General features: G+C 45.7%; 110 protein-coding genes (2 of these 110 running past the window's edge). 65 read left to right on the top strand and 45 right to left on the bottom strand.

Annotated features, from left to right (window positions below):
• The 3 genes from ABXT60_RS01655 to ABXT60_RS01645 form a co-directional block, all read left to right on the top strand.
• A protein-coding gene (locus ABXT60_RS01655) for a chloride channel protein (protein ID WP_443631052.1) crosses the window boundary here: on the top strand, positions 1–1303 show its 3' portion. Its footprint begins 452 nt before the window's first position; only the last 1303 of its 1755 coding nucleotides appear in the window; its start codon lies beyond the left edge, outside the window; it ends in the stop codon at positions 1301–1303.
• Between the two features lie 66 nt (positions 1304–1369).
• Entirely contained in the window at positions 1370–2665 is a 1296-nt protein-coding gene (gene hemL / locus ABXT60_RS01650) for a glutamate-1-semialdehyde 2,1-aminomutase (protein ID WP_443631051.1), read from the top strand.
• A 60-nt stretch (positions 2666–2725) separates the two neighbouring features.
• A complete protein-coding gene (locus ABXT60_RS01645) occupies positions 2726–3244 on the top strand; it encodes a hypothetical protein (RefSeq protein ID WP_443631050.1) in 519 nt (172 codons plus the stop codon).
• Here the strand turns inward: ABXT60_RS01645 and ABXT60_RS01640 are convergent.
• Both ABXT60_RS01640 and mrcB read right to left on the bottom strand, forming a co-directional pair.
• Complete coding sequence (locus ABXT60_RS01640; protein WP_443631049.1) at positions 3223–3912, bottom strand: hypothetical protein; 690 nt, start codon at positions 3910–3912, stop codon at positions 3223–3225. The genes ABXT60_RS01645 and ABXT60_RS01640 overlap by 22 nt on opposite strands.
• 6 nt (positions 3913–3918) lie before the next feature.
• Positions 3919–6111 carry a penicillin-binding protein 1B gene (mrcB, locus tag ABXT60_RS01635; RefSeq protein ID WP_443631048.1) on the bottom strand — a complete coding sequence of 731 codons (2193 nt, stop codon included), beginning with the start codon at positions 6109–6111 and terminating at the stop codon, positions 3919–3921.
• On the opposite strand from mrcB, the gene ABXT60_RS01630 reads away from it, so the two are divergent.
• Positions 6104–6583 (top strand): Rieske (2Fe-2S) protein, encoded by a 480-nt coding sequence (locus ABXT60_RS01630; RefSeq protein WP_443631047.1) that lies wholly within the window; start codon positions 6104–6106, stop codon positions 6581–6583. The two genes, mrcB and ABXT60_RS01630, sit on opposite strands and share 8 nt — an antisense overlap.
• Here the strand turns inward: ABXT60_RS01630 and sfsA are convergent.
• Complete coding sequence (gene sfsA, locus ABXT60_RS01625) at positions 6580–7302, bottom strand: DNA/RNA nuclease SfsA (RefSeq protein ID WP_443631046.1); 723 nt, start codon at positions 7300–7302, stop codon at positions 6580–6582. The two genes, ABXT60_RS01630 and sfsA, sit on opposite strands and share 4 nt — an antisense overlap.
• Before the next feature lie 293 nt (positions 7303–7595).
• Here sfsA and dksA point away from each other — a divergent pair, with 293 nt between their 5' ends.
• The 6 genes from dksA (at position 7596) to panC (ending at position 12515) form a co-directional block, all read left to right on the top strand.
• Complete coding sequence (gene dksA / locus ABXT60_RS01620) at positions 7596–8027, top strand: RNA polymerase-binding protein DksA (RefSeq protein WP_443631045.1); 432 nt, start codon at positions 7596–7598, stop codon at positions 8025–8027.
• Between the two features lie 7 nt (positions 8028–8034).
• A complete protein-coding gene (gene gluQRS / locus ABXT60_RS01615) occupies positions 8035–8907 on the top strand; it encodes a tRNA glutamyl-Q(34) synthetase GluQRS (RefSeq protein ID WP_443631044.1) in 873 nt (290 codons plus the stop codon).
• Positions 8908–8979: 72 nt separating this feature from the next.
• Positions 8980–10335 carry a polynucleotide adenylyltransferase PcnB gene (gene pcnB / locus ABXT60_RS01610; RefSeq protein ID WP_443631043.1) on the top strand — a complete coding sequence of 452 codons (1356 nt, stop codon included), beginning with the start codon at positions 8980–8982 and terminating at the stop codon, positions 10333–10335.
• Positions 10328–10810, top strand: coding sequence for a 2-amino-4-hydroxy-6-hydroxymethyldihydropteridine diphosphokinase (folK, locus tag ABXT60_RS01605; RefSeq protein WP_443631042.1), 483 nt, complete (start codon positions 10328–10330; stop codon positions 10808–10810). Before pcnB ends, folK begins: the two co-directional genes overlap by 8 nt.
• Positions 10811–10847: 37 nt before the next feature.
• Entirely contained in the window at positions 10848–11642 is a 795-nt protein-coding gene (gene panB, locus ABXT60_RS01600; RefSeq protein WP_443631041.1) for a 3-methyl-2-oxobutanoate hydroxymethyltransferase, read from the top strand.
• Between the two features lie 18 nt (positions 11643–11660).
• The gene (gene panC / locus ABXT60_RS01595; RefSeq protein ID WP_443631040.1) at positions 11661–12515 is read left to right on the top strand and encodes a pantoate--beta-alanine ligase; all 855 of its coding nucleotides are present in this window, start codon (positions 11661–11663) and stop codon (positions 12513–12515) included.
• 24 nt (positions 12516–12539) lie between these two features.
• Here the strand turns inward: panC and fba are convergent, their stop codons facing one another.
• The 9 genes from fba to ABXT60_RS01550 all read right to left on the bottom strand — a co-directional run bounded on the left by fba (position 12540) and on the right by ABXT60_RS01550 (position 23270).
• Complete coding sequence (gene fba, locus ABXT60_RS01590) at positions 12540–13580, bottom strand: class II fructose-bisphosphate aldolase (RefSeq protein ID WP_443631039.1); 1041 nt, start codon at positions 13578–13580, stop codon at positions 12540–12542.
• Positions 13581–13624: 44 nt separating this feature from the next.
• Complete coding sequence (locus tag ABXT60_RS01585; protein ID WP_443631038.1) at positions 13625–14785, bottom strand: phosphoglycerate kinase; 1161 nt, start codon at positions 14783–14785, stop codon at positions 13625–13627.
• Positions 14782–15840 (bottom strand): type I glyceraldehyde-3-phosphate dehydrogenase, encoded by a 1059-nt coding sequence (gene gap, locus ABXT60_RS01580; protein ID WP_443631037.1) that lies wholly within the window; start codon positions 15838–15840, stop codon positions 14782–14784. The genes ABXT60_RS01585 and gap overlap by 4 nt, the downstream gene beginning before the upstream one ends.
• Positions 15841–15853: 13 nt before the next feature.
• On the bottom strand, positions 15854–17848 hold the full coding sequence (gene tkt, locus ABXT60_RS01575; RefSeq protein WP_443631036.1) for a transketolase: 1995 nt from the start codon (positions 17846–17848) through the stop codon (positions 15854–15856).
• Positions 17849–18257: 409 nt separating this feature from the next.
• Entirely contained in the window at positions 18258–18851 is a 594-nt protein-coding gene (locus ABXT60_RS01570; protein WP_443631035.1) for a class I SAM-dependent DNA methyltransferase, read from the bottom strand.
• A 267-nt stretch (positions 18852–19118) separates the two neighbouring features.
• Positions 19119–20534 (bottom strand): MATE family efflux transporter, encoded by a 1416-nt coding sequence (locus tag ABXT60_RS01565; RefSeq protein ID WP_443631034.1) that lies wholly within the window; start codon positions 20532–20534, stop codon positions 19119–19121.
• A complete protein-coding gene (locus ABXT60_RS01560) occupies positions 20531–22402 on the bottom strand; it encodes a cation:proton antiporter domain-containing protein (protein ID WP_443631033.1) in 1872 nt (623 codons plus the stop codon). The genes ABXT60_RS01565 and ABXT60_RS01560 overlap by 4 nt, the downstream gene beginning before the upstream one ends.
• 259 nt (positions 22403–22661) lie before the next feature.
• Positions 22662–22961 carry a Dabb family protein gene (locus ABXT60_RS01555; protein WP_443631032.1) on the bottom strand — a complete coding sequence of 100 codons (300 nt, stop codon included), beginning with the start codon at positions 22959–22961 and terminating at the stop codon, positions 22662–22664.
• Positions 22962–22994: 33 nt separating this feature from the next.
• Entirely contained in the window at positions 22995–23270 is a 276-nt protein-coding gene (locus ABXT60_RS01550) for a hypothetical protein (protein ID WP_443631031.1), read from the bottom strand.
• A gap of 470 nt (positions 23271–23740) precedes the next feature.
• On the opposite strand from ABXT60_RS01550, the gene metK reads away from it, so the two are divergent.
• From metK to ABXT60_RS01495, 11 genes are all read left to right on the top strand, one after another.
• Positions 23741–24910: a methionine adenosyltransferase gene (gene metK / locus ABXT60_RS01545; RefSeq protein WP_443631030.1), complete on the top strand. Its 1170-nt coding sequence runs from the start codon at positions 23741–23743 to the stop codon at positions 24908–24910.
• Between the two features lie 3 nt (positions 24911–24913).
• Positions 24914–25639: a 16S rRNA (uracil(1498)-N(3))-methyltransferase gene (locus tag ABXT60_RS01540; RefSeq protein ID WP_443631029.1), complete on the top strand. Its 726-nt coding sequence runs from the start codon at positions 24914–24916 to the stop codon at positions 25637–25639.
• Between the two features lie 26 nt (positions 25640–25665).
• A complete protein-coding gene (gshB, locus tag ABXT60_RS01535; protein ID WP_443631028.1) occupies positions 25666–26625 on the top strand; it encodes a glutathione synthase in 960 nt (319 codons plus the stop codon).
• The gene (locus tag ABXT60_RS01530; RefSeq protein WP_443631027.1) at positions 26625–27203 is read left to right on the top strand and encodes a YqgE/AlgH family protein; all 579 of its coding nucleotides are present in this window, start codon (positions 26625–26627) and stop codon (positions 27201–27203) included. The genes gshB and ABXT60_RS01530 overlap by 1 nt, the downstream gene beginning before the upstream one ends.
• Positions 27196–27648 (top strand): Holliday junction resolvase RuvX, encoded by a 453-nt coding sequence (gene ruvX / locus ABXT60_RS01525; protein ID WP_443631026.1) that lies wholly within the window; start codon positions 27196–27198, stop codon positions 27646–27648. Before ABXT60_RS01530 ends, ruvX begins: the two co-directional genes overlap by 8 nt.
• Before the next feature lie 53 nt (positions 27649–27701).
• Positions 27702–28235 (top strand): bifunctional pyr operon transcriptional regulator/uracil phosphoribosyltransferase PyrR, encoded by a 534-nt coding sequence (pyrR, locus tag ABXT60_RS01520; RefSeq protein WP_443631024.1) that lies wholly within the window; start codon positions 27702–27704, stop codon positions 28233–28235.
• Positions 28219–29247: an aspartate carbamoyltransferase catalytic subunit gene (locus tag ABXT60_RS01515; protein WP_443631023.1), complete on the top strand. Its 1029-nt coding sequence runs from the start codon at positions 28219–28221 to the stop codon at positions 29245–29247. The genes pyrR and ABXT60_RS01515 overlap by 17 nt, the downstream gene beginning before the upstream one ends.
• Positions 29244–30512, top strand: a complete 1269-nt coding sequence (locus ABXT60_RS01510; RefSeq protein WP_443631022.1) for a dihydroorotase — start codon at positions 29244–29246, stop codon at positions 30510–30512. The genes ABXT60_RS01515 and ABXT60_RS01510 overlap by 4 nt, the downstream gene beginning before the upstream one ends.
• 101 nt (positions 30513–30613) lie before the next feature.
• Positions 30614–31207 carry a response regulator gene (locus ABXT60_RS01505; RefSeq protein WP_443631021.1) on the top strand — a complete coding sequence of 198 codons (594 nt, stop codon included), beginning with the start codon at positions 30614–30616 and terminating at the stop codon, positions 31205–31207.
• A gap of 26 nt (positions 31208–31233) precedes the next feature.
• Positions 31234–32322, top strand: coding sequence for a sensor histidine kinase (locus tag ABXT60_RS01500; protein WP_443631020.1), 1089 nt, complete (start codon positions 31234–31236; stop codon positions 32320–32322).
• Positions 32319–33215, top strand: coding sequence for an HD-GYP domain-containing protein (locus ABXT60_RS01495; RefSeq protein WP_443631019.1), 897 nt, complete (start codon positions 32319–32321; stop codon positions 33213–33215). The genes ABXT60_RS01500 and ABXT60_RS01495 overlap by 4 nt, the downstream gene beginning before the upstream one ends.
• On the opposite strand, the gene ABXT60_RS01490 is transcribed toward ABXT60_RS01495, so the two are convergent.
• The 7 genes from ABXT60_RS01490 to ABXT60_RS01460 all read right to left on the bottom strand — a co-directional run bounded on the left by ABXT60_RS01490 (position 33188) and on the right by ABXT60_RS01460 (position 38994).
• Complete coding sequence (locus ABXT60_RS01490) at positions 33188–34573, bottom strand: FAD/NAD(P)-dependent oxidoreductase (protein WP_443631018.1); 1386 nt, start codon at positions 34571–34573, stop codon at positions 33188–33190. The genes ABXT60_RS01495 and ABXT60_RS01490 overlap by 28 nt on opposite strands.
• The gene (locus ABXT60_RS01485) at positions 34570–34869 is read right to left on the bottom strand and encodes a (2Fe-2S)-binding protein (protein ID WP_443631017.1); all 300 of its coding nucleotides are present in this window, start codon (positions 34867–34869) and stop codon (positions 34570–34572) included. Before ABXT60_RS01485 ends, ABXT60_RS01490 begins: the two co-directional genes overlap by 4 nt.
• Positions 34850–35977: an NAD(P)/FAD-dependent oxidoreductase gene (locus ABXT60_RS01480; RefSeq protein ID WP_443631016.1), complete on the bottom strand. Its 1128-nt coding sequence runs from the start codon at positions 35975–35977 to the stop codon at positions 34850–34852. Before ABXT60_RS01480 ends, ABXT60_RS01485 begins: the two co-directional genes overlap by 20 nt.
• Entirely contained in the window at positions 35964–36671 is a 708-nt protein-coding gene (locus ABXT60_RS01475) for an ABC transporter permease (RefSeq protein WP_443631015.1), read from the bottom strand. The genes ABXT60_RS01480 and ABXT60_RS01475 overlap by 14 nt, the downstream gene beginning before the upstream one ends.
• Entirely contained in the window at positions 36671–37357 is a 687-nt protein-coding gene (locus ABXT60_RS01470) for an ABC transporter permease (RefSeq protein ID WP_443631014.1), read from the bottom strand. The genes ABXT60_RS01475 and ABXT60_RS01470 overlap by 1 nt, the downstream gene beginning before the upstream one ends.
• Before the next feature lie 63 nt (positions 37358–37420).
• Complete coding sequence (locus tag ABXT60_RS01465; protein WP_443631013.1) at positions 37421–38176, bottom strand: transporter substrate-binding domain-containing protein; 756 nt, start codon at positions 38174–38176, stop codon at positions 37421–37423.
• Between the two features lie 53 nt (positions 38177–38229).
• The gene (locus ABXT60_RS01460; RefSeq protein ID WP_443631012.1) at positions 38230–38994 is read right to left on the bottom strand and encodes an ABC transporter ATP-binding protein; all 765 of its coding nucleotides are present in this window, start codon (positions 38992–38994) and stop codon (positions 38230–38232) included.
• 230 nt (positions 38995–39224) lie between these two features.
• Here ABXT60_RS01460 and ABXT60_RS01455 point away from each other — a divergent pair, with 230 nt between their 5' ends.
• Positions 39225–39923, top strand: a complete 699-nt coding sequence (locus tag ABXT60_RS01455) for a YggS family pyridoxal phosphate-dependent enzyme (protein WP_443631011.1) — start codon at positions 39225–39227, stop codon at positions 39921–39923.
• Positions 39924–39990: 67 nt separating this feature from the next.
• Positions 39991–40818 (top strand): pyrroline-5-carboxylate reductase, encoded by an 828-nt coding sequence (proC, locus tag ABXT60_RS01450; protein ID WP_443631010.1) that lies wholly within the window; start codon positions 39991–39993, stop codon positions 40816–40818.
• Between the two features lie 108 nt (positions 40819–40926).
• Here proC and ettA read toward each other — a convergent pair whose 3' ends face one another.
• The gene (gene ettA, locus ABXT60_RS01445; protein WP_443631009.1) at positions 40927–42585 is read right to left on the bottom strand and encodes an energy-dependent translational throttle protein EttA; all 1659 of its coding nucleotides are present in this window, start codon (positions 42583–42585) and stop codon (positions 40927–40929) included.
• 172 nt (positions 42586–42757) lie between these two features.
• On the opposite strand from ettA, the gene ribA reads away from it, so the two are divergent.
• Positions 42758–43348 carry a GTP cyclohydrolase II gene (ribA, locus tag ABXT60_RS01440; RefSeq protein WP_443631008.1) on the top strand — a complete coding sequence of 197 codons (591 nt, stop codon included), beginning with the start codon at positions 42758–42760 and terminating at the stop codon, positions 43346–43348.
• Here ribA and ABXT60_RS01435 read toward each other — a convergent pair.
• From ABXT60_RS01435 to ABXT60_RS01420, 4 genes are read right to left on the bottom strand one after another with little or no spacing between them, the layout of a single operon-like run.
• The gene (locus tag ABXT60_RS01435) at positions 43334–45118 is read right to left on the bottom strand and encodes a 1-deoxy-D-xylulose-5-phosphate synthase (protein WP_443631007.1); all 1785 of its coding nucleotides are present in this window, start codon (positions 45116–45118) and stop codon (positions 43334–43336) included. The genes ribA and ABXT60_RS01435 overlap by 15 nt on opposite strands.
• 4 nt (positions 45119–45122) lie before the next feature.
• On the bottom strand, positions 45123–46022 hold the full coding sequence (locus ABXT60_RS01430; protein WP_443631006.1) for a farnesyl diphosphate synthase: 900 nt from the start codon (positions 46020–46022) through the stop codon (positions 45123–45125).
• Positions 46023–46024: 2 nt separating this feature from the next.
• A complete protein-coding gene (locus ABXT60_RS01425) occupies positions 46025–46270 on the bottom strand; it encodes an exodeoxyribonuclease VII small subunit (protein WP_443631005.1) in 246 nt (81 codons plus the stop codon).
• Positions 46271–46272: 2 nt separating this feature from the next.
• Positions 46273–46854: a YggT family protein gene (locus ABXT60_RS01420; RefSeq protein ID WP_443631004.1), complete on the bottom strand. Its 582-nt coding sequence runs from the start codon at positions 46852–46854 to the stop codon at positions 46273–46275.
• Between the two features lie 390 nt (positions 46855–47244).
• On the opposite strand from ABXT60_RS01420, the gene ABXT60_RS01415 reads away from it, so the two are divergent.
• Positions 47245–47700, top strand: coding sequence for a DUF4426 domain-containing protein (locus ABXT60_RS01415; RefSeq protein ID WP_443631003.1), 456 nt, complete (start codon positions 47245–47247; stop codon positions 47698–47700).
• 16 nt (positions 47701–47716) lie between these two features.
• On the opposite strand, the gene hemW is transcribed toward ABXT60_RS01415, so the two are convergent.
• The 8 genes from hemW to ABXT60_RS01375 form a co-directional block, all read right to left on the bottom strand.
• A complete protein-coding gene (gene hemW / locus ABXT60_RS01410) occupies positions 47717–48877 on the bottom strand; it encodes a radical SAM family heme chaperone HemW (RefSeq protein WP_443631002.1) in 1161 nt (386 codons plus the stop codon).
• Positions 48877–49482 (bottom strand): RdgB/HAM1 family non-canonical purine NTP pyrophosphatase, encoded by a 606-nt coding sequence (gene rdgB, locus ABXT60_RS01405; protein WP_443631001.1) that lies wholly within the window; start codon positions 49480–49482, stop codon positions 48877–48879. Before rdgB ends, hemW begins: the two co-directional genes overlap by 1 nt.
• 30 nt (positions 49483–49512) lie before the next feature.
• Positions 49513–50127 carry a helix-turn-helix domain-containing protein gene (locus ABXT60_RS01400; protein ID WP_443631000.1) on the bottom strand — a complete coding sequence of 205 codons (615 nt, stop codon included), beginning with the start codon at positions 50125–50127 and terminating at the stop codon, positions 49513–49515.
• Between the two features lie 17 nt (positions 50128–50144).
• Positions 50145–51533 (bottom strand): L-serine ammonia-lyase, encoded by a 1389-nt coding sequence (locus ABXT60_RS01395; RefSeq protein ID WP_443630999.1) that lies wholly within the window; start codon positions 51531–51533, stop codon positions 50145–50147.
• 206 nt (positions 51534–51739) lie between these two features.
• The gene (locus ABXT60_RS01390) at positions 51740–52756 is read right to left on the bottom strand and encodes an ester cyclase (protein WP_443630998.1); all 1017 of its coding nucleotides are present in this window, start codon (positions 52754–52756) and stop codon (positions 51740–51742) included.
• A gap of 11 nt (positions 52757–52767) precedes the next feature.
• Positions 52768–53649: a carbohydrate ABC transporter permease gene (locus ABXT60_RS01385; RefSeq protein WP_443630997.1), complete on the bottom strand. Its 882-nt coding sequence runs from the start codon at positions 53647–53649 to the stop codon at positions 52768–52770.
• A gap of 21 nt (positions 53650–53670) precedes the next feature.
• Complete coding sequence (locus ABXT60_RS01380; RefSeq protein ID WP_443630996.1) at positions 53671–54699, bottom strand: carbohydrate ABC transporter permease; 1029 nt, start codon at positions 54697–54699, stop codon at positions 53671–53673.
• A gap of 107 nt (positions 54700–54806) precedes the next feature.
• Complete coding sequence (locus tag ABXT60_RS01375) at positions 54807–56054, bottom strand: ABC transporter substrate-binding protein (protein WP_443630995.1); 1248 nt, start codon at positions 56052–56054, stop codon at positions 54807–54809.
• A gap of 392 nt (positions 56055–56446) precedes the next feature.
• Between ABXT60_RS01375 and ABXT60_RS01370 the strand changes: the two genes are divergently transcribed.
• The 10 genes from ABXT60_RS01370 (at position 56447) to ABXT60_RS01325 (ending at position 65600) form a co-directional block, all read left to right on the top strand.
• Positions 56447–57493: an ABC transporter ATP-binding protein gene (locus tag ABXT60_RS01370; protein WP_443630994.1), complete on the top strand. Its 1047-nt coding sequence runs from the start codon at positions 56447–56449 to the stop codon at positions 57491–57493.
• 12 nt (positions 57494–57505) lie between these two features.
• Positions 57506–58045: an ester cyclase gene (locus ABXT60_RS01365; protein ID WP_443630993.1), complete on the top strand. Its 540-nt coding sequence runs from the start codon at positions 57506–57508 to the stop codon at positions 58043–58045.
• A 1-nt stretch (position 58046) separates the two neighbouring features.
• The gene (gene hisD, locus ABXT60_RS01360; protein ID WP_443630992.1) at positions 58047–59357 is read left to right on the top strand and encodes a histidinol dehydrogenase; all 1311 of its coding nucleotides are present in this window, start codon (positions 58047–58049) and stop codon (positions 59355–59357) included.
• Complete coding sequence (locus ABXT60_RS01355; RefSeq protein ID WP_443630991.1) at positions 59357–60406, top strand: ester cyclase; 1050 nt, start codon at positions 59357–59359, stop codon at positions 60404–60406. Before hisD ends, ABXT60_RS01355 begins: the two co-directional genes overlap by 1 nt.
• A 1-nt stretch (position 60407) precedes the next feature.
• Positions 60408–61172 carry an SDR family NAD(P)-dependent oxidoreductase gene (locus ABXT60_RS01350; protein WP_443630990.1) on the top strand — a complete coding sequence of 255 codons (765 nt, stop codon included), beginning with the start codon at positions 60408–60410 and terminating at the stop codon, positions 61170–61172.
• Entirely contained in the window at positions 61172–62188 is a 1017-nt protein-coding gene (locus ABXT60_RS01345) for a LacI family DNA-binding transcriptional regulator (RefSeq protein ID WP_443630989.1), read from the top strand. The genes ABXT60_RS01350 and ABXT60_RS01345 overlap by 1 nt, the downstream gene beginning before the upstream one ends.
• Positions 62185–63156 carry an ester cyclase gene (locus ABXT60_RS01340; protein WP_443630988.1) on the top strand — a complete coding sequence of 324 codons (972 nt, stop codon included), beginning with the start codon at positions 62185–62187 and terminating at the stop codon, positions 63154–63156. Before ABXT60_RS01345 ends, ABXT60_RS01340 begins: the two co-directional genes overlap by 4 nt.
• Positions 63157–63234: 78 nt before the next feature.
• On the top strand, positions 63235–64191 hold the full coding sequence (locus tag ABXT60_RS01335; protein WP_443630987.1) for a cupin domain-containing protein: 957 nt from the start codon (positions 63235–63237) through the stop codon (positions 64189–64191).
• A 6-nt stretch (positions 64192–64197) separates the two neighbouring features.
• A complete protein-coding gene (locus tag ABXT60_RS01330) occupies positions 64198–64890 on the top strand; it encodes an alpha/beta fold hydrolase (RefSeq protein WP_443630986.1) in 693 nt (230 codons plus the stop codon).
• Complete coding sequence (locus ABXT60_RS01325; protein WP_443630985.1) at positions 64890–65600, top strand: RraA family protein; 711 nt, start codon at positions 64890–64892, stop codon at positions 65598–65600. Before ABXT60_RS01330 ends, ABXT60_RS01325 begins: the two co-directional genes overlap by 1 nt.
• 21 nt (positions 65601–65621) lie before the next feature.
• On the opposite strand, the gene ABXT60_RS01320 is transcribed toward ABXT60_RS01325, so the two are convergent.
• Together ABXT60_RS01320 and ABXT60_RS01315 are read right to left on the bottom strand one after the other, a co-directional pair.
• On the bottom strand, positions 65622–66212 hold the full coding sequence (locus ABXT60_RS01320; RefSeq protein WP_443630984.1) for a MarC family protein: 591 nt from the start codon (positions 66210–66212) through the stop codon (positions 65622–65624).
• 26 nt (positions 66213–66238) lie between these two features.
• Positions 66239–67234 (bottom strand): GlxA family transcriptional regulator, encoded by a 996-nt coding sequence (locus tag ABXT60_RS01315; RefSeq protein ID WP_443630983.1) that lies wholly within the window; start codon positions 67232–67234, stop codon positions 66239–66241.
• Between the two features lie 249 nt (positions 67235–67483).
• Here ABXT60_RS01315 and ABXT60_RS01310 point away from each other — a divergent pair, with 249 nt between their 5' ends.
• From ABXT60_RS01310 to ABXT60_RS01275, 8 genes are all read left to right on the top strand, one after another.
• The gene (locus tag ABXT60_RS01310; RefSeq protein WP_443630982.1) at positions 67484–72295 is read left to right on the top strand and encodes an NAD-glutamate dehydrogenase; all 4812 of its coding nucleotides are present in this window, start codon (positions 67484–67486) and stop codon (positions 72293–72295) included.
• A 52-nt stretch (positions 72296–72347) separates the two neighbouring features.
• Positions 72348–73562: an aspartate aminotransferase family protein gene (locus ABXT60_RS01305; protein ID WP_443630981.1), complete on the top strand. Its 1215-nt coding sequence runs from the start codon at positions 72348–72350 to the stop codon at positions 73560–73562.
• Between the two features lie 20 nt (positions 73563–73582).
• Positions 73583–74851: a hydrolase gene (locus ABXT60_RS01300; RefSeq protein ID WP_443630980.1), complete on the top strand. Its 1269-nt coding sequence runs from the start codon at positions 73583–73585 to the stop codon at positions 74849–74851.
• Positions 74845–75852 (top strand): arginine N-succinyltransferase, encoded by a 1008-nt coding sequence (locus ABXT60_RS01295; RefSeq protein ID WP_443630979.1) that lies wholly within the window; start codon positions 74845–74847, stop codon positions 75850–75852. The genes ABXT60_RS01300 and ABXT60_RS01295 overlap by 7 nt, the downstream gene beginning before the upstream one ends.
• A gap of 150 nt (positions 75853–76002) precedes the next feature.
• Positions 76003–77049, top strand: coding sequence for an arginine N-succinyltransferase (astA, locus tag ABXT60_RS01290; protein WP_443630978.1), 1047 nt, complete (start codon positions 76003–76005; stop codon positions 77047–77049).
• Between the two features lie 16 nt (positions 77050–77065).
• Positions 77066–78529, top strand: a complete 1464-nt coding sequence (gene astD / locus ABXT60_RS01285) for a succinylglutamate-semialdehyde dehydrogenase (protein WP_443630977.1) — start codon at positions 77066–77068, stop codon at positions 78527–78529.
• A gap of 22 nt (positions 78530–78551) precedes the next feature.
• A complete protein-coding gene (astB, locus tag ABXT60_RS01280) occupies positions 78552–79907 on the top strand; it encodes an N-succinylarginine dihydrolase (RefSeq protein WP_443632057.1) in 1356 nt (451 codons plus the stop codon).
• 121 nt (positions 79908–80028) lie between these two features.
• Entirely contained in the window at positions 80029–80226 is a 198-nt protein-coding gene (locus tag ABXT60_RS01275; protein WP_443630976.1) for a CPXCG motif-containing cysteine-rich protein, read from the top strand.
• Positions 80227–80428: 202 nt separating this feature from the next.
• Here the strand turns inward: ABXT60_RS01275 and ABXT60_RS01270 are convergent, their stop codons facing one another.
• Together ABXT60_RS01270 and hchA are read right to left on the bottom strand one after the other, a co-directional pair.
• Complete coding sequence (locus ABXT60_RS01270) at positions 80429–81358, bottom strand: NADP-dependent oxidoreductase (RefSeq protein ID WP_443630975.1); 930 nt, start codon at positions 81356–81358, stop codon at positions 80429–80431.
• 206 nt (positions 81359–81564) lie between these two features.
• Positions 81565–82419 (bottom strand): glyoxalase III HchA, encoded by an 855-nt coding sequence (gene hchA / locus ABXT60_RS01265; RefSeq protein WP_443630974.1) that lies wholly within the window; start codon positions 82417–82419, stop codon positions 81565–81567.
• Positions 82420–82657: 238 nt separating this feature from the next.
• Here hchA and ABXT60_RS01260 point away from each other — a divergent pair, with 238 nt between their 5' ends.
• The 3 genes from ABXT60_RS01260 (at position 82658) to ABXT60_RS01250 (ending at position 85487) form a co-directional block, all read left to right on the top strand.
• Positions 82658–83572: a LysR family transcriptional regulator gene (locus ABXT60_RS01260; RefSeq protein ID WP_443630973.1), complete on the top strand. Its 915-nt coding sequence runs from the start codon at positions 82658–82660 to the stop codon at positions 83570–83572.
• A gap of 30 nt (positions 83573–83602) precedes the next feature.
• Complete coding sequence (locus ABXT60_RS01255) at positions 83603–84820, top strand: NADH:flavin oxidoreductase/NADH oxidase family protein (protein WP_443630972.1); 1218 nt, start codon at positions 83603–83605, stop codon at positions 84818–84820.
• 187 nt (positions 84821–85007) lie between these two features.
• Positions 85008–85487, top strand: coding sequence for an MOSC domain-containing protein (locus tag ABXT60_RS01250; protein ID WP_443630971.1), 480 nt, complete (start codon positions 85008–85010; stop codon positions 85485–85487).
• Positions 85488–85543: 56 nt separating this feature from the next.
• On the opposite strand, the gene rsmD is transcribed toward ABXT60_RS01250, so the two are convergent.
• Positions 85544–86224, bottom strand: a complete 681-nt coding sequence (gene rsmD / locus ABXT60_RS01245; RefSeq protein ID WP_443630970.1) for a 16S rRNA (guanine(966)-N(2))-methyltransferase RsmD — start codon at positions 86222–86224, stop codon at positions 85544–85546.
• Positions 86225–86376: 152 nt separating this feature from the next.
• On the opposite strand from rsmD, the gene ftsY reads away from it, so the two are divergent.
• From ftsY to rpoH, 4 genes are all read left to right on the top strand, one after another.
• Positions 86377–87501 (top strand): signal recognition particle-docking protein FtsY, encoded by a 1125-nt coding sequence (gene ftsY / locus ABXT60_RS01240; protein WP_443630969.1) that lies wholly within the window; start codon positions 86377–86379, stop codon positions 87499–87501.
• Positions 87498–88169 (top strand): cell division ATP-binding protein FtsE, encoded by a 672-nt coding sequence (gene ftsE / locus ABXT60_RS01235; protein WP_443630968.1) that lies wholly within the window; start codon positions 87498–87500, stop codon positions 88167–88169. The genes ftsY and ftsE overlap by 4 nt, the downstream gene beginning before the upstream one ends.
• Before the next feature lie 2 nt (positions 88170–88171).
• Positions 88172–89146 (top strand): permease-like cell division protein FtsX, encoded by a 975-nt coding sequence (gene ftsX / locus ABXT60_RS01230; RefSeq protein ID WP_443630967.1) that lies wholly within the window; start codon positions 88172–88174, stop codon positions 89144–89146.
• A 241-nt stretch (positions 89147–89387) separates the two neighbouring features.
• A complete protein-coding gene (gene rpoH / locus ABXT60_RS01225) occupies positions 89388–90275 on the top strand; it encodes an RNA polymerase sigma factor RpoH (RefSeq protein ID WP_443630966.1) in 888 nt (295 codons plus the stop codon).
• A 59-nt stretch (positions 90276–90334) separates the two neighbouring features.
• Here the strand turns inward: rpoH and ABXT60_RS01220 are convergent, their stop codons facing one another.
• Positions 90335–90973: an arylesterase gene (locus tag ABXT60_RS01220; protein WP_443630965.1), complete on the bottom strand. Its 639-nt coding sequence runs from the start codon at positions 90971–90973 to the stop codon at positions 90335–90337.
• 64 nt (positions 90974–91037) lie between these two features.
• Between ABXT60_RS01220 and ABXT60_RS01215 the strand changes: the two genes are divergently transcribed.
• The 3 genes from ABXT60_RS01215 to ABXT60_RS01205 all read left to right on the top strand — a co-directional run bounded on the left by ABXT60_RS01215 (position 91038) and on the right by ABXT60_RS01205 (position 96013).
• On the top strand, positions 91038–91739 hold the full coding sequence (locus ABXT60_RS01215; protein ID WP_443630964.1) for an ABC transporter ATP-binding protein: 702 nt from the start codon (positions 91038–91040) through the stop codon (positions 91737–91739).
• Complete coding sequence (locus ABXT60_RS01210; protein WP_443630963.1) at positions 91732–94182, top strand: ABC transporter permease; 2451 nt, start codon at positions 91732–91734, stop codon at positions 94180–94182. The genes ABXT60_RS01215 and ABXT60_RS01210 overlap by 8 nt, the downstream gene beginning before the upstream one ends.
• Positions 94183–94294: 112 nt before the next feature.
• On the top strand, positions 94295–96013 hold the full coding sequence (locus tag ABXT60_RS01205; protein ID WP_443630962.1) for a SulP family inorganic anion transporter: 1719 nt from the start codon (positions 94295–94297) through the stop codon (positions 96011–96013).
• Positions 96014–96098: 85 nt separating this feature from the next.
• Here ABXT60_RS01205 and rpmE read toward each other — a convergent pair whose 3' ends face one another.
• Positions 96099–96311 carry a 50S ribosomal protein L31 gene (rpmE, locus tag ABXT60_RS01200; RefSeq protein ID WP_443630961.1) on the bottom strand — a complete coding sequence of 71 codons (213 nt, stop codon included), beginning with the start codon at positions 96309–96311 and terminating at the stop codon, positions 96099–96101.
• Between the two features lie 270 nt (positions 96312–96581).
• Here rpmE and ABXT60_RS01195 point away from each other — a divergent pair, with 270 nt between their 5' ends.
• The 5 genes from ABXT60_RS01195 (at position 96582) to hslU (ending at position 103215) form a co-directional block, all read left to right on the top strand.
• A complete protein-coding gene (locus ABXT60_RS01195; RefSeq protein ID WP_443630960.1) occupies positions 96582–98792 on the top strand; it encodes a primosomal protein N' in 2211 nt (736 codons plus the stop codon).
• 79 nt (positions 98793–98871) lie between these two features.
• Positions 98872–100629: an arginine--tRNA ligase gene (argS, locus tag ABXT60_RS01190; RefSeq protein ID WP_443630959.1), complete on the top strand. Its 1758-nt coding sequence runs from the start codon at positions 98872–98874 to the stop codon at positions 100627–100629.
• Positions 100630–100631: 2 nt separating this feature from the next.
• Positions 100632–101222 carry an SPOR domain-containing protein gene (locus ABXT60_RS01185; RefSeq protein WP_443630958.1) on the top strand — a complete coding sequence of 197 codons (591 nt, stop codon included), beginning with the start codon at positions 100632–100634 and terminating at the stop codon, positions 101220–101222.
• A gap of 115 nt (positions 101223–101337) precedes the next feature.
• The gene (gene hslV / locus ABXT60_RS01180; protein WP_046485560.1) at positions 101338–101880 is read left to right on the top strand and encodes an ATP-dependent protease subunit HslV; all 543 of its coding nucleotides are present in this window, start codon (positions 101338–101340) and stop codon (positions 101878–101880) included.
• 9 nt (positions 101881–101889) lie between these two features.
• Positions 101890–103215, top strand: a complete 1326-nt coding sequence (hslU, locus tag ABXT60_RS01175; protein ID WP_443630957.1) for an ATP-dependent protease ATPase subunit HslU — start codon at positions 101890–101892, stop codon at positions 103213–103215.
• Positions 103216–103252: 37 nt separating this feature from the next.
• On the opposite strand, the gene ABXT60_RS01170 is transcribed toward hslU, so the two are convergent.
• From ABXT60_RS01170 to typA, 3 genes are all read right to left on the bottom strand, one after another.
• Positions 103253–103528: a polyhydroxyalkanoic acid system family protein gene (locus ABXT60_RS01170; protein ID WP_443630956.1), complete on the bottom strand. Its 276-nt coding sequence runs from the start codon at positions 103526–103528 to the stop codon at positions 103253–103255.
• 298 nt (positions 103529–103826) lie between these two features.
• The gene (locus ABXT60_RS01165) at positions 103827–104198 is read right to left on the bottom strand and encodes a hypothetical protein (protein ID WP_443630955.1); all 372 of its coding nucleotides are present in this window, start codon (positions 104196–104198) and stop codon (positions 103827–103829) included.
• Positions 104199–104315: 117 nt separating this feature from the next.
• A complete protein-coding gene (gene typA / locus ABXT60_RS01160) occupies positions 104316–106124 on the bottom strand; it encodes a translational GTPase TypA (RefSeq protein WP_443630954.1) in 1809 nt (602 codons plus the stop codon).
• A 435-nt stretch (positions 106125–106559) separates the two neighbouring features.
• Between typA and glnA the strand changes: the two genes are divergently transcribed.
• From glnA to trmL, 4 genes are all read left to right on the top strand, one after another.
• Positions 106560–107966: a glutamate--ammonia ligase gene (gene glnA, locus ABXT60_RS01155; protein ID WP_443630953.1), complete on the top strand. Its 1407-nt coding sequence runs from the start codon at positions 106560–106562 to the stop codon at positions 107964–107966.
• A gap of 87 nt (positions 107967–108053) precedes the next feature.
• Positions 108054–109127, top strand: a complete 1074-nt coding sequence (glnL, locus tag ABXT60_RS01150) for a nitrogen regulation protein NR(II) (RefSeq protein ID WP_443630952.1) — start codon at positions 108054–108056, stop codon at positions 109125–109127.
• The gene (gene ntrC, locus ABXT60_RS01145; protein ID WP_443630951.1) at positions 109124–110515 is read left to right on the top strand and encodes a nitrogen regulation protein NR(I); all 1392 of its coding nucleotides are present in this window, start codon (positions 109124–109126) and stop codon (positions 110513–110515) included. The genes glnL and ntrC overlap by 4 nt, the downstream gene beginning before the upstream one ends.
• A 113-nt stretch (positions 110516–110628) precedes the next feature.
• On the top strand, positions 110629–111087 hold the full coding sequence (gene trmL / locus ABXT60_RS01140; RefSeq protein WP_443630950.1) for a tRNA (uridine(34)/cytosine(34)/5-carboxymethylaminomethyluridine(34)-2'-O)-methyltransferase TrmL: 459 nt from the start codon (positions 110629–110631) through the stop codon (positions 111085–111087).
• 9 nt (positions 111088–111096) lie between these two features.
• Here trmL and secB read toward each other — a convergent pair whose 3' ends face one another.
• Genes secB through ABXT60_RS01125 form a run of 3 tightly spaced genes read right to left on the bottom strand, consistent with a single transcriptional unit; the run spans position 111097 to position 112358 of the window.
• Positions 111097–111603, bottom strand: a complete 507-nt coding sequence (gene secB / locus ABXT60_RS01135; RefSeq protein WP_443630949.1) for a protein-export chaperone SecB — start codon at positions 111601–111603, stop codon at positions 111097–111099.
• Between the two features lie 41 nt (positions 111604–111644).
• Positions 111645–111917 carry a glutaredoxin 3 gene (gene grxC / locus ABXT60_RS01130; RefSeq protein ID WP_046485586.1) on the bottom strand — a complete coding sequence of 91 codons (273 nt, stop codon included), beginning with the start codon at positions 111915–111917 and terminating at the stop codon, positions 111645–111647.
• A gap of 24 nt (positions 111918–111941) precedes the next feature.
• On the bottom strand, positions 111942–112358 hold the full coding sequence (locus ABXT60_RS01125) for a rhodanese-like domain-containing protein (RefSeq protein WP_443630948.1): 417 nt from the start codon (positions 112356–112358) through the stop codon (positions 111942–111944).
• A 139-nt stretch (positions 112359–112497) separates the two neighbouring features.
• Between ABXT60_RS01125 and gpmI the strand changes: the two genes are divergently transcribed.
• The 3 genes in view from gpmI to ABXT60_RS01110 are tightly spaced (at most 9 nt apart) and all read left to right on the top strand, a layout consistent with a single transcriptional unit that may run on beyond the window.
• Positions 112498–114042 carry a 2,3-bisphosphoglycerate-independent phosphoglycerate mutase gene (gene gpmI, locus ABXT60_RS01120; RefSeq protein ID WP_443630947.1) on the top strand — a complete coding sequence of 515 codons (1545 nt, stop codon included), beginning with the start codon at positions 112498–112500 and terminating at the stop codon, positions 114040–114042.
• A 1-nt stretch (position 114043) separates the two neighbouring features.
• A complete protein-coding gene (locus tag ABXT60_RS01115; protein WP_443630946.1) occupies positions 114044–115180 on the top strand; it encodes a murein hydrolase activator EnvC family protein in 1137 nt (378 codons plus the stop codon).
• Positions 115181–115189: 9 nt separating this feature from the next.
• Positions 115190–115343, top strand: the 5' portion of a protein-coding gene (locus tag ABXT60_RS01110) for a S41 family peptidase (protein ID WP_443630945.1). It continues 1031 nt past the right edge of the window; only the first 154 of its 1185 coding nucleotides appear in the window; the start codon lies at positions 115190–115192; the stop codon falls past the right edge of the window.

Below are 115343 nucleotides of genomic sequence, written 5' to 3'. Positions count from 1 at the left end.
TCATCTAGGCTCTGCCGTAAGCTCACAAATAGGCAGCTTTTTTCATCTACCTAACAATAGTGTGCGTCTTATGGTCGGTTGCGGCACCGCAGGTGCAATAGCAGCCTCGTTTAACACCCCCATGGCTGGCGTCATTTTTGCCATGGAAGTAGTGATGCTGGAATACAGCATTATGGGCTTTACGCCAGTCATTATTGCCGCCGTTACTGCCACTTTGTTACATAACTATTTATATGGCGCTGAAATGGCCTTTATGGCGCCAGAAATTAGCATGGCCAGCATGAGTGAAATGCCACTCATTTTGGTTTATGGAGTAATCCTTGGCGCTATGGCAGCCTTGTTCACCAAAACGCTCACTAGCATGCAAAACTTCTCAGCTCAGCCCGTGCTAGCTAGAATGCTTATAGCTGGCACATTTACTGGCACACTGGCCTACTTTGTGCCTCAAGTAATGGGCATGGGTACTGATAGTATTTTAATGGCTATCGAGGGGCAGTATGCATTGGGCTTGCTTATAGCATTGGCTCTTGCCAAATTATTTGCAACCGCTATTAGCGTAGGTTTGGGCATGCCTATCGGCGTAATTGGCCCAACCCTGCTTATGGGTGCATGTGCAGGTTCTGCATTAGGCCATATGAGTAGTTATGTATTAGACGGACCTACATCAGATGCTGGCTTCTATGCCATGCTAGGTATGGGTGCAATGATGAGTGCTGTATTGCAGGCGCCTTTAGCTGCTCTGATCGCTCTCATGGAGTTAACTCGTAACCCAAGCATCATATTGCCAGGCATGGCCACCATCGTTATTGCCAACATCAGCTGCAGCTATGTATTTAAACAAGACTCTGTGTTTGTAGAGGTGTTGCGTAAGCAAGGGTTAAATTACCAAGCTAATCCAATCACACAGGCGTTAAATCATCAAGGCGTAACCAGTTTAATGCACGATGATATAAGCCATCATCAAAATGAGGATGTTGCAGGTTATCTAACGGCCGTAGAAAGAGGCCTGAACTGGCTCGTTATTAATAAACATAGTGGCAGTGGCCAGCCTAATGACGAGGTTTACCACCTTATACACCAAAGCCAGATCATCCTAGAAAAGGGCTCACCTGCAGGCTTAATTGAAGCAGCAGGATTTCCAGCCACAAGGTTTGGTTTTTGCTCTTCTCGAGCCACCCTGAAAGAGGCTTGGGACTTGTGCAAAAGGCGTGATTACCAACAACTTCTCATTACTGATATTGATGACCGAATTATAGGAGTGTTGCCCGTAGAAGAAATTCTACAATACACACAAAAGGATTAGCAGCGAGCGTAATTTAAGGGGATAATAGGACGCTAATTTTGCTTTCCCCCTTATTGAGAGTGCGCTATGTCGTCCAACCGAACACCTGTTTCTGCCCAGCTATTTGAAGCCGCCCAACAACATATTCCAGGCGGTGTTAATTCTCCAGTGCGCGCATTTAAAGGCGTAGGTGGCCATCCATTATTTTTTAAACGTGGGGTAGGTGCCTGGCTAACTGATGAAGACGATCTTCAATACGTGGATTATGTTGGATCTTGGGGGCCTATGATTTTAGGACACGCACATCCAAGAGTTCTGGCAGCCGTGTCTGACAGCATTAAAAATGGTTTAGGTTTTGGCGCTCCAACACGAGTGGAAACCGCAATGGCTGATAAGTTATGCAGCCTGCTACCACACATGGATATGGTTCGTATGGTAAGTTCAGGTACCGAAGCGACCATGAGCGCAATCCGGCTTGCTCGGGGCCATACTGGCCGTGACAAAATCATTAAGTTTGAGGGCTGCTACCATGGCCATTCTGATTCACTGTTAGTTAAAGCAGGGTCTGGTGCGCTAACTCTGGGGGTGCCTAGCTCCCCTGGCGTTCCTGACAGCATCGCTAAGCACACGGTGACCCTCACCTATAACGACTGCGAAAGTGTTAAACAAGCCTTTGCTGAAATTGGCACAGAGGTCGCCTGCATTATCGTTGAACCCATAGCTGGCAATATGAACTGCATCCCCCCACAAGATGGTTTTTTGCAATGCTTGCGAGACGTATGTGATGCCAGTGGCGCACTATTAATCTTTGATGAAGTGATGACCGGCTTTCGTGTTGGGCCTCAATGTGCTCAGGGTCGATATAACATCGCACCAGACTTAACCACTTTAGGTAAGGTCATTGGTGGCGGTATGCCTGTGGCCGCTTTTGGTGGGCGCAGTGAGGTTATGCACTCTCTTGCACCTATGGGACCTGTATACCAGGCAGGGACATTATCCGGCAACCCTGTCGCCATGAGTGCAGGCCTAGTCATGCTTGATGAAGTTAGCCAACCTGGTTTTTATGAGCAACTCACAAGCTTCACCAGCCAGCTTTTGGCAGGCCTAGAAGAACGAGCAAAAGCTGCAAACGTAGACTTTCATACTAGCCAGGTGGGCGGCATGTTTGGCTTATTCTTTACAGATCAACCTCAGGTCACCTGCTTTGCAGAAACCATGGCTTGTGATACAGAGAAGTTTGGTCGATTCTTTCACCTAATGCTGGCGGAAGGAGTATACCTAGCGCCCTCAGCTTTTGAGGCAGGCTTTACTTCTACAGCACATGGCGACAAGGAGTTGGCTCATACTTTAGATGCAGCAGAGCGCGCTTTTGCTCAACTTTAATCCATGTTGAGCTTTGCTTTCCTGCTGCTATCAGCCGGCCTTATTGCACTAGGCGCACTATTGTGGCGCCTTAGCAGTTCACAAGACGCCTACAAAGTAGCTTCATTTTGCCTTTGGATAGGGGCATATGGATGCATTGCTAATGCGCCTGTTTTTAGCTTATTTATTGAACCTGAGATGGCGACACTAGGCAATAATCTAGGCCTGTATGTAGGGTTTCCTATGATGGCCTTGGTGTTGTTGGACTTGATTCTTGGCTGGAAATGGCAGAAAGCCACATGGGGACGCATTTTTTTAGGTTTAGCCGCCATGTTTGAACTTATGCGTCGTGCAGAATCTGGTAACAGCTATGGTGAATTTCTTCTCATGGCCTGCACATTAGCTTTATTATTCGCATTTTTTAAGATTATAAAAAATGCCATAGCAAGCAGACAAGGCTTTAAAAAGCATTCAATTGTACTGGGGTTTTATGTTGGCTTAATGGTGGCTAGCCTGTGGTCAATTAACACTACCTTTGCCTTACTATGGAATAGCTTGACCCTACTCACCTTTGGAGGTTATTTATACTTTGCAGCCTGAGCTATAGCCTTAGCTTCACCTTGGCTATCTCCTAAATTGCTTCGGCTAGCACCAATTAACTTCCAAAAATAATACTGGTAGCTTTTCTTATTGGGCACAAGGGTTAGGCCCTTGAGGGCTAGCTGTTCAGCACGAGAGGCTTCACCTAGGGAAAGCTGCAAGGCCGCCAAGCGTGCGTAGACCTTAGGTTCCCGCGGCGCAATGCGTTGAGCTCTTTGAAGCTGAATTACTGCCTCAGTCACTTTGCCTTGCGCCTTTAGTTGATCAGCTTCAGTTAGCAACTGTTCCACTACAGCTTGGTCTGATGCAGGTAATGGCGGTTTCTGCGCCGCAGAAGGAGCCGCTTGTGTTGCAACTGACGCATTTTCTGGTACTGCTATTACTGTCACAACTTGATTGGACACCGGCTGCGCAGTAATGGTAACTACTGATTTAGGGGCTACGTAAGCTTTAGGCTTTGCAGTGACTACTGGCGCAGATGGCGCGGGTGTTACTTGAATGCTAGCAGGCACCTGACTAGGCAGAGTTGGTAGACGCTCAGAAGCCCTCGCTGGCACACTTAAGTCTTCAACAACAGGACCATAGCCCGTTGCTGCACAGCCCCCCAAGACAAGCATTAGGGATATGAGTGATACGTATTTAAAGCACGTGATTTGATTGTTATACATTAGTCACTAATATCCACAAGTTTTATTAAAAGCCGGTGCTGATACTTTAGGTATCGGTAACCAAACACCGTTAGGGCAATTATTGGGCATAGCCTTGCCTGTTTTTGCATTGAGGTGATAATACTCTATCAATTGAGGCTTGATGTCCTTATAGCTAGTGTACGCCAAATGCTGCATCAGTTGTGCCCACACATGCAATGCACCACCAGCGCCAGTGAGTGGCGTTGGTTTAGCATCCTCTCTACCCAGCCAGACAGTGGCAACATGCTGGCCACTAAACCCCGCAAACCAGCTATCTTTGAGGTCATTAGTGGTGCCAGTCTTTGCAGACACTTGTTGCTGTTTAGGCAAATATTGGTAAACACCCTTTGCTGTCCCATAGTGTGCCGCCATTCGCATTTCGTGCTGCAGTAAGTAAGTAGCGTCGTTGCTAGCGGCCTGACGTACAGCAAAGGGAAAATGACTCAGTAGCTGACCATTGGCCTCTGTCACTTGGCGAACAAGGCTCAAGGGGCTATAAAAACCATTGCCAGCTATCGTTTGATAGACTTGATTAACCTGCAGAGGCGACATTTCAACCGCTCCCAGTAATGCTGAAGGATACGCAGGAATGAATTGATCTACACCCATTTTTTTCAGTTGCTGCAACACCTTATCTACGCCTACCTGCATACCTAAACGTACATTAGCCTGATTATAAGACTTTGCCAAGGCTTCATACATCGGAACCTTGCCATGGGATTTACGATCATAATTTTGTGGTTGCCATAAGGTTCCATCAGATTGCTGCAAAGACACTGGGGCATCATTAATAATTGTAGCTGGGCTATAATGACCTGTCTCTAGAGCTGCAAGGTGGATGACTGGCTTTAATAACGAACCCACTTGACGGCTTCGATCTAAGGCCCAGTTATGCCCTGCATAACCACCGTTATGATCGCCTACTAAGGCTAACAATTCGCCACTGTCTCTATGACTCACTACTAACGCACCCTGTAAGCCTTGTATTTTACCATGACGTTGGTTGAGTTTTAGTACTTGCTCAACCATGGCCGTGTCTGCTTGATGCTGCACCCAAGGGTCTAAACTAGTAAAAATCCGTAACCCGTGGCTAGATAAGGCTGATGCTTGGTAATGCTGTTGCAGTTGCTGTCTTACTACATCCATATAAGCAGGATAGCGGCTCACCTGAGTGGCCCCAGTTAAATCTAATGGCAACCCTTGATACTGCATTTTTTGAGCATCTGAAATTAAGTTTTGCTGTGCCAAGATAGACAGCACCAGGTTGCGTCTTTTAGTCGCTCGTTTTGGGTATCTTTGGGGATTATAATAAGAAGGCCCTTTGACCAAGCCAACCAAAAGTGCAACCTGATGTAATTTAAGCTCACTTAGCGGTTGTCCAAAGTAAAACCGACTAGCAAGGCCAAAGCCATGAATTGCTCGTTTACCAGCTTGCCCTACAAATACCTCATTAAGATAAACTTCTAACACCTCGTCTTTACTGTAGTGAACATTTAGCAACAACGCCATTGGAGCTTCGATAATCTTGCGCCATAGGGTTTGCCGGTCTGTAAGGTAAAAATTCTTAACAAGCTGCTGTGTTAAGGTGCTGCCACCTTGTACTACTGCACCCGCCTGAATATTAGCCCACAAGGCCCGCACAATACCCCAAGGAGAAATGCCATAGTGGGAATAATAATTACGATCTTCAACCGCTAACAAAGTTTCAATAAAACCATTAGGCAAATCATTTAACTGGATGAGTTCTCTATCTTCATTGTGTGCCGGATAAATACCACCAACTAATTGTGGCTCTAATCTCAACAACGCCAAACCGGCTCCAGAGGGCTGACGCAAGCCTGTGATCGTATTTTGCTGCAGACTAACTTCTACCAAAACCCCAGGCTCATTACCATCGGCAAAACGAAACCCTCTGCTATAAATAGCCATGCCTTGATTTGTTTTTTGTACTTGACCAGGTGCATTTGCATGCTTTACCCAGCGATACCCTAATTGGGTAAGCTCATAGTCTAGCTGACCTGCTGCCATTTTCTGACCTTTGAAGAGCTCCAGTGGGCGGGCGTAAACTTTGGCTGGCAAGGACCAGCGATGGCCTTCAAACCGATGTCTAATTTGAGCATCAAGGTACACTAGCGCAACAACACCAATTACCATCAACACTGTGGCAAATTTGAACACCCAAACCCAAGATATCCAACCGACAGGCCCTGTTGATTTAGCTTTATTAGTCGTTCGTCGCTTAGTCAATGTGTGTTCTCAATTCTGTTATGCTAGCCATATATTCTTTCCTATTTTGATCATACGTATGCTTTTAACACCGCAACCCACTGTACTTTTGAACAGCCACGAGCTTGAGGAAGGCCACAGCAAAGGATTTATTATTAATGGTACCAACCTTTTTGTCCTACGCCATCAGGGCAACCTTGTAGCCTACCTCAATAGCTGTCCCCACCGAAAAGTGCCTTTAGAGTGGCTTCCTGACCAATTTTTAAACTCTGACAAACAGTTTATTCAGTGCGCCACTCACGGAGCACTATTTACAATTGAGCAGGGGCTTTGTATTAGCGGCCCATGTCATCAAGAATCTCTCACCAACCTATGTGTAGAAGAGCGTGGTGGTAAAGTCTATTGTACTATTCCTAGAGGTTAAGCTTGCCTTGCCATGTTCAGTGGCACAACACGCACCAAACTCATTTCTGTTAGGCTTATTGACGCTCCATAAGCCATCACTTCTACGCCTTGTTCTATGGCCCAGGCCAATGTCTCAGAGTAACCTGGGTCCACATCCCATGCTGGAGATACCTGAGTTATGCCAGTATGGGCGACACAATATACCAAAACAGCCCTATAGCCTTGAGTCACCATGTACACTAATTCACGAAGGTGTTTACGCCCGCGCTGTGTCACTGCATCTGGAAATAAACCCTGCCCTTGTGATGTCATAAGAGTGACATTTTTCACCTCTACATAACACTCTGGTAAGCGCTCATGCTGGCTCAAGAAAATATCTATTCGGCTATTTTCCTGGCCGTATTTTACCTCAGTTTCCAATTTACCATAGCCTTGCAGTGGCGTAATTGTGGCATTATTTATAGCCTCTACAACCAAACTATTAGCTCGATGAGTATTAATACACGCCAAGAACTGTTGATCTATTTCTACTAGCTCCCACGTACAAGGGTATTTCCGCTTTTTGTTTGCCGAATCCCAAAACCAAACCCTACTATTAGGCACAGCGCAATTCTTCATAGAACCCGTATTAGGACAGTGCAGGGTCAATGGCGTTCCATCATGTGTGTGCACATCTGCTAAAAACCGCTTATAGCGCCGGCCTAGGATGGCTTGCTGTAGGGGTAATAAAAATTTCATTTGATATATCCGATAATGAAACTAAGGGTGTTTATAATATTTTTTGATGCTTTGTCTGTATTTTTTTAAAAAACAAACCATACATGGCAAGCCTATGAATTGTAAATGAAAATACTTTGAACGGGAGGCATTAACACGTATAATAGGGCGAAGTAGATATAGGAGCGACGCATTTTAACTAGATTTAGCAACATTATTCTGCTATTTTTACGCCGTTAATTTACCAACAGAAATTGGGCCTCAGCTTTTAGTAACAAGACTAAATGCTACCGCCCTCACAAACGAAATAAGTTATGTCAAACTCAAATGCATCACTGTTAAAACACTTTACCCCTTATAAGGTAAAAAAAGGTGAAGAGTACATGAATTCAGATCAGCTAGATCATTTTAAAGTGATTCTGCATGCCTGGAAACAAGACTTAATGGAAGAAGTTGACCGAACCGTTAATCACCTAAAAGAAGACGCTGCTAACTTCGCCGACCCTAATGATCGCGCCAGTCAAGAAGAGGAGTTCTCGCTTGAGCTTAGAGCCCGTGATCGCGAGCGAAAGTTGACTAATAAAATTAATGATACGCTAGAGCTCATTGAGCAAGACGAATATGGCTATTGTGACACCTGTGGTGTTGAAATTGGCATCCGTCGGCTAGAAGCCCGCCCCACTGCGACTTTATGTATTGACTGCAAAACCCTTGCAGAGATCAAAGAGAAGCAGTTAGGTAAATAGGCTGACCATGGGCTACATTGGCCGCTTTGCACCAACGCCGAGTGGCCCTTTGCATTTTGGCTCTTTGGTAGCTGCCTTAGCAAGCTACTTAGATGCCCGTGCCAACAAAGGCCATTGGCTTTTGCGCATAGAGGATTTAGACCCACCTCGCTCCGATTCTGGCTCCATTGACGCTATTTTTTCCTGCCTAGACACCTTTGGATTGCACTGGGACGGCACGCCGATGTTTCAGAGCAAGCGCCAACCTGCCTACCACGAGGTCCTCGAACAACTGCGCCAACAGGGCCGGATTTATGCCTGCAGCTGCAGCCGGATACAATTTCAGGCGGACCCACTTTATAGCTGTCAGTGCTTAACTCAGCCACCCTCTTTGAAGGATGTGGCGATGCGTATTGTATTGCCTCAAACAAGCATTACCCTAGATGACGTTATTATTGGTCCTCAAACACAGCACCTTAGCAATGACGTGGGTGACTTTGTGGTGCAACGTAAAGATCAGCTATTCTCCTACCAACTGGCTGTTGTTGCAGATGATGCCGAACAAAATATAAGTCACGTTATTCGTGGCAGTGACTTGTATCATCAAACACCTCGCCAAGTGTGGCTACAAACCTGTTTGGGTTATAAACAACCTATTTATGGGCACATTCCTATTATTACTAACCACCAAGGGCAAAAACTCAGTAAACAAAACTTAGCATCCCCACTGGACATAACGCAAGCACCTGCACTGTTGTCTGAGGCATTAGAACGCTTAGGTCAAACTACACCGTGCACCTTTCGCAAAGCCCCTGTTGAAGAACAATTAGCCCAGGCAATTGCGCAATGGGATATCAACAGCGTACCCAAGCAGATGCAAGACCCTATTGCCTTTGTCTAGCTAGCAAGGCAATGGTAGAATGCGCGCTACATTTGTTTTTTGATTTTCCACCAAACCGAGTCGACGACTTCTATGGGTTTTATTTCTAAGCTGGTTAACATGGTCAAAGGCGACCAACCGGCAGCAGCAGCACCAACAGGCCCCAATATCATCACCCGCGATCATCATGATATTTCTCGCCGTGACATTAGTGACAATGCACTTAAGGTGCTTTATCGACTAAAAGATGCAGGCTACCAAGGGTTTTTGGTGGGCGGAGGAGTGCGTGATATTCTTTTGGGCAAACAACCTAAAGATTTTGATATCGCTACAGATGCGCATCCAGAGCAGGTCCATAAGCTATTTAGAAATTCCATTCTTATTGGCCGTCGCTTTCGCTTAGTGCATGTTCGCTTTGGTCGTGAAATAATTGAGGTGGCTACGTTTAGGGCAAGCCACCTTACTAGCGAAAATAGTAGCCAAGCCAAACAAGCCGAAAGCGGGATGTTATTGCGTGACAATGTTTATGGTACCGTGGATGACGATGCCATGCGTCGAGATTTCACCATTAATGCGATGTATTACAACATTAATGGCTTCACCATCCATGATTTTGCTGGAGGTATTGAAGACATAGAGAAACGCAGCATTCGCATGATCGGTGATCCTCAAGCTCGTTATAGAGAAGACCCAGTTCGCATGCTTAGAGCCATTCGCTTTGCTGCTAAATTAGACTTTGAAATTGATCCTGCAACAGCCGAACCCATGCATACCCTAGGCCATTTATTGGAGCCTATTCCTGCAGCACGGATGTTTGAAGAAATATTAAAGTTGCTACTATCAGGCAATGGCGAACAGACCTACTACCTTTTGCGTGACTATGATTTATTTAAGTTCTTATTTCCTGCCACTGACGCTGCTATTGAGAACGATGAAACAGAAGATTTTCAGGTAGAAGATTTTGTTGTTTTAGCCCTGCGTAATTCTGACGAGCGCATTGCTCAAGGAAAAAGTGTTACCCCAGCTTATTTATTTGCTGCGCTGCTATGGCATCCATTGCAGCAAAGACTATCTCAAATTCGCAATATGCCGCCCATACCCGCGATGCACCAAGCCGCTCAGGATGTCATATTGCAGCAGGTTAAACGCACCTCTATTCCACGTCGCTTTAGCACGCCGATGAAGGAAATTTGGGATATGCAGTTAAGGCTACCACGACGCCACGGCAACCGTGCTGCAGAATTAGTAGACAACAAGCGTTTTAGAGCTGCTTATGATTTTGTATTATTACGCGAAGCCAGTGGAGAAAAACTAGAGAACTTAGGCGAATGGTGGACTGAGTACCAGTTTGCCAGTGGTGATAGGCGTGAGCAAATGACTAAAGAATTAGGTAAACCTGCGCCAAAAAAGCGTGCGCCAAAGAAACCAAAAGAGAGCGAAGATGGTTAACGCATTTATTGGTTTAGGTAGTAATCTTGACAACCCAAAGGACCATGTCAGGCAGGCTATAGAGGATTTAAAACAGCTACCACAAAGCCAACTGTTATTAGCGTCTAAACTCTATCTGAGCAAGCCTGTGGGGCCTCAAGACCAAGATGACTTTGTTAATGCAGTGGTTTTATTGGCAACTGAACTAGAGCCTCTGGCTTTACTGGACGAGTTACAAAGCATAGAGCAGCATCATCAACGAGTTCGTGAGCGGCATTGGGGGCCACGCACCTTAGACTTAGATCTACTATTATTTGCTGACCAAACCATTCAGAACTCACGCCTAACCGTCCCTCACACTGAGTTAAGTAGACGTGATTTTGTAATTGGCCCTTTACTAGAACTTTGCCCGGAGCTTTTACTCCCTAACGGTACCCCATTACAACAACTCTTGCAGCAATGCCCAATAGATGGTTTGATCTGCATTGAAGCCTAACGCACTGACCTACTCAATCACCCGGAGCTAATGCACCATGTCAAAAACTACGCTGCACAGCCTAACGCGCCTAAAAGAGGCGGGTGAAAAGGCTACTTGTATTACTAGCTACGATGCAAGCTTTACTCAGCGAGTAAACCAAGCAGGTATCGATGTTATTTTGGTAGGTGATTCTTTGGGTATGGTATTACAAGGCCACAACTCAACCCTTCCTGTGACTATGGAGCAAATGGTCTATCACACTCGTTGTGTAGAGGCTGGCAACAGTGAAAGCCTGATTATGGCCGACATGCCATTTATGAGTTACCGTACGGTAGAACAAGCCATGACTAACGCGACAGCCCTAATGCAGGCAGGCGCACAAATCGTTAAGTTAGAGGGGGGCCTGTGGCTAAAAGACACTGTGCGCAAGCTCTTCGAACAAGGGATTCCTGTATGTGCCCACTTAGGGCTTACGCCTCAAGCGGTGAATAAACTGGGCGGTTATCGAGTGCAAGGTAAAACCCCAGAGCAAGCGGCTAGCCTACTTAATGAAGCGCTAGAGCTAGAAGCAGCAGGGGCTAGTATGATTTTGTTAGAGTGTGTTCCAAGCCGCGTAGGAAAAGCCATTACTGAAGCCGTCTCTGTCCCTGTTATCGGTATTGGCGCAGGACCAGATACCGATGCTCAAGTCCTAGTTATTTATGACATGCTGGGCATTACCCCCGGCAAGCCTGCTCGATTTGTAAAAAATTTCTTACAACAAGAAGGTGATGTACTGAGGGCATTAGAAGCCTATGTTTTAGAAGTAAAATCTGGGGCTTTCCCAACTCCAGAACATTGCTTTAGTTAACCCTACGACACTACAACTATGCATACTATCGACAGCATCAACCAGCTACGAAGCCACCTTTGGCAGGCTAAGTTAGATCATAAAGTGATCGCTTTTGTACCTACTATGGGCAATCTACATGAAGGTCATTTACAGCTCATAGATCGAGCGCTAGAGGAGGCTGACTTAGTAGTGGCTAGCATTTTTGTTAACCCACTTCAATTTGGTCCTGGAGAAGATTTTAATGGTTACCCACGTACATTTATGGCAGACCAAGAAAAACTAATAAGTCGCGGGTGTCATGTGTTATTTGCACCCAATGTTGATGAAATGTACCCCACTACTAATGTGAGCTCTACTGTGGTGAAAGTGCCTCACCTAGATCAACTTTTGTGTGGTGCCAGTCGGCCAGGGCATTTCACTGGTGTAGCTACCGTTGTGAGTAAATTATTTGGTATTGTTCAGCCAGATTTGGCTATTTTTGGACTTAAAGATTACCAACAATTCTTAGTCATTAAGCAACTAACCAATGACCTTTGCCTACCCGTAAAAATTATCGGTGCACCCATTGCACGGGCAGAAAGTGGCTTAGCACTAAGCTCCCGCAATGGCTATTTAAGTAACTCAGAATTAGGCCAAGCTGCACAATTATATGCGTGTTTAATCAACTGCAGGTTAGCCCTTGAGCAAGGCGAAAGTGATTTACAAAAACTGGAAGATCAAGCGCAGTGCCAGCTTGAATCTGCGGGCTTTGAACGTGACTATTTCAAGATTTGTCGCCAAAATGACTTACAACCAGCAACCAATAGTGATTCACACCTTGCGATTGTAGCCGCCGCCTATTTGGGCAAGGCAAGGCTGATTGATAACATACGCTTCACCTTACAACTATAGCTTTTGGCTCTAAAGAATTAGGCGTTAAAGGCCATACATATCGGCCATCGCTTCTAGCCCAACAGGGCGAATTTTACTGGCATTACCCGCTGCACCAAACGACTCATAGCGAGAGTGACACAAGGCCTGCATGGCGTGCATAGTAACTGTAAGAAATTTACGTGGATCAAACTCACTTGGATTTTCAGCTAAGAAGCGACGCACTGCACCCGTTGAGGCCAAACGTAAGTCGGTATCAATGTTAATCTTACGTACGCCATGTTTAATACCTTCAACAATTTGCTCTACTGGCACACCATAGGTCTCTGGAATAGCACCACCAAACTCATTAATAACTGCTAGCCAGTCTTGAGGTACAGAGGAAGAACCATGCATAACTAGGTGAGTGTTTGGAATCTTGCTATGAATTTCGCGAATACGATCAATGGCTAGAATGTCACCTGTGGGCGGACGTGTAAACTTGTATGCACCATGGCTAGTACCACAGGCAATAGCTAATGCATCTACTCTAGTTTTGCTAACAAAGTCTACTGCTTCATCTGGGTCTGTTAACATTTGCTCTAGGGTTAATTTGCCTACCGCACCAACACCGTCTTCTTCACCTGCCTCACCTGTTTCTAAAGACCCCAAGCAGCCCAGCTCACCTTCTACAGAAACACCACACGCATGGGCCATTTCTACAGTACGCTGGGTCACTTCCACATTGTAGTCATAGCTTGTTGGTGTTTTAGAATCTTCACCTAAAGAGCCATCCATCATCACTGACGAGAACCCCATGGCAATTGCACGCTGACATGTGGATGAGGAATTACCATGATCTAAATGCATACACACGGGAATATGAGGAAATTCCTCAATAGCCGCTAAGATCATGTGTTTGAGAAAGTTTGACCCAGCATACTTACGGGCACCAGCAGACGCTTGAACGATAACCGGGCTATCGGTGGCATCAGCTGCTTGCATGATGGCACGCATTTGCTCAAGGTTATTTACATTGTAGGCTGGAATACCGTAACTATGTTCGGCGGCGTGATCCAATAGTTGACGCATGCTGACTAAAGCCATGGGACTTCTCCATTCTATCTAAAATAAGGTAAGTTAATTTTTATTTACAGGCCACGTTGTTCTAAAATGGCCACTGCAGGCAATTTTTTGCCTTCTACAAACTCAAGAAATGCGCCACCGCCAGTGGAAATATAAGATACTTGATCAGCAATCTCGTATTTGTCTACGGCAGCCAGTGTATCACCACCACCAGCGATAGAAAACGCAGGTGACGCCGCAATGGCGTTAGATAAAACTTCGGTCCCACCGCCAAACTGGTCAAATTCAAACACGCCTAAAGGCCCATTCCAAATGATCGTACCTGCATCTTTAAGAATACTGGCCAAATAGTGAGCAGTTTCTGGGCCAACATCCATAATCATATCGTCTGCCATAACATGTGTTGCACTTTGAATTGTTGCTATAGCAGTTTCGCTGAATTCTTTAGCAGTCACTACATCTGTAGGCAAGGGTATAGAGGTCTTTTCCATCAGTGCTTTTGCATTAGCTATTAAGTTAGCCTCGTACAAGGATTTACCCACAGGAAATCCTGCTGCAGCCAAAAAGGTGTTAGCTATGCCTCCACCTACGATTAATTGATCAACTTTGTCAGATAAGGTTTCCAGTACTGTAAGCTTAGTAGACACTTTAGAACCACCTACAATAGCAACTAATGGCCGCTTAGGGTTATCTAAAGCTCTACCCAAGGCGTCTAGCTCGGTAATCAATAGAGGGCCCGCGCAGGCTGTTTTTACAAATTTCGCAATGCCATGGGTGCTGGCTTGTGCTCGGTGAGCAGCGCCAAAAGCGTCATTTACATAAACTTCACATAAAGATGCCATTTTTTTTGCCAAAGCGTCATCGTTAGCTTTCTCACCAATATTAAACCGGCAGTTTTCTAAAACTACCAATTCACCTTCAGCGATGTCTACCCCGTCTAACCAATCCTTCTGCAAGCGCACAGTGCACTGTAATTTTTCTTTTAGGTAGTCTACCACAGGTGCTAAAGAGAACTTCTCATCATAAACACCCTCTATTGGACGGCCTAGGTGAGACGTTACCATTAGCTTTGCACCCAACTGCAATGCTATTTTAATGCTAGGCAAAGCTGCCCGCAAACGGGCATCACTAGTAATAACACCATTTTTAATAGGCACGTTGAGGTCTTCACGAATCAATACTCTCTGGCCACGCAAATCTAAGTCAGTCATTTTAATGATGGTCATAAATTTTCCTGAGCAATTAATTCGTCTGTATGCAACATGGTCAAAGCGACGTCGATCATACGGTTAGCATAGCCCCATTCATTATCGTACCAAGCTAGAATTTTTATTAGCCGGCCCATCTTCATTGTTTGGGTTGCGTCAAAAGTGGCTGATTTTGAGCAGTGATTAAAATCAATAGACACCAAGGGCTGTTGATTATAGCCCAGCACATCATGGTTATCTTTGGCCACGGCATCCGCCATAATTTGATTCACTTCAGCAATTGTCACATCACGACTGGGACGGAAGACTAAATCTACCACCGACACGTTAATGGTGGGCACTCTCATGGATATACCCGTAATTTTATCTGCCAACTCAGGCAATACCCAGCCCAAAGCTTCGGTGGCATGCGTCGATGTGGGTATCATCGATTGAGTGGCTGATCGACCCCGGCGCAGGTCGGTTTTATCAATCACTGTGTCAGTGAGCACTTGGCCATTAGTATAAGCATGAATGGTTGTCATTAGACCATCTTCAATACCAATGGAGTCGTTTAATGGTTTAAGTACCGGGGCCAAGCAGTTGGTCGTACAGGAGGCATTGGAGACAATACGATGAGATGGCTTAATAAGCTCATGGTTAATACCATAAACGACCGTCAGATCCACATCAGTGCCAGCTGCAGCACCAATTAATACTTTCCCTGCACCAGATGTGAGGTGTTGCTGCGCAAGTTTGCGCTCACTCATGTTGCCAGAGCATTCCATTACTAAGTCAACGTCTAGGTCACCCCATGGCAGTGCAGTCGCGTCACTTACTTGGAGCAAGTCGATGCTGGTCGTGGCATGGTCTGACACAACTCGCATGCCACGGTCTGTAGCTTCTACCAAAGCAGGAAAAGCACCATGCACAGAGTCATAACGTGTTTCATAAACCACAGATTCGGCAATACCTAGGTCATTAATAGCCACTACTTGTAACTCATGTTGCAAGCTACGCTCTTCAATGGCCCGCAGGACGGCACGACCGATCCGACCATAACCATTAATCGCAATACGTTTTGTTTTATGCATAGTAATAAACGACTTACAGCAGTTCAGTGACGGTGGCAGTAATCTTATCTACTGTGAAACCATACATTTCAAACAACTCTTTAGCAGGGGCAGAGGCACCAAAATCAGTCATACCGATCACTTTGCCAGTTAAGCCTACATATTTATACCAGTAATCCGCATGTGCAGCTTCAACAGCAACACGGGCAGTAACAGACGCAGGAAGAACCTGTGCCTGATAAGACGCATCTTGTCGCTCAAATAGTTCTGTACACGGTATAGATACTAATCTCACCTTACGGCCTTGAGCATTAAGAGCGTCTGTGGCTTGTTGAGCGATGCCTACTTCAGAACCCGTAGCAATGATGATAGCTTCTGGAGTTCCATCACAGTCTTGTAATATATAACCACCACGAGCCACGTTAGCTAACTGAGCGTTATCACGTTGCTGGTGCGGTAAGTTTTGGCGAGAGAAAATGAGGGCTGAAGGGCCATCTGTGCGTTGCAGAGAGGTTTTCCAGGCCACTGCCGATTCTACAGTGTCACATGGGCGCCACGTGTCTAAATGAGGCGTTAAGCGTAAGTTGGCAATCTGTTCAACAGGTTGGTGAGTTGGGCCATCTTCACCCAAACCGATGGAGTCGTGGGTATAAACAAACAACACACGTTGGCGCATTAAGGCAGCCATACGCACAGCATTGCGCGCGTATTCCATAAACACTAAAAACGTTGCTCCGTAAGGAATAAAACCACCATGTAACGCCATACCATTCATCATGGCCGACATCGCAAATTCCCGCACACCGTAATACACATAGTTACCACTAGCATCATCTTTAGTAATGCCTTTAGTGCCAGCCCACTTGGTGAGGTTAGAGCCTGCAAGATCTGCAGAACCACCTAATAATTCTGGCAATAACGGACCAAATGCATTGATGGTGTTTTGTGAGGCCTTTCTACTGGCAATACTAGACCCTTCAGCTTGCAGCTGCTCAATATAAGTTTGCGCTTGAACTTCAAAATCTGCTGGTAGATCACCTGAAACACGTCGCAATAATTCAGTTGCCAATTCTGGGTGGGCTTGGTGATAGGCAGAAAAAGACTGATTCCAAATTTGCTCAGCATCATCCCCAGCATCAGTAGCATTCCACTCTTCGTAAATATCTGTAGGAATGTCGAATGCACCGTAGGTCCAGCCTAGTTCTTTACGAGTTAACGCAATTTCGTCTGCGCCTAACGGAGCCCCATGGCAATCTTCTTTACCTTGTTTGTTAGGTGAGCCAAAACCAATGATGGTTTTACAACAAATTAAGGTAGGTTGATCAAGGTTGCCTTTAGCAGCCTCAATAGCAGCGAATAAAGCGTCAGCATCATGGCCATCAATGGCAGGAATAACTTGCCAGCCATAAGCTTCAAAACGTTTAGCAGTGTCGTCGGTAAACCAACCTTCTACTTCGCCGTCAATAGAAATACCGTTGTCATCATAAAAAGCAATCAGCTTGCCTAGGCCTAGGGTGCCAGCTAAAGAACAGGCTTCATGAGAAACACCTTCCATTAGGCATCCATCCCCTAAAAAAGTATAGGTGTGATGATCAATAATGTTGTGTCCTGGGCGGTTAAATTGGGCAGCTAAGGTTTTCTCTGCCAAAGCCATACCTATCGCGTTGGTGACACCTTGGCCAAGTGGGCCTGTGGTAGTTTCAATACCAGGCGCATAGCCATATTCAGGGTGGCCTGCTGTTTTGGAGTGCAACTGACGGAAGCTCTTTACATCATCGATAGATAAGTCATAGCCACTAAGATGCAATAATGAGTAAAGCAGCATTGAGCCATGTCCGTTAGACAACACAAAACGATCGCGGTTTAACCACTCTGGGTTCGCTGGGTTATGACTCATGAAGTCATTCCATAGAACTTCAGCGATATCAGCCATGCCCATAGGGGCTCCTGGGTGACCAGAATTAGCTTGTTGGACAGCGTCTATACTAAGGGCTCGGATGGCATTAGCTAAATCGCGACGGGTAGGCATGAAAAACTTCCTTTAAAAGGTTAAATACACTATAGCGGGAACAAATCTATGGGGTGTATTTTCCCTTACTCCAGCCTTATACACAATCCACATAGGGGATTCTTGTAGCAATAATCAGCATTTATCACAGATATCAACCAGCAAGACTCTATTCACTGGTAACAGCATCTAATAGAGCGCTGGCTTGAGGCTGTGACTAGGTTAAAATAGAGCGTTTGGAGATGGCTTCAAACGTTTTTGGAAATACATCATATTATGCTGCTTTAGCAAAAGTCATAGTGACACGGGAGTAGCTTTTTTTAACTTTGTCCATGCCATTAGGCACGCCTGTTCAGTACCAATGAACACCCCCTTGTAAATGCCATAATTTAAAGTTTTTGATTCAATGTGGGTTATCCAACATACTGTTTTACTTAGCCGAACCAGTGAGCACCACCCAAGGCTCCATATCCCCTGCCATACCCAAAGCTTCACCCAATTCTGAATGCACGATGCTAAAGCCCGCGTTCTCAAGATAATGCTCTAATTCAGCTTGAGAGTAATAAGCATAATAACGATCATATTTATCCCGCTTTGAACCTTGGCCAAGCTTCATGCCAAGGTGCAAAAAGCCCTTTGGCCTCAGGGCCTTATGCAGCGCCATTAGTATAGCTGCCAAGTGTTGGGGCTGAGCATGTAATAAGCTAAAGTTGGCCCACACTCCGTGGTAAGTGTTAGTTGCATCAATATCACTAAATTGTGCCTGCCGAGCAGCTATATCAAACTTGTCATTAGCCAACTGCACCATGGCTTTAGCAGCATCGACAGGATCCACGCGCAATCCTTTCCTGCGCATAGCCGCAGAAGCAAGGGCTGGGCCACAACCCAAATCCAACACATAGTCATTAACCTTAAGCCGGTCGATAAAGCGCAGCAATATTGGATCCACACCTAGCTCGTCGACCATTTTTAAGTAAGTATTCACTTGGCCGTTATAGGCGTCGATGGTTTTTTGATCTGCCATTTTATTCACTTACTTTACACCTTTCTATTGTTTCAATAGCCATACTTTGCGCCCGCATAGCGTCCATTCTAGTTAGCCTGCCTATTGTTGCTTGGTCAAGCTTGACCCACTCTAACTGAAGAATAAATAATGGCTGTCTAAAAAGATCAATTTGTATTTTTTCATCAGTTTGTGCGCACAGTTTTATCGCTCCTAGTAGGGACTAGCAATGCTGGCTCGCTGCAATTAGGCCAAAGAACAAACATTATTGTAGCTTAGGCCACAAAGTTATTGGCGCATATGCGTAATTTTAAAGGACCTTAGATGAGTTCCAAAGTTGGGTTGAACTGGATCTAAGATCTGATTTTTTGCAGCTTTTTTCATTAAACCTTGTGCTAAGAAAAATGACACAATGGCAACAAAAACACCACCAGCCATTTGACCAATAAGCACACCCTGCGCACCCCAATATTGCGCACCAAAATAAACAAAAGGTATGATGCCTAGGGTATTACGCCCCCAGTTTATCCAAGTTGAATAAAATGGATGACCCAAGTTGTTATAGGCTGCATTAGCAATAAAAATAACCCCATTGAATATCCATGCCAAAGACAATGGTCCGCAAAATAAGAAAATTAAATCTCGCGCCATCCCCTTTGCATCAAACACGTTAGCTATTGCGCCACGCAAAAAATACAACACCACAACAACTGGAATAACATACATTACAATAAGCACCATACTGCGGTTAAACGCTTGCCTCACTCGGCGGTGTTGCTGGGCACCAAAATTCTGCCCAATAATAGGTCCAATGGCACCAGACATCGCAAAGATTAAGGCAAAGGCAACAGGCGTAACCCTGCCAATAATTGCCATACCTGCCACTGCAGATTCGCCAAATTCTGCAGCCACTTTAATCACGTAAGCCCCACCTACTGGCGCTGCTATATTGGCCAACATGGCCGGGATTGCAATTGCAGCGATCGGCTTTAGGTCTCGTTTTATCGCCATAAAAGATAATCCAGAAAACCCCTCATAGCGACGTACAATATACCACACAGCTGCTGCTGCCATAGCTATGCGGGACACCACAGAAGCCCAAGCGGCACCATCCAAACCCATCTTTAATGTAAAGATAAAAATAGGGTCCAAAATAGCATTCACCACTCCTGCAACAAGGATCACCACCATAGATAAGCGCGCTGCACCATGGCTGCGCAAGGCTGCAGAAGCAACAATACCCACCAACATAATGGGCATACTTGGTGTGAGTATTTTTAGGTAGGACACCGCCAGTTCTTGCGTATTTCCCGTGGCTCCAATTAAAGCTGTTAACCCATAGAGGTTAAGGTAAATAACACTCGCAAAAATAGCTGCGAACACCACACCTATAATCAAAACGTGCGTTAACAATTCTGTAGCCACTTCAGGCTTATTTTCCCCAAGCGACTTAGCCACCAGAGCGCCTCCAGCTATAGCCACGCCAATGCTAATGGAGGTGGTCATAAACAATATCGTTCCGGCAAAGCCAATTGCTGCAGCTAGCTCGTCAATTCCTAACATGGAAATAAACAACATGTCAGCTAGGTCTACAGCAAATAAAGCAACAAAGCCAATAGCCGATGTTAGCGACATGGTAATGATGTGTTTGGTTAAATCACCCGTAACAAACTTGGCTTGATGACTAGCCTTGCTATGGCTCACACTTTAACTTCAGACATAATGACTTCCATTTTTGCAGTTAGCTCTGCCTCCCAACTGCTTGCGCGTGCGCGTATACTGGCAACGTAGGCTTCGTTCTCGAGGGTGGGAATGGCGGGGTCATAGTGCTCAGCAACTGACAACATGCCTTTTCGATCTATATCGGCGAAGGCATCAGTCATACGCTGTGCCTGATCACGAGAATAGCCTAGTGCTTCGATGGCAGAGCGCCCCATTCGCAGTGAACTATCATAGGTATCCCGTATAATGTCCCTGCACCCAACATGCCAAAGGTCATAAACATGATTACGATCAACCGCCCTTGCAACCACGTGTAAATCTGGGTAGAGATGGTGCACATATTTAGCCAACGCAGTAATCTGTTCTTTGTCATCAATGGCGATTACAAACAGCTTTGCTTGGGCAATACCTGCAGCGTGCAGCAAATCTGGGCGGGTTGCATCGCCATAATAGGCTTGCACATCCAACGCTTTAAGCATTTCCAATTGCTTTGAACTAAAATCCATTACTGTGGGGGTCATGCCACTACCTCGAAGTATACGGCTAACAATGCCACCCACTCGCCCATGACCTGCAATAATGATCTCCCCTTTATCTTCTATTATGTCCATTTCTCGTTCATCTAACGCCAAAAAGCGCGGCGCTATAATGCGATCATAGAGAATAAATAGCGCTGGGGTGAGCAACATTGAAAGTGCCACTATAAGTAATAAACGGTCTGCTAAATCAGCAGGAATAACAGCACTTGAAACTGTAAAAGATAACAATACGAAGCCAAACTCACCAGCTTGCGCAAGCCCTAAACTGAATAACCACCTGTCGGTCCCATGCAATTTAAAAGTAATAGCCAACACATAAAGCACAGCTATTTTCAACGCCATCAACCCTAGTGTGAGCCCTACGATAATAGACAGATTATCAAACATTAACCCAAAATTAATCCCTGCACCAACTGTCATAAAAAATAGCCCGAGCAGCAAACCTTTAAAGGGGTCGATATCACTTTCTAGCTCGTGTCGGTATTCACTGTTGGCTAATACTACCCCCGCCAAAAAAGTTCCCAACGCAGGAGAGAGGCCGACCAATGACATAAGTAATGCGATGCCAATCACCATCAACAACGCAGTAGCAACAAACAGCTCTCGTAATTGTGCAACTGCAATAAAGCGGAAAATGGGCCCAGTTAGGTAAGATCCTGCCACGATGACGGTCGCTATTGCACCCAAAGTGACCAACGCAGCACCCCACCTAGGCAACCCGTCAACAAGGCTCATCGATGCGCCACCATGCTCGACTTCTATAGCTGCTGCCGAGTGTGACAGCGCCTCTGTTAGCTCTGGCAGGGCAAGCAAAGGAACCAAAGCTAACATGGGAATTACTGCAATATCCTGAAACAACAACACTGAGAAGCTAGACTGCCCACCATCGCTTTTCATCAAGCCTTTTTCACTCAAGGTCTGTAAAACGATAGCCGTAGAAGACAACGCCATTACTAAGCCTACCGCCAAGGCAACGGACCAAACTAGACCAAAGTACATGGCAATAGCCATTACTGCTAAGGTGGTAAGCAGCACCTGTCCGCCACCAAGTCCTAAAAGTTTAGCTCTCATGGACCAGAGCAATTTGGGCTCTAGCTCTAACCCAACTAAAAACAGCATCATCACCACACCAAATTCAGCAAAATGCTGAATAGATATTACATCCACATGAAGCCAAGCTAAAAATGGGCTAATTACAATACCTGCAATGAGATACCCCAAAACAGATCCAAGACCAAGCCTAGATGCAATTGGAACTGCCACTACCCCTGCAATTAAAAATACAAATGCCAAAAGAAGAAAGTCTGTCATGTAAGGTTTCCTTAAATTTGTTACTTATGAAAAAAAGGGTCATCCTATGGTCTTACAAAGAGCAGATCATTTATGTTGAGTGGATGTTGAAAAAATGTTTTGTACAGCCTGTTTAGGGGATTTACCTGCTAGGGTTGGTTTTTGGCAGTGACATTTTAGTAACTAGCGTGCCTTGGTGCCCAAAGCGCAAGGTTACTAGGATAATCGTCCTGTAACCTCACCCAATATTGATTTAACACTTTTGCCGATGGGTATAAACTCACGATATAGTGTAGTCAAAGACGATAATTTTATCGAGAACAGTATTAAATTTTTTCTTTAACGCATCATGCACGGGGTGAGGTAAATAATTCTGTCTAGAATGTTCGTTGGTAAATGTCATTTGAATACAGTGAGAATAGTCATCATTTAACTTTTCTACACTGTTGTTTCTCCCCCATTCAACTGCACAAATTCCATCTATTTTAGTAGCAATAGCCTGAAAATCTTCAAGCACTTCTTGAATGGCCTTAGATGATGCCGATGACTTAAACTTTACCAGTAAAATATGCCGAATCATTTTGCTACCCAAAAAACTTGCCCTTTAACGCCGCTAGCTTTCATCTTCGCCAGATTTAACCAACTTACGAAACTGGCGCTCATTGTTGAACCACGTATTTATACCAATAACTAACCCAGCAAAGAGCCAAATGCCCAAACTTTGCGCCATATTAAGGATTGAATACCCTTCTTCAATAGGCCTATTGATGATGAAGACCGAAAAAATAAACATAGGCACCCCATAGAGTAGAACCCCGTTGAAAATAATATACCGGTTTCTGCCTTTGGCTCTTGTTTCAGCCCAAGCAGAATATTTTTTATCTTGCACGAATAGCTCCTTATTACTAACAACGGTCCAGTGGTATGGCCATATTATTTTATAGCTCAGTGCTAATTGATTTAGCGTAACACCGTGAAAAGTATAGAGGTTTATTTATAAATTTCTAGGGCGGTCAAGAAAATATTACTAAGCAATGGATAAGTAACGCCAGATTAGGAGGATGTTTCGCCCTTACGATATCAAAATACCTAGTCAATTTTTCCTAGATATTATGTTTTGAACACTCTACCCAGCGCTTACAGCAACTATTGAAGGTACCGCATACACAAAACATATGTTTACACAAAACTGACTCCAATTAACTATGCAATAAGTCAGCCCATAGCCTATAATGACTACGCTGAGCATTTCACGCAAAGCCACAGGCACTCGCCAGAACTATGTTCTAGGCTGGTAATTAAGTCACTGCTAACGATGTCCGTAAAGCGTCGATTAGTATTCAATTACGAGGCATGGTTATGAACCAATACACTCTATTTACCTCCGAATCAGTGTCCGAAGGGCACCCTGATAAAATCGCTGATCAAATTTCTGATGCTATCCTTGATGCCATGCTGGAAAAAGATCCAGACTCTCGGGTTGCTGTAGAAACCCTTATTAAAACTGGATTGGTTTTAGTGGCGGGTGAAGTGCGCACTAACTCTTGGGTAGACATTGAAGTTTTAGTACGCGAAGTTATAAAAGACATTGGCTACACTTCTTCAGAAATGGGTTTTGATGGTGCATCTTGTGCCATTTTAAACGCTATTGGTAAGCAGTCTTCCGACATTGCTATGGGGGTTGATGAAAGCGCAGACAGCAACAAAGAACAGGGCGCTGGCGACCAAGGTCTGATGTTTGGCTATGCCAGCAATGAGACCGAGAGCCTAATGCCTGCGCCCATTCATTATGCTCATCGTTTAATGCAACAACAGGCTAAGGTGCGCAAAGATGGTACCTTGCCTTGGTTGCGTCCAGACGCTAAGAGTCAGCTCACTTTCCGTTATGGTAGTGATGGTAAACCTCTATCGATAGATGCTGTGGTGCTATCCACCCAGCATAGCGCCGATATAGACTTACAGAGCCTTCGGGTTGCTGTGATGGAACACATTATTCGCCCTGTAATTCCTGCTCATTGGCTCACAGATGAAACTCAATACCACATCAACCCAACAGGTAACTTTGTTATTGGTGGCCCGGTAGGTGACTGTGGCTTAACTGGCCGTAAGATTATTGTTGACACCTATGGCGGTATGGCTCGCCATGGTGGCGGCGCTTTTTCTGGCAAAGACCCATCCAAAGTAGACCGAAGTGCAGCCTATGCAGGGCGCTATGTAGCTAAAAATATTGTTGCAGCAGGTTTAGCTGAGCGTTGCGAAATTCAAATTTCCTACGCTATCGGTGTGGCAGAACCTACCTCTATTAGCTTAAACACCTTCGGCAGTGGCTGTATAAGTGACGCTAAAATTGAACATTTAGTGCGTGAGCACTTTAACCTTAATGCTGGTGGTTTGGTTGAAATGTTAGATTTGAAGCGGCCTATTTACCGCGATACTGCAGCCTATGGTCACTTTGGCCGTGATAACCCCAACTTCACTTGGGAATACACAGACAAGGCAGAAATTTTGCGCAAAGCAGCTGGCTTATAGGCCATGCGTATCCCTCGCCTACATCTTCTGCAGCCACTGCCATTAGAGCAAACTATTACTCTTGAAGCAGCTGCTAGCCACTATGTAGGCAAGGTTCTTCGCATGCAGGAAAAACAGGAAATAATCCTGTTTAATGACCTTAGTGAGCAAGTAAGTGCTCACATTGTTAGCCTTAGCAAGAAATCTGTTAGCGTTTTTGTAAGTGCACCAGTAGCTGGCCCACCCCCCTCTTCGTTACATACCCATTTGGGCCAAGTTATGTCACGTGGTGAACGCATGGATTTTGCTATTCAAAAAGCCACTGAACTTGGAGTAGATGAAATCACACCACTTTTCAGTCGTCGTTGTGAGGTTAAACTTGACCATCATCGCCAAGCTAAACGTGTCGCCCATTGGCAACAAATCGCTATCAGTGCCTGTGAGCAAAGTGGCCGTATAGACGTGCCTCGTATCCACAGCCCACAAACACTGAGCCACTGGTTTGATAGCACTCAGGCCGAAGCTAAGTTGGTGCTGCACCCTCACCAGACCAATCCTTTGGCCTTGCATGTTGCACCTGCAAGCTGTGCTTTACTTATCGGCCCAGAGGGTGGATTAACTCAACAGGAAGTTGAGCAAGCATACACACACGGCTATACTGGGTTAAGTTTAGGCCCACGCATACTGCGAACAGAAACGGCACCTTTAGCAGCTTTAACTTTGCTGCAGTACATTTGGGGCGATCTTTAAAGCCCATTAACTGAGACATAAAAGAGATGACCATACGCCTTGGCATTGTCATGGACCCCATCCATAACATCAATTACAGAAAAGACAGTTCACTCGCTATACTGTGGGCCGCACAAGATTTAGGCTGGGAGCTGCTTTATATGGAGCCACGGCACCTATATTCTGAACAAGGAATCGCTATGGGGCTGATGGCCCAGCTAAAAGTAATGCGAGATCCACATCATTTTTATGAGCTAGACCATCAACAACCGCTGCCACTGGGAGACCTTGACGTTATCTTAATGCGCAAAGACCCCCCTTTTGACACAAACTTTTTGCACACCACCTACCTCCTTAGTCAGGCAGAAGATGCTGGGGCGTTGATTATTAACAAACCACAAAGCTTACGCGACTGCAACGAAAAATTATTTGCCACGCAGTTCCCCGAATGCTGCCCAGAGGTTTTGGTAGCTAGCGATGCTAAAGTACTCAAAGCGTTTCATGCACTTCATGAAGATGTTATTTTTAAGCCCCTTGATGGTATGGGCGGGGCTTCTATTTTTAGAGCACGTAAAGGCGAACCTAACCTCAATGTTATTATTGAAACCTTAACTGAGTTTGGCCAACAACAAATTATGGTGCAGCGTTATTTGCCGGAAATAGAATATGGCGACAAGCGCATTTTAATGATTAACGGCTACCCCGTAAACCACGTTTTAGCCCGCATTCCATCTTCTGGTGAAACACGCGGCAACTTAGCAGCTGGTGGCTCTGGTGTTGCTCAGCCACTCACTGATCGTGACCGCTGGATCTGCGAGCAAATAGGCCCAGTACTCAGGGCTAAAGAAATTCATTTTGCAGGCCTTGATGTGATTGGCGATAGCCTTACAGAGATTAATGTGACCAGTCCTACCTGCATTCGCGAAATTGATGACCAAACGGGGTCTACTATTGCGGTGGATCTTATACAACACATCAACCAATTATTAGCTGCAAGGAGCGCATAGTGTCTGACAACTCAAGCAAAAATAGTTTGCATCATTTCATGCTAATTTCTATGCCACAAATGGAGGATGAGAACTTTACTCGCAGTTTAGTTTATATCTGTGAGCATAGCGAAAAAGGCGCCATGGGTTTAGTTATTAATAAAGCTAACGGCATCGCTTTTACCGACATATTGCCACAACTGGATATTTCAGACACTAACATCACAGAGCTAGATCAAACCATATTTACCGGCGGCCCAGTGCAGCCAGAACATGGTTTTGTGCTGCACACCCCGTTAAGTAACAAACAGTGGAAATCTAGTATTCGTGTATCAGAGGATTTGTGCCTAACCACGTCCTCTGATGTAATAAACGACATTGCCCACTCTGCTGGCCCAGAACACAGCCTTATTGCCTTAGGTTATGCTGGCTGGGGCCCTGGCCAACTAGAGCAAGAACTGGCTGATAATTCTTGGTTATGCTGCCCATTTGATGCCAACATTGTATTTAATATGGCGCCCGAAGATCGCTTTCAAGCGGCAGCAGACTTATTGGGCATAGACATCAACCTAATCTCTACCACAATTGGTCATGGATAAAGCGCTTAATCTATTGGGTTTTGACTTTGGCAGCAAGCGCATCGGTGTGGCCTTTGCCAGCAATCCACTCACACAGCCCATTGTATTGGCGCCTATTAATGCCAAAGATGGTATTCCAAATTGGCAGACCTTGGACACTTTAATAGTGCAGTGGCAAGCACAAGCATTTGTGGTGGGAATTCCGTATAATATGGACGGTTCCGTAGGCGAGATGGCTCTAAGAGCGCGAAAGTTTGCCAATCGCGTCAGTGCTCGTTTTGATAGGCCTTGTTATGTGGTAGACGAACGACTATCAACGCAAGCCGCCAAACAAGAGCATTTTGAAGCTGGTGGTGGTACAGATTGGAAAAAGCATGGCGTAGATGGAATTGCCGCTGGGCTGATACTGCAAAGTTGGTTCAATGAGACTGAACACCGTTTATCAACCGTGCCCTTTTCAGAATAACTGCAGTACCCACTATAATAAGACACGCTAAAACACGACATAGAGGAAGCCTAATGGGAGCTACACAAACCCTACACTGCCCAGAATTGGCAGACACTCCCGCCCTCGTTAACAATTTATTAGATCAAATCGATCAACTCATTTTTACGCAAAAGCTAGATCAACCCCTGGTTATTGGCATCCACACGGGGGGTGTCTGGGTTGCAAAGGTGATTGCGCAGCATCTTCAAGCGCCTCTTGGGCAGCTAGACATCGCTTTTTATCGAGACGATTTCTCTAAAAATGGGCTTCACCCCCAAGTAAGTCCCTCTTCGCTGCCCTTTAACATTAATGATCGTCACGTGTTGTTAGTCGATGACGTTTTAATGAGTGGGCGCACTATTCGCGCAGCAATGAACGAGTTATTCGACTTTGGCCGTCCTGCCAGCATAAAGCTCATTACATTGTGCAGCGTTAATCAGCGAGAACTCCCCATTCAAGCCGATGCTTGTGCTCTGTCATTAGACTTAGAAGCAGGGAAATACCTACAGCTTCAAGGGCCTGACACTCTTAAACTATCTATTATCGAGCATGCTAACCATGACTAACTCAGGTAATTTACAACTCACCGAAAATGGTGAATTACGCCACTTTTTAACGCCAGAAGGGCTAGATCGTTTAATGCTAGAGCGTATACTAGATACAGCAGATTCCTTTGTGGTTATAGGTAATCAAGAGGTCAAAAAAGTACCCCTTTTACGGGGCCGCACTGTAGTCAATTTATTTTTTGAAAACTCCACCCGAACCCGCAGTACTTTTGAGCTAGCAGCCAAACGCTTATCTGCCGACGTGCTCACCTTAGACATTAAAACGTCAGCAACCAGCAAGGGTGAAAGTCTGTTAGATACGTTACAAAATTTGCGCGCGATGCACAGTGACATGTTTGTGGTAAGGCACAGCGATTCTGGCGCTGCCCACTTTATTGCTTCACAAGTCACTCCAGACGTGGCGATCATTAACGCTGGTGATGGTCGCCATGCTCACCCCACTCAAGCAATGCTAGACATGCTGACCATTCGTCGCCACAAGGGCAAATTTGAGAGCCTATCCGTAGCAATTGTAGGCGATATTTTGCATTCAAGGGTTGCCCGTGATCAGGTCCATGCTCTTAAAATATTAGGTTGCAGCGACATCCGTTTAGTTGGTCCAAATACTTTAATGCCTCAGGCGATTACCAGTATGGGTGTAACCACCCATAAAAATATGGATAGCGGTATTGATGGTGTTGATGTAGTGATTATGTTGCGATTACAAACAGAGCGCATGGACTCTGCTTTTTTACCCTCAGCTGGTGAGTATTTTCGTTTATACGGGCTCACTACAGAACGTTTAGCCCAGGCCAAGCCTGACGCCATAGTGATGCACCCTGGACCAATAAATCGTGGTATCGAAATTGAATCCGCCGTGGCTGACGGCCCCCAATCTATGATTCTTCATCAAGTGGGTTATGGTATTGCTCTTCGTATGGCAGTGATGTCGATGGCCATGAGCGGCCAAATGCAGCAGCGCCATGCCAAAGCCGTTAACCCACTTAGCCTAAAAAGGGAGCCACAACCATGAGCATACTTATTCGTGGTGCCCGCCTTATTGATCCCGGCAAGCAGCTAGACCAGGTTACTGATTTACACATAAAGGATCACTATATAGAGGCTATTGGAGACCTTACAGGGGTTAATGCAGACACCGAAATTGATGCTAAAGGTATGATTTTAAGCCCCAGCTTTATAGATCTTCACACTTGTTTAAGAGACCTTAATCAAATCCAAAAAGGCACTATTGCAAGTGAAACCCGAGCAGCAGCCAGTGCCGGTTTTACACATTTATGCACCAGCCCAGATACACAGCCATGCAGCGATGCAGGCTCTGTGATCAATATGGTCAAAAACAAAGCAGCCGCAGCAGGGTTTTGTGACTTGCTACCAGTGGCTGCACTCACCAAAGATTTAAAAGGCGCACAACTAAGTAATATGGAGTCACTTTCTGGTGCTGGCTGTATTGGCTTTAGCAATGCGAGCTACGATATAAGTAACAACACCGTATTATTGCGGTGCTATGAGTATGCCGCGACCTTTGGTTTAAAGGTATTTGTACAAGCACAAGACCAGCAATTAGGTAGTGGCCAAATGCATGCTGGCCCTACAGCCACGCGCATGGGTTTAGATGGCATTCCTGTGATTGCTGAAACCCTTGCCATTAGCCGGCACCTACAATTTATGCAGCATACTGGCGTAAGTGGTCATTTTAACCAACTGACCAGTGCAGCTGGTGTTGCTCTGATCCGTGAAGCCAAAGCACAAGGTATGAAGGTCACCGCTGATGTTGGTATCGCCCACCTTTGTTTCACAGATACGGCTGTCCAGGGCTACCACAGCCAATACCATGTACAACCCCCTTTGCGGGAAGAATCAGACCGTAAAGCCCTACTTGTTGGCATTGTAGATGGCACCCTAGATGCAATCTGCTCTGCTCATCAGCCCCATGAATCGGCTGCCAAATGTGCCCCGTTTGCGGCTACAGCATCAGGCATGGCAACCTACGACATGCTAGTGCCACTCATCCAAAAACTAGTGGACGCAGGAGACCTTACCTGGGCACTGGCAATTCAAGCTTTGAGTTGCAATAGTGCCACTATTGCACTTAGAAAAATGACAAGTTTAACCCTCGGTGAAGAAGCCAACCTCACGTTAATCGATCCAAATTATCACTGGACACTCAATTCGTCTAGTCAGCTTAGTCATGGTACTAATCAAGCACTGGCTAACCAACAACTTAAAGCCCGCGTGAAATTAACTATAAAGGCAGGCCACATCAGCTATAAAGTGTAATTAAATACTGGCAAGGCATTACACTTTTTGTTTGTTAAAAAATGATAATTCTGATAGCATAATTTCATTAGATTTAACTACAAACTGCGAAAAAAATACAAATGAATAGTATCGACCTGTCTACAATGTCCGAGCTTACCACTCGCCAAGCTGCGACATTACTTAATGTATCGGTGCGAACAGTTCAACTCTGGGTAGAGCGTGGTGTTTTACAAGCTTGGAAAACAGCTGGAGGTCATCGGCGCATTAGTGTCAGTTCTATACAGCAATTGCTTGATGAAAAAATGGAAAAACAAACCCCTATTCGTAAATTTGGTGCCAAGTGCGTAGTGACTGTTCTTATTGTAGATGACGACAAAGACACCTTATTGTTGTACGAAATGCTAATCAATAGTTGGTTCCCAAGCTTGCAAGTAGAAACTGCAGAAAACGGCGTTGACGCCCTTGTTAAAATTGGTGAGTTCAAACCTACAGTGCTCATCACTGATCTGCAAATGCCTCAACTCGATGGTTTTGCTATTATTGCACGATTACAAAATGACTCTAAATATAGCCACCTCACGCCTATTGTTGTCACTGGAATGAGTGAAGAAAAAATTACTGCAAGCAATTTACCAAGTAGTGTATCTGTATTGCATAAGCCAATACCGGTAGAAGCACTAAAAGAATTAGTATTACAGGCGGTGAAACGCTAATCAATCCACCAAGATCAAAGGATGACGTGTTAGAAAATAGTGAGGATTGGGCTACTTATAACAGCCTTATTGCCGCTGCTAAATACGATCCTACAGCCCAAAATATCCATTTTAATGAATCTGCGTTAGGTTTGCTGGCACTACCCTCCAGCATTAGTCTTGCCGAATTTATTAAGGTAGTTACGCCTGCCCTGTGGCAGCAGATTCGGCAATTAAAACATCACCAAAGTAAACTTATCGCTTGGCCAATTGCAGCCTCACAGCCAACCCATTGGTTTCTTTGGACTGCTGCACACACTAATAACAAAAGTGCTACTGTGTTCTTCCAAATTACTGACCAAACTGCACTGGGGCATACAACTAGCCACTGGCAGAACCAAGCCCACTTAGCTACTGTTGGCCAGATGATGGCTGGTATCTGCCATGAGGTTAATCAACCTCTAAATGCCATGCGACTGCGCATTTACGGCTTACAAGCAATGCATCAAGGTGGTGGCATTGATAAAATTGACGAGCATCTAAAAGCGTTAGACAAACAAGTAAGACGCTGTGCTGATACCCTGAGCAATATGCGAGACATAGTAGGTCGCAAATCTCTTAACCTTGGCACGTTTGATGCCAGTAAAAGTGTTGACCAAATTGTTAAATTACTCAAACATCAATTTAAACTTCAGCAAGTGCAACTGTCTAGCACTCCCAACACAACACACGTTAAGAGTCACTTTTTTGTATTTGGCCAAGCACAACAATTAGAACAAGTTCTCATTAACCTCATTTACAATGCTCGTGATGCACTGCTGGAACGTCCATTAATAGATGGCCCAGCTAACATCAGTATAGACCTTGCCCTAGAAAAAGATCAGGGTAGCCAAGGTGTCATTATTAATGTAGTTGACAATGGGCCAGGCATTCCATTAGCGCTTCAGGAGAAAGTATTTGATGCCTATTACACTAGCAAAACTGCACAGCAAGGAACTGGGCTAGGTTTAGCCCTATGTCGAGAATTAATGCATGATTTAGGTGGGAAGTTAACCCTGTCATCTTGCAAGGGCAAGACTGTTTTTAGCCTATGGCTGCCAGCAGTGGCAAGTGGCGATCTATTGAAGCCACAATGAACATCCTAGTGGCGGTTGATAACGAAGTAGCAGACTCATTAATTTATTGGCTCCATAGCCAAGGCCACCATACTCACACAGACTCAACAACGCTGTGCCAAAAACTGGTGCTGGATTATTCACACCTAAAACCATACCTACACACTAAGCAACCTTTACCAGGGCACTGGCCCACCCCAGAACATTGGCTATTACTAGATGCCTACCTTGAACATGCGCAACTTATATCGATTATGCATATGGGCTGCAAGCACATCAGTTTAACCCCTATACATGCGGTGCATCTTCAGCAATGGCTATACACACAGCCACAAATTATAAGCTTAGCATGTGATTGGCCAGTTAATTATGAGCCAGAGGCCGAAACAGAGCCACTGTTGCTGCCCTTCATTGGCTGCATCGCCCATAAGGTTTGGACTGACGAAGAACAACAGGTAGCTGTTAAACTAATAGCGTGGCGTAATGTTGCCCTACAATCGGCACAGTATCAGCACCTTAATGAATCTAGCAAATTAGACACCGTTGAATTTTCTCAGCTTGCTAACCACACGTTAGCTGGGCATAGCTGGCTGGAGAAGCAAGCCAACCATAAAGCCGCCTTAATAGCTCACCAACACCACGAACACTGGGATGGCACTGGTTACCCTATGGCTATTTCTGGCGAAGCCATTTGCTTTGAGGCAAGGGTAGCAAAGCTTTATGACAGCTACGTGGGGCTTAGAAAAGACAAGCCTTATGCTAAAGCTTGTGATCATCGTACCAGTGTTAAAAAACTAGCTTTTGGTGATGGTTACTTAAGCCCTAGCCACTTTGACCCGCACCTGTTAAAGCGCTTCTTAGCTGCTGAGAAGACCATTGAACTGCACTACAACTCTGTCTGCCTAGATAATTGACCTAGGTTGATAGGACTTAACGGGGGCCTTACAGTCAAGGGCTCTACCTTTGACACTGGCCGCTGCTGGGCGTGAGCTACTAAATAAGCCAAATTGAGCCCACACTGGCGTCCCTGACATGCCCCCATACCTGCTCGGGTATAAGCTTTAAGCTGATTTACACCAGCACACCCTCTGCTAGCAATAGCGGTAACAGCGCCTGCGGTTACCTGCTCACAGCGACAAATAATAGTGTCTGAGGAAGGCTCAGACAACCAGTCTGCTGGTCGGTATAGACGATCCACTAAACCCCGGGCCCAGTGTAATTGCTTAACCCTAAGGCACAGCCATAGAGTTAGTAATCTTTTTTGAAGTGACAGGGTTGCCACCCCACTATTTGCCCGAACTATGCCTGCTAGTCGGCCGTTAAATTGAGCCACATAGGCGCCTCCAATAGTGCCCGCATCTCCTGCAATTTGCAGACCAGGAACAGACGTCTGGCCAGCAACAGCCACTCGTGCCTGCCAACACTGTTGATTTTCACTCCATACCTGAGTACATCCTAGCAGCTGTCCCATTTGGGTCTCAGGAATGAGCCCCTGATGTAGCATTATCAAATTACAGTCGATGTCATACACCTTGCCTGCCACAGTGTAGCTCACCCCCGTTACACACTCTTCTCCCAACACTTCAATGCCAGACACTCCAGTAATATAGGGCGTCTTAATACGCTGCACTAAGGTTAACCAAAGGCCTTTTAATAGTTGTTTGGGTGTTGTCAAACCTGCCATCAGCCAGGGTGTGGCATACCAATAATTGGACTTAGGCGTAGTATCAAGTAGGGCAGTAATAATGACACCTGCAGCACGGTATTGCTGCGCCAAGAGCAGCAACAAAGGACCAGAACCTGCCAAAACAACTTGCTTTGGCAACAAAGCAGCAGTCTTTAGTAAAATTTGCCCTGCCCCAGCGGTCATTACTCCAGGCTTATGCCAGCCTGGTATAGCCATCGGCCTTTCCATAGCACCATTAGCCAATAATAGATGGCTAGTGACATAGGTTATTGATTCACCATGCACCAGAGCCACCACCAAAAACCCTTTTTCATGAGCCTCTATATGCCATAGTTGCGCCATAGGCTGGTAATCACAATTAGCGGCCATAAACTCTGCCAATAACGGTTTACCCACCAAATAGTCTGGGCCCAGCACTCTAGCTTGCTGAATTCCAACTTGGCCCAAATTGCGGTAAATTTGTCCACCAGCATTCTCTGCCTGATCCAAAACCAATACACACAGCCCTGCATTGCTTGCTTCTATTGCAGCAGCCATACCCGCAGGGCCCGCACCAATCACCAAATAATCATAGACCTTACTCATGGGTTTACACCTACCATTGCCGTTTCTATACACATATGCGGCATAACTTCACGTAAACAAGCCCTTTGCTTGTGCTGCCCATCAATAATTACCAGGCATTCAAAACACACTCCCATATAACAAAATGGCGCCCTGGCTTCGCTACTAACAGGGTGCTTGCGGATAGCCAGATTGCCTAAATATAACAAAGCCGCTGCTACACTGAGCCGAGCGGGTACCTGGTGTTCAACACCGTTAACCGTAATAGGGCACATGGGCGAATCTTTAAGCAAACAACTAAACAGCAAATCGGTCATTGTTCATGGCTTCTATGAGTATTTTTTGATCACGGTCCAGAGTATTTAACAACCAGCTAGAAAGTAGTCCTGCATGGGCGGCTGCAAGGCTAACCCCACTGTGGCAGCAGACACCGAAGGCCCCTTGGTACTTTGTGGAGCGTTGGTAAATAGGTGCTCCATCAGGGGACATCACCCGCAGTGCGCTCCAACTTCGAACTAAGTGTAATTTGGCTAGTTCTGGCATTATAGTCACTGCATCGTTAGCGATGGTTTGCATTATGTCAAGGCTGGACCTGTTATCTAGGCCTTTATGCTCATGAGAACCACCTATCTGAATGGTGCCCTCAGCAGTTTGACGCATCTGCGGGGACGCATAAGGAAGCTTACCAGCCTCAGCCCGTTCGGTAATAAGTATTTGGCCTTTAACAGGGGTGACTGGCAAGTGCATGGCTAGCTGCTTACCCAAGCGTTGATTGTCCAGGCCAGCACAGAGAACAATATGTTTAGCTAAAGAGCCTGCAGCATTAAAACCATGTTCTAACACCTCTATATGTTCAACTGGACAACGAGATTGATATTCTACGCCGAGTAATCGGTTAGCTTTATGCAATGCTGATAATAGATATAAAGGATTAACCTGACCATCTTGTGGGCTATAAGCAGCTCCTACAACAGCTTCACCTAGGCCTGGTTGTAAAGCCAACGCAGCGTTTCTATCAAGCAGGGTATATTGAAACCTGCCCTGAGTGTGGCGCGACATGGTCGCCATCTCTTCACGTAAAACACTAAGCTGGTGCTGGCTCAGAGCAAACTCTAAACCACCTTGCCTTTGGTAGGCTATATCAATTTGGCTTTTGTGGCTTAACTGGCGGGCAAACTCTGGCCACAAATCTGCACCTTGTAGGCTCCAATTGGCGTATGCGGGGAAGTCGTTACCTTTACCTTGCACCCAGATAAGGCCAAAATTCCCCACAGATGCTCGGTGATCTGTGTCCCCTCCATCGAGCACTAAAATGCGCAACTGGGGCTGCTTTTGTATTAGGCCATAGGCTATTGACGCGCCTACCAGACCACCACCAACAATGATCCAGTCATAGGGCGATAACTTATTATTAGCGGGGCTCATTGACAACACGTTCTTGCAAGTGTCCACTCATACGTTTTTCCCATACACGAAATAAATACACCAACGCATAGGTCATAACTAAATACATGACCGCAGCCGTAAGATAAAACTCGTAAACCGCAAATGTTTTAGAGATTAGCTGGCGAGAAATTCCAGTTAGGTCCAAAATAGTAATAGTGGACACTAGCGACGTGGCCTGTAACAAGAAAATCACTTCATTACCGTAGGCGGGTAAACCAATACGAAATGCCTTTGGCATAGTGATACGACGAAATAGTAGCAACCCTGACATGCCACAAGCCTGGCCAGCTTCTATGTCGTTACGAGGTACCGCACTTATGGCACCACGAAAAATTTCTGCAGAATAAGCTGCTGTGTTTAGTACCAAAGCTAACACACCACAGAACCAAGGATCACGAAAGAAACCCCATAGCCCTAAGTCAGTCAATTCGAGCCGGAATTGACCACTACCATAGTAAATTAAAAATATTTGCACCAACAAAGGCGTGCCTCTAAAGTAGAGGACAAAGACATAAGCTGGGGATGAAATCAGTGGGTTTTTTGCTAACCGAGCTAGGGCCAAAGGGATGGCAACAGCTAAACCAATGGCTAAACTGACCACTGTAATCCACAAGGTTACCCAAGCGCCTTGCAGCAACATGGGTAGATACTGCCATACAACAGAGAAATCCATTAGCGAGTCACTCCCTTATTAGCCCATATTTCAGCTCGTTTTTGCGCCATCATTGAAACTAGGGTAATGCCTAGATAAATAAACGAAGCTAATAAGTAAAAGGTGAAGGGTTCATGAGTGGCATTAGAAGCAATTTTAGTTTTACGCATGAGTTCATCTAACTGAATAATAGAAATAAGTGCAGTAGCTTTTATAAGCACCATCCACACATTACCTAAGCCTGGCAAAGCAAAACGCAGTGCCTGGGGTAACAAAATCCGATGAAACGTCTTCAATCGAGGCATGCCAATGGCTCTAGCCGCTTCGACTTGGCCCTTATGGATGGACTGGAAGGCCCCACGCAATACTTCTGTGGTAAAAGCACCATAAATAAAACCAATGGTAATGGTGCCCGCAACAAAAGGATTAATATCAACCCGTATGTCATAACCCATGCGCGTGGCGATGGATTGAATTAGGGTTGGTGTACCAAAGTAGACTAACAATAAAAGAATGAGTTCAGGCACACCACGAACCACAGTAGTGTAGATATTAGCTGCCAAATTAGCCCACCGATGATGGGTCAACTTGCCCCAGCTGCCCAACAATCCAAGTAGTACAGCAACCACCATAGCGCAGAGGCCGACAGCGATCGTTAGTTGTAAACCGTCAAATAAGAGCCAGCCGTAGCCATGTAAATCTAACATAAAGAAACACTGCCTAAGAGTTAAAAAAAAAGGCGGCATCAGCCGCCCTTTCAAATGGCTTAATTAGCCACCGTAAACACTAAAGCCAAACCATTTATTGCTAATAGCATCATAAGTGCCGTCAGCTAGGATTTGTTCTAGGGCTGTGTTCATACGGTCACGTAGTTCAGTATCTTCTTTACGCACACCGATACCAGCACCCAGACCAAAGTATTTAGTGTCTGAAATGTCTGCGCCAAAGAATTCACCTTTCATTCCGGCTGACTTCATCATATCGTCACCCACAATAACGTCAACGAACAACAAGTCCACACGACCTGCAGCGAAGTCTAAGTTGGCTTCTTCTTGAGCACCGTAAGTACGAATTTCTAGAATGTCACCAAACTCACCGCGTAGATAGTTTTCTTGCACTGTAGAGCTTTGCACACCCACGATCATGCCCGCAGTAGCTTCACTTGAAGAGCCAGCAGCGCGAATAAAACGGTTAGGGGTATTGTAGTACTTGTTAGTAAAACCAATTTTTTGCTGACGCTCTTGCGTGATCGACATGGACGCAAGAATAGTGTCAAACTTCTTGGCTAACAAAGCTGGGATGATGCCGTCCCAATCCGATGTGACCCATTCACAATCTGCTTTCATAGCAGCACATAGAGCATCACCCACTTCAATATCAAAACCAATCAGGTTGTTGTCACTGTCGTAGTAGTTATATGGAGGATATGCGCCTTCTGTACCCATCAAAATTGTGTCAGACGCAACAGCACCCAAAGACATCGTCAACACGCCTGTCGTTAGCGCAGCAGCAAGTAGTTTATTCATAAGAACCTCATCATTCATTTATTGTGGTTATGGTTAGCCAAAAAAGGCTAGGGTTAATAGCTCGACGCCAAAAACTGACGGCATCGTTCTGATTTTGGGTTTTTAAACACCTCGTCGGGCGTGCCTTGTTCCTCAATCATGCCTTGATGAAGGAAAACAACTTTAGAGGAAACCTCGCGCGCAAAGGTCATTTCATGGGTGACTACAATCATAGTGCGGCCTTCTGCAGCTAGCTGGCGCATGACCTTGAGCACCTCTCCCACTAGTTCCGGATCGAGTGCAGAGGTGGGCTCATCAAACAACATCACTTCCGGGTCCATAGCGAGGGCACGAGCGATGGCAGCTCGCTGTTGCTGCCCACCAGATAGGTGGTCTGGGTATTGCAGTGCCTTATCAGCAATGCCTACTTTTTCCAATAACTGCATTGCCTTAGCATGGGCTTCAGCCTTAGATTGGCCCAACACATGTATGGGGGCTTCCATAATATTTTGAAGGATAGTCATATGGCTCCAAAGATTAAAACTTTGGAATACCATGCCTAATTTAGTGCGAATACGATCAACTTGTTTTTGATCAGCAGGCAAACGGTTGCCCTTACTGTCAGTCTTCATTTCCATAAGCTCGCCATTCACCCGTACTTCGCCACTGTTAGGTGTCTCTAGCAGATTAATACAACGTAAGAATGTGCTTTTACCAGAGCCGCTAGCACCAATTAGAGAAATCACATCACCTTTATTAGCTTCTAAAGACATCCCTTTTATTACTTCGATGTTATTAAAGCTTTTGTGCAAATCTGAAATGGATAGAGCTGAAGTCATTGTGTATCCTGAACCTGTGGGCTATTGTGAAAAAACCAAACAATGACATCATATTGGCTTAAACCCTCAAGCTCAAGCAGATCCTACTCTAGACCTATAACTAGGTCGCTTTGTCTTAATTTTAAGTCCGCCTGCCGCAACTTTTACATTGAAATATGCACTATGAGGCACCCGCTATAATTGGTACCATAATAACTGTTTGTATCTTAACACCCCTATTGTAGCTACTTATGTCATATAATCCTATCGAAGAGAACATTCCCCAAGCTTTAATGCGTACTCAACAGCGGATTAATGAAGCTTGCCAAGCCTCTGACCGAAGCCCAAATGACGTCATGTTATTGGCAGTCAGTAAAACCAAACCACTAAGCCACGTTATTGCAGCTTATGATCATGGCCAACGCCATTTTGGAGAAAATTATCTACAGGATGCTTTGGATAAAATTGAGCACTGCCCACATCATAATATTGTATGGCATTTTATAGGAGCCATTCAGAGTAATAAAACAAAAACCATAGCAGCCAAGTTTGACTGGGTTCATACCTTGGATAGAGAGAAAATTGCTCTGAGGCTAAGTCAACATAGGCCAACTCATTTAGCACCTTTAAAAGTGCTCATACAAGTTAACATTAGCAACGAAGATAACAAAAGCGGTGTTGCACTGGAACAATTAGAAGCACTTGTGGAGCAAGTGTCACAATTACCTAACCTAGTGTTGTGTGGTTTAATGTGCATACCTGCTGCAGGTCAAACTGAATCTATTCAGCGCCACGCGTTCAATAAAATGGCTGCAGCAAGGGATCGACTCAACCGCAGCTACCCAAACATAAAGCAGCTTTCTATGGGTATGTCGGGCGACTTAAATAGCGCTATTGCTTGTCGCTCAACCATAGTACGTATTGGCACAGATATCTTTGGTGCCCGCTGAACACTGCACCTTAATTTATAAGCACCTATGGCAATCTAAACTAACGTATAACAACTAGGACCAAACTATGCCACAGACTCCTCACATTACCTTTATCGGCGCCGGCAACATGGCGCAAGCTATTCTTAAAGGTATGCTTGCAGCGGGATACCCGCAAAGTAAAATTTCTGCCAGTGGCCGTACGCAATCTAAATTAGACGTGTTAACAGCAGACACCGGGATTCGCACTAGCACCGATAACTTATCCCTTTGCCGCCAGGCGGATGTGATTGTTTTAGGTGTAAAACCTCACATGATGGGAGACTTGGTACAAAGCATTGCTCCTGCAGTAGATACTAGGAGACAACTGATCGTTTCAGTAGCTGCTGGCATTTTAGCCAGTAGTATAGAAACATGGCTGGGCCAAAAAGCGCCTATTGTCCGCTGTATGCCCAACACCCCATCTTTGGTAGGCCAAGGGGCTGCAGGCTTGTTCGCCACAGGAGGCGTTTCTGACGCACAAAAACAAACTGCCAGCATTATTATGCAATCAGTAGGGTTGGCATTGTGGGTAGAAACTGAAGCTGATATTGATGCCGTCACGGCTGTTTCAGGAAGCGGCCCCGCTTATTACTTCTTAATGATGGAAGCCATGATTGCAGGGGCAGAAGAGCTAGGGTTGAGCAACGAAATAGCCAAAAAATTGGTCCTTCAAACAGCTACTGGAGCTGCTGAAATGGCCCAACAAAGTAATCAAACACCAAGCCAATTGCGAGAGGCTGTCACCTCACCCAAGGGCACAACAGAACAGGCACTCAACACCTTTAATAACGGTGGTTTTAACCAACTCTGCAGCCAAGCTATGGCTGCTGCACATCACCGATCTAAGGAATTAGCGCAGCTATTTAAAGCCTAATGGCGATGCAAGAAGCGCAACCCCTAAACAGTCACAGCCATATCAAGCTCAGCCAACACATATTAGAAACTCTGGCTTGGGTTTATATGGCAGTACTAAAAAACACCTTTAAGCCAGTTTTTTATACTTCACTCGCGTAGGCTGATGATCTTTACCTGTGCGGGCTCTATAGTCTTCGGCGTATTCTGAGTAGTTGCCTTCAAAAAAAGACGCTTTCGAATCTCCTTCGTAAGCCAAAGTGTGAGTGCACACACGATCCAGGAACCAACGATCGTGAGAAATCACGATAGCAGCACCAGGAAAGGCTAATAAAGCCTCTTCTAGGGCCCGTAAAGTTTCTACGTCTAAGTCGTTCGTTGGTTCGTCGAGAAGCAACACGTTGCCACCCTGTTTTAGCAGCTTGGCAAGGTGTAGGCGGTTACGTTCACCACCAGACAAGTCTTTAACAAACTTCTGCTGATCGTTGCCTTTGAAGTTAAAGCGCCCCGCATACGCGCGTGATGGCACCTGATAGTTACCAACAGTAATAATGTCCTGCCCATCAGACAATTCTTCCCACACAGTTTTAGTACCATCTAACTCACGCGCTTGGTCTACATGGGCTAGTTCAACCGTATCTCCTATTACAATACTGCCTGAATCTGGTTGTTCGCTACCCGTAAGCATTTTGAACAAAGTTGATTTACCCGCTCCGTTACCACCAACAACGCCTACAATAGCGCCTTGGGGCATACTAAACTCCAAACCTTCGACTAACATCTTATCGCCAAAAGCTTTGCTCACGCCTGTCACATCAATCACTTTGTCACCTAAGCGTGGCCCGGGCGGAATGTAGATTTCAGACGTTTCATTTCGTTCTTGGAATTCACGTGAACTCAATTCCTCAAACCGAGCTAAACGTGCTTTAGATTTCGCCTGGCGACCTTTGGCGTTGCTGCGCACCCAATCTAATTCTGACTTCACAGCTTTTTCATGCGAGGCTTGTTGGCGGCCCTCTTGAACCAAGCGCGCTTCTTTTTGTTCTAACCAAGACGAGTAATTGCCTTCGTACGGAATACCATGGCCACGGTCTAGTTCTAAGATCCATCCCGCAGCGTTATCGAGGAAATAACGGTCGTGTGTAATAGCCACAACAGTACCATTGTAATCTACTAAAAAGCGCTCTAACCAAGCCACAGATTCCGCATCTAAGTGGTTAGTTGGCTCATCTAGTAACAGCATGTCGGGCTTGTTCAATAGCAAACGACATAACGCCACACGGCGGCGTTCACCACCTGATAGGTACTCTACTTTTTCATCCCACCCTGGCAAGCGCAGGGCTTCTGCCGCCACCTCTAAGGTGCGTTCTAGGTTGTGAGCATCGCTGGCTTGTATAACGTCTTCTAGTTTTGCTTGTTCGGCTGCAAGAGCATCGAAATCGGCATCGGGTTCTGCATAAGCTGCATATACAGCATCTAAAGCTGTTAAGGCATTTTTTGCTTCAGCAACGCCTTCCTCAACGACTTCACGCACAGTTTTGGAATCATCCAGCTTTGGCTCTTGCTCCAAGTAACCCACATTAATGCCCGGCTGTGGGCGTGCTTCACCGTTATATTCTTTGTCAACACCTGCCATTATACGCAACAAGCTAGATTTACCAGAACCATTTAAGCCAAGGACACCAATTTTGGCACCAGGAAAAAAAGACAAGGAAATGTTTTTTAGAATTTCACGCTTGGGAGGAACTACTTTTCCAACCCTATTCATCGTATATACAAACTGCGCCATGTGATTTCCTGATTAATACAAAAATAGACTTCTATTATACCCTGAGACGTCATTAAAAGGGGGAAAGCGCACCCCTTAGTATTTTGCCATCCAGTCACTTGTGATATGGTTTGCAGCCCCCACTAAAGGGGGGTACCCTGTTTTAATCACCGTTGTTGTTAAAGGAATTTCAGTGCCTACATCATATGTCGCCTCCTCATTGCTGCCCACCCCTTACGGCACTTTCAATATGCATGGTTTTGCCGATAGCGAAACTGGTAAAGAGCACCTGGCCCTGAGTATGGGCGACTTTACTGACGGTACTGCCGTGCTGACACGTTTGCACTCCGAGTGCTTAACGGGTGACGCCTTATTTAGTATGCGTTGTGACTGCGGTTATCAGCTAAAAGAAGCTTTAAAGCGCATTTCAGAAGAAGGCCGTGGGGTGATTTTGTACTTGCGCCAAGAAGGTCGTGGAATTGGGTTATTGAACAAAATCAAGGCTTACAACCTGCAAGATCAAGGAGCAGACACCGTAGAAGCTAATGAGCGCTTAGGTTTTGATGCCGACATGCGCAAGTATGATATGACCAAGGATATGCTTGACCACCTACAAATCAAGTCGGTGAAATTGATGACCAACAATCCACGAAAAATTAAAGCCCTCACCGAACTTGGCATTGTTGTAGAACAGCGCCAAGCAATAGAAGTGGGTGAAAACAGCCATAACAAAAATTACCTCGCCACCAAGGCTAGCAAGCTAGATCATTTATTCGGCCGGTAGATGAGCCTGCCAGGCGTTAATTTTTGCTGTGATAGCCTCCTTAGATAAACCTGTATTGTGCAGCACCTGTTCGCGAGTACCATGAGGTAGGGCTGCATCTTGGTGACCTAAGCACAATAATCTAACACTAGTTTTTTGCTGCACTAACCACTCACTCACAGCAGAGCCTGCACCACCAATGCAGCTATGATCTTCGATGGTGACAAAGCCGTTATGCTGCAGCAGCAGTTGTTTTAATAGCATTTCGTCTAACGGTTTCACAAAACGCATATCCACAAGCGTCGCATCAGCGGCCTCTGCCACCATTGTTAGTTTGTCTAATAAAGCCCCAAAATTGAGTATGGCAATGGCATTAGATTTACCCGACGAACGAATCACCTGGCCTCTACCTAATTCGATGGGTGCCAGCAAGGGCAGCCCCTCTATTGCTTCACCACGGGGGTAGCGCACTGCAACCGGCCCACAATAAGCATAACCAAAGTTTAGCATTGCCGTAGCTTCAGCCGCATTACTTGGAGCCATCACTACCACATTAGGCAAACAACGCAAAAAAGCCAGGTCATAAGCACCTGTATGAGTTGCTCCATCTTCACCCACAACTCCCGCTCTATCAATGGCTAATAATATATCTAAATTTTGCAACGCAATGTCGTGAATGAATTGATCATAACCACGCTGCAAAAACGTAGAATAAATGGCGACAACGGGTTTAGCACCTTCACACGCCATGCCGGCAGCTAATGTGATTGCATGCTGTTCGGCAATGGCTACATCAAACAAACGTTCAGCAAATTCTTTGGAAAAAGACTCAAGGCCGGAACCACCTAACATAGCCGGCGTAATTGCCATTAACCGGCCATCTATGCGTGCTTTCTTACAAACCCACTGACCAAACACATGAGCGTAAGTGGGAGACTTTTTGATAATTACAGGCTCAATGGGGTCAATTTTGGCCAACGCATGGTAGCCCACTGGATCACTTTCAGCTGGCCCATAGCCCTTGCCTTTTAGGGTGTTGATATGCAGCAACTTAGGCCCAGGAAGGCTTAATAACTCAGTAATGATCGACATTAATTGTGGCAAGTCGTGGCCATCCACAGGGCCCCGGTAGGTAAAGCCTAAGGCCGTAAACCACTGGGATGGCCCACCAAAACCATGGTGGTCATCCAAAAAAGTAGCTAAGCCACCTAAATTTGCATCGATGGCCATATCATTATCATTAACAATAATGAGCGCGTTAGCTTGGCAGTGGGCCATATGATTTAATGCCTCAAAGGCCATGCCAGCCGTAAGTGCTCCATCACCAATTACCGCAATATGGTGAGCTAGCGGGCTTTTGTTTGCCAAAACCATACCCAACAAAGCACTAATCGAGGTGCTGGCATGACCTACACCAAAAGTATCAAATACACTTTCATCTCGTTTAGGGAAGGGTGCTAAACCACCTGCCTGACGCATACTCAGCATGGCTTTTTTACGCCCTGTGAGCATTTTATGAGGGTAGGCCTGATGACCCACATCCCAAATTAGCCTATCGTTTGGTGTATCCAGCAAGTAGTGTAAAGCGATGGTGAGCTCTACCACCCCTAATCCAGCGCCTAAGTGGCCTCCAGTTTGGCCCACACTATATAACAAGGCCAAACGCAACTCATAGGCTAATTGAGGTAATAGTGCCGGCTTTAGCATGCGTAAGTCTGCCACACCGTCCACTTGATCAAACAAAGGTGTGGCTGGTGCTTGCCGCGGAATGTTTAGGATAACTGGGAACATGTGACTAATGCTTACGGGTAACGATGAAGTCTGCCAACCACACTAGAGGTTGTGCTGCAGCACCAAATTCTGTGACAGACGCTTTGGCCTGCTGATGTAATTCCATCAAACGCCCCTTAGCAGCGGTCATACCCAGCAACGCAGGGTAGGTAGATTTATCATTAATCATATCAGAGCCTTGCGCTTTGCCGAGAGTTGCAGTGTCACTCTCAATGTCCAATATATCATCTTGCACCTGAAAGGCTAAACCAATCGCTTGTGCATAGGTACGCAAAAAGTCAATTTGCTTAGTGCCAACATGGTTCTGTGACAGGGCACCAATTTCTACACTAGCAACAATCAAAGCCCCTGTTTTTAAACTATGCAGACGCTCCAATTGAGCCAAATTAACTGCGTCATGTGCTGCTGCCATATCGAGCATTTGCCCAGCCACCATGCCTTTAGCACCAGACGCCTGCGCCAAACATGCCACCATAGCTAAACACTGCTCCGCACTTATTTGTGGCCCATGGGCTTTGACTAGTAATTCAAAAGCCAGCGCTTGTAAGGCATCGCCAGCTAGTATTGCAGTGGCTTCGTCAAAAGCAACATGACAACTAGGTTGACCTCGGCGTAAGGCGTCATCATCCATAGCTGGAAGGTCATCATGAATCAAAGAATAGGCATGCATCGCTTCAACGGCAGCAGCCAACGGATCCAAAGCTGCAACATCATCAACGCCACACGCACGGGCAGCACCATAAACTAAGGCTGCCCTCACCCGCTTACCACCTTGCACCGCACTATAGGCCATGGCTTGAGACAAAACCACACTGGCACGGCGTTTACCAATCGCCGTATTGAGGTATTGCTCTACACGGTTTTTAGAATAGTTTAGAAAGTCGTCTAATGATTCAAAGTGCAAACTTAAGGTTCCTTACTAAAGGGCTGCTCTACAACACGGCCTTGGGCATCTTGCATCAATACATTAACCTTTTGCTCAGCTTGAGCAAGCGCAGCTTGGCAGCCCCTCGTTAATAAAATCCCACGCTCAAAGGCAGCCAAAGAATCTTCTAGGGTTAAGTCGCCCTGCTCCATTTGTTTCACCAAAGCTTCTAACTCGGCTAACGAAGCTTCAAAATTAAATACACTTTCAGTTTGATCCTTAGTCATCACTATAGCCCCAATACCAAACCACGCGGCATACCAAAGGTAGACGCAGCATTCTGAATCACCAGCATGTCCACTAAGTTAATCATAATGAAAACCAAAATAGGTGAAAAGTCTAAGCCTCCAAGGTTAGGCAACATGCGTCGCACAGGCGACATAACTGGCTCTGTAAGTTGGTGCAATAAATAGGCACCAGGGTGATTAGTTTGAGGCGCAAGCCAACTCAAAACAATACTTGCGAGTATGGCAAAGAATAATAAATCGAGCACTTGAGAAGCCAAACCAATAAGGCTCCATACCGCCAAGCTCATAGGGTTAGGTAGATCAAAACCAGCAATTAATAGTACAACAACGATTAATAATAACTGTACTAAAAAGGCTAACACTAAAGTAGCAAGGCTAAAACGTCCTGTGCGTGGCATGACTTTTTGCAAAATAGTAACGAACGGTTGTGTCATTTTCACCACTGCTTGAGCTAAGGGATTATAAAAATCAGCCTTAGCCAACTGCAACATAAAGCGAATAATAACCAGCGTTAGGTATAAGCCAAAGACTGTTTGCACTAAAAATACACCTGCATTTGACATAATGAAACAACATCCTTAATAGACTAAGATAAATTAATAAAGAAGCCTTTGGCCGCTCTATAAATCTGGATCGATAATTGATGTAATAGTGTCTCATATTGGATGCATGGAGACTACTAGGGATGTGTCTTCAAAGGTGCTTTAAACGTTTGGTTAACAAGACCCAGCAGTCTTTTAAATAAACCTGTCTCTTCAAACTTATTGGCAGGCCAGCACCTTAAGCGGTCAACAGCGGCATCACAGAAGCCAAAACCTCTTCATTGCTCCAGTAATTAAGATATTATCTATTTCATCTTGCTCTTGATTTAGCTTTTACTTTTTGCAACGAATCACGCACACTTGGTAGCCCATAAAGCGTCCGATGTGCGCGTCTAAAGAAGCCAGAAAACCATGAGTCCTAAAACACACCATAGCCTTATCTTTCGCTTAGTGCTAGCTTCACTAACACTTTCGTTTGTGTTGCCTAGCTTCGCAGAACAGGCCATCCATAGCCAAAAATACGACATCCACTATAATGCCTTTAACACCATGATAGTGACACCTGAAGTGGCTCAAACTTATGGCTTCACTCGTGCCAGAAACCGCGCATTACTCAATGTGGCAGTGATTGATAAAGCCACAAAAAGACCTCTTGCTGCCATGGTCACAGGCACTAGAACCAACATTATTGGGCAAGTATTACCGTTAGAATTTCAGCAAATAAAAGAGCAAAATGCTATTTACTACATTGCCCAATTACGTTTCACAGAAGAGGAAATGTGGCGTTTTGAGCTAAAGATACAGCCAGATTTAAATGCAAAGGCAATACCGTTAAAGTTTAGTCAAACATTTTATTTGGAGCAGTAGCCTATAATTAAACTATTTATTCAAAATAGCCTAACAGGTCATTTAAAAAGCGCCATCCTAGGGGAGTAGCCTGAAGCCTATCTGGCATCATCAGTCCAGCCTTTCTAGCTGATGCAATTGCCCCCTCTACTTGAGCCAACGATTGCCCAGTTTTGGCTAGGTAGCTAGCCGAAGAAACGCCCTTTTGAAGACGCAGAACATTCATAAAAAATTCCAGCTTTAGCTCTTCTGGGGCAACACAATGGCTTGACGCCAGTGGTGTAATAGATTCCATATAAGCCTTAGGTTGGCGCAACTTTACCCTGCGTTCTATAACCATTTCACCATCATGCCAACGGCTCACTTTGCCATGAGCTCCAGCTCCAACACCAATGTAATCGCCAAAGTTCCAGTAGTTAAGGTTATGCTGTGCCTGACTCGTTTGTTTAGCATACGCTGAAATTTCATACTGACTTAACCCAGCCGCTTCGATAAGTACTTGGCCTTGATCTTGAATATCAACCAAAATGTCTTCATTAGGTAAGTTAGGAGGGCGGCTATGGAATTCAGTATTAGGCTCAATAGTGAGCTGATACCAAGAGAGGTGATCAGTGCCAAATTCCAATGCTTGCTGCAAATCGGATAACCCACTCTCAACACTCTGCCCTGGCAAACCATGCATCAAGTCTAAGTTGATGCGCTTAAACCCTAAAGTCTGAGCTTTACCAATAGCCAACTTAGCTTGGGTAGCATCATGTATGCGGCCTAAAGCTTGTAAACACCCATCGTCAAAACTTTGCACGCCAATGGACAACCGGTTAATACCCTGTTCTAGAAAGCCAGCAAATTTTGCTTGTTCAAAGGTTCCGGGGTTGGCCTCTAAGGTGACCTCCATGCCGTCTTCACAATTAATATTGGCTTTAACAAAATTTAGGATTTCACCGATGCCCAAAGCGCTCATTAAACTAGGTGTGCCTCCACCAATAAAAATACTATGCAAAGTACGACCACTGACAGCCGCCAGTTCTTTGCTAAGGTCTGCAAGTAATGCCCTAATATAATGAGCCTCAGGAATGGCTTCTCCACCCTGAGTGGCATGGGAGTTAAAGTCACAATAAGGGCACTTGCGCACACACCAGGGGATGTGCACGTAGAGGCTAAGGGCAGGCATCGCTATCTGGTGGCTAACGGATTGCATTAATTTTGCGCTAACGCACGCTGTAATTGAGACAGGGCTTTGCCACGGTGGCTGATGGCAATCTTTTCTGTAGGACTTAGTTGCGCAGCACGGCAGCCTTTTTCTATTACTTGAAAAATAGGATCGTAGCCAAAGCCATGGTCGCCTTGGGCACTATCCATGATTACACCTTCCCACGCAGCTTGGCAAATAAGTGGGGTGGGATCGGTGGCATGGCGCATGTACACCAGCACACATTGAAATCGAGCAGTGCGCTGGCTTAGTGGAATATCTGCCAGGTTAATAATTAGTTGGGCGCTATTGGCGGCATCTTTAGCGTGACCCTTTAAATTAGAGTCAGCATAACGGGCAGAATAAATTCCTGGAGCACCACCTAACACATCCACTTCTAGACCTGAGTCGTCAGCTAAAGCGGGCATACCGGATGCTTGGGATGCATAGCGCGCCTTAAGAATTGCATTTTCAACAAAGGTAAGGCCTGTTTCTTCAACCTCTTCTGAAACAAACTGGCTTTGTGGGACTAACTCAATACCCAAAGGCACCAAACACTGGCCAAACTCTTTTAACTTACCAGCGTTGCCGCTTGCCAAAACCACTTTTTTCATTTTTAGGCCGTTGTGAATGGGGGTTTAGGCTTAGAGTGCAACACACACCCAAAGCACTAGCGCATCTTCTTTACTGGTCGATACCACCGCATGACCCATAGTGCTATCAAAATAAGTGCTGTCACCTTCGCTAAGTGCCAGCGGCTCATATTCTTCTGTATACACCAGCACATCGCCGTCTAGTACAAGCAGCAGCTCTTCACCTTCATGCCTCACCCAGCCACCAAATTCATCCAACGTGCGAGCACGAACACGGCTTTTAAAAGGCACCATGCGTTTTGAATCTAATTCTGTAGCCAACAACTCATGTTCATAGGTAGCTGTTAGGTGCTCGCGGCCTTCCTGTTTTTTGGTCACAGTCCGGCGGCCAGAGATGCGCACTTCTTTTACAGGTGCGAACAGCTGAGGCATATCGATAGCCAAACCAACAGCTAGTTTTTGCATCAAATTAAAGGTAGGTGACAGCTGATTATTTTCCATTTTTGACAAAGTGGATTGCGCTACACCTGTCACTTTGCTGGCCTGCTGCAAAGTCATTTGTCGATCTTGTCGCAAAGCCCTGAGACGCTCACCAAAATTACCTTGCTGCGCAGCCGGGCTTGGAACAGGAGGTAATATGCCCGCTTCGGGACGCAGTGTAGACATGCGTTTCTCCTCCCTTGTTAACAGTTGGTCACGTTGACTGCAAGCCCCCCACGGGAGGTTTCTTTATATTTATCCTGCATATCAGCACCCGTTTCACGCATAGTCTTGATTACGTCATCCAGCGATACCAAATGTTCACCATCGCCACGCATAGCCATATGCGCAGCATTAATAGCTTTGATAGAACCCATAGCATTACGCTCAATACACGGCACCTGAACCAACCCAGCAATAGGGTCACAGGTAAGGCCTAAGTTGTGTTCCATGCCAATTTCAGCAGCATTTTCAACTTGCTCAGGAGTACCACCTATCACTTCAGCTAAACCAGCAGCAGCCATGGCACAGGCGCTACCCACCTCACCTTGGCATCCCACTTCTGCCCCTGAAATAGATGCATTGAGTTTACATAAGATACCCACGGCAGCTGCCGCCAGTATGAAGCTAACAATACCCTTATCATCAGCTGATGGATAGAAATTATCGTAATAATGTAACACAGCAGGAATAATACCCGCAGCACCATTGGTGGGAGCGGTCACAATACGACCACCAGCAGCATTTTCTTCATTAACAGCCATAGCATAAAGGTTTACCCAATCCATGGCAGATAGCTGTGGGGTAATCACTTTTACAGATCCCAAGCTACTAAGCTTTTGATACAAGTCTGCAGCCCGACGCCTCACATTAAGACCACCAGGTAAAACGCCTCCGGTATGGCAACCATTGTGCACACACTGCTGCATCACCTTCCACAGGTGCAAGATTTTACTTCTTACTTCTTCTTCTGTGCGCCAAGTCTTCTCATTCTCCATCATTACCTGACTAATACTCATACCTGAAGTCTTGCAATGAGCAAGCAACTCAGCGCCAGAAGTAAATGGGTAAGGCACTTTGGGTTGATCTTCATCTATGGGTATTTCGTCAGCTTTCGCTGCCATTTCGTCAACAATAAAGCCACCACCCACTGAATAATAGGACATTTCTAACAACACATTACCAGAAGCACCAAAAGCACTCATGGTCATACCATTAGGGTGATAAGGAAGTGATTCCTCCAGATTAAGAATAACGTCACGGTGTTGAATAAACTCAACTTCATGCTCACGGTTGAGTGGCAACCGCTCATTAGCCATAATTTCATCTAACATAGGCTGTACTTGTGGCGGATCAATAGTATCTGGTGCCTCACCCAATAAACCAAGAATTACAGCAATATCACTGGCGTGGCCTTTACCAGTGGCGCCAAGAGAGCCAAAAAGCTCTCCTTTAACTCGCGTCACTTGCGTTAACTTACCTTCACTTTTCAGCTGTTCTACAAAAGCTAAGGAAGCCCGCATGGGGCCCACAGTATGGGAACTAGACGGGCCAATGCCTATTTTTAGTAAGTCAAATACGCTTAAACTCATTTTTGATGCCTTCGTAGTGGTCAGGCCACTAGGTTAAATTAATAACCTTGAACTATCACCTAATACTTGCCATACCATCTACCTTGGTGCGACACACAAGTAGCTTTAAGCTCCAGACACAAGAGTTTATGCACTATCTAGTCGTTCAAGCAGGCCCGCACAGGCAAACACTAACTGCCACCATGGTATTTCCCCACATAGAGCAGTTAATGGGCGCCAGGCACATCATTAAGTGTTGTTCTAGCCAAAATATCAACACCCTGCTGATTCCAGAAATGCAACAGGTCAATAAATACCCAATTTTCCGCCAACTTATCTCCATCACGACGGTAAATATCAATCACACGCATCTCAGCAGACTTGCCCGTTGCAGGCATACCCATGAAACCACCAATAGGCTCTAGGGTTAAATTTGGCCAACCAAAAAATCCACCAAATTCACCTTCAGCCATGCGGCAAATATGGCCATTAAAGTCGCGGTTTTCGAATCCCGCTCTAAACGGCCCAGAGTGTTGCTGAGCGTAACGTGGGATGGTGTAAGTGGCACCAATGCCTGTTGGGCCCCACCAAATCATGTCTTCGTGCCAACTCAATCGTAACTCATCTTCTAGGGATAGTTCATTACTCCATTCACCTAACGCATTAATCATGTGATTAATCGCAGCTAAGGTCTTTTTACCCTGTTCCGACGCTTGCTCATTAAACATTAAGCCAGTGTGAGAAATAGGCCCAGGCTGCACAAGCTCAGCCGCAGTCTGAGGAGGGAATGGCTGCAAGCCCGCTTGCACCATCAAGTGTGGGATATCGAAAAACATGGCTGTTTCTGCTATTTTACCGTTTTCAACCTTATTGAATTCACAGTATCTGAGCATCGCCATTTTTCCGGTGGGCTTAATGCCCAACCAAGGCTCGTCAAACAAGCCCATCAGGTGGCCCATAGAAACCACCCACACAGATGAGAAATTATCGATCTCGTTGCAACCTGCCATGAAGATGTCTTGGCGGCGCTGCAAATGCTTTAAAGAATGTCGCAGTGGCTGCCAAAATAACCCTGCTACTTGGGCTGCAGAGGTTTGCTCATGGAAAGGATGGTAACCTCGCCAAAGATAATCATCAGCTGTATAGTTTTGTATCACTTTACCTAATGCTTCTGGGCTAGAAGTGTCTAAACGCTTGTAAAAATCAACTACTAAGGCTTTTGCTGCCTGAATATCATTTTTCATATTTAATTAATTTATCCTTTGACTGCACCAGTAGTTAAACCGGATACAATTTGACGCTGAAAGAACATGACCAAAATAAATAATGGAATCATCGCTGATACTACTGCAGCTACTGCAAACATCACATTACCTTCTACTTGAGTAGTTCCTAAAAAGCTTGCAATTTTTGGTATCATCGTTTGGTTATCTTGGCTCAACAAAGACGCAGTTACGGCAAAGTCGTTGTAAGCCAATAAAAAGCTAAACAGCCCTGTAGTAATCACCCCTGGCCACATGACTGGTATTATAACGTGCCGGAATGCTTGAAAGCGGGTGCAACCGTCTACCATGGCACTTTCGTCAAGGTCTTTGGGGATATTTAGAAAGAATGAGTGCAGCATCCACAAGGTAAAGGGCTGGTTAATGGCCACCAAAACTATAATTGAAGTAGGTAAATAACCCCAAACATTCCACTCAAAGAAAGGTAAAAGATAACCTGACACAAGAGTAATGTGAGGCATTGCTCGAAACACTAAAGCCAGCATAAGGATCCAGAAAGAGTATTTAAATCCAGATCGAGCTAGGGCGTACCCTCCCAAAGTGCCCAAGGTAAGAGAAATAATAACTGTAGAGACTACAACAATGGCGGTATTGATAACAGATTCACCAAATCCATGTTCTACCCATGCGCCGTAATACCCATTGGTGGTAAAAAAATCACCTGTTTCAATCATGGTTCGCACACCATAAAGCGCATTAGTCCAATCTGCTTTAGAAAAGAAATCCCCTTGCACTTTAAAGGAGCCCCAAAGGGTCCATAAAAACGGTGATGCAGCAACCATAATCCACAGAACAACGAATCCTGTTGAAATAATAGCTAGACTAGTAGAGCGACGTTGCGCTGGGTTTGACATGATGTGCTCCTTACTTAAGCTTTAATGTGCTGTGCGGCTAAAATCACGCCAAGTACGAAAGAGCACGGGTAACAATAAAATAGCAACACCAACAATAGTGAGCATAGAGGTTGCTGCAGCTGAGCCAAATAATTGAGTATCAGATGTTAAATCTTTGTATATGATCCAGCTTAATGACGTCGCACTAGCCTCTGACGCAAAGCTAACAATCGGCTCAAGCACCCGGAAATTGTCCATCAACTGCATTAAGGTAATGAACACAACCAATGGTTTCATGTAGGGCACCACGACATAACGAATACGTTGCCAGCGGTTGGCTCCATCTATGGTTGCCGCTTCCAGAGTATCCGTTGGAACTGTTTGCAGCCCAGCATAGAAAACGATAAAAGAAAACGGCGCCGAATGCCAGATACCATAAACTATGAGCATCATCCACGTGAGTGCAGGTGACGCTTTTAAAGATAAGTTAGGGTCGTTAAAAAGGGATTGTATTGAAGCACCAATAACGCCCTCTCCATCAATCATCCAAAACAAAATTAACGAGCCAATCAACGGTGTCACAATCATTGGCAAAAGGGAGACAAAAATAGTAGGGCCTTTAGCAAATTTAGGCAGTGCATTTACGCCTAGGGCTATAGCAAGACCCAATACAATAACAAAAGGAGTCACCACGAACGTGTAGGTTAACGTAAATGCTAGTGCTTTATAAAAGGGAAGGTTGAGCAGTTTATTAAAAAACATACTCATATTTTCACTATTGCTCCAAGCCAAGCTTATCTCGTCAAAAGCAAGATGATTGCGATTTGTATAATTATCAAAACCACTGAACTGCCCTAGTGGTTGATCTGTCCTAAGCTGCGCGGTAGCCTCCACATCAATAACAGTGACTTGTTTGCAGCCAAATGGCCCACAGCTTTCAGAGCTAACAAGAACTTTCTCATGCTCTACGTGCAAAGACTGGGTTATTACAGAGATTACCGGAAAGGCGATAAACAAAATCATGGCCGTTAACGACGGAATAATAAACCAAAAAAATGTACGATGAGGCATGTAAGTAATTTCCGTTTATACAAAAGGCTTGGGCAAAATAACTATTCAAAAGAAAGGGGCACAGGCTAATTAGCCTTGCCCCCTTTACTAACTAGAGTCAGTAGGTTTTATAGAAAACCTTTCTCTTTGGCAGCAACATTGTAAGCTGCTTCCATGTCAGCTAATGCTTGCTCTGCGCTCTCACCACCTTGTAAAAAGTCAGATAGTTCTGAACCTGCAGCGCTATGCAAGGCGCCCATAAATGGATACATTGGATAAGGTGCAGCGCCATTCATCGCTGTAGAAGTTACACCTGAAGCTGCTTTACTAGGCACATAGCCTTCGATCAACCAAGTAGCTGCGTCATTATTCGCTTGTACCATTTCAGTAGAAGTACCATTCATCATAGCAATAAAGCTAGCTTCGGCATCTGCATCAGAAACGTTCTTGGCTATAACGAAGCCATCCCACCATAGAGACGAGGCTGGAATGCTACCACCATTAAAGCTTGGGGCTGCTGCAAAGTCAGTGTTCATGACAACTTGTTGAGTAGATCCTTCATCATCTAGCACACCTGCTGTTCGAGAACCCCACATAGTAGCAAGAGCAAGCTTACCGCCTTCCCACATTGCTTGAGTCGCATTGGAGTCAAATGTTAGGTAGTCAGGATGTGAGTAGCTAACCAGGCTTTGCAGCATGTTTAAGGTAGCAATACCATGCTCGTTATTAATGCTCACCTGAGCTGTCCCAGGTACAAACATATCTGCACCAGTACCAAGATACATGTTGACAAACTCTTCACCTAAGTTCCAACCGGCCTTGGTATTCAATGCAACAGGGTACTCCATAATGCCAGCATCACGGATTCGTTGAGCAGCAGTTAAGACCTGTTCATAGGTTTGAACTTCATCTGCACTCATGCCAACTTGGCTTAGGATGTCGGAGCGGTAAAATAGGTGCTGAGCGTTGGCCATAAAGGCTACTGCCATTACTTTCCCATTAACTGTCACCAACTGTGATTTATTTAAGCTTGAACCGTGCTTGGCTACAAGATCATCCAGTGAGCGAACCAAACCATCATTCATGAGGGTAACCAGAGTGCCATTTGATACAGTTAAGGCTGTATACTCAGCTGGATTAGCTGTTAGGGCCGGCACCATCAGGTCTTTGTAATCTTTGTTGTGATTTTTAGTCACGGTAACACCATTGCCTGCGCATTGCTCAGCTGCAGAAAACACAGCATGTAATGCAGGGAAATCGTTACCCATTATACTCACGTTGGCATTGCCTTCTATGCCACATTCTGCAAAAGCGGCGGAGCTGGATAAAATTGCAGCAGCAGTTGCGGTGAGAGCTATCGTTTTTATTGTGCTCATGATGAACGCGTCCTCTTTGAATTTATTAATGTGAGACCAGCGTGGCCTTGTTTTATATACGTATTTGATCCACATCATATAATAACATTGGAGATGGATTGCATGCGTAACCAAAATTCTACTATGTTTTGACAGAGATTAGCAACTATTTAAATCTCAAACCACTTAACAACATTGATAATTATACATAACTAATTGTTATTAATGAATTAAATAAATAATGGTTTCAGATTTATTTTTAAATGATCTATTGTCATTACGATAAAATGCTTATATATACTCATTTAATTAGCTATTCTTACATCCTAGCTATTGCCTTAATGAATAAAATCTGATAATTTTTGCATACGTATCTATTTTAGATTTTCAGACTCAACCACTGTGGCAGACATATGGCAGAAATAAAGCTCCGTAATATTGGCAAGCGCTGGGGCGACTTCGTGGGCGTCGATAACTTTGATTTAACCATTGCAGATAAAGAATTTTTAGTCCTTCTTGGTCCCTCTGGCTGTGGCAAAACTACAACCATGCGCATGATCGCAGGACTAGAAGAGGTGACCGAAGGTGAGATCATCATAGATGGGGAGGTCGTCAATGGCCTCGACCCCAAGGATCGTGATGTGGCAATGGTTTTTCAAAGCTACGCCCTGTACCCGAACATGAACGTCTATGAAAATATACGATTTCCATTAAAAGTACGCAAAGTTCCGAATACGGATCATCACGATCGAGTGATGAAGGCCGCTGCCATGGTGGAGCTGGAGGATTTTTTACACAGAAAGCCAGCCGAACTATCTGGTGGACAGCGCCAGCGTGTAGCCCTGGCAAGAGCCATAGTGCGCAAGCCCAAAGTGTTTTTAATGGATGAGCCTTTATCTAATTTAGATGCCAAATTGCGCGTATCGACACGAGCTCAAATAAAAAATCTATCCCATGAGCTGCAGGTAACCACAATTTACGTTACCCACGATCAAATAGAAGCTATGACCCTGGCAGACCGTGTAGTTGTGATGAGTAAAGGGGTAGTTCAACAGGTAGGAACGCCGACAGACATCTACGACAATCCTGCTAACACGTTTGTCGCCAGCTTTATTGGCTCTCCAGCTATGAATTTGGTAAGTGGTCATCTTGAAGGAGGTATTTTTAAGACGAAAGACATGACGGTACCTGGATTTGATGGCAGGCCAGACGGCCCTGTGACGTTAGGTTTTCGTGCTGAAGATGCCGACGTTACTGCTGTCGAAGCAGAATTAAACCTACAGGTATTTTCCTTGGAGCTGCTGGGAGATTCTACTATGGTCACCGCTCGGGTAGGTGATGGTTTAGTCTCAATAAAGGCAGGGAAAGATTATCGCGTAAACATCGGTTCTAACTTTAGTGCCACCATTACAGCTAGCTTATGCCATCTATTTGATGCGCAAAGTGGGCAAAGACTATAAAGCGAGGCAAGAATGAAAGGTAACCGTCCACAACAAGCTCAACTGAGCTGTGACACCGACATGTCAAAAACTGCAGCAACACGTGCAGTGATCGAATCGATGGTAGATGGTCTAAATGATCATAGGATTGCTGATATTGGTGATTTTTTTAGTGAGTCATTCCGTTGGATGGGCAACCAAGGCTGTGGTACCAAACAGGGTTTAAAGGAGTTTCAAACACATTGGCAACAGCCTTTTCAGGCTGCGTTCTCTAACAAAGTTTGTGTTGATGAAGCACGCTTGTATATGGGTGAATGGGCCGCCGCATTTGGTCGTCAAGAGGCTATCCATAGTGGTACTTTTATGGGTGTTGAGCCTACTGAAAAAAAAGTAGAGATTCGCTACATGGACTTCTGGAAGGTTGTTGATGGAAAAATTTGTGATAACTGGGTGATGGTAGATTTTCCTCACGTATTATCTCAGTTAGGCGTAGACGTTTTTAATGGTGAAGGCTGGGAAGCTTTTGATCGGGGAGAAAAGAATTCCCCACGAGCAGATGAGATGAGGAAGTAACATGGCGATTACCTATTTAAAAAGCAGCAAGCCAGCCGCTGACAGAGCCCAAGATGATGCTCGCACTAGGGCAGTAGTAGAAGCTACTTTAGCTGACATAGACGCTAGAGGAGACCATGCTGTGCGGGAGTTGGCTCAGAAATTTGACAATTACGCTCCTGCATCTTTTCGTTTGTCTCAGGAAGACATTGAGCGCATTATGGCCAAGGTCTCAGCGCGAGATATGGAAGACATCAAATTTGCCCAAAAACAGGTACGTAATTTTGCCCAAGCCCAGCGGGATTCAATGTTGGATATTGAAGTAGAAACCATGCCCGGTGTGATCCTTGGTCACAAACACATTCCCGTGCAATCGGTAGGCTGTTATGTGCCCGGTGGTAAATTCCCCATGGTGGCCTCTGCCCATATGTCGGTAGCTACTGCCAGCGTTGCAGGTGTGCCTAGAATTATTGCCTGCACCCCCCCGTTTAATGGCGAGCCCAATCCTGCCGTAATCACCGCAATGTACTTAGGTGGCGCCCACGAGATTTATGTTTTAGGCGGCATTCAAGCTGTGGGTGCGATGGCTATCGGTACAGAAACCATAGAGCCAGTACACCTATTGGTTGGCCCTGGTAACGCCTATGTAGCAGAAGCAAAACGGCAGCTATTTGGCCGCGTAGGTATTGATTTATTTGCAGGCCCCACGGAAACCATGGTGATTGCAGACAATACAGTTGATGCAGAGATGTGTGCAACAGATTTGCTCGGCCAGGCAGAGCACGGTTATGACTCACCAGCAGCGTTAGTGACGACTAGTCGCTCTTTAGCAGAAGCCACCATGAAGGAAATAGATCGCTTACTAAAAATCCTCCCTACTGCAGACACTGCTTCTGTAAGCTGGCGCGATTACGGTGAAATAATTCTTTGTGACACTCACCAAGAAATGCTTCAAGTGTCTGAAGACAAAGCCTACGAGCATGTACAGGTAATGACCGATCGAGACGACTGGTTCTTGGAAAACATGACTTGTTATGGCGGTTTATTTTTGGGCCCTCGCACTAACGTGTCCAACGGTGACAAGGTTATTGGCACTAATCATACTTTACCTACTAAAAAAGCTGGCCGTTATACTGGTGGCCTTTGGGTAGGAAAATACCTAAAGACTCATAGTTATCAAAAAATAACCACTGACGAAGCCGCTACATTAATTGGCGAGTACGGCTCTCGTTTGTGTATGCTTGAAGGCTTTGTTGGCCATGCCGAACAGTGCAACTTACGTGTGCGTCGATACGGTAATAAAGATGTCCCCTATGGCACTGGTGCCGAATAATGCCTAATGCTGCGGACAATAAAGAAATTTTGACGCCGCTGCTAAAAGCGATGCATGATTTTGAAGGCGATCACGTAAAAGCACTGCTACAAGATTTGATGGGCGATGATGCACTAGCTCATCTGTGCTTTCCATTTAATGATATTATTGGTCCTACTGGTTTTTATGAAACCTGTTATGCCCCACTTTTGCTGGCGATGCCTGATCTTGAGCGACGTGATTTAATCGTGATGTCTGGTACTACCGCCCAGGGGAATGAATGGGTGGGATGCGCAGGCCACTACTTAGGCACTTTTATATCTCCTTGGCTAGACATACCTTCTACGGGGCATATCACCCACATGCGCTTTCACGAGTTCTTCCGCTTTGAACATGGAAAAATTGTAGAAATACAGGCCATTTGGGACATTCCAGAAGTAATGCTGCAGGCGCAAGCATGGCCCTTATCACCCTCCTTAGGTTGGGAAGGCTTCATTCCAGGCCCAGCAACTCAGGATGGTTTGTGTATTATTGATCGACTCCCGGGACAAGGCGAAGCCAGTGCTCAACATGTACTTGATATGTTAAGTCACCTGGTTTTGCACCCAAAACAGGGTGGCCCAGAAGTAATGCAACTCCATAAGTTTTGGCACCCTCGCATGAATTGGTATGGCCCATCAGGCATTGGTTCATCACGAGGTATAGCAGGGTTTCGGAACTGGCACCAAATTCCATTTTTAAATGCTATGCCTGATCGGGGAAGCCAGGACCATCACTTAGATTTCCACTTTTTTGGTGAAGGAAACTACGCTGCGGTCACCGGTTGGCCCAACATGAAACAAACTATCACCTTGGGTGGTTGGTTGGGCATCGCTCCGAGTGGGCAGGAAGTTAGCCTACGCAGTCTCGATTTTTGGCGTATGGATGGCACTTTAATTCGGGAGAATTGGGTATTAGTTGATTTGTTAGACCTCTACCATCAAGTGGGTATTGATGTATTTGCTCGCTTGCGTGAATTCAATAAAGCCCGCACTATGAGCAGCCTTAAATATGATATTGGAGAGGCATAATATGATTTTGCCAACATCACCAAGTTTTAGTTTATCAGGAAAGAAAGCTCTGGTTGCAGGGGCGTCTTCTGGTATCGGCGCAGCCTGTGCAGTTGCCCTAGCTAGAGCCGGGGCCGACGTACTTTTGGCAGCTAGGCGTAAAACTGAACTCAACGAGATAGTAGGCGCTTTAGCGGCTGAAGGCTTGCAAGCTAGCGCATTAGTAATGGACGTTGGTGATGTGGAGAACACCCGTGAGTTAGTCAACACTCACGGACCATTTGATGTCTTAGTCAACTCCGCAGGGTTGGCCCGCCATGGAGTAGCCATTGACACAAAACCAGCAGATTTTGACGCAGTAATGAACATTAATGTTCGTGGCGCATATTTTCTTACCCAGGCTGTAGCGAAGGGTTTACTAGCCCACAACAAACCAGGCAGTTTAATTAACATTTCTAGTCAAATGGCACTCATTGGCGGTCAAGAAAGAGCTGTATATTGTGCTTCCAAACATGCGGTTGAAGGCTTTACTAAAGCAATGGCTATTGAATGGGGCAAACAAGGCATTCGTGTTAACACTATTTGTCCAACCTTCGTGCTAACAGAGCTTACTGCAGCAACATTTGCCGACCCAGAAAAACGAACCTGGATTGACAGCAAAATCAAGTTGGACCGGGTTGGTTCCGTGCAAGACATTATGGGTGCAGTGGTGTATCTGGCTTCCGACGCAGCCGCACTCGTTACTGCAAGCGCCCTAAAAGTTGATGGCGGTTGGACTGCTGGCTAATGACTAAAGAAAAAGTTACATCTCAGCAGGTTGCGCAGCTAGCAGGCGTTAGTCAATCAGCAGTCAGCAGAGTCTATACTGCCGGCGCTTCTGCCTCTAAAAAAACGACAGCTAAAGTGCATAAAGCGGCCACTACATTGGGCTATAGACCTAACGTTCTCGCGCGAGCAATGGTTTCTGGCAAGAGCCGTATAATTGGGTTATTTGTAGGCTACTTAGAAAATCAGTTCTATCCAGATGCCATTGAAAAGCTATCGACCCAGCTGCAAGTAAAAGGTTACCACGTCTTAATTTTTATGGCATCCAAGACGGCAGGTAACATTGACTCTGTAGTAGAGGAAATACTCGACTATCAAGTTGAGGGCATTATCGTTGCTTCTGTGGCCTTGTCTTCCCAGTTGGCGGATCGATGCCGTTTAGCAGGCGTGCCTATTGTACTGTTTAACCGTTCTCAAGATGGAGAAGGCCTATCTTGCGTAACCTCAGATAATTTTTCAGGTGGGGCTAAAGCAGCTCGATTTTTATTGGCCGGTGGGCATAAAAAAATTGGTTACATTGCCGGTTGGGAAGGTGCTTCAACGCAACGAGACCGTGAATTTGGATTTACCGCAGCGCTGCAGCAAGCAGGTGGGACTTTATATGCCCGTGAAGTGGGCGATTTTTCTATGGAAAAGGCCAGCGAAGCTACTCGCCAAATGTTTAGTGAGGATAGTCCTGATGCTGTTTTCGTAGCTAATGACCATATGGCTTTCGCAGTGATGGACACTCTTCGCTTTGAGTTGGGTTTGCGTATTCCAGAAGATGTATCAGTGATCAGTTATGACGACGTACCGGCTGCTGCATGGCCTGCTTATAATTTAACCACTGTACGCCAGTGTGCTGACCAAATGGTGCAAGAAACAGTACGTATTTTGATGGAACAAATACACAGTGATGGTATGCAAGGTCAGCAAGTAGCCATTGGTTCTCCAATTATTGTGCGTGGCTCTGCCCGCATCCCTGAAGGATGGGAATGATGAAAGGTTTTGATAACAAATTTAAGAATTTGCCAGACTATATATTGGGCATCACCCAAGAAATCTGGGAGCAGCGTGGCCTTGCCACCTTGCATGACTATTATGCTGAACATATTCCAGTTCGTTCGCCTGGATCCATGGTTATAGGCAATCAGCATGTAATTGCGGCCACTATGGCTACTCTTGCTGAATTCCCTGACCGCCAACTGCTGGGTGAAGATGTGATTTGGTCTGGCTCCCCAGAAGATGGAATGCTGTCCTCCCACCGCATCCTTACAACCGCAACTCATTTGGGGGATGGGGTTTATGGCAAAGCTTCTGGCAAGGCTTTAAAATATCGCGTTATTGCTGACTGTCACGCAAAAAATAACCAAATTGATGATGAATGGCTTATTCGTGATCAAGGCGCAGTTGTGCGCCAACTAGGCATTGATCCTAAAGAGTATGCAGCTGATTTGATCGCTCAAGAAGGTGGTCTGAATTATTGTGTACAGCCCTTCACGCCAGCAATAAATGTGCCGGGGCCCTACAAGGGCAAAGGTAACGATAATGAATTTGGACAGCAGTACGCGGACCTTATTCGGCGCATCATGAGTGCTGAAATGAGCTGTATCAAAGCTGAGTATGACCGTGCCTGTCAACTTGAGCACCCTGGAGGAGTCAGTTCTCACTCATGGGACTCGGCAGAGCGCTTTTGGATGGGCCTCCGAGCTAGCTTCCCCAGTGCGGAGCTAACCATTGATCACCAAATAGGCCGTCAAGACCCAATGATGCCACCTAGAGCGGCCATTCGATTTAGTTTACAGGGAAAGCATGACGGTTGGGGCAGCTTTGGCCAACCCACAGGTGCTGATGTTTATATTATGGCGGCTGCTCATGCCGAGTTTGGCCCTAATGGGCTAAGACGCGAATTCGTTGTGTTTGATGAGACTGCAGTGTGGAAACAAATACTAATGCACACCGGTTAACAGCTATAAGTATAAGGGGCTATTACTGGCCACTAGACAGGAAATGAACGCAATGCCACATCCAGACAGGATTATTGTATGACACAACCAGAAATTGTTCGTTATGGCGAACTAAAGCCTTGTCGTACTGCATTTATCGATGCCCACACACCCGGTTCAGAACAGAAAGAAAATTTCACTATCATCGGTGCTGGTGTAGCCGAAAGTCCTGATCAACATGTACATATTAAAGCCACACCTGGCTTCAATATTGGTGCGGCAGGCCAACCTCCAAAGTGTGTCAATTCATTACACTTCCATAACACCGCAGAAGTGTTTTTTGTATTGAGCGGCAAATGGCGTTTTTTCTGGGGCGTGGATGGAGATGCTGGTGAAGTCATTCTGCAAGAGGGAGATATATTTAATATCCCCACTCGCGTGTTTCGTGGTTTTGAAAACGTAGGCACAGACTACGGTATGATCATGGCGATACTCGGTGGAGATGATTCTGGCGGTGGCGTTATTTGGGCGCCTCAGGTGTTGGAAACAGCTCAAGCACACGGATTGATTTTGAGTGAAGCTGGCGTTTTGTACGATACCAAAAAGGGTCAAACACTACCTACTGGTGAACAGCCCATCACCAAACTGTCTTCTACTCAGCTGGCTAACATTGCTGAAATCCCAGTGCATAAAGTGGTGCCTGATTATGTGGCCCGATACTGGGATATGATGGCGTTAGCCAAAAACAAACCCTGTCAGGTGATTGGCGAAACCGCCCTCATAAAAGACAAGCCTGGTTTTGAGGTAGAGCTACTTACTCGTGGGTCTATTGCTACAGATGCTTATATAAATCCTCAACATGAAGTGCTTATGGTAATGCGTGGCCATTGGCGCCTCACTTGGCAGGATAATGAACTGGTATTAAATCCTGGCGACACGTGTTGGATCCCACCTAATTTAGCTCATGGATTAGAAGTGTGTGTAACTGGCGAAGCTAGCTTATATCGTATCAGTGGCACAGGCGATACGGCCGGTCTAACTTGGCAGGATAATTAGCGCATCATGAGCCTTCCCGCTTTAGTGTTACTGCCTGGCATGATGTGTGATGCCCGCATGTACGCACCGCAGATTGAGGCTTTGAAAGACATTGCAGAATGTCAGGTTGGCTATCTTGGTGGTGCAGATAACATTGCTGAAATAGCCAAACAAGTGCTGTTAAATGCACCAGAAAAATTTGCTTTAGCTGGTCTTTCCATGGGTGGCATTGTCGCTATGGAAGTGGCCCGTCAGGCACCGCAAAGAGTCACCCGATTAGCTTTAATGGATACCAACCCATGGGTTGAAGAAGATGACGTGAAAGCCACACGCAACAGGCAGATAGACGCTGCTGAGGCGGGCCAGCTTGAACAACTCCTGCGTGAAACAATGGTCCCCCGTTATTTGGCTAATCCTTATTCTCTACTAACTGAACTCTGTGTTCAGATGGGCTTAACTTTAGGCAAGGATGTATTTATCCGCCAATCCCTAGCATTGCAAACCCGCCATGACCAAAAGGTAACCTTAGCCAATTTTAACAAACCTTGTTTGGTATTAATGGGTGAAGAAGATGAACTTTGCCCTATAGATCGCCATGAATGCATGGTTGCACTGTTACCTCAGGTGGCCTTTGTGAAAATTGCTAACGCAGGGCACATTCCTACACTCGAAAAACCCGCAGCAACGAACGCTGCTTTAAAACAATGGATGGTTCAATAATGGATAACTCAACAATGACTGTGACTTTGTTGGAAAAGCTTCAAACAGTAGACACGCCTACCGTATGTAACGCAATCGAGGTGGCCCAGGGAAAGCGTGGGTTTAATGAATTTACCAAAGGCACTATGCTCGCATCATCTGCTACTGATGGCGCTATGGTTGGCTTCGCTCGTACTGCGCAAATTGCGGCCCTAGAGCCTGCCAAGGAAAGTGCCAGCGTTATTAAACAACGACGTGCAGATTACTATCGGCATATGGCTGAGGGGCCACGCCCTGCTATTACCGTAGTGGAAGATTTAGATTACCCCCATGCGATTGGTGCTTATTGGGGAGAAATTAACACTAACATTCATAAGGCGTTTGGTCTTGGGGGGGCCTTAACCAACGGTGTTATGCGAGATTTAGGTGATTTACCTACTGGATTTCCTGTAGTGGCAGGTTCAATTGGCCCAAGCCACGGTTTTGTTCATGTGCGCAGTATTGGACAGCCCGTAACTATATTTGGCATGCAGGTAAACGATGGCGACCTAGTGCATGCAGATAGGCACGGCGCCTTGGTCATTCCACCGGAGGTCATTCCAGTGTTAGAAGCTGCCATTGACAAATTACTCAGTACCGAGCAACTGATACTAGGTCCAGCATCTAAAAAAGGTTTTGGTATAACCGAGTTTGAGCAGGCTTGGGCCGCTTTTGAAAAAGCTCGTACCTAACGATCCCAAGCAACAAGAAGGCTAGCGCAAATTTAAATATTGCGCCGTGCCTTCAAGCAACATCTGCACAGCCATAATGATCAACACCATTCCCATCAAACGTTCTATGGCGAATAGCCCTCTTTCGCCTAACACTAAGTAGAGCCTGCGCGAAGCTAAAAGGATAACTGCTGAAACGGCCCAAGCAGCGGTAACAGCAAGCCATAGGTCTAGCCACTGGCCGTCAGCAGATTTTCGCATCAGCATGATCATTGCTAAGCTTGATGGCCCAGCCATAAGTGGAATCGCTAAAGGCACTATAAACGGTTCACCACTGGGTGTTTTACCCAACAACCCCCCTTCTTGTGGGAATACCATTTTAATTGCAATCAAAAATAATACAATGCCACCGCCAATACGAATAGCCTCTTGAGACACCTGCAAGAACGACAAAATATACGGGCCTAATAGTAAAAACATTAACAACACAACGTAGGCTATAAGCAATTCTCGGCGCAGCACTAGGCGACGACGCTCTTCAGGTACCTGTTTTAACACTGACAAAAATAAAGGGATGTTTCCCAAAGGGTCCATTACCAAAAACAGCAAAGTAGCCGCTGCAAAAATATCCATGTGTTTCTCAATAAAGTATTAAATAATTAATCTAAGCGGCGCTGAATAACAACCGAATGATTCCAGCTAGGTGCTAATTCCACATGGGTTGCACGGCCCCGCTCTTGCCGCGGAGTAAGGTTAAAATGAGTACGATAGGTAGTACTAAAGTGGCTAGCAGAGGAAAATCCACACGCCATGCCGACTTCCACAATAGAGCGATCCGTATCTCGTAGCATTTGACGCGCCTGGTCTAATCTCAGTTGTAAATAAAATCGTGAAGGGACATTGTCTAAATGCTTTTTAAATAAGCGTTCCAAATGCCTCCGTGATAGCCCCACATGATAAGCTAAATCATCAGGCGATAAGGGCTCTTCTATGTTAGTTTCCATTAATGTGACCGCCTCAATAAGTTTGGGCTGACTAGTGCCAATGCGAGCTTTGAGAGGAATGCGCTGCTGAGTATCTTTTGGCCGCATTCGCTCTACTAAGAACCATTCGGACAAATGTGCGGCCATATCTAAATCTTGCTGCTGCGATAGCCACGCCAGCATAAGATCTGTGGTTGAAGCTCCGCCAGCACATGTCATCAGCTGCATTTCTTGTTCAAAAAGTTGATGAGTCCAAAGCACTTTTGGAAAGGTGTGGCGCAATTTTTCTATCACAGACCAATGGCAACAGCTGCGCTTACCATTGAGCAAACCCGCATTGGCTAGGGGAAGAATACCTGTGCCTATGGCCAACATGTTGACCCCCATTTTAGTTTGCTGAACTAACCACCGCTCCAACATGGTATCTGTTTCATTAGAAGCAATTAAATCTCCAATAACGAACAGCGTATCGACGCGTTCGCTATCAAGATAATTGATCACTTTACCTAACACACAGTTACCACCTACGGACATAGCCTGTAGTCGGTATTTTGGGTGTTCAAAAACACGGTTTGTATGCAATAACAATTCAGCAATTTGGCCATAATGGCTTAAGCTTGCATGGGGCAATATAAGCAGCCCAACTGAGTGAGAATCTTGTGACTGAGACATAGGTCGTAGGATACACTGAATTATTGAATGCGTGCATAAAAACGTCATTCAGTTTGCTATAAAAATTGCATTTTTAAGCTAGTAAAACTAAAGACTCACAATAGAATTCCAACACAAATGACTTAAATGTCATTTTACCAACAAATGGGGTCGCTCTAACTCAACTTACCCCCTAGTGTCGAGCGACAGTTTCTTGAATAATAGGGGTAGCGGTGACAACATTCGATTACCGCATTAAGGAAACACCAAATGCGCACCTTAACGGATAAAAAAAATATCGCCATTGATTTAGTTTGTGACCTCATTGGCAAACGTCAAAACAAGGCTCAGTATGACACCATGCAACAATTTGCGCGCCTTTACTACGCAGAGAGCATCCCTGCGGAATTATTACAATTCGACACAGACAATCTCTATGGTGCGTTATCTAGCTTATGGGATTGTGTAAAACTACGTCATAACGACCAGGTTAATATCCGTGTGTATAACCCTAATTATGAAGAACATCAGTGGTATACCAGCCACACTATTATAGATATTGTATGTGACGACACAGCCTTCTTAGTGTCTTCTATCACCAACGCCTTAGTTCACTTGGGACACACCATACATATTACCACTCACCCAGTGGTCGCAGTAGAGCGAGACTTAAAAGGAAAAATCATCAGTATCTCGCCTTTTACTGGCAGGGCGGATAGTGCCAATTTAGAAGCGGTAATGCGTTTTGAAATTGACCAACAAAGTGATCCTGAAGTCGTGGCGAACATTATTACCACTCTCACAGAAATCATTAGCGACGTGCGTTTAGTGGTAGATGATTGGCTGCCTATGCGTGACAAGCTCGTGTCTATTATCGACACTTTGGAGTCTCAAAATTTACCCGTTTCAGCAGAAGACCTGACAGAAAATATCGCGTTCTTACGCTGGGTAGCTAATAACCACTTCACGTTTATTGGCTACCGCTCTTACAGGCTCAAAAAAGATGGTCATACTGGATTATGTGAGCTTATTCCACAAACAGGTACTGGACTAGGTAGCTTCCGTGACCATAATTGCAGTGCTGATAGCCTGTTACCTAGCACCTTGTCACAACAAAATTCAGATTTAGCCCTGCGCAGCAATATGCTGGTCATGACTAAATCCACCAGCCGCTCCACAGTTCACCGCCCGGTTAACTTTGACTACTTAGGTCTTAAACGATTTGATAAGCAAGGTAACGTGATCGGTGAAGAACGATTTTTTGGTTTATATTCATCTGCTGCTTATACCGCACGTATAGATGAAATTCCACTATTAAGACGCAAAGCCCAAGATTTACGCGAACGTATTGAACTGCTACCCAATAGCCATAAAGGCAAAGCCTTACAGCACATACTAAACAGCTACCCCCGTGATGAAATGTTACAAGCCAGCGTAGATGAGCTTTACCCTATCATCCGTGGTGTATTAGACACCCAAGAGCGGCATCACTTACGCCTGTTCCTTCGCCTCGATACCTTTGGGCGTTTTGCTACGGCTTTAGTGTATGTGCCACGAGAGCGGTTTCACACTCAATTACGTATTAAGATGCAAAATATTCTTCTGCGTGAATTCAATGGTTCAAGCGTTGATTTTAATGTCATGTTCTCGGAGCAACCCTTAGCTCGTGTGCAGTTAACTGTTCATGGCAAAGACATCCACAATACGCCGTTTGATATTAATGATATTGAACAACAAATGCGCGCCGCCATGTTAGCCTGGAGTGACCACTTACACCACGCCCTTAATAGCAAACGAGGTGAAGCCGAAGGCAACCAACTATTCAAGCAATATGGCCAAGCTTTTCCAATAGCATACCAAGAAAACTTTTCTGCGCAAGTGGCAGTTATGGACCTAATGCGCTTACAAAAAATCAGCGCTGAAAAACCCTTATCTACCTATTTATACCGTTCGTTGCATCAAGCAGACCAGAGCCTTAGCTTTAAGGTCTTTGGCCACGGTCAAGCTAAAGCCTTGTCAGACGTGTTACCAATTTTGGAACGAATGGGTGTAAAAGTCATTAATGCACACCCCTACACCATTAAATCTCAGTCAGGTGTAGACCAGTGGATTATTGATTTTGTGATTGAAATTGACCAGCAAATAAACCTTGATGGTGCCAATGTAAAAGAACGTTTTCAAGAGGCTTTTAGCCAAATTTATACCGGACGTGTAGCTAACGATCGTTTTAATAGCCTGATATTAGCGGCTAACTTAACTTGGCAGCAAGCCATTCTTATTCGCGCCATTAGTAGTTACTTACTGCAGGTTCAGGTGCCGTTTAGCCAAACCTATATGCAGGCTACACTGGTGCGTAATGCCAGCATTACCCATACCTTGGTGCGCTTGTTTGAAGCTCGTTTTAACCCTGACACTGAGCAATCAAAGGATCTCATAGCAAGATTACAGGAAGACATTAGCCTAGCCTTAGAAAAAGTTAGCAATCTTGATGAAGACCGCATTGTGAAGTATTTTTTAGCCACAATTATGGCGATGTTGCGCACCAACTACTATCAAATAGACAGCACAGGCAGTCGCCATGAATACCTTTCTTGCAAGTTAGACCCAAGCTTGATTCCAGGCGTGCCATTACCCTTGCCTAAGTACGAAATTTTCATCTACTCAACTTGGGTAGAGGGAGTCCATCTTCGTGGTGGTAAGGTTGCTCGTGGTGGCTTACGCTGGTCAGACCGCAAAGAAGACTATCGCACAGAAGTACTTGGCCTAGTAAAAGCACAGATGGTAAAAAATGCGGTTATCGTTCCTTTAGGAGCTAAAGGGGGGTTTGTGTGCAAACAGCTACCACAAACTCAAGACCGAGAAGTAATGATGGCAGAGGTCATCCGCAGCTACTCCACATTTATTCAAGCGTTACTCGACATTACTGATAACATAGTCGACAAGCAAGTGGTTGCTCCCGCGCGAGTAGTCCGGTACGACGAGGATGACCCATACTTAGTGGTTGCTGCGGATAAAGGCACCGCAACCTTCTCTGATTTAGCCAACTCTATTTCAGAAAAAAATAGTTTTTGGCTTGGTGATGCCTTTGCTTCTGGGGGTGCCAATGGATATGACCATAAAAAAATGGGTATTACTGCTCGCGGTGCGTGGGAATCTGTTAAACGCTTATTCGCCGAGCAAGGCCGCGATTGCCAAAGTCAGGACTTCACCGTTGTCGGTGTAGGAGATATGGCTGGTGATGTGTTTGGTAACGGTATGCTTTTGTCAGAACACATTTGTTTGCAGGCTGCCTTTAACCACTTGCATATTTTTATCGACCCAAACCCTGAAGCGGCCAAATCGTTTACCGAACGCCAGCGTTTATTTACCCTGCCACGTTCAAGCTGGAGTGATTATGAACGTAAGCTCATTTCTAAAGGTGGCGGCATATTTGAGCGCTCGGCGAAGTCTATTAAACTAAGCCCCCAAGTACAAAAAATGATCAGCACAGATGTCACCCAAATGGCACCTAATGAGTTGATCCATGCCTTGTTAAAAATGCCCGTAGATCTGTTTTGGAATGGCGGCATAGGCACTTATGTTAAAGCTAGCAATGAAAACCATAGTGATATTGGTGACCCTGCAAATGATAACTTACGAGTCAATGGCAACCAACTGGGGGCCAAGGTTATTGGTGAAGGTGGCAATTTAGGCTTCTCCCAACATGGCCGTATTGAGTTTGCACAGGCAGGGGGGTACATCAATACCGACGCCATTGACAATTCTGCAGGCGTAGATAGCTCCGATCATGAAGTCAATATTAAAATTCTACTCAGCCAGTTAGTAGATGCAGGTGACATGACCATAAAGCAACGTAACACCCTGCTGGCTAGCATGACTGATGAAGTGGGTGATCTAGTTCTAAGCCACAACTACCACCAAACATTGGTACTCAGCATTGCCGAGGGCCAGGCTTGTATGCGCTTAAGCGACCATAAGCGCCTGATACACAGCCTAGAGAAACAGGGCCGACTTAACCGTGCGTTGGAAGGACTACCAGATGATGCCAACATGGATGAGCGGGCTCGGGTGCAGGCAGGGTTAACCCGTCCTGAAATTGCTGTATTACTGGCCTACAGTAAAATGCGTTTGTTCGATGAACTGATGGCAGCGGACATAGGCAACGACAGCTATTTAGCGCGCAGTCTAGAGGATTACTTCCCCAAAGTACTCAGTGAAAGGTATGCAGTTGCTATGGCGTCTCACCAATTGCGCAGTGAAATTATTGCCACCCATGTGACCAATCAAATTGGTAACCGCATGGGCTCTACCTTCTGCAACTATTTACAAGAAGAAATGGGTGCGGAGGCTGGAGATATGGCTCGAGCCTTTACCGCAGCTTGTGACATTATAGATGCCCAAAGTTTATGGAGTGAATTAGATCGAGTTACCTTGGTACTAGACTATAAGCAATCCATGGAGTTACATAAAAACATTCAAACCTTATTAGAAGATCTCACCTTGTGGCTATTAAGCCGCCACCAGGACGAGCCTATTCAAACTATGGTAGATCAATATCAAAAGCCCATGGCTGATTATTACGCTCAGCTGGCTAACTTATTACCCCATGGTGCAGCACAACGCATCAACGCTCAAGCCGATGAGCTTACAGCTAACGGAGTCGAAGTAAGTATTAGTATGCGCCTGTGCCAGCTAGAGTTCGTATACCATGGCCTAGATGTGGCTCAAGTGGCTAGCCGGTGTGGCACCGAAGTCATAACTGCCGCCCAAACATGGTACGGTTTATACGAGCGTTTTCAAGGTGACTGGCTTAACCAAGCCATTGCCAATTTACCAAGCCAAGACCCGTGGCAACGCAAAGCAAGAGCTAGCCTTAAACAAGAGTTCGAAGACAGTTTAGCCCAGTTGACACAAACTGTTATTTCTAGCGACCAAAGCCAAGCTTGGCATATACGTAACCAAGATTTAATTGAGCGCTGCTTAAGCATTTTTGCTGAACTACAAAATAATACCAACACCAATTTAGCCATGCTATCCGTAGCAGTGCGAGAAATCGCTAAGCTGAAGACCAACTGTGCTTAACCATTAAGCTAGTTTAAATCACTCAGACAATACAGACATATTAGGAATTTTTATGAGTAATACTCCAGTAACACGCGCCTTATTTGATGACGTAATGGTGCCTAACTATGCACCAGCCCCTGTTATTCCAGTGCGTGGTAAAGGGTCTCGCATTTGGGACCAAAACGACAAAGAGTACATCGATTTTGCTGGTGGCATTGCTGTAACAAGCGTTGGCCATAGCCATCCTAAACTCGTCGCCACTTTAAAAGAACAAGGCGAAAAGTTGTGGCACATTGCTAACGTAATGACCAACGAGCCAGCCCTACGTTTAGCCAAAAAGCTCACTGACGCAACCTTTGCCGACAAAGTATATTTAGCTAACTCAGGTGCCGAAGCCAACGAAGCCGCTTTTAAGCTAGCCCGCCGTTATGCTGTGGATCATTTTGGTGAGCACAAGGATGAAATTATTGCCTTTGAACAGGGTTTTCACGGTCGTACTTTATTCACCGTAAGTGTGGGTGGTCAGGCTAAGTACAGTGCTGGCTTTGGCCCTGCCCTAGAAGGCATCACTCACTTACCTTACAACGACATTAAAACCTTAGAAGCAGCAATTTCTTCAAAAACGTGCGCCATTGTTATGGAGCCCCTGCAGGGTGAGGGAGGCATTATTGATGCAGACCCAGCCTTTATTAAACGTGCCCGTGAACTATGTGACGAGCACAACGCGCTGTTAGTACTAGACGAAGTTCAAACTGGCGCTGGCCGTTTAGGTACTTTATATGCCTACCAACAAACAGGCATCATGCCAGACATTCTTACCACAGCCAAAGGCTTAGGTAACGGATTCCCTGTAGCTGCAATGTTAACCACCAATAAAGTAGCAAAGAGCCTAGCAATCGGCACCCACGGCAGCACCTATGGGGGCAATCCTTTAGCGTGTTCCATAGCGGAAGCTGTGATAGACATTGTTAATACCCCTGAGGTGTTGGCTGGTGTTACCGCCAAATTCAACCGTTTTAAAGCTGGTTTAGAAGACATCAATGCACGCATGCCTTTTTGCAAGGAGATACGTGGTAAAGGTTTATTAATTGGCTGCGCCCTCAGTGAAGCGTATAACGACAGAGCGGGTGAGTTTTTAAAAGCAGCCCAAAGCAAAGGTTTATTAGTATTAGTTGCGGGTCCAAACGTGATTCGGATGGCGCCGTCTTTGTTAATTCCTGATGCCGATATCGATGCTGGCTTGGTTATTTTAGAAGCTGCTGTTCGCGACATCACACAAGGTTGAAAACGTGTTAGGAAAAAGCCATGAGTGATTTGATTGTAAACAACAAAGTGGAAGCACAGACTCTAGAATGGATTGCTACACAGCAGCAAATCATGCAACAAGATTTGTGGACCTTGGCCGAAATCAATTCTGGAAGCTATAATGTAGACGGTGTTAACAAGGTGGCGGATACCTTGGCTCAGTGGAGTAAAAAGCTAGACTGTGAATTGGAACTTATCGATATGCCACCACAAGATGTGGTAGATGACCTTGGCCAGCTCAACCAAAAGCCGCTAGGCAGAGCCTTGCGTTTATTTAAACGTCCCCAAGCGCCCACACAAGTATTTTTGTGCGCTCATATGGACACCGTCTTTCCTATTGATCATCCGTTTCAGAAGATTACTAGACTGGAAGACGACGTGATCAACGGCCCAGGGGTTGCCGACCTTAAAGGTGGTATTGTTGTCATGTTTAAGGCCCTAGAAGCCTTTGAACGCAGCCCATTACAAGATCAACTGGGCTGGGAAATCTTATTTAACCCAGATGAAGAAATTGGTTCGCCTAGCTCTAGCAAATTGTTCCCAGAAATTGCTAAGCGTCATCATTTGGGTTTAATTTATGAACCTTCATTTGCCGATGGTAACCTAGCGGGCGCTCGCAAAGGCAGTGGTAACTTTGCTGTGGTAACACGAGGCAAGGCCGCCCATGCCGGTCGCGAGCATCACTTAGGCCGCAACGCAATTCGCGCAATGGCCGATTTTACTTGTGCCTTAGACAACCTTAATGGCCAACAACAGGGCGTCACTATTAACCCAGGTTTTGTACAAGGTGGAGGGGCCGTAAATATTGTTCCAGATACCTGCACTATGCGCTTTAACATTCGCATTGAACACAATGGACAACAAGCCTGGTGTGAAGACCAAATAGCCAAGATAGTGGCTAATATTAATACTATTGATGGGATTAATATTGAATTACATGGTGGTTTTGGCCGCCAACCTAAGGTCTTAAGCCCTGCTAACCAAGAGCTTTGCAAATTGGTGCAATCTTGTGGCAAAAGCCTTGGCCTAAGCTTAGAATTTTTACCCACGGGCGGATGCTGTGATGGTAACAATCTAGCTGCTGCAGGCTTACCTAATATTGATACTTTGGGTGTGCAGGGCGGTAAAATTCATAGTGCTGATGAATATATGCACTTGTCCAGTTTAACCACTCGATCACAATTGAGTGCATTAATTTTATTGCGTTTAGCACAAAGTAAAGACCTATCGTGGTTGCAGCGCAAAGGTATGGAGCATCAATCATGTTAATCGTACGGCCTATCAAAAATGACGATGGTGAAGATTTTAATAACTTTGCTGCAGCCACAGGGGTGGGCCATACTAACTTGCCTAATCACCCGACACAGCTAGCTCAAAAGATAAATCACAGTGAATTATCCTTTGCTTCCAGCGTAGATCATGCAGGTGAAGAGGGCTACACGTTTGTCATGGAAGACACTCATACTCACCGCTTAGTCGGCACCTGCACAGTGGATGCAACCGTGGGTTTAAGCCAGCCTTACTGCACCTATCGTGTTGACCAGGTGACCCATTCCTCTGTTGATTTAAAAATTAATAATCGCGTCCCAGCCCTGCATATGAACTACGATTACACGGGCGCCTCACGCCTGAGTTCGTTTTATTTGGAACCTGATTATCGCTGTAACTTTTACGATCAGCTACTGTCCAAATCTCGTTTGCTATTCATGGCCTGTTTTCCAGAGCGTTTTGCAGCCACAACCATTGCTGAAATGAAAGGGGTCATTGGCAGTGATGGTGTTTCACCCTTTTGGGAATCTGTAGGCCGACACTTTTTTACTATGGACTTTGCCGAAGCTGATTTACTTACAACGTCTAGCAATAAACATTTTATTGCCAACCTCATGCCGCGTTACCCACTTTACGTCCCCTTGTTAAGTGACAATGCACAAGCTGTGATTGGTCAACACCATGACGACGTTGAAGACATTGTAAATATTCTGGAGCATGAAGGCTTACGCTTTGAAGGCCACGTGGATATTTTTGATGCTGGGCCTATTTTAGAAGTGCGTACCCGTCACATCCGTGCTATCCGTCATGTAGAGCAAACACAAGCCTTAGTTGGCGATGAGGTATTACAAGGCAAGCGTGTACTCGTGTGCAACAATAGCTGCCTCGATTTTCGCTGCATTATTGCCCGTAAACAGGACCGAACACTGGTGCTCAGCGAATCTCAGTTGGACGGTTTACACGTAGCCACTGGCAACACCTTAACCTATTGCCAACTATAATTAGTTAATGGACGGCTGCTTGCCGCAACGGGTGTTCCAAAAAAGTCTCCATACCTAAACCTAGGCGTGTAAATACAAAAGAGTTCGCTCACTAACACAGGTACTATTTACCGCAAAGAAGTGTTGTAAACGCCCGCCTGGAGGCCCCACATGATGATAATCCGTCCCTTAATGGAGACCGATGCTGACGCCCTACTCAACTTAGCCCATAAAGCGGGCATTGGTTTTACATCATTACCTGCGGATCCAGACCGCATTGCCAGCAAAATTGCAGCCTCCTTGGCCGCCTTTAGTGGCCAGGTAAACCTTAAATGCGAACAAAGTTATATGTTTGTGCTAGAGGACACTTCGGTATCCAAAGTTGTGGGTATTTGTGGCATTGAATCTTCCATTGGCTTATCTAGTCCTTGGTACAGCTATCGTATTGGCACCTTAGTGCATTCCAGCCGGGAACTGAGTGTACATAACACTTTTCCGACCTTGTATTTAAGCAATGACCAAACCGCTTGCGCCGAAGTCTGTACCTTATTTTTAGACCCTGACTACCGCCACAGCAAGAATGGTAACTTATTATCAAAGAGCCGCTTTCTCTTCCTAGCAGAATTTCCAGAACGTTTTGAAAGCAAAATTATTGCTGAAATGCGAGGGGTTTCTAACGACGATGGCCAATCCCCTTTTTGGGATGGTTTAGGCGCTCACTTCTTCGATATGCCATTTGCTGATGCAGATCATTTAACCGGCTTAGGTAAAAAAGAATTTATTGCTGAACTGATGCCCCGACACCCTCTGTATATAAATTTATTACCCCAAGAGGCTCAAGACGTCATTGGTAAAGTGCACGCTAGCACTCGACCAGCCCGAAAAATGCTGGAAGATGAAGGTTTTCGCTATCAAGGTTACGTCGATATTTTTGATGGTGGCCCTGCCCTAGAAACACAAGTGCAAGATATTCGTGCGGTCAGAGACAGCAGACATTACACCGTTACTATCAAAGATAATTGCGAGGATAACAAGCCTTTAAGCGAAACACCTTATCTGGTCAGTAACACAAGCCTCACTGGCTATCGGTGCGCTATGGCGTATATCAAACCCCCAGTATCTGGCCCTTTGTGTATTAGTACTGAATTAGCCACCGCCCTGCACCTGACTACTGGCGACCCGATACGCATAGTGCCTCTATTTGTCCCACGCCTCTAAAGCATAAGGAATAGTTATGACTCACTTAATTGACAACCAGTGGTTAACTGGCAATGGCCCCACTTTTAATTCTCTTAACCCTGCCAACAACGACATCCTTTGGCAAGGCCAAGGTGCTGATTCTCAACAAATAGATGACGCCGTCACTGCTGCCCGGGCTGCCTTCCCTGCATGGTCTTTAGCGAGTTACACAGACCGCCTTGCTATGGTTAAAGCCTTTCAAACACAATTGAAAGAACATGCTAAAGAAATAGCCATTGCCATCGCTCAAGAAACGGGTAAGCCTTTGTGGGAGACACGCACAGAAGCGGCCGCTATGGCTGGCAAAATAGATCTATCTGCCAAGGCTTATGAGGAGCGAACAGGTGTTGTGAGTAAACCTGCACCGACAGGTACTCAAGCATGGTTGCGCCACCGGCCCCATGGTGTAGTAGCGGTGTTCGGTCCTTACAATTTCCCTGGTCACTTGCCAAACGGTCATATTGTTCCAGCTCTTTTGGCAGGTAACACTGTGGTGTTTAAACCGAGTGAACAAACACCCTTGGTGGCTGAGCTAACGGTAAAGTGTTGGTTAGATGCAGGACTCCCTGCAGGCGTAATTAACCTTGTTCAAGGGGCTCGTGAAACGGGCATTGCGCTGGCTAATCACAGTGGTATTGACGGCTTATTCTTTACTGGTAGCTCAAGCACGGGAATGTTACTGCATAAGCAATATGCAGGTCGTCCTGACAAGATTTTGGCGCTAGAAATGGGAGGTAACAACCCATTAATAGTGAGCAAAGTAGCAGACACTCGCGCTGCAGTGCATGAAATTATTCAATCAGCCTTCATTTCAGCTGGCCAGCGTTGTACCTGTGCTCGTCGTTTGTATGTTCCTAAAGGAGCACAAGGCGATCATTTAGTGGGGATGCTAGTCACCGCTATTGGCAAAATTCGCGTTGGTTTTTACGATGCTGAACCAGCGCCATTTATGGGTTCTGTGATCTCATCTGCTGCTGCCCAGCAATTATTGGCCGCACAACAGTATTTAATTAATAAAGGGGCCACTCCCTTGGTTACCATGAAGCTACTTGCAAAAGACACCGGACTGTTAAGCCCTGCTTTAATAGACGTCACAGACACCAAGGACTTACCCGATCAGGAATACTTCGGCCCTCTTTTGACCTTAGTGCGTTACCAAGACTTGGACCAAGCCATCGACATGGCTAACAACACCAGCTTTGGTTTGTCTGCTGGATTATTAAGTGATTCCCGAGAGGAATATGATTACTTCCTGCCTCGCATCCGTGCAGGCATCGTCAATTGGAACAAGCAAATTACTGGCGCCAGTGGTGCAGCGCCATTTGGTGGTATTGGTGCCAGTGGTAACCATCGTGCGAGCGCTTTTTATGCGGCCGACTATTGCGCCTACCCAGTGGCTTCTATTGAAGCTGACTCGCTAACCATGCCGGCCCTATTAAGCCCCGGTCTAGACCTGTAAGGAGTTGATGATGAGCGTCTCTATCAGGGCTTTAGAAGCTAATTTTGACGGCCTAGTAGGGCCCACTCATAACTATGGTGGCTTGTCCTACGGGAACGTGGCTTCAAGTAACAACTCCGCACGACCCTCCAACCCTAAGCAAGCCGCTCAACAAGGTTTGTTAAAAATGAAATCGTTGCATGATCTGGGGATGTTACAGGGGGTGTTAGCACCCCAATCGCGCCCCGACTTAAATACGTTGCGGCGGCTTGGATTCACCGGCAGTGATAGCCAAGTGGTTCAAAAAGTCGCAAAAAAAGACCCTGCACTACTTGCGTCTTGTTACTCTGCGTCAAGCATGTGGACAGCCAATGCCGCCACTATTTCACCTAGTTCAGATTGTCCTGATGGACGTTTACACTTTACCCCTGCAAACCTAGTTAATCGCTTCCACCGCTCTATTGAACATGACACAACAGGCCTTATATTACGCGCTACTTTCGCCAACGAAGACCATTTTTCTCATCATCAGGCCTTACCGTCTTCCGACCATTTTGGTGATGAGGGTGCTGCCAATCACACCCGTTTTTGCCAATCCTACGGTAAGACTGGAGTAGAATTTTTCGTTTATGGCCAGCATGCCTTTAATGGCCAAGCTCCAAACCCCACTAAGTACCCTGCTCGCCAGAGCTTAGAAGCGTCTCAAGCTGTAGCACGTTTACATGGCCTAAAAGATGAGCAAGTGGTATTTGCTCAACAAAACCCAGATGTAATTGATGCTGGGGTATTCCACAATGACGTGATTGCCGTGGGCAACGGTAATGTGTCTTTTTACCATCAGCTCGCCTTTCTCAATACTCAAAAAGTAAACCACAACTTGCAGCAAGCCATGACTAACATGGGTAACGGTAAGATGCAGTTCATCGAGGTGCCAGACGACCAAGTGTCTGTTCAAGATGCCGTAACCAGTTACTTATTTAACAGTCAATTATTAAGCCTGCCTCACTTAAATGATGGCAAAATGGGAATTGTTGTTCCGCAAGAATGCCTTGAAAACATAAAGGTTTCGGCTTATTTAGACCAGCTCATTGCCAGTGACAGTGCAATTGAAGAGATTTTGGTATTTGACCTAAAGCAAAGCATGAGCAATGGCGGTGGCCCTGCATGCTTGCGCCTTCGTGTGGTGCTTAATGAAGCTGAACAAGCCGCAGTGAACCCTGCGTGCATTATGAGCGACAGTCTATTCTCTGGCTTGATGGCGTGGACAGAAAAGCACTACCGCGACACTCTTTCTGAGTCCGACTTAGCTGACCCACAACTAATCACCGAAAGTCACAGGGCCTTGGATGAACTCACACAAATACTCGATTTAGGCAGCGTCTATGATTTCCAATTTTAATGGCTAATCATATGACTCATGCTAAACTTAGCTGAGCAGGCTCTAAAAATATCTTAAGTGGCCCTCTAATAGCCCCTGCAATGGGCTTGCAGAGGCTGGCCGAGATGAGGAATAATAGACATTGAATCATTTAACTGAGACCTTTATTGGCTGTCCATATTGTGGTGAGACCATTGGCGTTTTAGTGGACCCATCAGACCTAGATCAGGAGTATATCGAAGATTGCCAAGTGTGTTGCCAGCCTATCAATTTTGTAGTGTCTGAAAGTGTTAATGGTGAGCTTTTGGTGCGTGTTTATAGTGATGATGAGGCTTTCTAGAGCAGTCATAACAGGACATTAACACGCTCCAGCTCTGTGGGCTTGCAGGCGTATAGAAAAGGTGCCGTAGCACTATGGTATGCCACGGCAAGAAATAAGCCTTTAGCGAAGGCATTATGGCCCAATTAGACCCACCTAAGGTTTGCCGGTATTGTCCCTCAGAAAGTTAAGCCACAAAGCTAGGGTTAGCTTTTATACACACCTACTCTGATATGTTAATAATAATTTTGCCTTGTGCACGGCCGGTTTCACTGCGTTCATGTGCTTTTGCCACTTCATGCAGTCCAAATTCACTGTCAATATTAACTGTTAACTTACCAGCATTGGCTAACCCAGACAGGTGATCTAAGTGCTCACGGTTGGGTTGTACAAAACAAAAATATGCCGAAACACCATACTTAGTAGCCGTATCTGCATCTGGATTTGCACTAATAGAAACTAAGCGCCCACCTTTTATTAGGGTTTGCCAACTGTTTGCCTGTGTTTCACCACCGATCGTATCAAACACAACATCTATATCTTTCAGTTTTGAGAAATCCTCGAGATGGTAATCAATGGCTTGATCTGCGCCAAGGCTTTGCACCAAACCAGTATTTTTTGCTGACGTAGTGGTGTACACATAAGCCCCTCGCAACTTTGCTAGCTGAATAGCAAACTGCCCTACAGCTCCAGAACCTCCATGTATTAGCACTCGCTCGCCCGCTTGCAGATTCGCAATTTCGTAAAGGGACTGCAATGCAGTGAGTGCTGCCAACGGAACACCCGCAGCTTCTTGCCAAGTGAATGCACTGGGTTTAAGCGCAACTTCATCCGCAGTAACCGTCATGTATTCAGCAAAGCTGCCGTTTTTACTTATTTCAGGCCGACTGTATACGGCATCACCTACTTTAAGTTGAGTCACTTGAGCACCGACGGCTGCAACCTCACCCGACACATCCCAACCTAATGTTAATGGCAATGGGTGATTAAGTACGGATTGTAGGTAGCCTTGGCGAATTTTCCAATCCACAGGGTTGACCGCTGCCGACTTTACTTTAATCAAGACTTCATTAACCGTGGGCGTAGGAATTTCAATGTCGTTTAATTCTAAAACTGATCGATCACCAAACCTATTGATTTGGACCGCTTTCATTAAGTTGTTCATGTATTGCCTGTGCAGTAATTGATGTTGTTGAGACGTTATTCTATGGGCTTATCGCATCTATGTTCATGAAGAGCCTTTGACATCCCCTCCACTATGTAGCTGAACGACTAGTTTAAGAAACTGACTATTCAGCACAGTAGTTACTCTCATAAGCTTGAAAGTATGCTTATCAAGCGCCTTTTTAACTAGAAACTTTAACTAAACTCTTTTAACAAAGTATTGGCCGCTAGTTTTCCTAATTCATTAGCCGCTAATGGGCTTGCCCCAGTGATCAGTTTTCGATCAACACAGGTTGTCTTGTCAGATTTCTTATTAACGATGACCACCCCTAAGTCGATGAGCTTTTCGTTTAGCTGCCAAGGCATTGAGCCCGGTAAATAGCCAATCATGGGGGTCTGTTTGTCCACAGAATCGGGGAATACTGCCATTTGATAACCTTTGTAGATAAACTCATTTCCATCTAGCTGGGTTGACAATAATGAACCCGGTCCATGACATAAGGTAATCGTAAACAACCCTTTATCATGCGCCCAATGGAGTGCCTTACCCACATTAACGTCTTCTGGAATGCCCAGCATTGCGCCGTGCCCTCCAGGTATAAATACAGCAGCGTATGACAGATCCTGCCGTAATGAGTGATCCACAAAATCTTGAAGACGGGTGGGTGTTTGAAACTGTTTTTTATATTTATTATAAAAATTAATGACATGTGTGTCTTCATCAGGCATCGCCCACATCTCAAACGCAACAGGTTTACCCGTGGGGGTAATTATTTCAAACGTAAAGCCTGCTTCTTTTAAATGCAGCATGGGCAAAATAGCTTCAACTGGGTGGTTGCCCGTCGAAAACATCTTTCCATTTTTCATCGTCATATTTTTTTGTTCAGTAAAAATAACGGCAATCTTACATTTTTCACCCTCGTAAGGCTGATACGAAATAGGTTCATAATCGGTGGTGGGTGATACCGCTAACTTTAACGCCAACTTTGATGGGCTATAAGAGCCATCACTTTCTAATTGAGGAGCGATTCTTAATAATTTCTTAAACATAATATTTCCTGTTAGTTAATCACCGTGAGTGACCTGAGCTGAGGTATTACCTCAACAAATTACCCTATCAACGGGGTTGCGTACTGATCATTTATGGGCCTTTAAAGTATGGCCTGTGTCATAGCTTTTAAATGGGCTGGTGGCTGATAATGAGGGTATGGTACGCCAAAAATTATGCCTTGATTAGTCACCTTTTTACAACTATATTGTTTCCTCTATAGAAACAATAGGTGGAACCATGGCCCTTGAAAACGAATATATGAGGGGCTTGCTTCTCTTCTCTCACATCGTCAGATTAGGTAGCTTATCAGCTGCAGCCACGCTATTGAGTATGAGTCGATCATCTGTCAGTAAGCAGTTGTCTGCCTTGGAGAGGAGGGTTGGTTCGCGATTATTGAATCGAACCACTCGAACAATCATGGTCACAGACGTAGGTCGTCAGGTGCTTTACGAGGCACATAAGGTTGAACGAGCACTGCAGACCATTGAACACATCAGTGATAATCATCAGACTGAAATAGCAGGCGACCTAAAAGTATCTTGTTCTAGTGCCCACGGGCGCGTTCATCTGGTACCTTTAATGTCGAAATTTTTAGCCCGTTACCCCAAGCTAACAGTTAACCTGCAATTGGAAGATCGTTTTGTTGATATGGTGGCCGAAAACTTAGACGTTGCAATTCGCATTGGGTTCTTGCCTGACTCAAGTTTGATCGCCCGAGAATTGGGCTCCTTTTCTTTGTTACTCTGTGCAAGCAAGGAGTATTTAAACAATGCTCCGGCGATGAAGGTTCCAAAAGACTTATTAAACCACCGTTGCTTATTTTATCGAAACTCAACCGGGTCCATGAATACATGGACATTTGGCAGTGCAGCAGGCGAGGAAAGCGTCACCGTGTCAGGACCATTAGCCATTAATGACCCCAGTGCACTGGTCACTGCAGCGATAGAGCATGCAGGTGTCCTACTGATCGATAAAGGGCTTTTAGGCGATACCATTGACCAAGGAAAGTTGGTCCCACTAATGACTGGGTATAAGCCGATCGGTGGATTCCCTATATATGCTATATTCCCTGAAAAAGAATTTATGCCAGCAAAAACACGTGTATTCATTGATTTTTTATTAGAAGAAATGCCCGCTAAACTTAGCCATTAATAGGGCATTAGCATTGCAAAGAGAGTAACCATGATCGAGCAGACCAACCCTATTCTGGCCCTTGGACGCGCCCTAGAATTGCCGTGCGGTGCAACTTTTAAGAATAGACTAGCAAAGTCCCCCATGTCAGACTCACTGGCAAACGGTGACGGTGATCCCACCAAAGCACAGATTAGGCTTTATGAAAGATGGGCTCAGGGTGGCGCCGCTGTATCGTTCATCGGTGAAGTACAAGGCGACCCTCGCTTTCCAGAACGGCCGGGCAATTTAGTACTCGCCGAAGATACAAGTAAAGCAATGATCCATGAATTAGTTAAACGGGGAACCATTGATGGGGCTCATCTTTGGCCGCAGCTGGGCCATGCTGGAGCGCTTTCCTTCTTGCCGATAAGCCAGCCACAAGGGCCATCGGCGCTGGCGATTGAAGGCTTTCAATGCGCCAGCATGCGTATTGAAGACATTTTAGAATTACCACACATGTATGCCACAGCGGCTTTGCATGCAAAGAGTGCAGGGTTTGGAGGTGTGCTTATTCACGCAGGTCATGGTTTTTTACTGAGCCAGTTCCTATCACCATTGTTCAACCATCGGACTGACGCCTATGGCGGTTCTATCGAAGCACGATGCCATATCGTGCTCGATGTGATCCGCACTGTCAGGCGCGCGGTTGGTTCGGCCTTCCCAGTGGGGATCAGAATTAACTCAACAGATATGCTGGAGGGTGGGTTGTCAGAACATGATGCTTTAGAGGTCGTCCGGCTTCTTGATCGAACTTCGGTGGATCTAATTGATATCAGCGGGGGCACCTATTTTCCTGGAGCGAAGGCTAGTTCTGACAGTTTGACTAAGGGGCCCTACTTTCTCGATTTTTCCCGTCGAGTTAAAGAGGTTACTAAAGTGCCCGTCATTTTGACAGGTGGGTTTAAGACACGAGAACAAGCCGTGGATGCCATCGTTAGTGGAGCTGCTGATATGGTGGGGCTGGCGCGGGCCATGACCCTTAATCCTCAACTTGCAAATGACTGGTTGACCAAAAAAGGGGGTGATCCCAAGTTCCCCATATTCGATTCCAATCCAGAAGGTGGCGTAACAGCATGGTACACCATGCGTTTAACGGCTTTAGCGGAGGATCGAGAAGATACGTTTAACCTAGACCTGCCTATGGCCATGCGTATGTATGAAGAACGTGACGCTCGGCGCTGCATTAAATGGCGAGCGAAATTTTCGTATTTGCATACCCTGATATGAATACCAATTGGTCTCCAATGCACACCAACACAGTGCTGCCAGACTAGCCTATGCTGCGCCGTTTATATGCATTCCGGCGAGCAGAGCCTGATGGCCACATCCCATGAACGTTATAATGACCATGCTTTGGCTACACAGATCAATTTTCATCATGTTAATATTCAAGTAAAGCTTAAAGGTGAGTTGAATGATTGAAGCTATTTTTGTAGCAAAAAAATCTAGGCAGGCACTGCAGCAAGCCCATACAGTGCAGGTGGTTGTTGGGTGCGGTATTACTGGCGATCGGCATTTTAAAAAAGCCAAAAAAAAAGGCCAAAATATTACCCTTATAGAAGCTGAAGCCGTTGATGGGTATAACGCACTTTTGGGCCAGTCTATTGCCCCTCAACAAACACGCAGAAATATCATTAGTCGGGGTGTTGATCTGAATGCCTTAGTTGGCGAAGAGTTTTCGATTGGCTCAGCACAGTTCAGAGGCGTCGAATTGTGTCACCCATGCAATGTTTTGGGGCGGCTACTAGAGAATCTGCAGGTTTCAAGAAGCGAAGTGATCCATGCCTTTTTGGGTAGTGGAGGACTTCGAGCGGATGTCATTGGCAGCGGCATTATAGAAGTGGGCATGCCCATTATCAGTGACCCAAATACACCATCCAATGTGCCATCCTAAGCACTTGCCATGAGGGTATTTGACTGCGCCAGTTGTCATTTAATTGAGGCCTTAGCTTACTGGCTAATCAGTCCATAATGTACTTGGCCAGCTTTTTTATTGCGATGCAATTTCCATGTTGGCGGCAAATCTAGCTCTTCCAAGGGCTGCGGCTGCTCCACGTAAATCATAGCATTGGCGGCAAGACAATTGCTGGCAAATAGGGCCTTGAGCATGTCCTGCATGAGAGCAAGGGCAAAAGGGGGGTCTAAAAACACCAAATGATACTGCTGAGGCTGATCTGGGCTAGCGGTGTGATCACTTCTCAGCCAATCAAAGGCGCTTTGTTGATGCACTGAAGTGGTCTGGTCTGCAGCTAAAGTCAGCTGCTTTATGTTGTCCCTAAGACTACTCGTTGCAATATTAGACAAATCCACAAAGGTTACATGCTTGGCGCCGCGGGATAGGGCTTCAAGGCCTAGGGCCCCAGTGCCGGCAAATAAATCGAGGCACCTGGCGCCAGGTATGGGGCCAGCAAGCCAATTAAATAAGGTTTCTCGCACCCTGTCTTGAGTAGGACGCAGGCCTATGACTGTAGCAAATGGAATTTTTCGTCCACGCCATTGTCCACCAATGATACGTAAACTTTGGCGCCCCGCTTGGCCAATTTCAACAACCTTTCCTGGCTTAGTCGCAGTTCCAGAGGAGCGCAGCTGAGGTGACGGACGAGAAGATTTTGAACTCGGTTTGCGGGCCATAAATATGCCTAGGGATAACAATGAGTGGAAATAGTGTAGTTCCTATTCTAAGGCAATCGCTGCAGAAAAGAAGCATACCTAGGCAAAAGCTATGCTAAAATTTACGACTTCGTTATTCTTCATTCCGCATATACCGAGACGCACCCAACATCATGGCCCTGTTTAATTTATTTGGCAAAAACAAAACCCCTACAGAGAAAAAAGATGTTTCTGCAGCAGAGCACCCGGTTGCAACTTTGCAGGATACTGCTAAGCAGCAGCAGGCTAGCAGCTCAACAATGCCAGCACTTGATCCAAAGCCAGCCCCTGTTGCCACAAAGTCTCAGCCAAAACAGGGCTTTTTTGGACGTATAAAAAGTGGCCTTAGTCGCACTCGTGGCAATTTAGGTGATGGCCTTTCTAACCTATTTTTAGGCGCCAAACAAATCGATAACGACTTGTTTGAAGAGCTAGAGACCCAACTATTAGTTGCAGACGTGGGGATAGAAGCCACTGCAAGCCTGCTCAAAAAGCTCAGCGACCGGGTTGCCCGCAAAGATCTACAAGACCCTCCAGCACTTTATAAGGCCTTAAAAGAAGAGCTAGCAACATTATTACAAGGCAGCCAAGCAGCGTTAGAGATTCCTCAACAAGATAGCCCCTTTGTGATCCTTATGGTCGGGGTTAACGGCGCAGGCAAAACCACAACCATTGGTAAGCTGAGCAAACGATTCCAAAGCCAAGGGAAAACAGTTTTATTGGCCGCTGGCGACACCTTTCGTGCGGCTGCCGTTGAACAATTGCAAGAGTGGGGGACACGCAACAATGTGCCCGTTGTTGCCCAGCATACAGGAGCTGATAGCGCCTCTGTAATCTTTGATGCAGTGCAGTCTGCTCAGGCAAAAGGTATCGACGTGGTGATTGCAGATACAGCTGGACGCTTACAAAACAAATCTCACTTAATGGATGAGCTAAGTAAAATTGTGCGGGTGATGCAAAAATTAGATGTTAATGCCCCCCATGAAGTCATGCTAGTGCTCGATGCTGGCACCGGACAGAACGCCTTAAGCCAAGCTAGCCTTTTTGGTGCTGCCGTGGGGGTAACTGGAATAACCCTCACTAAACTTGACGGTACTGCTAAAGGTGGCGTTATTTTTGCCATGGCGCAGCAGCTACAACTCCCTATTAGGTTTATTGGGGTGGGTGAGCAGGCAGACGACCTGCGACCGTTTGAAGCTGATGTATTTATTGACGCACTATTTAGTGAAACTAAGCTAACGCAAAAAAGTGCCTCATGATTCGTTTTGAGCAGGTGGGCAAAAAATATCATGAAAAGAACGCGTTAGTGAGCAACAACTTTCATTTACAGCGCGGTGACATGGCTTTTTTAACTGGCCACTCAGGTGCTGGAAAAAGTACACTGCTAAAACTCATCATGCTTATGGAGCGCCCAACAAGTGGCAAAGTTATTGTTGACCGAGAAGACTTAAGCCAACTTAGCCGTAAACAGATTCCAGCGCATCGCAGAAAAATCGGCCTTGTATTTCAGAATCACCAGTTACTAATGGATTACTCTGTATTTGATAACGTGGCCCTGCCTCTTAAAATCAGTGGCTATAATGAGCGAGATTCTGGCCGGCGTGTCAGAGCTGCTTTAGACAAGGTTGGCTTATTAGATAAAGAGAAACTATCACCACAAGTACTATCCAGTGGAGAACAACAACGTATTGGTATAGCTCGCGCCATCGTTAACAAACCCAAACTTATATTGGCCGACGAACCCACAGGCAACTTAGACCCTGCCTTGTCTGCTGAAATTATGCATCTGTTTCAACAGTTCAACCAAGTGGGCGTCACTGTGCTCATTGCCAGCCATGACCTAGCACTTATTCAGCGCCTACAGCACCCCGTTATTCAGCTTAACCAAGGCCGAATTAGTGGACCACTTTCAGTAATGGGGCCGTAATTATGGCTTTTTTTAAGCGTCGCCCTGCCCATAACGCCAGCCGCTCTCAACCTGAAAGTCCTGCTAAACGGCTACTTAGAGAACACAAAGATGTCGCTATTAATAGTTGGTGCAGGCTATGGCAGTCGCCCTTGGCTAACCTATTAACCTGGCTAACATTAGCCATAGCATTGGCTTTGCCAGCGGCGTTATTGTTACTCTTAAGCCAAGCTCAGCACTTAGGTCAGCAGGTTAATCAGAGTAGCCACATAAGCGTATTTTTGGCTTCAGATGTAAGCCTTGAACAAGGTCAATTGATCACTGGTCAATTAAGCTCCAGGCCAGACATTATTCAGGCAACTTACATCTCGGCCGAGCAGGCATTAGCTGATTTTAAAGCCAGTAGTGGGCTAGAAGATATATTAACAAGCCTCACTGATAACCCCTTGCCTGCAACTATACTAATAGAGCCAGCCAACACCTCCTTAGGCCCAAAAGCTGTCGCAAAACTTACCCAACAGTTACGACAGCAAGACCCCATTGATCAAGTATTAGTGGACATGGAGTGGTTGGATCGCCTACAAGCACTGTTGGATACAAGCGAGCGATTTACCTACAGCTTAGCGCTTTTACTAGCACTTGGTGTATTGCTTGTGGTGGGCAACACTGTGCGTTTACAAATAGAAAGCAGAAAACAAGAGATTTTGGTTATTAAACTAGTGGGAGGAACTGATGCCTATTTACGGCGCCCATTTTTATATGCCGGACTTTGGGCTGGGTTATTTTCAGCTTTAATTGCTTGGGTCATTCTCCAGGTGGGAGTAGCCTACTTGCATCCACCCTTATTATCATTGGCGCAAAGCTACCAAAGTGACTGGCAACTGCAAGGTTTAAGTTGGATGGGGAGTTTTAATCTATTTGTTGCTAGCTGCGGGCTATCGGTATTGGGGGCAAGCTTAACTGTGGGCCGCCAACTACGCCTTATTGAGCCCAAATAAGGTCCTTGTAGGGGTTTACAAAGCTTTACAGGGAAATACCCCAACTGAGACTTGCACTCTCGCCATTTCAGCCCTAAAATACAACTCTTAATTTTGCCGTCGTAAGCCAAATCTTAATATTAGAAAAATATTATGTATGCGAGGAAATGCATGCATTTGCGGCAATAGTCCTAGAAAATGGCCAAAAAAGGCCATGCTTAGAATAAGTTTAAGAGTGGACTCAAAGACTACGGAGATTGTTATGACCAAATCATTATCAGCTATTGATGCATTAGCACCAGGCCAAAGCCACGAGGCTTACCTACAAACGATCAGCACCATCCCCATTCTTACGGTTGAGCAAGAGCGAGCACTGGCTGAACGTCTGTATTACGAAAATGATTTAGATGCAGCACGCCAACTGGTTATGTCTCACCTGCGCTTTGTGGCTCATATTGCCAAAAGCTACTCTGGTTACGGCCTACCTATTGCTGACCTAGTGCAAGAAGGTAACGCAGGCTTAATGAAAGCGGTCAAGCGTTTCAACCCAGAGGTGGGCGTGCGCTTAGTTTCTTTCGCTGTGCATTGGATCAAAGCTGAAATGCACGAATATATTTTACGCAACTGGCGCATTGTCAAAGTAGCAACGACCAAGAGCCAGCGGAAACTATTTTTTAATCTGCGCAGCTCCAAGAAGAAATTAGCTTGGCTGACACATGCAGAAGTTCAATCCATGGCAGCAGACTTAGGTGTTGATGCTAAAGTTGTAATGCAAATGGAAGGCCGCATGTCTGCTCATGACACCCCATTTGATGCACCAGAGGGTGACGAAGACAGCGCATATCAGGCGCCAGCTTATTACCTTGAAGATCACTCGGGTGACCCTGCTAGGCAGCTGGAAGCGAGTGATTGGGAAGAAGATTCCAACACACGTTTAGCAACCGCCATGGGTGACCTAGACCCTCGCAGCCGTGATATTTTGCAGCAGCGCTGGTTGAGTCACTCTAAGGCCACCTTACACAATTTGGCTGACCAGTACGAAGTGTCTGCAGAGCGAATTCGCCAGCTTGAAAAGAACGCTATGAAAAAGCTAAAAGCGGCAATGAGTGTTGGCATGGACTCAGATGGAGAAGGCGCTTACGCATTTTAACACCTAGCTGAACCTTAGTTAGACATCCCAAAAACCCACCGAGTGTGGGTTTTGTTATTTTAGGGCACCCAGATGTCTGCTAAATTACGCCATACATTATCAACAATAATAGGCTGAGCTGCGGGGGTTGGGTGCAGGCCATCAGGCTGCATTAAATCATTATGAATAGCAATATTTTCTAATATAAAAGGCACTCGAGCGGTCTTATACTGCACTGCAAGGGTTTCATATTGAGCAAAAAAAGGTGCTGTGTAGCGCGCTCCATAATTCGGCGGTAACTGAATTCCCATAACAACTACTTGGGCCCCAGCCAGCTGGCTTTGTTCAATCATAGCTCCCAGGTTAGTGGTGATGTTGACGACGGGGTACCCTCGCAAACCGTCGTTAGCACCCAGCTCTAACAATACCCACTGAGGTTGAAACTGACGCAGCAACGCAGGTAATCGGCGAACCCCTCCCTGAGTTGTTTCACCACTCACACTGGCATTAATCACCCGCCACTGATCATTAGTTCTACTAGCATTTAACTTGTCTTGCAGCAAAGCTGGCCAAGCTTGTTCTAGCGACATACCATAACCAGCACTCAAACTATCCCCCATGACCAATATGGTCTGATCCTTAGCCCAGCCCCCAGGCACCCACAAAAGGCTAGCAATACTGCAAAAGTAAAATGTAAATATTTTGAAAAACTGCATCATATCCTTTCCTTAGTGACTCGGCAGACGCCATAATAGACCCCTATTAAATTATTGAGTTGTCCCTATGCCTTCTTCTACGCCCTTTTTGGCCGCCCATAACGTCAGCCAAATTGTAGCTAACCCTCAAGCCAGCCAATCTAACGACTTACATATATTACAAGACGTAAATTTTACCATAGAAGCTGGCCAATCTGTTGCCATAGTTGGTGCTTCTGGCTCTGGAAAAACCACTTTATTAGGCATGATGGCAGGCTTAGACAGCCCTAGCCATGGACAACTGTTTTTAGCCCATAAAGACCTCACGCAACTTAATGAAGAACATCGAGCCGAGCTACGGAAACATCAAGTTGCATTTATATTCCAGAATTTTCAACTCCTGCCAAGTCTTACTGCGATAGAAAACATCATGCTGCCGCTAGAAGTGAAAGGTAGCCGTGATGCTGACGCACTGGCAAAAAAATATTTAACCCACGTCGGACTGGCTGAGCGTGGCCATCATTATCCCAACCAACTCTCTGGTGGCGAACAACAACGTGTCGCCATTGCTCGCGCCTTTGCCGCACAAGCGCCTATTTTGTTTGCCGATGAGCCTACAGGTAATTTAGACACAGAGACTGGCCACCATATTATTGAGCTCTTGTTTGAACTCAATCAACAACACCACACCACACTGGTATTAGTGACCCACGATTTAGAATTGGCACAACGCTGCCAGCGAAGGTTGTCCCTAACAGCTGGACAACTTACGGAACTCACAGATGTTTAAACTAGCCGCCCGCCTAGCGTGGCGAGACTGGCGCGGTGGAGAACTTTCTCTACTGTTTGTCGCTTTGGTTCTCGCCACTACTAGTGTGACCAGTATTAGCCTTTTTACTCAACAAGTTAAGCAATCGATGGTGGCGCAAGGTGCAAACCTTATCGCTGCAGACTTACGCCTTAACACCAGCCAACCTGTGCCTCAACTATGGCTAGAGAAAGCCCAGGCTTTATCCTTACAACAAGCACAGCTGAGTCAGTTTCAGGCCATGGTATTTGCCCCACAGGGTATGCAATTAGCCAGCATTAAAGCTGTCTCAGAAAATTACCCATTGCGAGGTGAAATCACTGTAAGCACTGCTGCTTTTGAGCTGGGTACAGTTATAGAACATGGTCCCATACAGGGAGAAATATGGCCTGATTCTCGACTATTAGCCAGCCTAAATGCTAAATTAAATGACACTATTGATGTCGGTCAACTTAGTTTAAAAATAAGCCAGGTACTCATGTCTGAACCAGATCAGGCTAGCGGTTTTTCAGGCTTCGCTCCTAGTGCCATGATGCACCTGTCCGACCTTGAAGCAACCGAGGCCGTACAGACAGGCAGTAGAGTAAAAAACCGGTGGTTATTAGCGGGTGAAAATAACGCACTAACTCAGCTGCAACAAGACATTAACCCTTTGCTAAAAAATGGTCAAAAGTGGCAATCGCCCACTGATGGTAATGTAAATGTGGCGGCCACTTTAGACAAAGCTGAACAGTTTCTATTACTAGCAGGGTCGCTAGCAGTGGTTCTTGCTGGTGTAGCCCTGTCTCTCTCCACCCGGCGCTATAGCCTGCGCCAAGCTAAACACGTGGCTTTACTTAAGTGCCTTGGTCTTAAACCTAAACAATTACGCTTTTTATACCTAAGCCAAATGGCACTGCTAGCGTTATTGGCTCTTTTAGTAAGCCTGCCCCTTGCTTGGGGCCTTTACCAAGGCCTGTTGTTATTAGTCGTTGACTATTTTCAAGCCGCATCTATTATCCCACCACTTGCTCCCTTTATACTTGGCGCAGGAACAGGCACATTGTGCTTGTTAGCTTTCGTATTACCCCCCATGTTGGCGCTAGCTAAGGTGGCTCCTGCAGAGGTACTGCGCCAATCTTCCAGCCAGAGCAAAACCAACATAGGCCACCTGACTATAGGTTTTACCGCCGTAATTGCTTTAGTGTACTGGCACAGCCAATCTATATTAATCACCTCTGCTCTGATCGTTGGTGTGGCCATTATTCTGGCTTTGCTGGCTTTGCTCGCTAGCCTGCTCATCAGGTTAGGCAACAAAATACGCCCCCATTTAAGCCAAGGGGGCAAGATAGGTGTAGCGAATTTATCACGTAGAAAACACCAGAATAGCCTGCAAGTGGCTATTTTTGGGCTTGCACTAATGCTTCTATTTAGTTTAATTTCGGTACGAAGTTTCCTAATTGATGATTGGCAACAGCAGTTAAACCAAGACACTCCTAACTTGTTTTTATTCAATATTTATCAACAGGAGCGTGAGTCTTTAGTCACCTCAATGGAACAGCAAGGATTAGCTACCCAAGGGTTAACTTTTTTCCCTATCGCCAGAGCTAGGCTCACCGAACCTAAGGTAGAAGACCCCCGCGGGGACCGGGAACTTAATCTCACTTGGAGCCAAACTCTACCCATAGGAAACAGCATTAGCGCAGGCCAGTGGTGGGATGATAGCAATGCTAACCCGTTAGAAGTCTCGATAGAATCAGACTATGCGCAGCGAATGGGGTTAGCATTGGGACAAAGCCTTACGTTTAATGTTGCCGGCATCCCACGCCAAGCTATTTTAACCAGCCTCAGAGAAGTGGACTGGAGTACTATGCAGCCCAACTTCTTTTTTGTCTTTTCACAACCTTTAATTGATGCCAACAGCGCAAGCTATATGGCCAGTGTTTATGTTTCACCCGAAGACCGAAGCAAACTTGGCCCTTTGTTGCGTCAACAACCCACTATATCTATGCTTGATGTAGACCAAATTTTGCAACAGGTAAAGCAGGTTGTAGCTCAACTCTCTCTTGCCGTGGAGAGTATTTTAGTGATGGTTTTAGGTGCGGGGGTATTAGTGTTAGTCGCCAGTATACAAGCCAGTATAGATGAGCGTCGGCACGAAAGTGCTATTCTACGAACCTTAGGTGCAAGCAAATCACTGATTCGCAGTATTTTGTTAGTAGAGTATGCAAGCCTTGGATTTGTAGCAGGGCTTATTGCAGGGGTGAGTGCAGAAGCGTTAGTTGCCGTGCTGCAAAACCAATTATTTCAATTGCCACTGCAATTTCATTGGCCCCTTTGGGTGCTTACGCCCTTTGCTGGCATGTTGATCATTGGCTCCTGCGGCTGGTGGTTTAATCGCTCAGTAGTAACGGCTCCACCACTTAGAACACTACGGCAAACATAACCATTATTTCATGAGTAAACTAAAAGGGGCTTACCACAGCAGTTTTAAATACCACCGACAACAAAGAAATACATTACAATAGGGTAATTAAGTTCATTTTATTAGGTAATGTATGTCGTCGGTGGCACTGACTTATTTGTTAAAATTTCTGCCTTTTCTAAGCTGGGCTAAACACACAACCCCAGCTAGTGCTCGGCAAGATGCTATGGCCGGACTTACAGGTGCCATCATCGTTCTTCCCCAGGGTGTGGCTTATGCTTTAATTGCTGGCCTACCGCCAGAATATGGACTGTATGCTGCAATCGTTCCAGCCATAATTGCTGCTTTATTTGGCTCTTCTTGGCACCTTATCTCTGGCCCGACAGCAGCTCTTTCTATTGTTGTTTTTACTACTATTAGCCCTTTAGCCCAGGTGGGCACGGCAGCCTATATAAGCCTAGTGCTTACCTTAACCCTCATGGCCGGACTTTTTCAGCTTATATTATCCCTTGCTCGTATGGGCTCTTTGGTGAATTTTGTATCTCACTCGGTGGTGGTTGGATTCACCTCTGGCGCTGCCGTGGTAATTGCCACTAGCCAAATAAAAAACGCCCTCGGACTAGACCTTCAGTCTACTGGTAACTTTATTCTTAACTGGATTGCTGTAGCAGATAACATTATAGCCACACACCTACCCAGCTTAGTGATTGCAGCACTTACCTTAGCTACTTTGATTGTAATAAAACGTTGGCGTAGAAAATGGCCCAATATGCTCATTGCTATGGTTGTTGGAAGCGCTGCCACTCAGGCTTTATTATTAACCTCTTGGTCAGGGGTTAGCGAAATTGCCTTAGTGGGAGAAATTCCATCACAATTACCCCCTTTATCCACGCCCCTGATGACTTGGGATTTATTAAGGCAGTTGGCGCCAGGTGCTATGGCTTTGGGTTTATTAGGTCTGGTAGAGGCTGTATCGATTGCTCGTTCGGTCGCCACACGCTCAGGCCAACAAATCCATGGTAACCAAGAGTTTATTGGCCAAGCGCTGTCTAATATTCTGGGCAGTTTCTCGTCTAGTTATGCCACCTCAGGGTCATTTACTCGCACGGGAGTGAACTATGAAGCAGGCGCTACTAGCCCTTTAGCAGCATTATTTGCAGCAGTATTTTTAGCCATAATCGTGTTACTTTTTGCTCCCTTAGCCGCTTACATCACCTTACCTAGTATGGCTGCTATTTTATTAATGGTGGCATGGAACCTAATTGATTGGCACCACATAAAAATTATTTATCGCGCAGGTAAAAACGAGGCTATGGTATTTAGCGTAACCTTTGCTGCTACACTGTTACTTCCAATGGAATTTGCTATTTATTTGGGTGTGCTTTTGTCCTTGGTGTTGTATTTACGCCGTACATCACAACCCAACATTACGGCTTTGGCTAGTGGCAGAGGTGCTAAAAAACTAGTAGACGCACAACGTTCTAACCTACCTGAATGTGACGTTATCAAAATTGTTCGTATTGATGGGGCGCTATTTTTTGGTGCAGTAGATTATGTACAAACCACATTGATGGCGATACCACAAAAACATGTGCTTATTGTTGCTAGTGGCATTAATTTTATAGATTTAGCGGGCACAGAGTTATTAGCCAACGAAGCTAAACGGCTAGCTGCCAAAGGTGGAGGTTTATACCTTTGTAATGTTAATGGCCGGGTGATTAAGCCGATTATTCGTAACGGACATTTAAGCACTATAGGTAAGCGTCACATTTTTCCTACCAAGGCCCTAGCGCTAAGCACTATTGACGCTAAGTTGAGTGACCATAGCTGCGCTGGCTGTGAGAACCGCTAAAGGATAAAAGCGAATATTGAGGCACTAAAAAACCCGCGCTGGGTAACCAGGGCAGGTTTTTAACGTGCGCTTAACGCTATGCCAATTACTTACTAGCTCGGCTACCAAAGCGCTTGTTGAAGCGATCGATACGGCCGCCAACATCAATATTTTTCTGCTTGCCAGTATAGAACGGGTGGCAGGCTGAACATGTGTCAATGTGCATGTCTTTACATAGCGTAGAACGTGTTTCTACAACATTGCCACAAGAACACGTCGCTTTAATAGCTTCGTACTTAGGATGGATATCTGTTTGCATGGGGAATAACCTCAAGGTTATGGCGCCGCCACTTGATCTATTGCCAAGCACCGCACCGAACAGAGACCTTTATAAGGTCTCTTTCAAATTAGCCAACCGACAACCGGCAGGCCCTAAAAATAGAGGCAAAATTCTACCAGACGCCTGAAGATAAGCAAGCCTTTTTGACAACACAAACGTTACAATTAACCAAATGAGCAGTTTATCTTTGTAAACACCACAAACAAAGGCACTTTGGTGTAGGATAACCTCATAACTCAATTGCCTTAAATGTTCTATTTTCCAGTGCCTATGTATCTAAAAATCGCCCTCGCCACTGGTCTACGCCAAGAGTTTACTTATTTAGCGCCAGACACAACAAAAGACTCTTGCTTGCCGACAATTGGCTTACGTGTCCATGTAACCTTAGGTCGTAGCCAAAGAGTAGGGCTTATTGTGGGCATAAGCCAAACCACAGACTTAGACCTTAGTAAACTTAAGCCTATTATTGAACTATTAGATAACACACCACTATTGCCCAAAGACCTTTGGCAGCTAGGGCTATGGGCAGCTGAGTATTACCAACACCCATTAGGTGACTCACTTATGCACCTACTACCTGCTAAACTGCGCCAACCCATACCTAATCAACTCATCCAACTCAATTGGCAGGTCGCTAATGTAGAGGCAGAGTTTGGCAGGGCAAAAAAACAACAGCTCCTTTGGCAACAAATTAGCACCTTGGCACCCGTGTTTAATCTTAGTCAGCTCCAAACTATAGGCATAAAACCTAGCCAACTAAAGCCTTTTTTAGACAAAAAATGGCTCACTACCAGCTACCCTAAGCCTCAAAATGTAACTTTAAAACTGGCTGAACAAGGCCTGGTTCTTAACGCAGAACAAACACATATTGTTGAACACTTAGCTAAGGTAAAGGATGTATTTAGTTGCAACCTATTAAATGGTGTTACCGGCAGCGGCAAGACTGAAGTCTATTTTCATGCCATTGCAGAGCAATTGCAGGCAGGTAAACGCACCCTATTGTTGGTTCCCGAAATAGGCCTTACACCACAGCTACTGCAGCGACTTAAACAACGCTTTAACAACCGAGTATTGGCTCTTCACTCGGGCCTTACAGAACATCAGAGACTTAACGCTTGGCAACAAGCAGGGCTTGGGCAGGCTGATATTATAATAGGCACACGGTCTGCTTTATTTACCCCAATACCAGACCTAGGCCTAATTATCATTGATGAAGAACATGATCAAGCTTATAAGCAGCAAGAAGGTTTTCGCTACCATGGCCGAGACTTAGCCATAAAGCGTGCTGCCGACGCTAAAATTCCAATATTATTAGGCTCAGCCACACCCTCATTAGAGAGTTTGGCAAATGTGGCACGGGGGCGGTTTAGCCAATGGCTATTAACCCAGAGGGCAGGAAAGGCAAGTAGCCAAAGTTACGAGGTGATTGATCTACGCAACCAACCGCAACAGGCTGGTATCTCTGAACAGCTGCAGGCAATGGTTCAAATCCAGCTGGATTTAGGCCATCAAGTTTTGCTAATGCTCAACAGACGGGGCTTTGCCCCTAGCCTGCAATGCCAGGCTTGTGGTGAAACCGCACAATGCCCTGCCTGCGACTCCAGCATGACCTTACACCGCCGTCCCCCAAGGCTCCACTGCCATCACTGTGAGCACCAACAACCCATACATCTGCATTGCCCAAAGTGCCACAGCTCTCAGCTAAAACCCCTCGGCCAAGGCACCGAACGAACAGAAGAGCAGCTAAACACGCTTTTCCCTAACACCCCAGTTCATCGCATAGATCGTGACACTACCCGCAAAAAAGGTAGTTTAGAAACAATGTTAGAGCAAGTACATCTTGGCCAACCGTGCTTATTGGTGGGTACACAGATGCTGGCTAAGGGCCACCATTTCCCTAATGTTACTTTGGCCGCTATTTTAGATGCTGACGCCAGCCTTTTTAGTAGTGATTTTCGTGGCCCAGAAAAACTAGCACAGCTGCTAGTGCAGACTGCTGGCCGTGCTGGCCGTGCTCAGATACCGGGCACAGCAGTGATTCAAACTTATCAAGCAGACCACCCCACTATTAATATTTTAGTTAATAAAGGGTACAACGCCTTTGCTCAGCAAGAGCTCACTAGTCGCCAGCAAAGCGGTTTGCCTCCTACTGGCCACATGGCTTTATTTCATGCGCAAGCCAAAGATGCAACGCAGGCCTTTGCCCTGCTGAATTGGTTAGGGCAACAGGTACAAAACCCCGTGCTGCAGCCACTTACTAAGTCCTTACTCATGTTTGGCCCTATGCCTGCTTTTATGGCTCGCAGAGCACACTATTATCGTGCTCAATTACAACTTCAGCACCCAAACCGTAAACAATTACAGCAATTATTACAGCAATTATGCCACTTATTAGATCAACATCCAGCAGCCCGTAAAATACGCTGGAGTCTAGACATAGACCCGCAAGAACTGGGATAATTACCACTAATGCACACCGAGTTGTTACGGCCTCATTTTTGAGGCTGCACTTAAACCTTTTAGAAGCCTATACGCCACCATGAAGCAACACATTGCAGACCTTATCCAACAAGCTATCGATGCCCTTAAAACCGCAGGTGAGTTTGACGCTGATCTAGTCGCTAACATCCAAATCGACAATACCCGCGACAAGCAACATGGAGATCTTGCATGCAACGTCGCTCTAACTTTGGCTAAAGTTGCACGCCGCAAACCGCGTGACATTGCTGAACTAATTTGTAGTCAATTGCCTGCATCAAAATCGGTCACTAAAACACAAATTGCAGGCCCAGGTTTCATCAATTTTTTTATCAGCCAAGATGCCACTCAGGCTATCATCGGTAAAGTACTGACAGACGCCGATCAGTTTGGCCGCAATAACAGTGGTGCTGGCCATAAAGTGCAAGTGGAATTTGTATCTGCCAACCCTACCGGGCCCCTGCACGTTGGCCATGGCCGCGGCGCAGCATACGGCGCTAGCGTGTCTAATCTGCTGGAAGCCTCAGGCTATGATGTAGAAAGGGAATATTACGTTAACGATGCGGGCCGCCAAATGAACATTTTGGCTGCAAGTGTGTGGCTGCGTTATTTACAACAAGCTGAGGAAGAGATCACCTTCCCCAGTAATGGCTATCAAGGTGCTTATGTTAACGATATCGCCAAACACCTCCGCACACAGGTAGGTGACCGTCTCAAGCACAGCGCACCTGAGGTAATGAGCAGGCTGCATGCAGATGCTCCAGAGGGTGACAAAGAGAAGCACATTGATGATTTGATTGAGCGGGCTCAAAGTTTGCTGGGACAAGCTGACTATAGCTTAGTATTTAATGCTGGCCTTAACTCTATTCGTCATGACATTGAGCAAGATTTACACGGCTTTGGTGTGGACTTCCAGCACTGGTTTTCTGAACGCAGCCTGGATCAGGGTGACCAGATTAACCGCGCCATTGCTAAACTACAAGAGCAAGGGCATGTCTATGAAGACGGTGGGGCCTTATGGTTCCGCTCTACAGCCTTTGGTGATGACAAAGACCGTGTAGTAAAGCGTGACAACGGCCAAACTACCTACTTTGCATCTGACATTGCCTATCATTTAAACAAGTTTGAGCGTGGCATGGATACGGTTATTAACGTGTGGGGCGCAGATCACCACGGTTACATCACTCGAGTGAAGGCTGCATTGCAAGCCCTAGGTATAGACCCAGAACGCTTAGTGGTAAAGTTGGTTCAGTTTGCTATTTTGTATCGTGGCAACGAACGAGTGCCCATGTCTACCCGCAGTGGTTCTTTTGTCACCTTACGCGAACTTCGAGAGGAAGTAGGCAAAGACGCCTCACGGTTTTTCTATGTTACTCGCAAAGCAGAGCAACATATGGATTTTGACTTAGAGCTTGCTAAGTCAGAGAGCAAAGACAACCCAGTGTATTATATTCAGTATGCTCACGCGCGCATTTGCACCCTCATTAGAAAACTTGCAGAACAGAACATGGCTTGGGATTCAGTTATGGGGCTTGAGCAACTTGAAAAGCTGAGTGAACCTGCAGAAATCAGCCTAATGCAGCAAATACAGCTGTATCCAGAAGTGATAGCGCACGCAGCTTATAATCATGAGCCCCATCAAGTGGCTCATTACCTTAAAGATTTAGCTGGCCATTTTCACAGTTACTATAATGCCCACAGAATGGTTATTGATGACGTTCAGTTGCGTAACGCCCGCATGTGTCTGTGTATGGCTGCACGCCAAGTAATGGACAATGGTTTAACCCTTTTAGGTGTTGACGCACCAGAGCATATGTAATCGTGGCATCACACGATTACGCTAAGCGCAAGCCTAAAAAGCAACCTAAGCCTGCCGTTTCTCGCTGGGTTATGTTTTTCACGTTAGTGGTGAGCACGGCCTTTTTGGCCACACTTTTGATGCTTTCACAACAGCCAGATGATACTAAGGCTAGCACTGTGGTAGCTGAAAAAACAAACCCCACTGAGGTGGTTAAACGAGTGCCTAAGAACAAAGGCAAGGCTGCCAACAAAAAAGGTGTGAGTAAGCAAAAAGACAACTTTGACTTTTACACTCTACTCCCAGACAGTGAAGTGACCCCCACGCAGGTGGATGCTTATATCTCCACACCTAAGGACCCTAAGAAGAAGACGAACACCTTACTACAGGCAGGGTCTTTTCGTAAAATGAAAGATGCTAACCGCCTTAGAGCTAGGCTAGTTCTGCTTAATATGGACAATGTTGTCGCTGAAAAAACGGTTTCGAGCAGTGGATCAGTATGGTTCCGTGTTCGTATTGGACCATTTAGTAACCGCTCAACTCTGAATAAAGCGGAAGATATTCTCGCCCAGCAGGGCATTGAATCAATTCGAATCAACAAAAGCGCTAACTAATCATCTGTTAAGTGTTTTTGCGCTTGAATTTTAGCGTCTCGACCCCATCCTAAAAGGATCGCATTATGCACGCAATGGCGTATAGCCCATGGGTGCAGCCAATTAGGGATGAAATATGACCACCATAGTATCAGTACGCCGCGGCAATCAAGTTGTATTGGGTGGCGACGGCCAAGTTTCATTAGGCAATACCGTAATGAAAGGTAATGCTCGCAAAGTACGCCGCCTATATCATGACAAAGTCATTGCAGGATTTGCTGGCGGTACCGCTGATGCTTTTACTCTATTTGAACGCTTTGAAAGCCAATTAGAAAAACACCATGGCCAGCTTGTAAGGTCTGCTGTAGAACTCGCCAAAGAATGGCGCAGTGATCGTGCTTTACGCAGACTAGAGGCCATGTTGGTGGTTGCTAATGAGGAAGCCTCTCTTATTATCAGCGGTACTGGCGATGTAATAGAGCCAGAACACGGCCTTATTGCCATCGGTTCTGGTGGCAACTTTGCGCAAGCAGCAGCATTGGCTCTGCTAGATAACACAGAGCTGTCTGCTCAAGACATTGTTAGTAAAAGCCTTAATATTGCCGCCAGTATTTGTGTATTTACCAATCATCAAACGACCATCGAAACCATTGACCTAACTGCTCAAACTAAGAAATAAGGCTGAACCATGTCTCAACTGACTCCTGCTGAAATCGTCAGCCAACTCAACAACCATATTATTGGCCAAGATGCTGCTAAACGCGCTGTGGCTATTGCCTTGCGAAACCGCTGGCGCCGTATGCAACTCGAGCCTGACATGCGGGCTGAAATTGCACCTAAGAACATTATGATGATCGGCCCTACTGGTGTGGGTAAAACCGAGATTGCTCGCCGTTTAGCTAAGCTTTCTCATGCCCCTTTTATAAAAATTGAAGCAACAAAATTTACTGAAGTGGGCTATGTAGGCCGCGACGTAGAATCTATTATTCGCGACCTCATGGAAACGGCTATGAAGATGCTGCGCGAAGAGGCTATTACAAAAGTAGCCAACCAGGCAGCTGACCGTGCAGAAGATCGTATTTTAGATGTGTTGCTGCCCCCTGCCCGTGGCGAAAATGACTCGCCTATCACTAAGGAGTCTGGCACCCGTCAGATGTTTCGCAAGAAGCTAAGAGAAGGCCTACTAAACGACAAAGAGATTGATATTGAAGTGTCTAATGCTCCTGTTGGGGTTGAGATAATGGCGCCTCCTGGCATGGAAGACATGACCAACCAGCTGCAAGGTTTGTTTGCCAATATGGGCAAAGACAAAAAACAAACCAAAAAAATGAACATTGCAGACGCCCTAAAGCAACTTCAAGACGAAGAAGCTGCAGGCCTGGTTAAGGAAGAGGACCTTAAACAACAAGCGTTAGAAGCTGTAGAGCAAAATGGCATTGTGTTTCTAGATGAAATCGACAAAATTGCCAAAAGACAAGAAGGTGGCAGCGGTGATGTGTCTCGTGAAGGTGTGCAGCGTGATTTGTTGCCACTTATTGAAGGATGTACCGTAACCACAAAATACGGCATGGTAAAGACAGATCATATCCTGTTTATTACTTCAGGCGCATTTCACGTTGCAAAGCCCTCAGACCTTATCCCAGAGTTGCAAGGCCGCTTGCCTATTCGGGTAGAGTTAAATGCCCTTCGGCCAGAAGATTTTGCTCGCATTCTTACCGAACCCAACTATTCACTCACGCAGCAGTATAAAGCCCTATTGAGTGTAGAGGGGGTTGATTTAGAATTTAGTGAAGATGGCGTCAAGCGCATAGCAGAGCTTGCCTATGAGGTAAACGAAAGTACTGAGAACATCGGTGCCCGGCGCCTACATACACTGCTAGAGCGCCTGCTAGAAGACCTATCGTTTACAGCTAACCAAGCTTCAGGCGCGAAAGTTGTTATTAACCAAACCTATGTTGACAAAAACCTACAAGATCTGGTGAAAGACCAAGATTTAAGCCGCTATATATTGTAACTTGTTTCGCCCGCCGACCAACACAACACTAAAAAGCTTAACCCAAGCAGCGTGCTAGCTGCTTGTTAACCTCTGCTTCAATTTGGCTCTTCATAGGTGTTAACATCATGCCAAGGGTAAGTTCAACGTCTACTACCCCTTCGGTCAACACCATCGAGCCTTTGATGCCCTGACGCTCAAGCGTCAATACGTCGGCCTGCCAGGCGCTTTTTACACCCAGCTTTGTCCCAAGCTTGGTGGCAAGGGTTTGCACGGCTTCACGGGCTTGGGTCATTGAATGTTGATGGGGGTACGAGACTTGTATACTGGCCATAAGAGGGTCACTGGATGAAATGTAATTAGCCGTTCTATGTTAATCTTGTGGCGAATTATAAACAAGGTGACGGTTTATCGGTCATCAAAATAATAGCGCTTTATACCAATTTTAATACAGGCTATAACTTTTTAGTATTAGACACTGGGTGGGAAGTTGGTAATATGCCCTCAGCGCAAATAAAAATAATAAGCGCAATAAGAAAAAAAGACACCTTTGGCTTAATAATAAAAATAAACTAGCCTCAGAAAGCAGCTCACACGAGCTGCTTTTTTTATGCCTGCTTTTTTATGCCTGCTTACTCACCGCACTGGCCCTTAACTTCCCAATCGGTCAGGCTTAGCAAGCGATCTTTTAACTGGTCGTATTCTTCCCTTGCAGCTTTAGAGTCGCTACCACCATCTACCAAAAACAAAACTGGCCAGTACAACACCCCACCCACAAATTCTAGTCGCTCCGTTTGTGCATCTTCGTCTCGCACTCCAGCAATATCATGCATCTGGCCTGCAATGCGCCGGGCCTCTGAATATAGCTGATCGCAACTAAAGGCATCATAGGCAGCAGTAAAGCTAGGTAAATTACCTTGTTCACTACTGATGGTGGGTTTTGTTGCAGGACTAGCACAAGCCACAAGCCACAGGCAGGCTGCGCTAATAATTACTTTGTTCATAATAATAACCTCTTAGCACTCTAAACTAACAGAGTCTACAGTAAGCTGAAAGCTCTACCCTTTGCTACAGACACAAAAAAGCCGATCTGTTGATCGGCTTTTTCAACCTAAGGATGTTTACTTAGGTGAACGCTTCCGCGCTGTTTCTGTAAGTAGACGCTTACGCAGACGGATGAAGTGTGGTGTAACTTCTACTAGCTCATCGTCTTCGATAAATTCAAGCGCTTGTTCAAGTGAGAAGCGAATAGGTGGGCTAAGAACGATGTTCTCATCAGTACCTGCTGCACGGATGTTGGTAAGCTGCTTTCCCTTAGTTGGGTTAACACACAAATCGTTACCACGGCTGTGAACGCCAATAAGCATACCTTCGTATACGTCAATGTTTGGCTCAACCATCAACCGACCGCGAGTCTGCAGGTTAAACAAAGCAAATGCTAAGATCTTACCCTTAACCATAGAAACCAATACACCTTTTTCGCGCTCAGCTAGGGCACCCTGCTTAACTTGACCATAATGATCAAATACAGACGTCATTACACCGCTACCAGAGGTTAGGGTTAAGAACTGACCACGGAAACCGATCAGACCACGTGAAGGAATGATAAATTCTAATCGTGTACGGCCTTTACCATCTGGCTCCATGTTAGTCATTTCCGCCTTACGACGACCCATTTCTTCCATTAGTGAACCTTGATGCTGATCTTCACAGTCAATCAATACTGATTCGTATGGCTCCATCTTCACGCCATCAACTTCTTTTTCGATAACCTGTGGACGTCCTACACCCATCTCAAACCCTTCACGACGCATGCTTTCAATCAACACTGACAAGTGCAATTCACCGCGGCCTGACACTACAAAACGGTCTGGGGTATCGCCTTGAGTAACACGCAGGGCGACATTGTGAATAAGCTCACGGTCTAAACGATCACGGATATTACGGCTAGTAACAAACTTACCATCAAGGCCAGCAAACGGTGAATCGTTGACTTGGAACGTCATAGACACTGTTGGCTCATCGATGCTTAATGCAGGCAATGCTTCAACATGGTCTGGGTGACAAATAGTGTCAGAAATATTTAAACCATCTATACCAGTAACACACACAATATCACCAGCCTGGGCTGTGGCTACATCGATACGCTCAAGGCCCATGTAGCTCATCACGTTTTGTAGCTTAGCTGCACGGTGTTTGCCATCAGATGAAATTACTTTAACTTGCTGGCCCACCTTCATGCTGCCACGCTTTATACGGCCTACACCAATAACGCCTACATAGCTTGAGTAGTCCAACGCAGAAATTTGCATCTGCAAAGGGCCTTCAAGGTCTACGTCTGGTGATTTAACATGCTCAACCAATGATTCAAATAATGGCGTCATATCATCAGACATATTGTCTGGTGAGGCACCAGCAATACCATTGATCGCAGACGTGTACATTACAGGAAAGTCTAACTGCTCATCCGTAGCGCCCAAAGAGTCGAACAAATCGAATACTTGGTCCATAACCCAATCTGGTCGCGAGCCTGGACGGTCGATCTTGTTAATAACCACAATAGGGCTGAGGCCTTGTTGAAAAGCCTTTTGAGTTACAAACCGTGTTTGTGGCATCGGTCCGTCTACGGCGTCTACCAAAAGTAAGACGCAATCTACCATAGATAGAACGCGCTCTACTTCACCACCAAAGTCAGCATGTCCTGGGGTGTCCACAATATTGATATGGTAACCATTCCAACTTACCGCAGTGTTTTTTGCAGTAATGGTAATACCACGTTCTTTTTCTTGGTCGTTAGAGTCCATAAGGCGCTCTGTGCCTTGGTCACGACGGTCAAGGGTGCCGGATTGTTCTAGCAACTTGTCTACCAAGGTGGTTTTACCGTGGTCTACGTGGGCTACAATCGCCACATTTCTTAACTTTTCGATCATCTCACTACTCCAAACGGCCTCAATTGAACATGGCCAAAATACGTATGGGCGTTGCGACAGCGCAGCGCCAAAAAAATGCAGCGCAGATTATAGCAAAAGTATAGCGATAACACAGCACCTAAGAGGGAACAAGAAGGATATTTATACAAGCTATCTATCATCGCACTTAAATGGTGCGCCACTCTTTGAATGCGACTCTTTTTAGTGCACACTAGCGTGAAAATGCATACTTAAGTTAAAGCTATAGAACTTAATAGAGCGATTGAGGTTAAAAAAACCCATATACGCGACCAAAACTGCCATAGAGGGTCACTTTTTAAACCTTAGGTAGAGTTGGCACGGCCATTGCTTTAGTAAACACAGTATCAGCCAATGGGCTGGAATTCATACATGTAAACCACCGGCCTTAGAGCTGGTTTTGATTGGAGAGACTTTATGTCTGCAAATACCCTTAAGATGATCCAAGACAGCGAAGCACGCTGGGTCGACCTGCGCTTTACCGATACCAAAGGCAAAGAGCACCACGTAACGATACCTGCGCGTACTGTAGACGAAGACTTCTTCTCTGAAGGCCAAATGTTCGATGGTTCATCCATTGCTGGCTGGAAAGGCATCAACGATTCAGACATGATCATCATGCCAGACGATAGCTCTGCTGTATTAGACCCATTCACAGAACAAACTACAGTAAACGTGCGATGCGATGTTATTGAGCCAGCCACTATGCAAGGCTATGACCGTGACCCACGTTCAGTTGCTGCTCGCGCTGAAGAATACCTTAAGTCTACAGGTATTGGTGACACGGCATTCTTTGGCCCAGAGCCAGAATTCTTTGTATTTGATGACGTAAAGTGGAAAGCCGATATGCAAGGCGCCATGTACGAAATAAACTCTGAAGAAGCAGCTTGGCAGTCGAGCGCTACCATCGAAGGTGGTAATACGGGTCACCGGCCTGGCATCAAAGGCGGTTATTTCCCAGTACCTCCAGTTGACTCCTCACACGACATGCGTGGCGCTATGTGTGACGCTATGGAAGCTATGGGTGTGGAAATAGAAGTACACCACCACGAAGTAGCAACGGCGAATCAAAACGAAATTGGTACAAAGTTCAGCACGTTAATTCGCAAGGCTGATGAAGTACAAATTATCAAGTACTGTGTCCACAACGTGGCGCACGCTTACGGCAAAACGGCTACTTTTATGCCTAAGCCAATTGTTGGCGATAACGGCTCTGGCATGCACGTTCACCAGTCAATTGCTAAAGACGGTGTTAACCTTTTTGCTGGTGACGGCTATGGTGGCTTGTCAGACATGGCGCTTTACTATATTGGCGGCATTATTAAGCATGCTAGGGCGCTTAACGCGTTCACCAACGCATCTACTAACGCATACAAGCGTTTAGTCCCTGGCTTCGAAGCCCCTGTTATGCTGGCTTACTCTGCCCGTAACCGCTCTGCTTCTATCCGCATTCCATACGTAAGCAACCCACGCGGACGCCGCGTAGAAGTGCGCTTCCCTGATCCCACTGCAAACCCATACTTGTGTTTCGCGGCCTTGTTGATGGCAGGCCTTGATGGTATTCAAAATAAAATCCACCCAGGCGATGCAGCCGACAAGGATTTGTATGACCTACCTGCTGAAGAAGCAGCAGCAATTCCAACAGTGGCTAGAAGCCTAGAAGAAGCACTTGCTGCTTTAGAAGCAGATCGTGAATTCTTAACCCGTGGTGGCGTATTTACTGACGAAATGATCGACGCTTACATCGAACTTAAGAACGGTGAAGTAGAAGCAGTTAATAGTGTCACTCACCCAGTTGAGTTTGGCCTTTACTACTCTTGCTAGTCGCATAACCAAAGCCCTCCGAGGAGGGCTTTTTAAGCACACCCAACGCACTAATTTGGTGCGCCATAAAGAACCCGATGGAGTGCAATGCCTAAATTACTGCAAGCCCAACAAGCTCTGGCTAGTTTGGTTAACCATTTAACCACCGCCATCGTTTTACTTAACGCTCGCATGGAAATTGTGGCGCTCAATTTGGCTGCGGAAAATTTATTTCGAGTCAGTCAACATCAAATGCAGCTTGAGCCCATTAGCAATTTGCTGTCCTTAGACCCACTTCTTAAACAGCAGCTTGAGCATAGCTCCACTCACCAACAATCCTTCACTAGTCGCGACATCCAAATACAGCAGGCTAATGGCCGCAGACTATCTGTAGACTTAAGCGTTACCTCCGTAGATGAACAAGGTAGTTTAGCCTTAGAGATACAGCCGTTAGAGCGTGTCAAACGACTCACACAAGAAGCCCGCATGACAACCCAACAGCAGGCGTCTTCTAATCTTGTGCGCAATTTAGCCCACGAGATAAAAAATCCATTAGGTGGTATTCGTGGTGCAGCCCAGCTGTTACAACGGGAACTTAACCCTTCGTTACACGAATTCACCGATATCATAATTTCTGAGGCTGACCGCTTAAGAGACCTTGTAGACCGTTTAGTGGGTCCTCAACGCCAAACTCAAAAGCAACGCTGCAATATTCATCAGATCTTAGACAAAATAGACCAGTTATTACGCGCAGAAGCTGGCGACCGAGTGCGACTAATACGAGACTATGACCCCAGTCTGCCAGAACTGCTCATCGACGCAAATCAAATGACGCAGGTATGCCTTAATGTAGGCCGTAATGCCTTGCAAGCACTTATGGAGCACCAAGTTAGTGGTGGTCAAATTAGCCTTAAAACGCGAGCTGTTAGACGCTTCACTATTGGTCATACATGCCACCGCCTCGTCTGTTGTGTCAGCATAAGTGACAATGGGCCTGGCATTAATGCAGACCTTAAAGAAGACATCTTTTTCCCCCTAGTAACCCATCGTGCTCAAGGCACAGGGTTAGGTTTAAGCATCGCCCAAAGCCTTATACAGCAGCACCAGGGCCTCATTGAATGTGATAGCCAAAACGGCCAAACTTGCTTTAATATTTACTTACCCATGGAGAAACTCCCATGAGCCACGATGTATGGATCGTAGACGATGACCACGCTATTCGTTGGGTGCTGGAACGCGCCTTACAGCAGGCGCAAATAAGCAGTCGCAGCTTTGAAGATGGCCAACAGTTGTTGGTTGCACTCGAGCTTGACTCACCCAGTTTAATTATTAGCGATATTCGTATGCCGGGCATTGACGGCCTTAGCTTACTGCAGCGGCTGCAACAGCAGATTGAACATGTCCCTGTGATTATTATGACAGCTCACTCAGACCTGGACAGTGCCGTAGCATCCTATCAAGGTGGCGCTTTTGATTATTTACCAAAACCGTTTGATATTGATGAGGCCGTAGGCTTAGTACAACGCGGTTTGCAACATGCCCAACAACAAGCAGGCGCTACCACACCAGAACCCGCACCGGCCAGCGCCCAAATTATTGGTGAAGCCCCAGCCATGCAAGAGGTGTTTAGGGCTATTGGTCGCCTTTCACAGTCTAATATGACGGTTATGATTAATGGCGCTTCAGGCACTGGTAAAGAGCTTATTGCCCAGGCATTGCATCAACATAGCCCACGAGCTAACCAACCTTTTATTCCGTTAAACATGGCAGCTATCCAGAAAGACCTTATTGAGTCTGAGCTTTTTGGCCATGAAAAAGGGGCTTTTACAGGCGCGGTTAACCAACGTAAAGGCCACTTTGAGCAAGCCCACGGAGGCACCTTACTGTTGGATGAAATTGGTGACATGCCTGCTGAAGCCCAAACCCGATTACTAAGGGTACTGGCCGATGGTGAGTTTTATCGTGTTGGTGGCCACAACCTAGTTAAGGTGGATGTCCGCATTATTGCAGCCACTCACCAAGACTTAACCAAGCGAGTAGAACAAGGGTTATTCCGCGAAGACTTGTTCCACCGGCTTAACGTTATTCGCATACCACTACCAAACCTTAGCCAGCGCAGCGAAGACATTCCTGCTCTAGCAAGGCACTTTCTAGTAACCAGCGCTAAAGAACTTGCCGTAGAAACAAAGCAACTTTCCAGCGCTGCGGCAGAGCATTTACAAAAATTAGATTGGCCAGGTAATGTTCGCCAGTTAGAAAATGTGTGCCGTTGGTTAAGTGTCATGGGCAGTGGCAACCAAATATTGGTTAGCGATTTACCCCCAGAGTTACAAGAACACACGACTAAGGCTAGCGGGGAACAAAACTGGCAAGATTCGTTATCAAAATGGGCTAAGAAAGAGCTACAGTTTGGCCAGCAGCAGCTTTTGGGTAAGGCTCTACCTGCGTTTGAAATTGTGATGATACAAGCCGCACTTAAACATACCCATGGCCGCCGTAGAGAAGCTGCAGAATTATTGGGTTGGGGTAGAAACACCCTCACCCGAAAAATCAACGAATTAGGGCTTTAGTCGCCATTGACATAGATTTAGTGATTACATCATACTCAATTAAGTAATCAGGTTTAGCCCCGTAAATGGGCATACCAGCGAACACATAGATACTTATAGAGACCTAAAATACCATGTTGCATGTTGTGCTTTTTGAACCAGAAATTCCACCTAATACCGGCAACATTATTCGCTTATGCGCCAATACGGGATTTCAATTACATTTAATTGAACCGTTGGGGTTTAAGTTAGAAGATAAAGCGCTAAGGCGAGCAGGATTGGATTATCACGAATGGGCCCATATGAAGGTGCACAAAAACTACGATGCTTTTTTTGCTAGTGTGAAACCTAAAACTATCTACGCGATGACCACAAAGGGCAGTGATTGCTTTAGCAAGGCTAAGTTTAAAAAGCATGATGCGTTATTGTTTGGCCCTGAAAGCCGAGGCCTACCCGAGGAGATTAGGGCAAGGTGTGACGCTAGAATTCGCCTACCCATGACCAAAGAAAGCCGCAGCTTGAACTTATCAAACTGTGCAGCCATTACTGTCTATGAAGCATGGCGCCAACTCAACTACGAAGGCGCCAACTAAGCAACAACATCAGTGCGTTTGTTCAGGTTCGGCTTCGCCTGCTTCCGCTGCTTGTTCAGCCTGCTGTGCTATGCTCTGAGCATACAAAGCATCAAAGTTAACTGGTGCTAGCATTAGTGCTGGAAAACTACCTCTTTGCACTAAACTATCAATGGCTTCACGGGCATACGGGAATAAAATATTGGGGCAAAAAGCACCTAATACCTGACCCATAGACTCTTTAGGAACGTTAGCAATGTGGAACAAACCTGCTTGGTGGACTTCGGCTAAATAAACGGTCTTATCTTCCGCTTTAGCAGTGATGGTAATACGCAAAACCACCTCAAAACTAGTTTCATTAAGCTGACGAGCTTGGCTATTTAAATCCACCCCTACTTCTGGCTTCCACTCTGCAGTAAAAGACTGAGGTGAATTAGGCGACTCAAAGGACAAGTCTTTCAAATACACGCGCTGAATCATAATTTGTGGCTGCTCATTCACTTCTGCAGCTGCTGCGCCTTTTTCTTCTTCGCTCATACTTAATTCTCTTTAGTAAATTTTATGGAGTAGTGCTTCGTTTATGAAACAGCTAACAAGGAGTCCAGTTTTTGCTGGCGATCCAGCATATGTAATTCGTCACACCCACCGATCGCATTGCCATTAATGATAATCTGCGGCACTGTGCGTCCACCTGTAGATTGCATCATTTGTTGACGCAGATCATTACGTCCATCAACACTAATTTCTTGATAGGCTGCACCTTTACTATCAAGCAACCGTTTAGCACGGAAACAAAAGCCACATAGGCTAGAGCTGTATATTATTACCTGCGCTTTTACTTGGTCTGTCATTGCTGAGTCCTCAGTTTTAGCCTTTTATTTACGCACAAGTGGCAAATTCTGCCCTGTCCATTCAGCCATACCACCAGCCATACGATGAACGTTAGTGTACTCCGCTTTTTTTAGTACATTGGCTGCGCTAGAGGAGGTTTGACCTGTTTTACATATGATAACAATGGGTTTATCTTTGTGTTTTTCAAGCTCTGACATGCGTTTCGTTAAATCAGCAAAAGGAATGTTCTTAGAACCAATGACGCGCCCAGCATTAAAGTCTGCAGGAGTTCGGATATCAAGCAGCAAGGCGTCTTCGCCATTAGCTAAAACCGTGGCTTGTTGCGGAGAAACAGACGGAGCAGCCTTGCGCCGTTCTGTGATCAATAACACCGATAATGTCAGCAGTAGGGCCAACACCATTTCCCAGTGACTGATTGCAAATTCGAGGTAACGTTCCATAAGCTTTATTATTCCAAACGATTAATAGGTTCTGGGCCGCCATAAGGACGACAAGTCCGGCAGCATTATACGCCATAGCATGGATAAATTGGGGGCGGACTGCTAAAATATCAAGGCCCATTTGCCAATAACAGACACCATGACCACTTCTAGCCCAAAAGCTCTCATCATTCTTGACGGATGGGGACAAAACGAATTATCGTCTTCTAATGCTATTAAAGCAGCAAACACCCCTACTTGGGATGCGCTGTTAACAAATCACCGTCACACCTTAGTCGGCACCTCTGGTGCTGACGTAGGCCTACCCGATGGCCAAATGGGCAACTCCGAAGTAGGCCACATGAATATTGGTGCTGGCCGTGTGGTGTATCAAAATTATACCCGTATTGGTAAAGCCATTGAAGATGGAGACTTTAATACCAACCCAGTCATCTTGTCTGCTATTGATAAAGCCGTAGCCAATGAGGGCACCGTTCATGTTTGTGGCTTGTTATCTGATGGTGGTGTGCACAGCCATCAGGACCATTTATTCGCAACCTGCCAGTTAGCCTATGACCGCGGTGCCAGAGCAATTGTTGTGCACGCATGGCTAGATGGCAGAGACACCGCACCACGTTCTGCGCAGGAGTACATACAAGCTCTCATGGATGCCTTAGAGCCCATAGGTGGGCGTATTGGCAGTTTATGTGGCCGTTATTTTGCCATGGACCGAGACCAACGCTGGGAGCGTATTGAAAGTGCATACCGGGCAATGCGTTACGGTGAAGCAGAGTATGAATGCTTGTCAGCTCTGGGCGCATTACAAGAAGCCTACTTAAATAACCACACCGATGAGTTTGTTCCTGCTACGGTAATTTTAGACCAACACGGCCAGCCTACTACTATAGAAGACGGTGATGCTATGATTTGTGTCAACTTCAGACCCGATCGCACACGCCAAATTACGCAGGCATTTGTAAATGAAGAGTTTGGCAATTTTGATCGGGGAGAGCCCCTAGATCTAGCTGAATTTGTAATGATGACACAATACAGTGCCAACATAGACACCGCCTGTGCTTTCCCACCTAGTGCGGTGAAAAATGATCTTGGTGAAGTAATGGCCAACCATGGAAAAACGCAGTTACGCATTGCCGAAACTGAAAAATATGCCCACGTCACCTTCTTTTTTAGTGGCGGGCAAGAAGCCCTTTACCAAGGCGAAAGCCGTGAGCTTATTCCTTCACCAAACGTGGCCACTTACGACTTACAGCCAGAAATGAGTGCCCCAGAGCTAACAGACAAATTAGTTGCCGCCATTGAAGGCTGTACTTATGACCTAATCGTATGCAACTTTGCTAATGCGGATATGGTAGGACACACAGGCAAATTTGACGCCGCAGTTAAGGCTGTTGAAGCAATAGACGCCTGCCTTTCACGCATTGTTTGCGCTTTGGAAAAAGTGGATGGTGAGGCATTAATTACTGCAGACCACGGCAACGTAGAACTCATGATAAACCCGACCACGGGCCAACCTCATACAGCCCACACCCTATGGCCTGTGCCGTTGATTTATGTGAGTAGCAGAAACAGCAACGCCAAACTTTCTTCTGGTGTACTAGCAGACATAGCCCCAACTCTGCTGCACTTAATGAGCCTAGAGCAGCCCAAAGAGATGACTGGCCATAACTTGGTGGAATTTAGCTAAATTGCGTTTTATTATCAACTTAACCTGTGGCTTGCTGCTGCTAATAAGCCCAGGACTGTCTGCCAACACTGAGCTACAAGTGCAGCAAAAAATGCAGCAGTTGCAAAGCGATATTGGTAGCCTACAGTCTTGGCTTAACGCTGCACAAAATCAAGCTTCCGAGCTGCAAAAACAGCTGCGAATGCATGAACAAAACATCAGTAGCCTTAAAAAAGTCATCAAGAAAAACCAACAAGGCAGCAAAAATTCAGCAACCCATCTGGCCAAATTACAACAACAAGCTAGCCATTTTCAAGATGCCCTAGCCGAACAAGAGTTACAACTAAGTAGCCAATTAAAAAATCAGTATCAGCAAGGTAAAAACTCAGCCGCTCATCTTTTGCTCAGTTTAGATAATCCTTCTACAGTTGCTCGGAATATGGCTTATTACCAGTACTTAAACCAAGCAAGTGCTGAACAAATGGCAGCGTATCGCCAAACCTTAAACAGCCTCGCATTAGTGCAACAAGAGCAAGCTGATATTTCACTAGAACTGCAACGCAGTGCCCAACAGCTGCAGGTGCAAAACCAAAGCTTAAAACAAGCAAAAGCTAAACTTGCCGATAATATTAAGCGCTTAAAAAACAAGCAAGCTTCAAAGGCCCAGCGTTTGAGTATTGCCAAAGCCGACCAACTGCAAGCCCAAGAGCTATTAGAGCAAATTCAAATAGCCATTGCTAAAGCCAATATCAAAGTAGCTGACACGCCACTTATTAACGCAAAGGGTAGGCTCCCTTGGCCTATCAAAGGTAAAGTACTTAACCGTTTTGGGGTATCCCAAGCTAGCTATCCATTAAGTCAGCAAGGCTGGTTAATAGCTGCACCAGAAGGTTCAGACGTAGTAGCTATCCATGGCGGGCAAGTGGTTTTTTCTGATTGGTTAAAAGGCTATGGATTGGTTATTATTGTGGACCATGGGGATAGCTTTTTAAGCCTATATGGGCAAAATCAAGCCTTGTATTTGTCTGTAGGAGATTACGCTGTGGCACAGCAGCTTATCGCTAGTAGTGGTAAGTCTGGCGGTAACACTGAAGCTGCGTTATATTTTTCTTTGAGGCAACAGGGCAAACCCTTAAATCCTAAACAATGGTTGCAATAAAATTAAGCTATGCGCATTAGATTGAATAAGATCTCCTCTCGATTACAGTTTAGCCAACGTATTGGTGGCCTAATACTAGCACTTGTATGTGGCGCATTACCCTACACCAACACCTTGGCCGCAGTGCAAGCCAAGCAGCCCCCTGTGCCATTAGCTGCGTTAG

It is taken from the genome of Candidatus Njordibacter sp. Uisw_056, assembly GCF_047730085.1.
Classification (GTDB): Bacteria; Pseudomonadota; Gammaproteobacteria; order Pseudomonadales; family Balneatricaceae; genus Njordibacter.
Note: the sequence above shows the minus strand (reverse complement) of the source record. Positions and strands in the feature narration are given on the sequence as shown.

Coding starts and splice junctions, on each gene's coding strand:
- ABXT60_RS01270 (WP_443630975.1), bottom strand. CDS start 81,358: ATGAAAGCGGTCCAAATCAATAGGTTTGGTGATCGATCAGTTTTAGAA.
- ABXT60_RS01510 (WP_443631022.1), top strand. CDS start 29,244: ATGAGCATACTTATTCGTGGTGCCCGCCTTATTGATCCCGGCAAGCAG.
- ruvX (WP_443631026.1), top strand. CDS start 27,196: ATGGATAAAGCGCTTAATCTATTGGGTTTTGACTTTGGCAGCAAGCGC.
- grxC (WP_046485586.1), bottom strand. CDS start 111,917: ATGACAGACCAAGTAAAAGCGCAGGTAATAATATACAGCTCTAGCCTA.
- ABXT60_RS01435 (WP_443631007.1), bottom strand. CDS start 45,118: ATGTTCCCAGTTATCCTAAACATTCCGCGGCAAGCACCAGCCACACCT.
- ABXT60_RS01395 (WP_443630999.1), bottom strand. CDS start 51,533: ATGAGTTTAAGCGTATTTGACTTACTAAAAATAGGCATTGGCCCGTCT.
- gluQRS (WP_443631044.1), top strand. CDS start 8,035: ATGGGCTACATTGGCCGCTTTGCACCAACGCCGAGTGGCCCTTTGCAT.
- ABXT60_RS01570 (WP_443631035.1), bottom strand. CDS start 18,851: ATGGCAGATCAAAAAACCATCGACGCCTATAACGGCCAAGTGAATACT.
- hemL (WP_443631051.1), top strand. CDS start 1,370: ATGTCGTCCAACCGAACACCTGTTTCTGCCCAGCTATTTGAAGCCGCC.
- rsmD (WP_443630970.1), bottom strand. CDS start 86,224: ATGGCCCGCAAACCGAGTTCAAAATCTTCTCGTCCGTCACCTCAGCTG.
- pcnB (WP_443631043.1), top strand. CDS start 8,980: ATGGGTTTTATTTCTAAGCTGGTTAACATGGTCAAAGGCGACCAACCG.
- panB (WP_443631041.1), top strand. CDS start 10,848: ATGTCAAAAACTACGCTGCACAGCCTAACGCGCCTAAAAGAGGCGGGT.
- ABXT60_RS01420 (WP_443631004.1), bottom strand. CDS start 46,854: ATGTCAAATGCAGGTGTATTTTTAGTGCAAACAGTCTTTGGCTTATAC.
- ABXT60_RS01315 (WP_443630983.1), bottom strand. CDS start 67,234: ATGTCTCAGTCACAAGATTCTCACTCAGTTGGGCTGCTTATATTGCCC.
- ABXT60_RS01205 (WP_443630962.1), top strand. CDS start 94,295: ATGTCGTCGGTGGCACTGACTTATTTGTTAAAATTTCTGCCTTTTCTA.
- glnA (WP_443630953.1), top strand. CDS start 106,560: ATGTCTGCAAATACCCTTAAGATGATCCAAGACAGCGAAGCACGCTGG.
- ABXT60_RS01380 (WP_443630996.1), bottom strand. CDS start 54,699: ATGCCTCATCGTACATTTTTTTGGTTTATTATTCCGTCGTTAACGGCC.
- gap (WP_443631037.1), bottom strand. CDS start 15,840: ATGCATAAAACAAAACGTATTGCGATTAATGGTTATGGTCGGATCGGT.
- ABXT60_RS01335 (WP_443630987.1), top strand. CDS start 63,235: ATGACACAACCAGAAATTGTTCGTTATGGCGAACTAAAGCCTTGTCGT.
- ABXT60_RS01320 (WP_443630984.1), bottom strand. CDS start 66,212: ATGGATATTTTTGCAGCGGCTACTTTGCTGTTTTTGGTAATGGACCCT.
- ABXT60_RS01165 (WP_443630955.1), bottom strand. CDS start 104,198: ATGAACAAAGTAATTATTAGCGCAGCCTGCCTGTGGCTTGTGGCTTGT.
- ABXT60_RS01470 (WP_443631014.1), bottom strand. CDS start 37,357: ATGTTAGATTTACATGGCTACGGCTGGCTCTTATTTGACGGTTTACAA.
- ABXT60_RS01170 (WP_443630956.1), bottom strand. CDS start 103,528: ATGGCCAGTATACAAGTCTCGTACCCCCATCAACATTCAATGACCCAA.
- pyrR (WP_443631024.1), top strand. CDS start 27,702: ATGGGAGCTACACAAACCCTACACTGCCCAGAATTGGCAGACACTCCC.
- folK (WP_443631042.1), top strand. CDS start 10,328: ATGGTTAACGCATTTATTGGTTTAGGTAGTAATCTTGACAACCCAAAG.
- glnL (WP_443630952.1), top strand. CDS start 108,054: ATGCCTAAATTACTGCAAGCCCAACAAGCTCTGGCTAGTTTGGTTAAC.
- panC (WP_443631040.1), top strand. CDS start 11,661: ATGCATACTATCGACAGCATCAACCAGCTACGAAGCCACCTTTGGCAG.
- ABXT60_RS01585 (WP_443631038.1), bottom strand. CDS start 14,785: ATGACCATCATTAAAATGACTGACTTAGATTTGCGTGGCCAGAGAGTA.
- ABXT60_RS01560 (WP_443631033.1), bottom strand. CDS start 22,402: ATGACAGACTTTCTTCTTTTGGCATTTGTATTTTTAATTGCAGGGGTA.
- astD (WP_443630977.1), top strand. CDS start 77,066: ATGACTCACTTAATTGACAACCAGTGGTTAACTGGCAATGGCCCCACT.
- astA (WP_443630978.1), top strand. CDS start 76,003: ATGATGATAATCCGTCCCTTAATGGAGACCGATGCTGACGCCCTACTC.
- ABXT60_RS01390 (WP_443630998.1), bottom strand. CDS start 52,756: ATGAAAAATGATATTCAGGCAGCAAAAGCCTTAGTAGTTGATTTTTAC.
- hchA (WP_443630974.1), bottom strand. CDS start 82,419: ATGTTTAAGAAATTATTAAGAATCGCTCCTCAATTAGAAAGTGATGGC.
- hslU (WP_443630957.1), top strand. CDS start 101,890: ATGTCTCAACTGACTCCTGCTGAAATCGTCAGCCAACTCAACAACCAT.
- rpmE (WP_443630961.1), bottom strand. CDS start 96,311: ATGCAAACAGATATCCATCCTAAGTACGAAGCTATTAAAGCGACGTGT.
- ABXT60_RS01640 (WP_443631049.1), bottom strand. CDS start 3,912: ATGTATAACAATCAAATCACGTGCTTTAAATACGTATCACTCATATCC.
- gpmI (WP_443630947.1), top strand. CDS start 112,498: ATGACCACTTCTAGCCCAAAAGCTCTCATCATTCTTGACGGATGGGGA.
- ABXT60_RS01345 (WP_443630989.1), top strand. CDS start 61,172: ATGACTAAAGAAAAAGTTACATCTCAGCAGGTTGCGCAGCTAGCAGGC.
- ABXT60_RS01540 (WP_443631029.1), top strand. CDS start 24,914: ATGCGTATCCCTCGCCTACATCTTCTGCAGCCACTGCCATTAGAGCAA.
- ftsY (WP_443630969.1), top strand. CDS start 86,377: ATGGCCCTGTTTAATTTATTTGGCAAAAACAAAACCCCTACAGAGAAA.
- hslV (WP_046485560.1), top strand. CDS start 101,338: ATGACCACCATAGTATCAGTACGCCGCGGCAATCAAGTTGTATTGGGT.
- ABXT60_RS01465 (WP_443631013.1), bottom strand. CDS start 38,176: ATGAATAAACTACTTGCTGCTGCGCTAACGACAGGCGTGTTGACGATG.
- ABXT60_RS01460 (WP_443631012.1), bottom strand. CDS start 38,994: ATGACTTCAGCTCTATCCATTTCAGATTTGCACAAAAGCTTTAATAAC.
- fba (WP_443631039.1), bottom strand. CDS start 13,580: ATGGCTTTAGTCAGCATGCGTCAACTATTGGATCACGCCGCCGAACAT.
- ABXT60_RS01325 (WP_443630985.1), top strand. CDS start 64,890: ATGGATAACTCAACAATGACTGTGACTTTGTTGGAAAAGCTTCAAACA.
- hisD (WP_443630992.1), top strand. CDS start 58,047: ATGGCGATTACCTATTTAAAAAGCAGCAAGCCAGCCGCTGACAGAGCC.
- trmL (WP_443630950.1), top strand. CDS start 110,629: ATGTTGCATGTTGTGCTTTTTGAACCAGAAATTCCACCTAATACCGGC.
- ftsE (WP_443630968.1), top strand. CDS start 87,498: ATGATTCGTTTTGAGCAGGTGGGCAAAAAATATCATGAAAAGAACGCG.
- ABXT60_RS01300 (WP_443630980.1), top strand. CDS start 73,583: ATGAGTGATTTGATTGTAAACAACAAAGTGGAAGCACAGACTCTAGAA.
- secB (WP_443630949.1), bottom strand. CDS start 111,603: ATGAGCGAAGAAGAAAAAGGCGCAGCAGCTGCAGAAGTGAATGAGCAG.
- ABXT60_RS01370 (WP_443630994.1), top strand. CDS start 56,447: ATGGCAGAAATAAAGCTCCGTAATATTGGCAAGCGCTGGGGCGACTTC.
- ABXT60_RS01350 (WP_443630990.1), top strand. CDS start 60,408: ATGATTTTGCCAACATCACCAAGTTTTAGTTTATCAGGAAAGAAAGCT.
- tkt (WP_443631036.1), bottom strand. CDS start 17,848: ATGCCTACCCGTCGCGATTTAGCTAATGCCATCCGAGCCCTTAGTATA.
- ABXT60_RS01365 (WP_443630993.1), top strand. CDS start 57,506: ATGAAAGGTAACCGTCCACAACAAGCTCAACTGAGCTGTGACACCGAC.
- ABXT60_RS01195 (WP_443630960.1), top strand. CDS start 96,582: ATGTTCTATTTTCCAGTGCCTATGTATCTAAAAATCGCCCTCGCCACT.
- dksA (WP_443631045.1), top strand. CDS start 7,596: ATGTCAAACTCAAATGCATCACTGTTAAAACACTTTACCCCTTATAAG.
- ABXT60_RS01310 (WP_443630982.1), top strand. CDS start 67,484: ATGCGCACCTTAACGGATAAAAAAAATATCGCCATTGATTTAGTTTGT.
- ABXT60_RS01425 (WP_443631005.1), bottom strand. CDS start 46,270: ATGACTAAGGATCAAACTGAAAGTGTATTTAATTTTGAAGCTTCGTTA.
- ettA (WP_443631009.1), bottom strand. CDS start 42,585: ATGGCGCAGTTTGTATATACGATGAATAGGGTTGGAAAAGTAGTTCCT.
- ABXT60_RS01455 (WP_443631011.1), top strand. CDS start 39,225: ATGTCATATAATCCTATCGAAGAGAACATTCCCCAAGCTTTAATGCGT.
- ABXT60_RS01260 (WP_443630973.1), top strand. CDS start 82,658: ATGGCCCTTGAAAACGAATATATGAGGGGCTTGCTTCTCTTCTCTCAC.
- ABXT60_RS01355 (WP_443630991.1), top strand. CDS start 59,357: ATGCCTAATGCTGCGGACAATAAAGAAATTTTGACGCCGCTGCTAAAA.
- ABXT60_RS01305 (WP_443630981.1), top strand. CDS start 72,348: ATGAGTAATACTCCAGTAACACGCGCCTTATTTGATGACGTAATGGTG.
- rdgB (WP_443631001.1), bottom strand. CDS start 49,482: ATGAAAAAAGTGGTTTTGGCAAGCGGCAACGCTGGTAAGTTAAAAGAG.
- hemW (WP_443631002.1), bottom strand. CDS start 48,877: ATGCAATCCGTTAGCCACCAGATAGCGATGCCTGCCCTTAGCCTCTAC.
- ABXT60_RS01340 (WP_443630988.1), top strand. CDS start 62,185: ATGATGAAAGGTTTTGATAACAAATTTAAGAATTTGCCAGACTATATA.
- ABXT60_RS01250 (WP_443630971.1), top strand. CDS start 85,008: ATGATTGAAGCTATTTTTGTAGCAAAAAAATCTAGGCAGGCACTGCAG.
- ABXT60_RS01495 (WP_443631019.1), top strand. CDS start 32,319: ATGAACATCCTAGTGGCGGTTGATAACGAAGTAGCAGACTCATTAATT.
- rpoH (WP_443630966.1), top strand. CDS start 89,388: ATGACCAAATCATTATCAGCTATTGATGCATTAGCACCAGGCCAAAGC.
- typA (WP_443630954.1), bottom strand. CDS start 106,124: ATGATCGAAAAGTTAAGAAATGTGGCGATTGTAGCCCACGTAGACCAC.
- sfsA (WP_443631046.1), bottom strand. CDS start 7,302: ATGAAATTTTTATTACCCCTACAGCAAGCCATCCTAGGCCGGCGCTAT.
- ABXT60_RS01375 (WP_443630995.1), bottom strand. CDS start 56,054: ATGAGCACAATAAAAACGATAGCTCTCACCGCAACTGCTGCTGCAATT.
- ABXT60_RS01515 (WP_443631023.1), top strand. CDS start 28,219: ATGCTAACCATGACTAACTCAGGTAATTTACAACTCACCGAAAATGGT.
- ABXT60_RS01215 (WP_443630964.1), top strand. CDS start 91,038: ATGCCTTCTTCTACGCCCTTTTTGGCCGCCCATAACGTCAGCCAAATT.
- ABXT60_RS01295 (WP_443630979.1), top strand. CDS start 74,845: ATGTTAATCGTACGGCCTATCAAAAATGACGATGGTGAAGATTTTAAT.
- ABXT60_RS01555 (WP_443631032.1), bottom strand. CDS start 22,961: ATGATTCGGCATATTTTACTGGTAAAGTTTAAGTCATCGGCATCATCT.
- ntrC (WP_443630951.1), top strand. CDS start 109,124: ATGAGCCACGATGTATGGATCGTAGACGATGACCACGCTATTCGTTGG.
- ABXT60_RS01210 (WP_443630963.1), top strand. CDS start 91,732: ATGTTTAAACTAGCCGCCCGCCTAGCGTGGCGAGACTGGCGCGGTGGA.
- ABXT60_RS01480 (WP_443631016.1), bottom strand. CDS start 35,977: ATGAGCCCCGCTAATAATAAGTTATCGCCCTATGACTGGATCATTGTT.
- ABXT60_RS01255 (WP_443630972.1), top strand. CDS start 83,603: ATGATCGAGCAGACCAACCCTATTCTGGCCCTTGGACGCGCCCTAGAA.
- ABXT60_RS01485 (WP_443631017.1), bottom strand. CDS start 34,869: ATGACCGATTTGCTGTTTAGTTGTTTGCTTAAAGATTCGCCCATGTGC.
- ABXT60_RS01415 (WP_443631003.1), top strand. CDS start 47,245: ATGAGTCCTAAAACACACCATAGCCTTATCTTTCGCTTAGTGCTAGCT.
- metK (WP_443631030.1), top strand. CDS start 23,741: ATGAACCAATACACTCTATTTACCTCCGAATCAGTGTCCGAAGGGCAC.
- ftsX (WP_443630967.1), top strand. CDS start 88,172: ATGGCTTTTTTTAAGCGTCGCCCTGCCCATAACGCCAGCCGCTCTCAA.
- ABXT60_RS01330 (WP_443630986.1), top strand. CDS start 64,198: ATGAGCCTTCCCGCTTTAGTGTTACTGCCTGGCATGATGTGTGATGCC.
- ABXT60_RS01125 (WP_443630948.1), bottom strand. CDS start 112,358: ATGGAACGTTACCTCGAATTTGCAATCAGTCACTGGGAAATGGTGTTG.
- ABXT60_RS01475 (WP_443631015.1), bottom strand. CDS start 36,671: ATGGATTTCTCTGTTGTATGGCAGTATCTACCCATGTTGCTGCAAGGC.
- proC (WP_443631010.1), top strand. CDS start 39,991: ATGCCACAGACTCCTCACATTACCTTTATCGGCGCCGGCAACATGGCG.
- ABXT60_RS01385 (WP_443630997.1), bottom strand. CDS start 53,649: ATGTCAAACCCAGCGCAACGTCGCTCTACTAGTCTAGCTATTATTTCA.
- ABXT60_RS01400 (WP_443631000.1), bottom strand. CDS start 50,127: ATGTCTACACTGCGTCCCGAAGCGGGCATATTACCTCCTGTTCCAAGC.
- ABXT60_RS01220 (WP_443630965.1), bottom strand. CDS start 90,973: ATGATGCAGTTTTTCAAAATATTTACATTTTACTTTTGCAGTATTGCT.
- ABXT60_RS01490 (WP_443631018.1), bottom strand. CDS start 34,573: ATGAGTAAGGTCTATGATTATTTGGTGATTGGTGCGGGCCCTGCGGGT.
- argS (WP_443630959.1), top strand. CDS start 98,872: ATGAAGCAACACATTGCAGACCTTATCCAACAAGCTATCGATGCCCTT.
- gshB (WP_443631028.1), top strand. CDS start 25,666: ATGACCATACGCCTTGGCATTGTCATGGACCCCATCCATAACATCAAT.
- ABXT60_RS01505 (WP_443631021.1), top strand. CDS start 30,614: ATGAATAGTATCGACCTGTCTACAATGTCCGAGCTTACCACTCGCCAA.